A 112145-nucleotide genomic window follows, 5' to 3' on the forward strand; every position below is an offset into this window, starting at 1 on the left:
CAGAACAGCATCGGCCTCCTCCGCCCGCAGTTCGTCGGCTGGGCGGCCTTCCTGCTGCTCGCGACGGCGCTGAAGCTCGCAGGGCTGCGGGAGTTCGGGCTGGTGGGCCTGCCGCTGGCCGGCTGCCTGGCCTACCTGCTCACCATGTGGCCCGCCGCCATCGCCGGGTACCGGCGCGCGCTGGCCAGGTCCGACCGTGTCACCACGCGCAGCGGCTCCGAGGTGGCGGTGTGACCGTCCGCCGTCCAGGCCGGCGGGGATCGTCAGCCGGCCGGTCCTCTTTCAACAGCTAGGGGAGTCCTTCGATGAAACAGGCGCAGATCGTCATCGACGCCGCGGGCGGGGCGGGCGGCGGTGCCGGACGTCTCAAGACGGAACTCGACGTCTTCCTCGCCGATGGCACCGCCCCGATCCGGGTCATCGGACGGGACCGCCACCTCACGCCGTCGTGGCTGGTGCGGCGCGAGGTCGCCGCCGCAGGCGCCCCCGTGGTCGTCTCGCTGAACAACGTCTCGTTCGCCTGGCGCGGCACCGAGCGGCGGGTGCTGGTGCACAACGCCCTGCATTTCCTGGCACCCAGCGAGGGGCGGCTGTTGACGCTGCAACCCCGGTCGCTGCGGGCGCAGATTCCCGTGGTCCGGCGGATGCTGCATCGGGCCGACGTGATCGCCGTTCCGTGCTCGGCCATGGCGCAACGGGTTGCCGATCGGGTGCCGGCGGTACGCGACCGGCTGCTGGTGCTAGCGAACCCGGTCAGCCCGGTCGGCCCCCGGGTGCCCACGGACGAGGTGTCGATCCTCGTCCCGGTCGTGCCGTCACCGTTCAAGAACGTGGTAGCGGAGGTCCGCGTGCTGCTGGCCGCGCTGGACCGACGCCAGCACCCGGCCCGGGTACGGATGACCGCGCACCCCCACGATCTGCCGGATGACCTGGCCCGGCATCCGCGACTGGATCTGCTGGGGCAGCTGCCGCACCACGAACTCTCCGAACACTGGCGCCGCACGACGGCCGTCTTCTTCCCGTGCCTGGTGGAGTCCTTCGGCTACCCGCTGGCCGAGGCACGCGTCTACGGCCTGCCGGTGCTGGCACCGGACAGCGCGCAGTCCCGCGAGGTCGCGGGCAGTGCCCTGACCCCGTACCGCACCGCGGACGTGGCGAGCCTCGCTGACGCGCTCGACGAGATCGACCGGACGGTGGTCCCGGAACCGGACGCGTTCGAGCGGGGCGCGTACTTCACGCGGCTGCTGGGACTGGACCGGGAGCGGCCGGGCCGCCAGGTCGACAGGTCGGCGGCAGCCGTTGTCCGGGCGGTCCGCCCGTGACGAGGAGCCGGACCGCAGCGCAAGGAGGCGGAATGTCCGAGGACGTGTTCGGCAGCGCCGACGTCGGCGTCGGCCCGGGGAGTCGGAGCGACGACGGCCGGTGCCGGGTGGTGCGGGTCCTCGGCGAGCTGAACTTCGGGGGTACGGAGATGCGGACCGCCGAGTTGCTGCCCCGTCTCGCAGCCGCCGGGACGGAGGTCCACTTCGTGACGCTCAGCGACCGGATCGGGCCCGGACCCCTGGCCGAGGCGGCCGTCCGACACGGTGGGTCGGTCATCCCGATCCCGCTCGACGCCCGGTTCCCGCTGCGCTTCCTCCGGCTGCTGCGGCGGCTGCGCCCGGACGTGGTGCACGTGGACTGCGCGAACTTCTCCGGCGCGCTTCTCTGCCTCGCGCTGCTCGGCCGCGTACCGACCCGGGTCGCCCACTTCCGGGGTGACGACAACCAGCACCGCAACCTGCGTCGGCGGGCGCAGCGGTGGGTCTGGAGACAGCTCCTGCGAGCGTCGGCCACGGACATCCTGGGGGTCTCGCCCAGCGCTCTCACCTGTGGCTATCACCGGGCCTGGCGCGACGACCCGCGGTGTCAGGTAGTGCTCAACGGTCTGGACCTCGACCGGCTCCACCGGCCGACCGGCCACCACCTGCGGGCCCTGACCGGGGCCGGCCCGGACGACCTGCTCTGCGTGAGCGTGGGCCGGGCCTCGCCGGAGAAGCGGCGCTGGCTCCTGCCACCGATCCTGGCCGGTCTGCGCGATCAGGGCGTCGACGCCCATGTCGTCCTCATCGGCCCCTCGGACGACAACGACGAGGCCCGCGTGCGAGCCGCCGCCGTTGAACACGGCGTCGCCGACCGGGTACACCTGCTCGGCCCACGCGACGACGTGGGCGGCCTGCTCCGCCAGGCCGACGTTGTCGTACACCCGTCCTGCCTGGAAGGCCTGCCGGGCGGTGTGCTGGAACCCATCGCCCTGGGGATCGGCACGGTCGCCGCCGACCTGCCCGGTGTGCGCTTCATCGACGAGCACCTGCCCGGCGTCACCATCGTCGACACCGACGCGGCGCCGGCGGTGTGGGCGGCGGCGGTGGCGAGCGCCGCCGGCCACACCATGGCGACCGATCCCGACACGGCCGGCAGACGCTTCCAGTCGAGCCCCTTCGCGATCGAGGCGGCAGTCGAGACGCACCTGGCGATCTACCGGCGGCGGCTGCCCGAAGGCCCGCCGTCCGTACCCGTTGTCAAGAACAGAAGTCGGCTGCCCGCCGCTTCGGAACGGTGAGACAGATGAACGACCAGACGACGGTGCTCGGCACCGACCACGGGAGGCACGACGGCCCGGCGCGGCGGACGGAGCAGCCACGTCCGCTCCTGATCGGCCACTACCGCTTTCCGTACGGTGACGCCACCTCCAACCGGTTGCTGCAACTCGCCCGGTGTGCGGCGCCGCACGGCACGCACACCCTGGTGGTCAACGACTGGCCGTCCGACGGGTCCGTGCCACCGCAGCGCGACGAGGTCGCGGGCATCGAGCTGATCACGCTTCGGACCCCGGGAGGAACCGCGTCACCCGGATGTCGGCCCGCCTCGCCCGTCCGGTGCGGGTGCTGCGGGCGATGCGCCGTCGGGGCGTGGTGCGCGGTGACATCTCGGTGGTGCTGTTGCCGATGGCCATGATGACCCTGGGCAACTGGGCGGTCCTGCGGTTCGCGCTGCGCTGCCCGGTGGTGGTGGACGCGAGCGAGCGGCACGACCGTCGCCAGTTCCGGCGCGGCTGGCTGGCCCCGTACTTCGTTCGGCACCGCTGGTCCACCTTCCTGGCCACCCGTCTCGTCCACCGGGCCATCGCCGTGTCGACCACCCTCGGCGGCTATTTCGAACGGCGTGGCCTCGACGTGCTGGTGGTGCCGCCGCAGGTGGACTGCGACGAGTTCGCCGAGCCGCGGCCGTCCTCGCTGACCGGCGGGCTGCGGTTGCTGTACGCCGGCACCCCCGGCCGCAAGGACATGCTCGACGTCATCCTCCGCGGGATCAGCCGACTGTCTCCGCAGGACCAGGCACGGGTACGCCTCACCATCGCCGGGGTCACCCGCCAGGACGCCGCCGCGCTGTCCGACCTGGACGTCTCGGTGCTGGACTCGGTGTCGGCCGAGGTGACGTTCCTCGGCCGGGTGCCGCGCGACACGGTGCTCACTCTGCTGTCCGAGGCGCACTTCTCGCTGTTGGTGCGCCCCACCGGGGGATACGCCGCCAACGGCTTCCCGTCCAAGGTGCCGGAGAGCCTCTCCGCCGGATGTCCGGTGATGCTCAACTACACCAGCGACCTCGCCGCGTACGTGCGGGACGGGGTGGAAAGCCTCGTGCTCGACGGCAACGGTCCGGAGGACGTCCAGCGCGGCATCGAGCGGGCGTTGCGCCTGCGGGACGAGGAGTGGGCGGCGATGAGCCGAGCGGCCCGCAGGACGGCCCGCGAGTCCTTCGACCACCGAGCCTGGCGGGCACGGGTGACGGCCTTCCTCGACCCCCCGGGTGCGGCGAGCTGACGCGCGGGTTCCGCGAAACGACAGACGGCCGCCCCGGTGGGGTGGCCGTCCGGCATTCCCGGTCGGGGTGTTACCGCACGGGCACCCGTTCCCGCCGGGCCGAACCGTGCGCACCGGCCGGCTGCCGCCGACCCGTCGAGCTGTGCGGGTACGGCCCGCCGTTGACACGTGCCGAGATGTACACGGCGGCGGGAACCCCGGAGAAGTGGCGCCCCGAGCGGGTCTTCACCAGGACGCCGGCCACGGCCAGCCAGAACACGTACGGGTAGGGCTGACCCATACCGAACATCGTCGACTCGGTGACCTGGATCAGCAGACCGGTGACGATGAGCCAGACCAGACCCGAGTTGAGTGCGCCGATGGGGGCCAGCAGTACCGCCCGCATCGCGGCGAGCAGGAGCAGGAGCAGCGGGGCGACGCCGATGACCCCCAGCTCCAGCAGCCACTGAAGGTAGCTGTTGTGCACCAGGTTGACGCTGACGTCGAAGAAGCCGTTCTGACGGGTCTGTTCGAACAGGTGGATTCCCGACGCGTAGCCGAAGCCCAGCGTCGGACGGCTCTGCCACAGCTCGTAGGCCGCCCGCCAGGTCTGGGTGCGTCCGTTGGAGAGATCGCCGTTGTCCGGGTCGGTGAACCGGGCGGCGAAGGTCTGCGCCCAGGTCGAACCCACGACGCTGGGGACCATGCCGAACAGGTACGCCAACCCCAGGCCCCCGACCGCTACCACCAGCAGGCGTGCCATCGGTCCGGCCCCGTGCCGGAGCACCACCCAGAGGCCGCCGACGACGACGGCGATCAACGCGGTGCGGGACTCGGTGAGCGGGACGGCGATGAGCGCCGGCACGACGCCGAGCAACTGTGCCCGCTTGCGCGACTGCTGGTAGAGCGCCCAGCCGAGCGGAATCGTCAGGGCACAGATGATGCTCAGCATGTTCGGGTTGGCGTACAGGCCCTGGAAACGGTCGTTGAACGAGGTGGCCGACGCGCGACCGGCGATCCCGTAGCCGAGACTGACCACGAGCGACAGACTGAGCACCGCGTAGACCACGTGCAGGTCGGTGGCCACGGCCGCTGTGTCGGCCCACCGCCGGCGCAGTAACACGTGGGCGAGCGCGGCGAGGAGCAGCAGCGCGACGCCCTGCTGGAGGGTGTGCAACGGGGCGATCGACCACACGCTGCTCAGCGTGGCCAGCCCCGCGGTCGCCCAGAGCGCGGTGATGAACAGGCGCGTCCAGTTGTCGGCTGGCCGGATCCGGCTGTCCCGCCCGTTCAACGCGCAGACGATCAGGCAGCCGACCGCGAGGTACCGCGCGTAGAAGCTGAAGGTGACCAGCGACGGCATGTTGGACGAGGCGCAGACCAGCAGGATCGTCGCCACGGCCAGGATCCGTCGGAAAGCGTCGAGGCGCCGCGTGAGATAGAGCGCGGCGATCAGGAGCGCCGCACCGGCGGCGATCATCGGTTCGTCCAGGGCGAAGGCGGTCGTGACCGCCGTGAGACAGACTGCCCCGACGACGAGGGCGACGAGGCCAAGGCGTTCTACCACGTGATGTCCTTCGGCTCCTGCCGGCCTGGATCGGCGGCGGCTGGTGGTCCTGGTCGACTGCGGGGATGGGGCGAGGAGAGTGCCCCACCGGTCCGTCGTCGTCGCGCAGATGTGTCAGCGGAGAGGCCGGCCGGCAGCCGACCCCCGGTGTACGTGCGGTCAGACCGGCGCGGTCTGTCGGCTCGCCAGTGCCTCGGGGATGCTCCACCTGGCTCGCACGTCGTGCATCAGCCGGATCATGTCCGGCCAGGCCGGCGGCCGGTAACCGGTGGTCTGCGCCAACGCGTCGGCGCGCATCGACCGGTCGATCACGAAGTCGACGTCCGGCAGCAACTCGCCCCTCCAGCCGTACACGTCGGCGACCAGCCGGAGGAGGTCGTACTTCGAGATGGGCTCCGCGGCGAGGTGGTACAGCCCGGTCAGGTCCTCGCGGGGCAGGATGACCTCGCGCAGCAGTCGGGCGAACTCGACGGTTGTCACTCCGCTGTAGATCGCCCTGGTGAACCCGCGCACCAGACCCTGTTGAGAGAGGAACCAGTCCAGCAGTGACCGGTTCGTGGTCAACTCGTGCCCGATGATCGAGGTGCGCAGGGTGAGCGCGGGAGCCGACCTGGTCTCGCCCAGCAACTTGGACTGCCCGTAGAGGTCGGGTGGGTCCGGCAGGTCGTCCTCCAGGTAGCCACCGCGCTTGCCAGAAAACACGCAGTCGGTGCTGACGTGCACGAGCCGGTTGCCGAGTTGAGCGCAGGCGTCGGCCAGCAGGTGCGGAAAGAGCGCATTGAGCATCACAGTGTGGACGGCATCCTGGACATCCGGGCGCTGCTTGATCACGCCGACACAGTTGACGACGACGTCCGGGCGGATGTCGTCGATCACCTGTCGCACCTGGTCGAACCGGCTGACGTCGAGGGCGGGGGTGATCCGGGCGAGCAGCTCGGGCGAGAAGAGGTGCGCGCGGCCCTCCATGCTCCGTGCGGCGCCGTACACGTCGAGCCCCGGATCCTCACTCAACTCCCGGACGAGTGCGTGGCCCAGCATCCCGGTCGCTCCGAGGACGAGGACGCGTCGGGTCATCGTGACTCCCTGTCCCGGCGGGTGCCGCTCCTGGCCCGCCGTGCCGCTTCGGTGAGCAGGTCGGCGAGGACCTGCACGTTGGTCGCCTGACTCATGTGGGTCAGGTAGTGGTGCCGGCCCGCCCGTCCCATCGCCCGCAGCCGCGACCGCGGCGTCTGCCTGGCCTGCCGGACGACCTCGGCCAGGCTCGCCGGGTCCTCCGGTCGGGCGTCGAAGCCGGCGCCGGCGTGCCGGACGACCCGGGCGGCGTCGCCGGGCGCGCAGGCGAGCACGGGTTGGCCACAGGCCAGGATCGACTGGACCTTGCTGGGCAGTGTGATGCTGAACAGCGGATCGTTCGCCAGGGACACGAGGTGCAGGTCGGCGGCTGCCATCCGGGCCGCCAAGCGGTCCGGCGGGACCTGGTCGAGGAAGTGGACGTGACCGGGTCGGCTCCGCGCCGCCTGCGCGATCAACGCGTCCTTCTCCACCCCGTCGCCGACCAGGACCAGGTGGACGTCCGGCAGGTCGTGCAGCCGGGCCACGGCGTCGATCACGGTGTCGAGTCGCTGCGCCGGGCCGTGGTTGCCCGCGTACATCAGCACGAAGTCGTCGTCGTGCAGGCCGAGCCGGGCGCGTAGGCCGGGCTCCGGTTCGGTCGGCTGCATGACCTTCTCGTCGGCCCAGTTGTAGACCACCGAGACCTTCTCGGCCGGGACGCCCCGGGCGATGATCGTGTCCCGCAGGCCGGGCGCCGGGACCGTGACGTGATCGGCCCAGCGGTACGTCCGGTCCGTGAACCAGCCGAGGCTCGCCTCCGCGAGCCGGCGGGCCACCCCGTCGGTGAGGAAGCCGGTGGCGAAGATGGAGTCCGGCCAGAGGTCCAGCACCATGGTCACGTACGGGGTGCCCCAGCGTCGCCGTGCCGTCATGGCCGCGGCCGTGGCGGTGACCGGCGAGGAGTAGACCAGAGCGACGTCGGCGTTGCGCAGCACGGACGAGCCGAGCAGGGACGAGGACGCCGCCCAGCTCAGGTAGTTGGCGGCCCGGCCGACCGCTGACCGGTCGTGGCTCGGGTGCAGGGGCGTACGGACGACCCGGGAGCCGTCGCGCAGCTCGACGGTCCGTCGGCGGGCCGAGTATCCGTCGTACACGACGCCCTTCGGATAGTTCGGCACCCCGGTGAGCACGTCGACGTCGAAGCCCTGTCGGCGCAGCGAGTCGCTGATGCCTTCGGCGAAGGGCGCCGGTTCCGGGGGGAACCACTGACTGACCAGTGCGACCCGGTCGGGCCGTCCGCCATTTCTGGCCGGGGCGCTCACGCCGCGACGGCGTCGAGGAGCGCCCGCACCTCCGGCAGGTTCAGCAGCAGCGACTCGATCTCCGGAACGACGAGACGCCGGGTGTTGTGCGAGTTGAAGTCCTGGGTGCCCCGGTCGACGCTGCCCTCCTCGAAGTAGAGGGCGTAGTTGAGGTCCCGGCTGTCCACCGGCACCCGGAGGAACTCCCCGAAGTCCTCGGCGCGGGACAGGTCCTCGCGGCTGGCGAGGGTCTCGTAGAGCTTCTCGCCGTGCCGGATCCCGAGGACGTTCATCTTGACGGGGACCCCGAACAGGTTGCACAGCGCCGTCGCCAGGTCGCCGATGGTGCAGGCGTCTGCCTTACGGATGAAGATGTCGCCGGGCTGGCCGTGCCGGAAGGCGTGCTCCACCAGATCCACCGACTCTTCCAGCGACATCAGGAAGCGGGTCATCGTCGGCTCGGTCACCGTCAGCGGTGTCCCCTTGCGGATCTGGTCGATGAACAGCGGGATCACCGAACCCCGCGAGTACATGACGTTGCCGTAGCGCACACAGCAGACGCGGGTCCGGGCGGCCGGGTTGTTGCGCGCGTGGGCCTGCGCCACCTTCTCCATGAGCGCCTTCGTCATGCCCATCGCGTTGACCGGGTAGACCGCCTTGTCGGTGCTCAACAGCACCAGAGCTTCGACGCCGTTGCGCTCGCACGCGTCCACGACGTTGGCGCTGCCCAACACGTTGGTCCGCAGCGCCTCCAGTGGAAAGAACTCACAGGAGGGGACCTGCTTGAGAGCAGCGGCGTGGAAGACGAATTCGGTGTCCCGGCTGGCCTTGGCCACGGAGTCGTAATCGCGTACGTCGCCGACGTAGTAACGGACGCGGTCGTCGCGGATGCGGTGCCGCATCGCGTCCTGCTTCGACTCGTCGCGGCTGAGGACCCGCACCTCGGAGGCCCCGGCGTCGAGCAGGCGACGGACCATGGTCTGGCCGAAGGAGCCGGTCCCGCCGGTGATCAGGAAACGTCGGTCCGAAAGCGAGGAAATCACTTCTCCTCCAGCCCTCTCCGCCATTTCAGGGGAGTTCGCAGTCTTCATAGATCCGGACCATACCGTCCTAAGCAGACCAATGACCTGGGAAGCCGGATAACCGCTGACAAATTTGGTAAGCGACTAATTTTCATTAAAAATGCCGCTACCACCGGCTATCTCGACTCGTTTGTCCAACGATCGAATTGCCGGCCCGAGACGGAATCCGGCGCAGTCATCGGCGAAGGGTGGACACATGACACGGGTGATGACCGTGGTAGGGACCCGACCAGAGATCATCCGGCTGTCCCGGATCATGACCGCGCTCGACGAGACCGTGGAGCACGTGCTGGTCCACACCGGGCAGAACTGGGACGCGACCCTCTCCGACGTCTTCTTCAAGGAGTTGGGGCTGCGGGAGCCGGACCGGTCGCTGCGGGTGGACACGTCCTCGCTGGGACGGGTTCTGGGCGGCGTGTTGACCGGCATGGAGACGGCCATCACCGAGTTGAGGCCGGACGCGCTCCTCGTCCTCGGCGACACGAACAGCAGCATCGCCGCCCTGATGGCACGGCGGATGCGAGTGCCCGTCTATCACATGGAGGCCGGCAACCGTTGCTTCGATCTCAACGTCCCGGAGGAGACCAACCGGCGTCTGGTCGACCACATTGCCGACTTCAACCTGGTCTACAGCGAGCACGCCCGGCGCAACCTGCTCGCCGAAGGGCTTCACCCGCGCCGCATCCTGCACACCGGCTCGCCCATGCGTGAGGTGCTGGACCACTACGCCGCGGACATCGCAGGTTCCGGAATCCTGCGCCAGCTCGGCCTCGAACCCGACGGCTACTTCGTGGTCAGCGCCCACCGGGAGGAGAACGTCGACCAGCCGGCCCGGCTGCGTCGGCTGCTCGACTGCCTCCGCGCCGTACGGCAGACCTGGGGGCTGCCTGTGCTCGTCTCCACCCACCCCCGCACGCGAAAGCGGCTGGAGGCCCTGACCGACGTCGACCTCAGCGCCGACGGCATCACCTTCCACGAGCCCTTCGGTCTGTTCGACTACGTACGCCTGCAGAGCCAGGCCCGGTGCACCCTCTCCGACAGCGGCACCATCAGTGAGGAGGCGGCGATCCTCGGCTTCCCGGCGGTCACCCTGCGCGACTCCATGGAACGTCCGGAGGCACTCGACGCGGGCGGAATCATCATGACCGGTCTCGACCCGGAGGGCGTGGTCGAGGCAATCGGGGTCACCGTCGCCCAGGTCGAGGCACGAGGGGTGCCCTGCCCGGCCGACTACCAGGTGCCGGACACCTCCCGGCGGGTGGTCGACTTCATCCTCTCCACGGTCCGCCGGCACCACGACTGGGCGGGCATCCGCCGCTGAGCCAGGCAGTGACAGGGCCGGCGACCGCACCCCCGCGGTCGCCGGCCCTGATGCGTCAGCCCGGTCGCGCGATCAGCGCGACTGCAGTGGTACGCCCAGAGGACCCTCCACCACCGGGTCGGTCGGCTGGGTGCAGAGCAGTGCGAGGTGCTCGACGACCTTAGCCGCGTCCTCGTACGGGTCGAGCCCGCTGACCTCCATCGGGTCGAGCGCCGGCACGGCCACGTGGGACACCAGGGGGTGCAGCGGTCGGGTGTCGACCTCGCCGGTCCCGAGCAGATCCTCGTGCAGCTTCTCGCCGGGCCGCAGACCGGTGTAGACAATGGGCACGGAACTGGACGCCTGGTCGGCCATCTGGCGTGCCAGGTCGACGATCCGCACCGGGTCGCCCATGTCGAGCACCAGCGCCTCCCCGTCCCGGCCGATCTCGGCGGCCTGAAGCACCAGGTGGACGGCCTCCTGCAGGGTCATCAGATAGCGGGTGACGTCCGGGTGGGTGACGGTCAGCGGCTTGCCGGTCTCGATCTGCCGTTGGAAGGCCGTCACCACCGAGCCGCGGCTGCTCAGCACGTTGCCGAACCGGACGCTGAGGAACGTGCCGGGGAACCGGGACGCGGCGTGTGCCGTCAACCGCTCGGTGATCCGCTTCGAGTAACCGAGGACGCTGATCGGATCTGCGGCCTTGTCCGTGGAGATGTTGACGAACTTCGCCACGTCCTGGCAGGCGTCCAGCACCGACAGGGTGCCCCAGACGTTGGTCTTGATCGCCTCGCCCGGGTGCCGCTGCAGCAGCGTCAGGTGCTTGAGCGCCGCCGCGTGGAAGATGATCTCCGGCCGGCGCTCCCGGATGATCCGCCGAATTCCCTCGTCGTCGCGAAGGTCGGCGAGGATCAGCTCGGGCCCGTCCAGCATGGCCCGCCCGGCGAGCGACATCTGAAGACTGTGCAGGGCCGACTCGTCCCGGTCGAGCATCATCAGTTCGCCCGGGTTGGCCTTCATCACCTGACGGCACAGCTCGGAGCCGATCGACCCGCCGGCGCCGGTGACCAGGATCCGCCGGCCGGTCAGGCTGTTGGTGCTCAGCGGCAGGTCGCCGACCACCTGCCGTCGGCCGAGCAGATCGCTGACCTGCACGTCCCGGACGTCGGTGACGGTGATCCGGTGGTCGACCAGGTCCCGCACCGGTGGCAGCACCTTGAAGACCGCTCCGGCCTCGAGGGTGGCCTCGCGGATCTGGCGGATCAACGCGGCGTCCGCGTTGGCCACCGAGAAGATCACGGTGGTGGCGCCGGTACGCCGGACCGAGGTGCCGACGTCCCGCCGTCCACCCAGCACGCGCACCCCGCCGATGCGCAGGTCGCGCTTGTCTGGGTCGTCGTCAAGCGCGCCGACCGGCAGGTACCGGCCGCGCGGGTCGCTGAGCATCGCGCGGAGCAGGCCCTGGCCGGCGTCACCCATCCCGAACAGCAGCACGGGCGTCGACGACCGGACGTCCGGCCGCATGGCGAGGTCGCGGCGGTGCCGGTACGCGAACCGGGCGCCGAGCATGAAGAGCAGGGCCAGTGCGCCGCCGACCAGAGGGGTGCTTGCCGGAACCGGTCGCTCGCCGGACGGCAGCAGGGCGAGCAGCACGATGCCCCCCGTCGTGATGGCGGTCCCGGCGACGCCCTGAACCTCCTGCAGACTGCCCAGCGGGTGTCGTCCGGAGTAGAGCCGGCGTAGCGCCGCCACCGCCACGTGTACGACCGCCGCCACGACGCCGACCGCTGCTGCCCGTCCCAGCTGTCCCGGGGGCGGCTGGAACTCGAACCGGGTCCACGCGGCCGTGACGAATCCACCGACCCAGGCGGTGGTGTCGGTGGCGAGGAACCCGGCCGTGCGCTGACGGGCCCTGGCCCGCCGCGCCTGCCGGTCCGCGTGCTGCGTGTTCTCGGTGTCCTGCGGCATGTGCTGGCTCCCTGTCCCGTCGCACGCTCCTTCCGCCCACACGACGCAAGGAGCCTCTAGGCTCTTTGTTCTTGTTACATGCCAAAGCGGCGCTGTTGGGCGCTTTCGGTGTTTGTGAGCTGAATAGGCTGTAGGTCCGGTGCCTTCAGCGGGCCGGAACGCCCTTGACCGTCACCTGATCGGGTACGTCCCGGACGACGCAGGCACCGGCCCCGACCGTGCTGTCCCGTCCGATCCGTAGGCCCTGGAGCACTGCGGCGGTGGTCCCGATCAGCACGCCCTCGCCCAGGTGGCAGTCACCGGACACGGCGGCGAGCGGGTTGACCGAGACGTAGTCCGCGAGGCGGCTGTCGTGGCCGACGGTGGCGTTCTGGTTGAGATGGACGTGCCGGCCGAGGGTGACGTTCGTGGTGACCCTGGCTCCCGCGAAGGCCACGAAACCCGGCCCGTACTCGGTGTCCGGCCCGATGGTGGCGTCCGGGTGGACGAGACTCGCGGCCTCGGTGTCGTACCCGTCGATGTGGCCGCCGATGGCGCGGCGGATCCGGGGATCGCCGATCCCGATGAGGTGTCGGGTGGCCGGGGGCGCGTCGCGCAGCCAGGCCACGTCCCCGAGGTACGGCACGTCGAGTCGCTGCAACCGTTTCAGGTTCTCTTCACTGGGTCGGTCGTCGACGACGCCCAGCAGTTGCCAGATCGGCCGGCTGGCGGCCTCGTTGACTGCCCGGGCGATGGTCAGCACCTCCCGGCCGTGGCCGCCGCAGCCGACCACCACCAGTCCCGTTGTCACGCGGCGGGCCCTCCCGTTCGAGCGGCCAGGAACTCGTCGATCGCGGCCAGCACCCGTGCGATCTGCGGCTCGGTCAGGGCACTCCCGCTGGGCAGGGTGAGCCCGTCGGCGAAGAGTCGCTCCGCCGCACCGCTGAGCAGGCTCTCCGCGCCGGCGTGCATGGGCTGAAGGTGCATCGGCTTCCACACTGGCCGGGTCTCGATGTCCCGCTCGGCCAGGTGGGCCGCCAGGTCGTCGGCCTGCCAACCACACCGCTCCCGCTCGACGGTGATGACGGTGAGCCAGCAGTTCGACTCGGTGTCCTCGGCGCCGAGGAGTTGGACGCCCGGCACCGGGGCGAAGAGCTTGGCGTAGTGGTCGCGTAGTTGGCGGCGTCGCGCGATCATCTCGTCCAGCCGGAGCAACTGGGCCCGGCCGAGCGCCGCGAGGAGGTTGCTGAGCCGGTAGTTGTAGCCGGTCTCCCGATGCTCGTAGTGTCGCGCCGGTTCGCGGGCCTGGGTGGAGAGGTGGCGGGCCCGGTCGAGAAGTGCGACGTCGTCGCTCACCAGCATCCCGCCGCCGGAGGTGGTCATGATCTTGTTGCCGTTGAACGACAGCACGCCGGCGTGCCCGAAGGAGCCGGCGGGATGCCCCCGGTGACTCGCCCCGAGCGCCTCCGCGGCGTCCTCCACAAGGGGGACCTCGGCCTCGTCGCAGACCGGGACCAGCGAGAGGTAGTCGACGCAGCTGCCGAACATGTCCACCGGGACGATCGCGCCAACCCGCTCGCCGCGCGATCGCAGCCGACGCAGCAGGTCGGCGGTGAGATCGACGTCGAGGTTGCCGGTCCTGGGGTCGCAGTCCACGAAGACCGGACGCGCGCCGATGTAGTGGACCGCGTTGGCGGTGGCGACGAAGGTGAGCGTGGGCACGATGACCACGTCACCAGGCGTCACGCCGACCCCGAGCAGAGCCAGGTGCAGAGCGGCGGTGCCGGAGCTGACCGCCACCGCGCCGCCGGTGCCGACCCGCTCGGCGATGTCGTGCTCGAAGGCCTGCAGGTCCGGGCCGGCCGGCGCCACCCAGCCGGAACGCAGGGCCGCAACCAGGTACGACTCTTCGAGAGGGCCGACGTCGGGTGGGGACAGGTGGATCGTCTGGCTCATCGGCCGGCTCCCCAGCGGGTCGTCACGCCGGTGTCCGGTCGCGCTGCGGAGGTGCCGGACGGCGAGGCGGCGTACCGAGGAACTCCGGCGCGGTCGCGGACCCGGCCGCGTTGATTCCCTCGCGGCGCAGCACGGTCCGCACGGTCGCGGCGAGAATCGACAAATCCACCCGGAGGTTGTGGCTCTCCACGTACCGCACGTCGAATTCCAGCTTCTCCTCCCAGCTCAAGCTGTTGCGCCCCCGCACCTGGGCCAACCCCGTGACGCCGGGCCGGACCTCGTGCCGTAGGGCCTGCCGGGGGGAGTAGCGGCTGAGGTATTCGGGCAGCAGCGGGCGCGGGCCGACCACGCTCATGTCGCCGCGCAGCACGTTCCAGAGCGTGGGCAGCTCGTCCAGACTGGTGGCGCGCAGCCAACGCCCGAGTGGGGTGAGTCGATCGCGGTCTCCGACCAGGCCGAGGCTCAGGTTGGGTGGCCGCATGGTGCGGAACTTGACCAGCTCGAAAGGCTGTCCGTGCAGTCCGGCGCGGCACTGGCGGAAGAGCACCGGGCGACCGAGACCCATCGCGACCAGAGCCGCCACCACGATCAGCAACGGCGTGACCAGGATGAGAAGGACCGCCGCCACGACGACGTCGGCGACTCGCTTGCCCCGCTTCGGGCTGCTCCGGGGCAGTGACAGATCGGCGTCCACGAGACCATCAGGCACCGACACGGTGTGACCTCCCACATGATTTACACAAAACGTACTCATTTGTCATATCGGGTACACATGACGCGGTGTCACCGAATAGCGACAGTCAGTCCGCATTCCCCCGATCAACCCCGAAACCCCGCAGTCGGACACGGCCAGATCAGCGGCCTTGTGCAGCTCCAGGCGTCGACAGGCCGGGCGGTAGAGTCGCGTCGGCCAGTCAGGCGAGGAAAGAACTGGCCGGTCGGGCGAGGGGGATGGCGTGCTGCACCTGAGGGTGATCGCCCCGGTGGACCTGTCGACGGAGGTCGTCGACCTGCTCTCCGCGGAGGCGGGGGTGACTCACCTCGCCGTGCTGCCTGGTGCCGCCCGACAACCACCGGGTGATCTCATCCTCTGCGACGTGGTGCGGGAGAGCGCTGACCGCGTGCTGCGGGAGTTGCGGCGGATCGGCGTGGACACCAGCGGCGGCATCGCGGCCGACGACGTCGAGCTGACCATCTCCGATGCGGCCGACCGGGCGGCGGAGGACGCACCGGGCAGTGGCGCGGACGCGGTCGTCTGGGACGAGATCGCCGCGAAGACCGGCGAGCAGACGGAACTGTCCGGCACCTACCTCGTGCTGATCGTGGTGGCCACCATGATCGCCGGCATCGGGGTGCTGCTGGACCAGCCGATTCTCATCGTCGGGGCGATGGTGGTCGGTCCGGAGTTCGGCCCCCTCGCCGCATTGTGCGTGGCGTTGCTGCGCCGCCAGCTCGGGGTGATCGGCCGCTCGGTGCAGGCTCTCGTGGTCGGGTTCCTGGCGGCCATGGTGGCGACAGTGCTGAGCACCTGGGCGCTGACCGCAGTTGGCCTGGTCAGTCGGGAGATGCTGCTCGCCGAACGTCCGCTCACCGACTTCATCTGGCGGCCGGACGCGCTGTCCTGGGTGGTCGGTCTTCTGGCCGGCGTGGCCGGGATGCTCTCGTTGACGTCGAAGAAGTCCGGCAGCCTGGTCGGGGTGCTGATCTCGGTGACCACGGTCCCGGCCGCCGCGAACGTGGCGGTGGCTGCCGCCTACGGAGCGTGGGACGAAGCGGGCGGCTCGGCCCTCCAACTGGTGATCAACCTGGCTGCGATCGTCCTGGCCGGACTGCTCACCCTCGTGGTGCAGCAGGTCTGGTGGAGGGGCCTGGCTCGCCGGTCCCCTCGTTCAGCAACCGGGTGAGCAGCGTCCGCAACGGGATCGACTCACCGTCGCGGCCACCGGCCCCGACCACCAACGGCGCCGGGCTGGGCTCCGGGTCGACGCCGAACAGTCGGGCCCGCAGACCGCCCGGCACGGTCAGCAGGTGGAACCGGCCGTCCACGTCCACCGCCCGGGTCTCGGCCCGGTCGACGTACCAGCCGGTCAGCCTGGTCCGGTAGCGACCGCGCCCGTCGTAACCCCGGGCGACCAGCCGGGTGGTGCGCAGCCCCCGCCGGGTCGCCTCGGTCACGAACCAGGCAACCAGCTTCGCCGCCTCGGCCTGCTCGGCGGCCCGCCGCCGCGCGTCCGCGTCGGCGTGCGCCCGCACCGCCTGCTGCCGCTGATCCCGCCACGTACGGCCGTCCGGCTCACTCACGACGCCGACGGTACGCGACGCGGCTCAGTCGAGGACGGCCCGCAGGGTGCGCCGGGCGATCGCGGCCATCACCAGGTTGGTCTCGACGTAGTACGGCAGCGCGTTGATCGCCTGCTCCAGCGCCCATCCGCGCCCGCGCTCCCACGTCGCATCGTCCACGCCGAGCGCCCGCCGGTACGTCTCCCGCGACCCGGCGTCGAACAGGTTCCACGCCGGCATCAGGTCCACCGCCGGGTCGCCCACGTCGACGGCGCCGAGGTCGATGACCGCGGCCAGCCGGCCGTCGCGAACCAGCAGGTTGCCCGGCATCAGGTCGGCGTGGATCCACACGTCGGCCACCTGATACCGCGGAACGGCCCGGCAGCGGTCCCACACCTCGGCGAGCCGAGCGGTGTCGGTGAGCTGGGCGCTGCTGGCCAGGGCCGACCGCACTCCGCCGTCCTGGTCGGCCAGCGGGCCGCCCCGGCCGGACCCGGACCAGGCCCGGCCACCGGTGTCGATGGCGTGCAGGGCGGTGACGACGCCGGCCAGGTCGCGGGCGAAGGCGTCCAGGTCGCCGAAGCGGCCGGGGTGGATCGGCTCTCCGGGGATCCAGCGGTACGCCGTCCACGGCCCGGGGTACCCCTCGCCCGGCTCACCGAGGCCGAGCGGTTCGGGCACCGCGATCGGCAGGTGCCGGCCGAGCAGCCGGGCGTGCTCCTGCTCCCGCAGCAGCTCGGCCCGCAGCTCGTCGCCAGCCGTCGGTTGCAGGGGAAACCGCAGGACGATCTCCGCACCGAGCCGGAAGAGGGCGTTCACCGTGCCGGTCGAGGGGAGCGGACGAACGGGGAGCGCCCGCCACTCGGGAAACTGCTCGGCGACCAGGGCGGCCACCACCTCGGCGCTGACGACGAGCTGATCGGCGTGCATCTTCACCGCGAGATCATCACGCATCGCTGCGCTGCCAGGCGAGCCGATTTCCCCCGGGGTCCGCATCCTGCCTCCGTGGCTCCCTCACTCCGACGGCACATGCAGATTCTGGGGAGCCCGATGCGTGCGGCCCCTGTCGAGCTGCCCCAGATCTGGACCGCCGCCACACGGACTCGCCCCACGAGTGGGGCAGCTCGACAGGTTGCCGTGAGGACCCGTGCCGTGCCGTGGGGCACGCCGGGCAGACCGGCGATCGAGGTCGACAGAATCTTGGGTGCTCGGGATGCCGCCCGCATGGGGCGACATCCCGAGCTGGTCGAGCGGAGGGCTGCGCGCCCCGCTGGTCGGTCAGGCCAGGCCGGCGCGGCGCAGGGCCTCCGCCATCGCGTCATTGGCCGGTGCCGGCGCACCCTGCCGCTGCTGCCCGCCGCGGCCACCCTGCCCGCCGCCCTGACCGCCGCGACCACCCTGACCGCCGCGACCACCCTGACCGCCACCCTGCCCGCCCCGGGAACCCTGCGCGCCGCGACCACCCTGACCGGCAGGCCCACCCTGCGGCCCGCGCTGCGCCGGGCCGCCACGCCCCTCCTGGCTCGTCCGACCACCGCCACCGGCGGCTCCCGGCTCGTCCTCCAGGCGCAGGGTCAGCGAGATGCGCTTACGGGGTACGTCCACGTCGAGCACCCTGACCTTGACCACGTCACCGGACTTCACCACGTCGCGGGGGTCCTTCACGAAGGTCCGGGACAGCGCCGAGACGTGCACGAGACCGTCCTGGTGCACCCCGACGTCGACGAACGCGCCGAACGCGGCCACGTTGGTGACCACGCCTTCGAGCACCATGCCCGGCGTCAGGTCGCCGATCTTCTCCACTCCTTCGACGAAGGTGGCGGTGCGGAACTCCGGGCGAGGGTCCCGGCCCGGCTTCTCCAGCTCGGCGAGGATGTCGGTGACGGTGGGCAGACCGAACCGGTCGTCGACGAAGTCGGTGGCCCGCAGCCCCCGCAGGATGGTGCTCTTACCGATCACCGAGCGCAGGTCCTGACCGGTGGTGGAGAGGATCCGGCGCACCACCGGGTACGCCTCGGGGTGCACGCTGGAGGAATCCAGTGGGTCGTCGCCGTCGGGGATGCGCAGGAAGCCCGCGCACTGCTCGAACGCCTTCGGACCGAGCCGCGCCACCTTCTTCAGCTCGGTACGCGACCGGAATGGCCCGTTGGCGTCCCGGTGCAGCACGATGTTCTCGGCCAGCCCGGCGCCGATCCCGGAGACCCGGGTCAGCAGCGGCGCCGAGGCGGTGTTGACGTCCACCCCGACCGCGTTGACGCAGTCCTCCACCACCGCGTCCAACGACCGGGACAACTTCACCTCGGACAGGTCGTGCTGGTACTGGCCGACCCCGATCGACCGGGGGTCGATCTTGACCAGCTCGGCGAGCGGGTCCTGGAGTCGTCGGGCGATGGAGACCGCGCCGCGCAGCGACACGTCCATCCCGGGCAGCTCCTGCGAGGCGTACGCGGAGGCGGAGTAGACCGACGCGCCGGCCTCGGAGACCATCACCTTGGTCAGGTTGAGCTGCGGGTGCCGCTTGATCAGGTCGCCGGCCAGTTTGTCGGTCTCCCGCGAGGCGGTGCCGTTGCCGATCGCGATCAACTCCACCCCGTGTGCCCCGGCCAGCCGGGCGAGGGTCTCGACCGACGCGTCCCACTGCCGGCGTGGCTCGTGCGGATAGATCGTGTCGGTGGCGAGCACCTTGCCGGTGGCGTCCACCACGGCCACCTTCACGCCGGTCCGCAGGCCTGGGTCCAGGCCCATCGTGGGCCGGGTGCCGGCCGGCGCGGCCAGCAGCAGGTCGCGCAGGTTGGTCGCGAAGACCCGCACCGCCTCCTCCTCGGCCGCCTGCCACAGCCGCATCCGCAGGTCCGCGCCGAGGTGGATGAGAATCCGGGTACGCCAGGCCCAGCGGACCGTGTCGGTCAACCAGCGGTCGGCCGGGCGACCGGCGTCGGAGACCCCGAACCGGCCGGCGATGGCGGCCTCGTAACGGGTCGGGCCGGTCGGCGCGGCGTCGGACTCGCCGGCCTCCTCCGGTTCCATGGTCAGGTCGAGCACGCCCTCCTTCTCGCCCCGGAACATGGCCAGGATCCGGTGCGAGGGCAGCTTCGGGTACGGCTCGGAGAAGTCGAAGTAGTCGGAGAACTTGGCGCCCGTGGTCTCCTGCCCCTCGCGTACCCGGGAAGCCAGGCGCCCTCGCGACCACATCTGCTCGCGCAGCGTGCCGATCAGGTCGGCGTCCTCCGCGAAGGTCTCGATGAGGATCGCCCGCGCGCCCTCCAGCGCGGCGGCGGCGTCGGCGATGCCCTTCTCCGCATCGACGAACCCGGCGGCGGTGGCCCGTGGGTCCTGGGTCGGGTCGGCCAGCAGCGTCTCGGCCAACGGCGCCAACCCGGCCTCGCGGGCGATCTGCGCCCGGGTCCGCCGCTTCGGCTTGTACGGCAGGTAGATGTCCTCCAGCCGGGACTTCGAGTCGGCGGCCATGATCTGCGCTTCCAGGGCCTCGTCGAGCTTGCCCTGACCGCGGATCGACTCCAGCACGGCGGCCCGCCGCTCGTCCAGCTCGCGCAGGTAGCGAAGCCGCTCCTCCAGGGTGCGCAGCTGGGTGTCGTCGAGCAGGCCAGTGGCCTCCTTGCGGTAACGGGCGATGAACGGCACGGTGGCGCCGCCGTCGAGCAGCTCCACGGCCGCCCGCACCTGACGCTCGGCCACGCCGAGCTCGCCGGCGATCCGCTGATGAACAGACTGGGTCACGATCTCGATCCGCCTTCGACTCGATCCGCCTTCAAAGAGCGGGTACCGCCTGCATTCTGCCGGGCGGCCCCCGACGCTGTCGCCGCGCCCGGCCGGGGTGACCGGCGGCGGTGCCAGCGGCCCTGCGCTAGCGTGGCGATCATGGAAACACCTGCGGAGCCGCGCGCCCGGCGGCTCTTCGGCGGCAGCGCCCGGGCCCTCGGCGACCTGACGGCCAACCCGTTCCGCGCCGACCGGGACCGGATCGTCGGCTCGCCGTTCTTCGCCCGCCTCGGCGGTGTCACCCAGGTGATCAGCCCGGTCGGCTCCGGGCTGCTGGTGCACAACCGGCTCACCCACAGCCTCAAGGTCGCCCAGGTAGCCCGGGCGGTCGCCGAGCGGTTGAACGCCGACGAGCGGTGGCGTGACCTGCTGGACAAGCTCGGCGGCTGCGACCCCGACGTGGTGGAGGCCGCTGCGCTCGCACACGACCTCGGCCACCCGCCGTTCGGGCACCTGGGGGAGCGGGTGCTGGACCGGCTGGCCCGCCAGCGCCTCGGCCTCGCCGACGGGTTCGAGGGCAACGCCCAGTCGTACCGGATCGTCACCAGCACCGAGATCCGCGGCGCGGCCACCACCGGGCTGGACCTGACCGCTGCGGTCCGCGCGGCGATGCTGAAGTACCCGTGGACCCGGCTGGACCACCCCGACCCGCACCCGCGCACGATGGACCCGCCGCCGCGCGGGGCCACCCCTCCGCCGGACGACCCGGAGAGCGGCTCGTCGAAGTTCGGCGCGTACCGGACCGAACTCGACGACCTGCGGCAGGCCCGGGAGCCGTTCGCCGGCCGCATCCCGGACTGGCAGCAGACCGTGGAGGCGTCGGTGATGGACACCGCCGACGACATCGCGTACGCCATCCACGACGTGGAGGACTTCTACCGGGTCGGTGTGCTCCAACAGGGGTCGGTGTCCGCCGAGTTGATGGCGTGGCAGCGCGAGAGTGGGCACTTCCGGGCGATCACCGACGCGGCGCTGGCCACCGCGGCCCGGCGTCCGGGGGCGGCGATCGAGCGGTTGCGTCGGCAGTTGCACCGCAAGGACGCCTGGATCGCCGACGACGACGCGTTCGCCGCCGCCGTCGAGCACGTCCGCGAGGAGCTGGTCGACGGGCTGCTGGCGATGCCGTTCGACGGCTCGATCGAGGCCGAGCAGTACGTGGCGCGGTTCTCCGCCCGCTGGTCCACCCGCTTCGTCGAGGCGATCACGGTGACCGACCGGCCGTCGGTGCGCTCCGGCCACGTGCTGCTGGGCTGCGCGCAGTGGCACGAGGTGCAGGTGCTCAAGTTCGTCCACCACCGGTTCGTGCTGGCCCGACCGGATCTCGCCCTGCACCAGCGCGGGCAGGCCCGGCTGCTGGGCACCCTGGTCGAGGCGCTCTGGGAGTGGCTGCTCGACCCGGAGGAGGAGTCGCGACTGCCCCGCCGGCTGCACGACCTGGTCGAGCTGGCCGAGGCGGAACTGCACCCGCGGATCCCGGACCGGATCGGCCGCGCCCGGGGGCGGGCCATCGTGGACTTTGTCGCGCAGCTCACCGACGGTCAGGCGGTGGCCATGCTGGACGCGCTCTCCGGCCGTTCCGGCGCGCTCTGGACCGACGCCTTCGTGCTCTGACCGGGCTCAGGCGATGCCTGCTGTGGCCTGCCTCAGGCGACCGACTGCCACCAGCCGTCGACGGCGGGCGGCTCGTCGACCACCACCCGCTCGCCTGGGCGGGGCACGGCGAGGCGCACGTCGCGGGCCTTCGCCTCGGCCCACAGCCGGTCCACCGGCTCGGACCAGTCGTGCAGGGCCAGGTTGAACGTCGCCCAGTGCACCGGGACGAACAGCCCGCCACGCAGGTCGAGGTGGGCGTCGACCGCCTCCTCGGGGAACATGTGGATCGTCGGCCAGGCCCGGTCGTACGCGCCGATCTGCATCAGCGTCACGTCGAACGGCCCGTGCTCGGCGCCGATCGCCGCGTACCCGTCGAAGTAACCGGAGTCGCCGGTGTAGAAGACCTTGCGGCGCGCCCCGGCCACCACCCACGAACTCCAGAGCGTGCCGTCGCGGCGCAGCCCTCGTCCGGAGAAGTGCTGGGCGGCGGTGGCGGTGATCTCCAGCCCGGCGACCCGGTGGGACTCGGACCAGTCCAGCTCGATGATCCGCTCGGCGGGTACGCCCCAGCGGTCCAGGTGCGCGCCCACGCCGAGCGGCACCAGGAATGGCGCGGACTGCCCGGCCAGCAGCGCCCGGACGGTCGGCATGTCGAGGTGGTCGTAGTGGTCGTGCGAGATCAGGATGGCGTCCAGCGGCGGCAGCTCGTCGAGGCGTACCGGTGGTTCGTGCAGCCGGCGAGGACCGACCAGCCCGGAGGGGGAGCACCGCTCGCTCCACACCGGGTCGAGCAGCACCCGCCGGCCCTCGATCTCGATCAACGTCGAGGCGTGGCCGTACCAGACGATGTTCAGCTCGTCGGCGGTGTCGACGGTGTGGGGTGCGCTGGAGCGCAGCAGCGGCACGGGTGCGGTCGGGCGTCGCTTCTGCTTGCCGAAGATCAGCTCGCGGACGAGGTTGCGGCCCGGCTCGGCGACCATCGTGCGGGTGCCGGCCTGGTTGTGGAAGGTGCCCTCGCGGAACTGGGGCGAGCGGGCCGCCCGTTCGGCCCGGGCCCCGCTGAGCCGGCCGCCGAGCGCCGCCGGCACATCCCGGGCGACCCAGGCCAGCCCGGCCAGCGCCGCCAGCCCGGCCGCGCCCCGCATCCGCCGCCCGAGCGACCGTTCGACGTCCGTGCTCTGCGCTCGTGCCATTGCCGTCCCTCCGACGTGTCCGCCCTACACGGTAGTCACCCGGATCGGTCCGTGCCTCGGCGGTCGCCACGCCGGGTCGATCGCCGGCAGCGGCGACCGACCCGGGACGGGCTCTAGCCGCCGTTGCTGGGGCGCCGGGCGGTGATCCGGAACGTCCGGCCCACGCCCGCGATCCGGTCCACCGCGGCCAGGAACTTCGGGCCCATGGCTGCCCGGGCCTGGACCGCAGGGTGGGTGGCGCCGAAGTCCTCCGGGTTGGCCTGCCCGTCGGCGAAGAGCGCGTAGGTGAGCACGGCCGCACCGGAGCGGTCGAAGATCACGCCGGCCTCGTGCCGGGCGTCGGCGTACCAGCCGGCCTTGGTGGCGATCCGGGCCCGCTCGTCCGAGGACATGGTGCGCCGGATGCCGTCGGTGAAGGCCACCGGGGAACGCAGGAGACCCAACAGGTACGTGGTCGAGGCGGGGGAGAGCAGCGTGCCGCCGACCAGGGCGCGCAGCAGGTCGTGCGTCTCGCGCGGGGTGCTGGTGCCGAGGAAGAACCGGTTCGGGTTGGCCACCGGCTCAACCTGGGTGTTCGGGAAACCCTTGGCGACCAGGATGGAGTTGATCTCGGCAGCCGGGGCGACCAGCCCGCACAGCCGCACAGCCGTGTCGTCCGAGACGGTCAGCAGATTGGCCAGCACGTGCCCGAGGGTCACCATGCTCGGGTACGCGCCGTCCAGGCTGAAGATGCCGTCACCACCCGGCACGACGATCGCCGCGCTCACCTCGACCTGCTGGTCCAGGGTGAGCAACCCCCGGTCGACCTTGTCGAGCACCGCCGTGGCGACCGCGATCTTGTTGACGCTGTACGCCTCGATCCGTCGGTCCGCGTCGGCCTCCACCGCCACCACCGGCGTGCCGGCCGGGTCGGCGACGCTGACGTACGCCTGCCAGTTGCCGCCGGCCTCAACGCTGTGCTTGGCGAAGACGGCGGCCACCCGGCGGGCTGCCCGGGCAGGGGTGGTCGGGGTGACCTCGGTGCTCTCGGCGGCGCTCGCCGAGGAGGCGGCGCCCAGCACCGTGCCGGCGGTGGCCACCGTGCCCAACCCGAGTGCCGTTCTGCGGTTCAGTCGCATGGTCGATCGTCTCCCCCATCGTGGTGCGCCAGAGCGCTTGCTGGCCCACCACCCTAGGCGAGTTGATCGATCCACAATGCCCCCAGAACAGTCCCGAACAACTCCGAACAGGTCAGCCGAATCGTCGGCGCACTGCCGCTCCGACTGCGCTCGCCGGCCCGGACACGAGTTGCCGCAGGTCGGGCAGATGACCGCCGCGTACCGCCTCACCGGCCGGGTTCGGGGCGAAGACCGAGCCGTCGTTCGCGGCAATCGACCGTCCACTCAGGCCGGCCAGCCGCATCAACGGCCCGACGAGGATGTCGTAAACGCCCGGCAGCACGATGAACCCGACCCGCATCACCACGTTGAGCCGGCCCACGGACACCTCCCGACGGGGACGGTCCACACAGTTCACGATGGCCCGGGCCACCCGATGAGGGCTGGCGACCGGCGGCGGAGGTCGCCCGACCCGGCCCAGGTAGTTGGCCGCCTGCTGGTACACCGGTGTGTCCACGCTGCCCGGGTTGACCAGACACATCCGGATCTCCGGGCTGTCGCGCAACTCCTGCTGCACCGTGCGGACCAGACCCTGCAAACCCCACTTGCTCGCCACGTACGCGCTCATGTTCGGGGCGGTGATGTGGCCGAGCACCGAGCCGGTGAGGACGACAGTGCCGGCCCCGGCGGCCCGGAAGTGCCGCAGCGCCACCCGCACCGAGCCGGCAGCGCCGAGCAGGTCGGTCCGTACCACCTGGTCGAAGACCCGCCCGGGCAGCTCGTCGAAGCGACCGTAGGCCATCACCGCCGCCGTGTGCACCCAGACGTCGATGCGACCGAACCGCTCGGTCGCCGCGTCGGCGAGCGCGTCCAGCGCGCCCGGCTCGGTGACGTCGGTCGGCACGGTCAACACGTCGACGTCGGCGCACTCCGCGCGTACCTCGGCCAGGGTCGTGGTGGCGCGAGCGGCGAGGACCAGACGGTCGCCGCGCTCGGCGAACTCCCGGGCCGTCGCCCGGCCGATCCCGCTGCTCGCGCCCACGATCACGACCACTCGGCTCACGGCACCGGCTGCATTCGTGACTGCGGGGCTCGCAACCCCGGCTCACTCCTCGCACTCATGGTTCGAGCACGACCTTGATGCAGCCGTCGTCCTTCTTCTGGAACATCTCGTACGCCTGCGGCGCCTGGCTCAGCGGCATCCGGTGGGTGCGCAGGTCCTCCACACCCAGCGGGTCGTCGTCGCCGGAGAGCAGCGGCAGGATGTCGTCGGTCCACCGGCGCACGTGGCACTGCCCCATCCGCAACTGGATGCCCCGGTCGAACATCTCCATCAGCGGCATCGGGTCCGCCTCGCCGCCGTACACGCCGGACAGCGACACGGTGCCGCCACGGCGAACCGCCTTGAGTGCGGCGTGCAGGACGGACAGCCGGTCCACGCCCGCCCGGTCGGTCATCGTCTGGGCCAGCTTGTCCGGCAACAGCCCGGCGGCGGTCTGAGCCAACTTCCCCGCCGGCGAACCGTGCGCCTCCATCCCGACCGCGTCGATCACCGCGTCCGGACCGCGACCGTCGACCAGGTCGATCAACGCGCCCGGCACGTCGGACAGCTCACTCACGTCGAGCACCTCGATGCCGTGCCGGCGGGCCAACTCCAGCCGCTCCGGCACCAGGTCCAACCCGATCACCCGGCCCGCGCCGAGGTGGCGGCCGATCCGTGCGCAGAACTGCCCGACCGGGCCCAACCCGAAGACGGCCAGGGTGCCTCCCGGCGGGGTGTCCGCGTACTTCACCGCCTGCCAGGCGGTCGGCAGAATGTCGGACAGGTAGAGGTAACGCTCGTCAGCGCCGGTCTGCGGGATCTTGATCGGCCCGAAGTGGGCCTGCGGGACGCGCAGGTACTCGGCCTGCCCGCCCGGCACCGAACCGTAGAGCGAGGTGTAACCGAACAGCGCCGCGCCCTTGCCCTCGCTGGTGACCTGGGTGGTCTCGCACTGCGCGTAGAGCTGCCGCTGGCACATCCAGCAACTCCCGCAGGAGATGTTGAACGGAATCACCACCCGGTCGCCGGGCTTGAGCCCGGTCACGCCCGACCCGACCTCCTGGACGATCCCCATCGGCTCGTGGCCCAGGACGTCACCCGGCTTCAGGTACGGCCCGAGAACCTCGTACAGGTGCAGGTCGGAGCCGCAGATCGCAGTTGAGGTGATCTTCACGATCGCGTCGGTCGGCTCCTCGATCCGAGGGTCCGGCACCTCCTCGACCCGTACGTCCCGCTTGCCCTGCCAGGTCAGTGCCTTCATGTCCCTCGTCCCTTCTCACGCGGTCTCGAAAGACTGCTACCCGGGCTCGGGCACTTGAACCTGCTGTGCTCTCCGATGTCCGGGTTGTTCTCGGTTCTGCCTCTCAGTGGATGGGTGCGGTCGCCCCAGCCCCACCGCAACCAGAAACCGAACGCCGAGCCAAGGCCAGCACGCCGAGCCGAGGACCGCACGCCGAGCCACAGACAAACGCCGGACCGCCGTACCCCCGAAAACAGCGCAGGGGTACGGCGGTCCGGCGTCGTGCGGTGGCCTCAGGAACCGGGGGTGTTGCCGGCGCCCTTCGCGGTGGCCGCGAGGTAGTCGCGGTTGAGTCGGCCGATGGTGTTCAGCGGGATGCCCTTCGGGCAGGCCGGGGTGCATTCGCCGGCGTTGGTGCAGCCGCCGAAGCCGGCCTCGTCGTGCGCGTCGACCATGCCGATCACCCGGGTGTACCGCTCCGGCTGGCCCTGCGGCAGCAATGAGAGTTGGGTGAGCTTGGCGGCGGTGAAGAGCATGCCGGAGCCGTTCGGGCAGGCTGCCACGCACGCGCCGCAGCCGATGCAGGCCGCCGACTCGAAGGCGGCGTCCGCGTTGGCCTTGGCGACCGGGGTGGAGTGCGCCTCGGGCGCGCTGCCGGTCGGCGCGGTGACGTAGCCGCCAGCCGCGATGATCTTGTCGAAGGCGCTCCGGTTGACGACCAGGTCCTTGATGACCGGGAAGGCGCTGGCCCGCCACGGCTCGATGTCGATCGTCTCGCCGTCGGTGAACTGCCGCATGTGCAGCTGGCACGCAGTGGTGCCGCGCTGCGGCCCGTGCGCGTCGCCGTTGATCATCAGGCCGCACATGCCGCAGATGCCCTCGCGGCAGTCGTGGTCGAACGCCACCGGGTCCTCGCCGGCGAGGATCAGCCGCTCGTTGAGCACGTCGAGCATTTCCAGGAACGACATGTCCGGGGACACGTCGTCGACCGGGTAGGTCACCATCCGACCCTTGTCCTCAGGGCCCTTCTGGCGCCAGATGCGCAGGGTCAGGTTCACTTGTAACTCCGCTGCGTGGGGTGGACGTATTCGAACTTCAGGTCTTCCTTGTGCAGCACCGAGGGCTCGCCGTCGGCGGTGAACTCCCAGGCCGCCACGTACGCGAACCGGTCGTCGTCGCGCTGCGCCTCACCGTCGGGCGTCTGGTGCTCGGCCCGGAAGTGGCCGCCGCAGGACTCCTCACGGTGCAGGGCGTCGATGCACATCAGCTCGGCCAGTTCGAAGAAGTCGGCCACCCGGCCGGCCTTCTCCAGCGACTGGTTGAGTTCCTCGCCGGTGCCGGACACCTTGACCCGCTGCCAGAACTGCTCGCGCAGGCCGCGGATCTCGTCGATCGCCTTGCGCAGCCCGGCCTCGCTGCGTTCCATGCCGCAGTGTTCCCACATGATCTGGCCCAGTTCCCGGTGGAACGAGTCCACGGTCCGGTCACCGTTGACCGCGAGCAGCCGCTGGACGCGGTCCTCGACGTCGGTGCGGGCCTCGACCGCCGCCGGGTGACTGGCGTCGACCTTCTCCAGCGGGCCGGAGGCCAGGTAGTTGGCGATGGTGGTGGGCAGCACGAAGTAGCCGTCGGCGAGGCCCTGCATCAGCGCCGAGGCGCCGAGGCGGTTCGCGCCGTGGTCGGAGAAGTTGGCCTCACCGATCACGAACAGGCCGGGGATGTTCGACTGGAGGTCGTAGTCGACCCACAGGCCGCCCATCGTGTAGTGCACGGCGGGGTAGATCCGCATCGGCACCTCGTACGGGTCCTCGCCGGTGATCCGCTCGTACATCTCGAAGAGGTTGCCGTACTTGGCCTCGATGGCCTTGCGGCCCAGCCGGTTGATCGCGTCGGCGAAGTCGAGGTAGACGCCGAGCTTGGTCGGTCCGACGCCCCGGCCCTCGTCGCAGACGTTCTTCGCGGCGCGGGAGGCGATGTCGCGGGGGACCAGGTTGCCGAAGGAGGGGTAGATCCGCTCCAGGTAGTAGTCCCGCTCGTCCTCTCCGATGTCCTTGGGGCTGCGGTCGTCACCCTTGGTCTTCGGCACCCAGACCCGGCCGTCGTTGCGCAGCGACTCGCTCATCAGGGTCAGCTTCGACTGGTGGTCGCCGGAGACCGGGATGCAGGTCGGGTGGATCTGCGTGTAGCAGGGGTTGGCGAAGTACGCGCCCTTGCGGTGCGCCCGCCAGGTGGCGGTGACGTTGCAGCCCTTGGCGTTGGTGGAGAGGTAGAAGACGTTGCCGTAGCCGCCGGAGGCGAGCACGACGGCGTCGGCCATCTCGGTGCTGATCTCGCCGGTGACCATGTCCCGGACGACGATGCCGCGGGCCTTGTCGTCAACGAGGACCAGCTCCAGCATCTCGTGCCGGGTGTTCATCTCGACGTTGCCCAGGCCGATCTGCCGTTCGAGCGCCTGGTACGCGCCGAGCAGCAGCTGCTGACCCGTCTGGCCCCGGGCGTAGAAGGTGCGCTGCACCTGGGCGCCGCCGAAGGAGCGGGTGTCCAACAGGCCGCCGTACTCGCGGGCGAACGGCACGCCCTGGGCGACGCACTGGTCGATGATGTTGACGGAGACCTCGGCGAGCCGGTGCACGTTCGACTCGCGGGAGCGGAAGTCGCCGCCCTTGACGGTGTCGTAGAACAGTCGGTGTACGGAGTCGCCGTCGTTGCGGTAGTTCTTGGCCGCGTTGATGCCGCCCTGTGCCGCGATGGAGTGCGCCCGGCGCGGGCTGTCCTGGTAGCAGTAGGACTTGACGTGGTAGCCCTGCTCGGCCAGGGTCGCCGCGGCCGAGCCACCGGCGAGGCCGGTGCCGACCACGATCACCGTCATCTTGCGGCGGTTGGCGGGGTTGACCAGCTTGGCCTCGAAGCGGCGGGTCTCCCAGCGCTTCTCGACCGGGCCGGCGGGAGCCTTGGTGTCGGCGATCGGGTCGCCCTCGGTGAAGAGTTCCATGTCAGGACACCAATCCGGTGAGTACGGCGAACGGGACCACCAGGTACCCGGCGCAGAGCAGCACGGCGAAGACCAGAGCTGCGGTACGCGCCCGACGCTCGCCACGCGGCGTCTGCTGGCCGAGGCTGCGGAACGCGCTGAACGCGCCGTGGCGCAGGTGGAAGCCCACCGCGACGATGGCGAGCGTGTAGAAGAGCGTGACGTACCAGCGCTCGGGCGCGAAGTCGGCGACGACGTTGCCGTACGGCTTGCTGGCGTCGCCGACCGGGTTCAGCGTGCCGGTGGTCAGGTCCAGGATGTGGTAGATCACGAAGAGCAGGATGATCACTCCACCCCAGCGCATCGTGCGGGCCGCGTAGCTGCCGTGGACCTTCTTGCGGTGGGCGTACTTGACCGGGCGGGCGGCGCGGGCGCGCATGGCCAGCACGGTGGCGGCGACGATGTGGGCGACGACCGCGACCACCAGCACGGTGCGCAGGATCCAGAGGAACCAGACGCCGGGCAGCAGCGGCTTGCCGATGTCGCGCAGCCAGTGCGCGTAGTGGTCGAACGAGGTTTCCCCCGTGAACACCTTGAGGTTCCCGAGCATGTGGGCGATCAGGAACAGCGCCAGCAGGATGCCCGTCACCGCCATGACGGCCTTGAGGCCGACGTTCGAGCGGATGGGCGACCGAGTTTTCGTCATTACCACGCAACCGACGCTAGGAGCACTTCGATCAGTCGTCCAATGCATCAAACTCGCAGTGTTGATAGCCGTAGGCTATGTAGATGCAGCTCCATCAGCTTCGGTACTTCGTCGCGGTGGCCGAAGTACGACATTTCACCCAAGCCGCCGATCTCGTAGGCATCACTCAGCCTTCTCTCAGTAAGCAAATTCACGCTCTGGAGACCGACCTCGGGGCGCCATTGTTCGAGCGGGTACGGGGCAACATCGCCCTCACCGCCGCCGGTGAGGTGCTGCTGCCGTTGGCCACCCGGATCCTCGCCGACGTGGACACCGCCACCCGCGAGGTGCAGGAGCTGGTGGGGTTGCGCCGCGGTCGGGTCCGGCTCGGCGCCACCCCGAGCCTGGCCACCTCGCTCGCCCCGCCGGTGCTGCGTCGGTTTCGCGACGCGCACCCCACCGTCGACCTCAAGGTCGAGGAGGGTGGCTCCCAGGATCTGGTGCGCGACCTGCTCCGCGGCGACCTCGACCTGGCCCTCATCATCATGCCGGCCCAGGGCGCCGACCCCGGGCTGCGTGTCGATCCGATCCTGCGCGAGAGCCTGGTGGTGGCCTCGGTGGGGGAGGTGCCGACCGCGTCGCTGACCGGGGAGCTGCGGATCACCGACCTGCGGGACCAGCCGATGGTCATGTTCCGGGAGGGCTACGACCTGCGGGACGCGACCATCCAGGCCTGTCGGGAGGCAGGCTTCGAACCGACCTTCGCGGTGGACGGCGGCGAGATGGACGCAGTCCTCAGCTTCGTCGAGGCGGGGCTGGGCATCGCGCTGGTGCCGGGCATCGTGCTCGCCCGTCGCCCCGGCGTGCGGATCACGCCGCTCGCTCCGCCCGGGGTGCGGCGGATCATCGCGGTGGCCCGCCGCCGCGACATCGTCCCGACCCACGCCGGTCGGGAACTGCGGCGGATCCTGCTCGACTACATCCAGTCGGCGATCGACCGTGGCGAGCTGCCGCCCGGCGTGGAGCCCCTGACCTGACCCGGCCGGGCCAGAGCGGCCCGGCCGGCTCTGAGCGGTCGGCCCGGTCAGCGACCCTCGGCGTCGTCCATCGCGCGGTAGATCCGTTGCTCCGAGACGGGGTACGGGGTGCCCAGCGCCTGGGCGAAGACGTTCACCCGCAACTCCTCGATCATCCAGCGGATCTGCCGGACGGCGGTCTCCTGCCGGCGAGCCGGCGGAAGGGCGGCGAGCAGGTCGGCGTACTCCTTCTGCACCGCCGCGATCCGGTCCTGCTGCTGGCGGTCCCGCTGCGGGTTGCCACCGAGGCGGTCCAGCCGACGTTCGATGGCGGTGAGGTAGCGCAGCAGGTCGGGCAGGCGCGCGTACCCGGTCTCGGTGATGAACCCGGCGTGCACCAGCCCGGCGAGCTGGCCGCGGATGTCGGCCAACGCGGCCACCACGGCGAGGTTGCGGGTGGCGCCGAGGCGTTGCTCCACGGCGTACGCGGCGGCGAGAACCTTGCGTACCCGGTCCATCACCTCGACCACCGTGTCGACCAGGTCGGCGCGGACCTTCTCCCGCAGCGCCGCGAACCCCTCGGCGTCCCACGCCGGCCCACCGGCGTCGCCGATCAGCCGGTCGATGGCCGCGCCCGCCGCGTCCTCGATCAGCTCCTGCACGCCGCCGTGCGGGTTGCGACTCAGCGCCAGCTTCGCCTCGTTGTTCAGCCGCCCCTGCAGGAACCGCGCCGGGGACGGCACGGTGAGCCGCAGCAGCCGGCGGGTGCCGGCCCAGTGCGCCGCCTCCGCCTCGGCGGGGGAGTCGAACACCTTCACCCCGACCGTGGCGCCCTCGTCGACCAGCGCCGGGTACGCGGTGACTGCGTAGCCGGCGCGGACCTGCTCGATGCTGCGGGGCAGCGTGCCGATGCTCCACTCGCGCAGCCCGGTCCGGGCCACCTCCGGCGCGGCGGCCGCCACCACCTGGCGTACCTCCTGCCGCAGTTGACGTTGCAGGGCCGGCAGGTCCTTGCCCTCGGCGACCGGCTTCTCGTCGTCGCCCAGCACCCGGAAGGTGACCCGCAGGTGGGCCGGCAGCTTGGCCGGCTCCCACGCGTCCCGGGGCACGGTGACCCCGGTCATCCGGCGCAGCTCGCGGGTGAGCGCGTCCAGCAACGGCTCCTCGCCCGGGGTGATGGCAGCGAGGGCGGCCCGCGCGTAGTCCGGCACCGGCACGAAGTTGCGACGGATCGCCTTGGGCAGTGAGCGGATCAGCGCGATCACGGTCTCCTCGCGCAGCCCCGGCACCTGCCAGTCGAAGCTCTCCGCCGGCACCTGGTTGAGCAGCGGCAGCGGGATGTCGACGGTGACGCCGTCGGTCGGCGTGCCCGGCTCGAAGCGGTACGTCAGCGGCAGCGTCACCCCCTGGGTCTGCCACTCGTCCGGGTAGTCGTCCTCGTCCACCCCCGGCCGGCCGTCGTTGATCAGCAGGTCACGGGTGAAGGTGAGCAGGTCGGGTTGCTCCCGGCGGGTCTTCTTCCACCAGCTGTCGAAGTGCCGCCCGGAGGACACGTCGGCCGGGATCCGCTGGTCGTAGAAGCCGAAGATGGTCTCGTCGTCGACCAGGATGTCCCGACGACGGGCCCGGCTCTCCAGCTCCTCGATCTCGGCGAGCAGCCGCTTGTTGTCCGCCCAGAACTGGTGGTGGGTCTGCCAGTCGCCCTCGACGAGGGCGTGTCGGATGAACAGCTCCCGGCTCAACGTCGGGTCGATCCGCCCGAAGTTGACACTGCGCGAGCTGACCAGCGGGACGCCGTACAGGGTGACCTTCTCGTAGGCCATCACCGCGGCCTGCTTCTTCTCCCAGTGCGGCTCGCTGTAGCTGCGCTTGACCAGGTGCTGCGCCAGCGGCTCGACCCACTCCGGCTCGACCCGGCCGGCGATGCGGCCCCACAGCCGGGACGTCTCCACCAGTTCGGCGGCCATCACCCAGCGCGGCGGCTTCTTGAACAGCGCCGAGCCGGGGAAGAGCGCGAACTTCGCCCCCCGCGCACCCAGGTACTCGTGCTTCTGGGCGTCCTTGAGCCCGATGTGCGACAGCAGGCCGGGCAGCAGCGACTGGTGCACCTTCGGGGTGTCGATCTCCTCCGGCAGGTCCGCGCCGCCACGGCGGCCCTCACCCCGGCCGGCGTCCGCGCCGTCGCCGGTGTCGCGCGCCGGCCGCCCGCCGCGCCGGTCGCCCTCGGACGGGGTACGCAGGACCTGACGCAGTTGGCTGACGATGTCCTGCCACTCGCGGATCCGCAGGTAGTTCAGGTATTCCGCCTTGCACATCCGGCGGAACGCGCTGGAGGACAGCTCCCGCTGCTGCTCGCGCAGGTAGCGCCACAGGTTGAGGTAGGCGACGAAGTCGGACTCCTTGTCGGCGAACCGGGCGTGCGCCTGGTCGGCCTGGGCCTGCTTCTCCGCCGGCCGCTCGCGCGGGTCCTGGATGGAGAGCGCGGCGGCGATCACCAACACCTCGGTGGCGCAACCGTTGCGTTCACCCTCGACCACCATCCGGGCCAGGCGCGGGTCGACCGGCAACTGGGCCAGGCGCCGGCCCAGCGCGGTGAGCCGCTTCGCCGGGTCCGCCTCGGTCGGGTCCAACGCGCCCAGCTCGTGCAGCAGGTTGACGCCGTCGGTGATGTTGCGCTTGTCCGGTGGGTCGATGAACGGGAACGCGGCGAGGTCGCCGAGCCCGATCGCCGTCATCTGGAGGATGACCGACGCCAGGTTGGTGCGCAGGATCTCCGGGTCGGTGAACTCGGGACGGGATTCGAAGTCCTGCTCGTCGTAGAGGCGGATGCAGATGCCGTCCGAGGTGCGGCCGCAGCGGCCCTTGCGCTGGTTGGCCGACGCCTGGGAGACCGGCTCGATCGGCAGCCGCTGCACCTTCAGGCGACTGGAGTAGCGGGAGATGCGGGCGGTGCCCGGGTCCACCACGTACTTGATGCCGGGCACGGTCAGCGAGGTCTCCGCGACGTTGGTGGCGAGCACCACCCGGCGTGAACTGTGCGCGGCGAAGACGCGGTGCTGCTCGGCGGAGGAGAGCCGGGCGTACAGCGGCAGGATCTCGGTGCCGAGCAGCGAGCGCTTCTTCTGCACCAGCTTGCCCAGCGCGTCGGCGGTGTCCCGGATCTCCCGCTCACCGCTGAGGAAGACCAGGATGTCACCGGGGCCCTCGGCGGCCAGCTCCTCGACTGCGTCGCCGATCGCCTGGATCTGGTCGCGGACGTTCTCCTCGTCGCCGTCGCCGTCCTCCTCGCCCTCGGCGAGTTCGACGAGTGGCCGGTAGCGCACCTCCACCGGATAGGTACGCCCGGAGACCTCGACCACCGGCGCGGGCACGCCCTCCGGCTCGTCGGCCGTTGGTGGCCCGGCGAAGTGCCGGGCGAACCGGTCGGTCTCGATGGTCGCCGAGGTGATGATCACCTTGAGGTCGGGTCGGCGGGGCAGCAGCTCCCGCAGGTACCCGAGGATGAAGTCGATGTTGAGGCTGCGCTCGTGCGCCTCGTCGATGATCAACGTGTCGTACTGGCGCAGCATCCGGTCGGTCTGCAACTCGGCCAGCAGGATGCCGTCGGTCATCAGCTTGACCAGGCTGCGCTCGCTGACCTGGTCGGTGAAGCGCACCTTGTAGCCGACCACGTCACCCAGCTCGGTGCCCAGCTCGTCGGCGATCCGGTCGGCCACCGTGCGGGCGGCCAACCGTCGGGGCTGGGTGTGCCCGATCAGGCCGTGCACCCCGCGGCCCAGCTCCAGGCAGATCTTGGGGATCTGGGTGGTCTTGCCGGAGCCGGTCTCGCCCGCCACGATCACCACCTGGTGATCACGGATGGCGGCGGCGATGTCGTCCTTGCGCTCGCTGACCGGCAACCCCGCCGGGTACGTGATCACGGGCACCGCCGCTCGGCGGTTGGCGAGCCGTTGCTCGGCCCGGACCAGGTCGGCGGTGATCTCGGCCAGCGCCGCCTCCCGGCGCTGCGGGTCGCGCAGCTTTCGGGCACCGTCCAGCCGCCGCTGGAGCCGGCGCTGGTCGCGGAACATCAGAGGGGTCAGGCGGCGGTGCAGCTCGCGAACCGGGTCGGTCGCGACGGAGGCGGTTGGATTCTGCATCTCGTGCCCAAGGATAGGCAGCCCGGCGGCGTACCGCCCCTGGGTTACCGCGCGGCCGGTCCGTGGACGTCCCTGGGCGGCACCTAGAGTGGGCGCTCGACGTCGAGCGTTGGGGGCCGAGATGGAGCTGCGGGACACCGACCGTGCGTTGGTGCAGGCCGCCACCGCGGTCGCCAAGCTGCGCTGCCGCAGCCAGCACCACACCGTCGCGTCGGCCGCCCGGACCGCCGACGGGCGGGTCTTCACGGGCGTGAACGTCCACCACGCCACCGGCGGGTCCTGCGCCGAACTCGTGGTGATCGGCACAGCCGCCACGCAGGGCGTCACCGAGCTGGAGACGATCGTCACGGTCGCCGACCGGGGCCGCGACGTCAACGAGCCGTGCGGCGACTGCCGGCAGGTGCTGGCCGACTACTTTCCGGCGCTGCGGGTGATCACCGGAGAGCTGGACGCCCTGCGGGTGGTCGAGATCGGTTCGTTGCCCGGCTGAGTCAGTCGCCCGCCGCCACCTCCAGCATCGACCGGGGGATCGGCACGCCCTCGAACCGCACGTTGCCTTCCGGCACCATCCAGCTCATCACCCGCACGTCCAGCCGTCCGGCGCGCACGGCCGGGTCGTTGGCGTAGAGGTCACGCGCCTCGTCGGGGGCGATGGAGAGCACGACGAAGCCCCGCAGCCGGTCGTCGTCGGTGTCCAGGAAGGGTCCGGTCGCGAGGACCAGCCCCTGCTCCACCAGCCCGGCCTGGTGGGCCAGGTGCGCGGCCTGCAACCGGTCGATCGCGTCCTGCGGCAGCTCCGGCGGGTGGGACGGTCGGGCCAGGAGGACGACCGTGTGCTGGTCGAATCGCATGAGCCCACCCTAGGTGCGCGGCCCCCGTCGCGCGGGCGTCTGCCCTGCTCAGCCGGTCGCGGATCGATAAGCGCCAGTTAGGCGGCCCCCACCTGAGCGGCTAAGGTAAGGCGAACCTAAGCGTGAACGTGCAGGAGACTCGTGACCACCCTCGTCACCCGGCCGACCCAGGCCCGCAGCCGGTCCGGCACCCGCACCGGCCGCCGGGTGGCAGTCACCGTCGGGTCTGCGCTGGTGCTGCTGCTCGCCATACTGGCCAGCTTCGCGCTCGGCAGCCGGCAACTCGGCATCGACCAGGTCTGGCACGCTCTCGTCGCACCGGATGGCGGCGATGCCACCACGATCGTCCGTGAGCTGCGGATGCCCCGCACCGCGCTCGGCCTCACCGTCGGGCTCGCCCTCGCGGTGGCTGGCGTGTTGTTCCAGGCGCTCACTCGCAACCCCCTCGCCGAGCCCCGCATCCTCGGCATCAGCGCCGGCGCGTCGTTCGGTGTGGTGCTCGCCATCTCCGTCTTCGGCATCAGCACGCTCGCCGGGTACGTCTGGTTCGGCATCGCCGGGGCACTCATCGCCGGGCTGCTGGTCTTCGCCATCGCCACCCGGGCCCGCGAGGGCGCCAGCCCGGTCACCCTCGCGCTGGTCGGCGCGGCCCTCGACGCCAGCCTGGCCTCCGGGGTGTACGCGCTGCTCAGCATCGACGCCCGCACCTTCGAGGAGTACCGGTTCTGGGTGGTCGGCGGCCTGGCCGGCCGGGACCTCTCGGTCGCCGCGCAGGTGCTGCCCTTCGTCCTCGCCGGGCTGGTGCTTGCCACCCTGGTCGCCCGAGGTCTGGACGCGCTGGCCCTCGGCGACGACGTGGCCCGGGGCCTCGGCCACCGCATCGGCCTGGTCCGCCTCGGGGGTGGGCTCGCCGCCGTGCTGCTGACCGGCGCGGCGGTGGCCGCAGCCGGACCGGTCGCCTTCGTCGGGTTGGCCGTGCCGCACCTGGCCCGCGCCCTGGTCGGCGCGGACCACCGCTGGACCCTTGCCGTCTCCGCCCTGCTCGGGCCCGCGCTGCTGCTCGGTGCCGACATCGTCGGCCGGGTCGTCGCCCCACCGGGCGAGATACCGGCCGGGATCGTCACCGCGCTGATCGGAGCGCCGCTGCTGGCCGTTCTGGTCCGCCGCGCCCGGGTGGTGACCGCGTGACCACCACCCAGCGCCCCCCGGGTCCGCCCGCCTCGGCCGGCCTGTCACCCACCGCGTCACCCGGGGGCGGCTCTGCCCGACTGCCCGGTCGGTCGCTGCTGCGGATCGGCCCGGTCAGCCTGGTCATCCGCCGCCGGGCGGTGCTGGTGGCCGCCGTGCTGACCGTGCTGCTCCTGCTGGCCGTCGTGCTCAGCCTCTCGCTGGGCACCCCGTACGTCGCCCCGTCCGACGTGCTGCGCGCCCTCTCCGGCGCCGGCACCCCGTACGACCTCGTGGTCTTTGATCTTCGGTTGCCGCGGGTCGTGCTGGCGGCGACGGCCGGCGCCGCCTTCGGCATCGCCGGCACCCTGATCCAGAGCGTGGCCCGCAACCCGCTCGCCAGCCCGGACGTCATCGGCATCACCCAGGGCGCCGGTCTCGCCGCGACGGTGGCCCTGACCAGCGGCATGGCCGCGGTGCTGGTGGCACCCACCGCGCTGGTGGGCGGGCTGCTCGCGGCGGTGCTGCTGTTCGCCCTCGGCGCCCGGCACGGGCTGGCCGCGCAGCGGTTCGTGCTCGCCGGTGTGGCGGTCGCCTTCGGCTTCCGGGCGCTCACCGAGGTGGTCATGCTCACCGCCGACCCGATCGACGGCCTCCGCGCGCAGATCTGGCTGATCGGCACCCTGGCCGGCAAGGGCTGGACCGAGGCGGCCTGGATCGCCGGCACCCTGCTGGTGCTGCTGCCGGTGCTGGCCTGGGCCGGCTGGGCGCTGAACAGCACCGCCCTGGACGACGACACCGCCCGCGGCGTCGGGCTTCGCCCGGTGGCCCGCCGGATCGGCCTGGCCGGCACCGGCGTCCTCGTCGCCGCGATGGTCACCGCCCAGGTCGGCGCCGTCGACTTCGTCGCGCTGGTCGCGCCCCAGGTGGCCCGTCGACTGGTACGCGCCGAACGGCCACCGCTGGTCTGCGCCGCGCTCCTCGGCGCGCTGCTGCTGGTGCTGGCCGACCTGGCCGGCCGACGCCTGCTCGCACCCACCCAACTGCCCGCCGGTGTGCTGACCGCCGCCATCGGCGGCCCGTACCTGATCTTCCTGCTGCTGCGCGGACGGCGGCGGTCGTCGTGACGCCTCAAGGAGTCGTGTGATGCTCTCCACCCGCGACCTGGTCGCCGGCTACGACGAGCGGACCGTGCTCGACGGGCTCGACCTGGACCTGCCCACCGACGCGTTCACCGTGATCGTCGGCCCGAACGCGTGCGGCAAGTCCACCCTGCTGCGCACCTTGGCCCGGCTGCTCACCCCGCGCCGGGGCACGGTGCTGCTGGACGGCACCGCGATCCGCGAGCTGCCCACCCGGGAGGTGGCCCGCCGCCTCGGGGTCCTGCCGCAGAGCCCACTGGTGCCCGAGGGCGTCACAGTGGCTGACCTGGTCGGGCGCGGCCGGCAGCCCTACCAGCGTTGGTGGCGGCAGTGGTCGCCGGAGGACGGCGCGGCCGTCGACCAGGCGATGGCCCTGGCCGACGTGACCGACCTGGCCGACCGGCCGGTGGACAGCCTCTCCGGCGGTCAGCGGCAGCGGGTGTGGATCGCCATGACGCTCGCCCAGGACACCGACGCCCTGCTGCTGGACGAGCCGACCACCTTCCTCGACCTGGCCCACCAGGTGGAGGTGCTGGACCTCCTGCACCGGCTACGCGTCGAGCGGGGCCGCACCGTGGTCGCCGTGCTGCACGACCTGAACCAGGCCGCCCGCTACGCCGACCACCTGGTCGCGATGCGTGCCGGTGCCGTGGTGGCCGCCGGGCCGCCCCGGGAGATCCTCACCGCCGACCTGGTCCGTGACGTCTTCGGGCTGGCCTGCGTGGTCGTGCCCTGCCCGGTGACCGGCGCGCCGCTGGTGGTGCCCGCGTACACCGGCGGCAACTCCGCCGCGTCCGCTGGCGGTGCCGTCGCGTCCGCTGGCGCGGGAGACCCTGATTCGTCGACGGCGTCCGTACCGGACGCCCGACCCACCACCGGCGACGCGGCCACCCCGCTCGCCGGTTCGCACCCTTCGAAAGGACTCTGATGCGTCGTCTCGTCGCCGCTCTCGCCGCGGCCGTCGCCCTCGGCGTCGGACTCACCGCCTGCGGTGAGAGCGACCCGGTCGCCGGCTCCACCACCGGGGAGACCCGGGAGATCACCCACGTCATGGGCACCACCAAGGTCCCGGCCGAGCCCAAGCGCGTCGTCGTGCTCGACACCGACAAGATCGACACCGCGCTCTCGCTGGGCGTCACGCCCGTCGGCGCCGCCACGGCCGGCGAAGCCAAGAGCTGGCCGACCTACTTCGGCGCGGACAAGCTCGCCGGCATCAAGGAGGTCGGGGTGCTCACCGAGCCCGACCTGGAGGCCATCAACGCCCTGAAGCCGGACCTCATCCTCGGCAGCAAGTTCCGCCAGGAGAAGTTCTACGACGAGCTGGCCGCCATCGCGCCGACCGTGTTCACCGACAAGGTGGGCATCACCTGGAAGGAGAACTTCCTCCTGGACGGCAAGGCGCTCGGCCGCGAGCAGCAGGCAAAGGACCTGCTCGGCGCGTACGAGAAGCGGGCCAAGGACTTCGGTGCGACCCTCGGCGACGCCGCCTACCGCAAGGTGTCGATCGTGCGCTTCCTGCCCGGCAACATCCGGGTGTACGGCCCGGACTCGTTCTCCGGCATCGTCATCGGCGACACCGGTCTGGGCCGCCCCGAGCGGCAGTTGCTCGCCAACAAGGAGGACAAGCGCTTCGACCTGGTCAGCCCCGAGCGGGTCAACGAGGTCGACGGTGACGTCATCTTCGTGACCGCGTACGGCGACAAGGCCGCCGCCGAGCAGACCAAGGTCGCGGGCGGGACCCTCTGGAAGGGACTCAACGCCGTCAAGGCCGGCAAGGCGTACCCCGTCTCCGACGAGGTCTGGATGACGGGCATCGGCGTCGGTGCCGCCAACAAGATCCTCGACGACCTGACCAAGTACCTCCCCGCCGCCTGACAACCCCTCAGCGCCCGCGCGCCGCAAGCCCCGCGCCCGCGCACCGCAAGCCCCGCGCTCCGCGCGTCGCAAGCCCCGCGCTCCGCGCGCGCCCACCCCAAGATCCGCGCAACTTCGGTGAAAGTGCTGCCTCACGAACTGGTGAGACAGCAAGATCCCTGAAACTGCGCGGATCTTGGCGTGTGTGGGTGTGGGGGTGGGGCGGGGTGTGGGTGGGGGTGTTCATGTGGTTCTGGGGCCGGGGGTCAGCGGGAGCGGGACCGGAGGGCTTGACGGAGTTCGGCGAGGAAGCCGTCGAAGTCCTCGCGGAACCGTTTCGCGGTGACGTGCAGGACGATCCAGTCCTCGCCGAGCAGGCTTTGAGGCGGCGGCGGTCCCGGTGGAACTGCTCGGGATCGTCGTGCCACAGGCCGTCATACTCGACGGCGACCTTGAGATGTGGCCACGCAAGATCGAGGCGGGCCACGAACCTTCCGTCTCGCTCGACGACGAACTGGGTCACGGGCGCCTGCACCCCGGCGAGCACGATCCGCACCCGCAGCCGCGACTCCGGGGCTGATTCGGCGCCGGCGTCGGCCAGCTCAGCTACCCGCATCATCCGTCTCCAGCCTCGGTTGCCGGCTCTCGACCGGGAGCCTGCGCGAAGCTCAGGGATCACCACCAGCCGTTGGCTGGCGAGGCGGTCCACGATGGCGACAGCCTCCTCGGTCGGCAGCCACTGGGCCAGGTCCCAACATGTGCGGGTCGGCGTGGTCAGCGGAATGCCCTGACGTATCGCGATGTCGGTCGCGGTGATCTCGCTGGCGTGCACGACGAGCCCCGAAACCGGACCGAACCGCTGAGCGGCGGGCACGAGCACGTCGAGGGGCTCGTGATCGGCAACCGATGCCGCGCCGTAGAGCGCCGCCGCACTGCGACCAGCGATCACCACACCCGGTGGCAGTACCCAGCGCACCGCGGCGGCGCAACGAGTGCGATGGGTGACCTCCAGTCGGGCATCCGCGTAGACGTCGCGGAACAGTGGGCGCCATGCCCGGCTGCGCAGCTCCGTTCGGGTGAGCAGGCCTTGGGCAACGACACGGGAGCCGCGAAAGACGCGCCCCTGGAGGCTCGCAGGCCGTCGTGGGGAAACAGGCATGACGACACCTTGACCGGCAGAGGTGTGCGCCTGCAGCCCCTGTGGATAACCCCCGGGCTGGGTCCTGAACACCCCAGATCCGCGCAACTTCGCTGTTCTTGCTGCCTCCTCACGACGTGAGACAGCAGCATCCCCGAAGTTGCGCGGATCTTGGGCGGATAGAGCGCGGCGGGCGGGTTGGGGGTTGGGGGCTTGGGGTTGGGGTTGGGGTTGGGGTTGGGGTGGTGGGGTGGGGTTAGGCGGCGGTGCCCCAGATGGCGCGGAAGGCGGCGGCTTCGCCGGACAGCCAGCGCTCGATCTGGTCGGGCTTGGCGTCGCTGGGCATGCGGTGGGCCTGGCCACGACGGATGTCGACCAGGATCGGCTCTGCGTGGGGGAGAACCGCGTCCATGTGCCGGGCCATCAGGTGCAGGGTGGCGAGCACCGATTCCTCACTCGGTGGGGCCTCGTCGAAGTGCAGCCGGACCGCTTCGGCGCGGCCGTCGGCGTGGCGTACGCCGAAGTGGGGGTTGATCTTGACCGGTAGGTCACCCAGCATCGCCAGGGCATCACGGGTCTGGGCGAGGTCGACGGCTGCCGGATCGCCGAGGGAGTGCAGCCAGGCCGTGGCGCCGGGGACGAGCGCCTGGTAGAGCGGGCGCCAGCGTGGCTTGACCACGTCGACCACGCCGGTCAGGTGCGTGCCACCGGTGTGGAAGGCGATGTCGGCCTTGAGCGCCTTGACGAACTGGCCGTGTGGGTTGAAGCCGGACCTGCTGGCGCGCTGCTTGCGCAGCCCGCCCACGAAGGTCGCCTTGGTGGGGCCGGTGCGGTCGACGTAGCGGGTGAAACCGAGCAGTGTGGCGTAGGGGGTGAGGGGCGTGGAGGCGGGCACTGTCACGAGCGTCCTCCCAGGTCAGGAACTCGATTAGTACATACATTCTAATCGACGGGTCTGACATCGCCCAGCGAATCCGGGGTCCGGAGATGTGCGGTTTCCGGAGGACCTGCGCTGCCGGCCGGCCCTCACTCGGCGCGGGGTGTGTCCAGGGTCGTCAGGGCGGCGGTCAGGCGGTCGATCCCGAACGCGAAGGCCTCGTCGAGGTCGCCACCGAGGTTGAAGGCACCCGCCAGTTCCATGCTGATGAAGCCGTTCGCCCAGGCGGTGAACAGGCGCGCGGCCGACAGGGCGTGCTCGGGCCCGGCGAGTTCCGCGGCGAGGCGCAGGGCGGGGGCGCTCGCCCGGGTGAGGATGTCGAGGCTGGGCCTGGTGTCCGCGGGGCCGGTGGCGAAGATCAGGTGGTAGCCCGCGGGTTGGGCGTGGGCGAACGCGCGGAAGGCGTGGGCCAGCTCGGCGAGGTCTCGGCCGGGATCGCCGCTGCCGGCTACGGCGCTGAGCTGCTCGCCGAGGTCGTGCACTGCTGCTTCGGTGACGAGCCGGATGAGGTCGTCGCGGTTGCGGACCCGTTTGTACAGCGAGGGGGCGCGGACGCCGACCCGCTGGGCGACCGCCTGCATGGTCAGGCCCGGAAGCCCTTCGGACTCCAGGATTTGGCGGGCGGCCGCGACGATGTCGACGAGGGACGTCCGGTCGGGAGTCGGCATGCGGTGTTCCTTCCGGGGGTGGGCGACGTTCGTCACCCATCATAGCTATGGCCCTTAGGTATCATGGCTATGTATCGTAGCTATCAGGGAACGACATCACCTCGGAGGAAGTCATGAAGCTCGGGCCGCACCTGCACCGCATCGGCAACGACATCGTCGCCGCGTACCTCGTCGAGACCGACGAGGGCGTGACCGTCGTGGACGCCGGCCTCTCCGGTCACTGGCCGGAGCTGCTGGCGGAGTTGTCCGCCATGGGTCGCTCGCTCGCCGACGTCCGAGGTCTGATCCTCACCCACGGCGACACCGACCACATCGGCTTCGCCGAGCGGCTCCGGCGCGACCACGGCGTACCGGTCTACGTGCACGAGGCGGACGCCGCCCGAGCCCGCGGCGAGGTCAAGTCAAAGGCGCCCTTCGGGACCTTCAAGGTGGGTGCCGTGGCCAGCTTCCTGATGTACGCGGGCCGCAAGGGTGGGCTGCGCACGACGTACCTCAGCGAGGTGATCACCGTGCGGGACGGTCAGGTGCTCGACCTGCCCGGCGCTCCGCGCGTCATCGGGATGCCCGGCCACTCGCCGGGCAGCATCGCCGTGCACGTGCCGATCGCCGACGCCGTGTTCGTCGGCGACGCGCTCACCACCCGACACGTGCTGACCGGCCGGTCGGGCCCGCAGCCGGCGCCGTTCACCGACGACCCGGCCCTGGCGCTCGCCTCGCTGGCCCGCATCGAGGACCTGCGGGCGACGTGGATCCTCCCCGGCCACGGCACCCCCTGGAACGAGGGTGCCGTCGAGGCGGTGCGCCGGATCAAGGCTGCCGCCCAGGCCGGGTGATGGCGGGCGTCAGAGCTGGCCGACGTCCGTGATCCGGACGACCGCGGCGCCGACCTCGTCGGAGGCCACCAGGTCGATCTCGGCGCTGATGCCCCAGTCGTGGTCGCCGTTGGGGTCGTCGAAGCTCTGCCGGACGGTCCACCGCTCCCGTCCCTGCTCGATCATGAGCAGTGCCGGCCCTCGGGCGTCCGGCCCGACGCCGATCGAGTCGTACTCCTCGAAGTACGGCGCGAGCGCCTCGGCCCACGCGTCGTAGTCCCAGCCGTCCTCGGCGTCCAACTCGGCGAGCAGGTCCCAGCGGCGCAGCGCGGCCAGCTCGACGCGGCGGAACAGCGCGTTGCGCACCAGCACCCGGAACGCCCGCGCGTTGCGCGTCACCGCCGGCGGCCGGTCGGTCAGCGCGGCGTGCGCCAGGGCCACCTCGGCCACGTCCGACGGGTTGCGCAGCCGCTCCCACTCGTCGATGAGGCTGGAGTCGACCTGGCGGACCAGCTCGCCCAACCACTCGATGAGGTCGATCAGCTCCTCGGTCTTGGCGTCCTCGGGCACGGTCTGCCGCAACGTCTTGTACGCGTCGGCAAGGTAGCGCAGGACCAGGCCTTCCGAGCGGGTCAGCCCGTAGAACTGCACGTACTCGGTGAAGGTCATGGCCCGCTCGTACATGTCGCGGACGACGGCCTTGGGGGAGAGCTGGTGGTCGGCGACCCAGGGGTGCCCCTGCCGGTACATCTCGTACGCGGCTTCCAGCAGCTCCGCGAGGGGCTTCGGGTGGGTCACCTCGTCGAGCAGTTCGAGGCGGGCCTCGTACTCGATGCCCTCTGCCTTCATCGCGGCGACCGCCTCGCCGCGCGCCTTGAACTGCTGCGCGGACAGGATCTGCCGGGGGTCGTCGAGGATGGACTCGACCACGCTCAGCACGTCGAGCGCGTACGACGGGGACTCGGCGTCGAGCAGCTCGATCGTGGCCAGGGCCAGAGGCGAGAGTGGCTGGTTGAGGGCGAAGTCGAGCTGGAGGTCAACGGTGAGCCGGATCCGCCGGCCGGTCTCGTCCGGCTCGGGCAGCTCCTCGACCACCCCACCGGCGCGCAGCGCCCGGTAGATCGCGATGGCCCGGCGGATGTGCCGTCGCTGGGCGGCGGGCTCCTCGTGATTGTCGGTGAGCAGGTGCCGCATCGCGGTGAACGCGTCCCCGGGCCGGCCGATGACGTTGAGCAGCATCGAGTGGCTGACCTGGAAGCTGGAGGTCAGCGGCTCCGGCTCGGCGTCGACCAGCCGGTCGAAGGTGGGCTGGCCCCAGCCGATCGAGCCCTCGGGCGGCTTCTTGCGGACCACCTTGCGCCGCTTCTTCGGGTCGTCGCCGGCCTTGGCCAGGGCCTTCTCGTTGTCGATGACGTGCTCGGGAGCTTGCACCACCACCCGGCCGATGGTGTCGTAGCCGGCCCGGCCCGCCCGCCCGGCGATCTGGTGGAACTCCCGGTTCTTGAGCAGCCGGGTACGGACCCCGTCGTACTTCGACAGGCCGGTGAACAGCACGGTGCGGATCGGCACGTTGATGCCGACGCCGAGGGTGTCGGTGCCGCAGATGACCTTGAGCAGGCCGGCCTGGGCGAGGGTCTCCACCAGTCGGCGGTACTTCGGCAGCATGCCGGCGTGGTGAACGCCGATGCCGTGCCGGACCAGCCGGGAGAGCGTCTTGCCGAAGCCGGCGGTGAACCGGAAACCACCGATCGCCTCGGCGATCATGTCCTTCTCGGCGCGGGTGCAGACGTTGACGCTGGTCAGCGCCTGGGCGCGTTCCAGTGCGGCGGCCTGGGTGAAGTGCACCACGTACACCGGGGCCTGCTTGGTCTCCAGCAGCTCCTCAAGCGTCTCGTGCAGCGGCGTCATCGCGTACGAGAAGATGAGCGGGACCGGCCGCTCCGCCGAGCGCACGACGGCGGTCGGCCGCCCGGTGCGCCGCGACAGGTCGTCGACGAACCGGGTGGTGTCCCCCAGAGTGGCGGACATCAGGATGAACTGGGCCTGCGGCAGCTCGATGATCGGCACCTGCCACGCCCAACCCCGGTCAGGCTCGGCGTAGAAGTGGAACTCGTCCATGACCACCTGGCCGACGTCGGCCTTCACACCCTCGCGCAGCGCCAGGTTCGCCAGGATCTCCGCCGTGCAGCAGATGATCGGGGCATCGGCGTTGACGCTGGCGTCGCCGGTGAGCATGCCGACGTTCTCGGCGCCGAAGACCTCGCAGAGCGCGAAGAACTTCTCCGACACCAGCGCCTTGATCGGCGCGGTGTAGAAGGTCGTCCGGCTGTCCGCGAGCGCCGCGAAGTGCGCGGCGATGGCCACCAGGCTCTTACCTGAGCCGGTCGGCGTGTTCATGATCAGGTTGGCGCCGGAGACGATCTCGATGACCGCCTCCTCCTGATGGGGGTAGAGGTCGAGGCCGCGCTCCTTCGCCCAACCGGCGAACGAGTCGAAGAGGGTGTCGGGGTCGGCGCTTCTCGGAAGCGCGGCGGTGAGCGTCATAGCCTGTCCATGGTGCCTGGATCATGCCCCGCTACGCCAACCCGGTGTCCGCCGGACCTCCGTCCGGGGCGGCGGGTCCGGGCCGCCGGTCCGGGCCGGCGCGTCACCGTCGGCGGTAGATCAGGTCGGCGACCGGCCGGCCGGCCGTGATCGCCCGCCGCTCGAACTTCGTCACCGGCCGGTGCGCCGGACGCGGCGCGAAGCCGCCGTACGTGTCCACCAACCCCGGGTCCGCCTCCAGGGTCTCCCGCATCGACTCGGCGTACTCGGCCCAGTCGGTCGCGCAGTGCAGCGTGCCGCCGGGCCGCAGCCGGGACCGCAGCAGCGCCACGTGCGCCGGCTGGATGATCCGCCGCTTGTGGTGGCGGGTCTTCGGCCACGGGTCGGGGAAGAAGATGTGTACGGCGTCCAGCACGCCCTCGGGCAAGCCGTTGACCAGGGACAACGCGTCGCCCTCCGCCACCCGTACGTTGCGCAGGCCACCGCGCTCCACCAGGTCGAGCAGGTTGGCGATTCCCGGCGTGTGCACCTCGACCGCCAGATAATCTCGATCCGGGTCGGCGGCAGCCATCGCGGCGGTGCTGTCGCCCATGCCCGAGCCGATCTCCAGCACCACCGGCGCCCGGCGACCGAACAGGTCGGCCAGGTCGACGGGCACGACCGGTCCGTCCGGCACATCCAGGCCGTACGCGGGCCAGAGCCGGCCCAGCGCATCGGTCTGCCGGTCGCTCATCCGACCCCGACGGGGGTGGAACGTGCGGATCGTCCGGCTCGTGGGCGGGACGGCGGGGTCATGGTCGGTGGCGGTCACAGCGACCCGAGCGTACGCGACGCCGTCGACGGATCGGGTGTGATGTGCGACCGGAAATGAGAGGATCCAACTGGTACGGCAGGTCGGGTGCTCCGCTGCCCGACACGGCCGCGCGGCGTCGAGAGGGGGCATCGTGACAGTGACCCGTGGCGGCGTGACCCTGTCGGTGCTGGCCGTGCTCGTCGGGCCCCTGCTGGCCGCCGCTCCCGCGCTCGCCGCTCCGGCACCGGTCGCCTCGGTGCTCGCCGCTCCTGCTCCCGTTGCTCGGGTGCTCGCCGCTCCCGCGCCGCAGCCCGAAGGCCCGCCGGGTGGCACGTCCCAGCCATCGCCGGTGGACATCTTCGTCGAGGTGAGCCCCAGCACGGTGCAGCCCGGCTACCTGGTCGGCATCCGCGCCAGTTGTCGGGACAACTCGGTGGGCGCGACAGTCGTCTCCGACGCCTTCGGCGCGGTCGGCGTGCAGCCGCAGCGCGGGGTGCTGACCGCCGCGCCGATGGTGCGCGATCGCACTCGCCCCGGCAACTACCGGGTCAAGTTGGAGTGCCGCGACGGCGAAACTGCCTCGACCATGCTCCAGGTGGTCAAGAAGGTGCCGTCCCAGCCCAGTCGCGGCCCGGCCACCGGCTTCGGCGGGGCGCCGGCGGGATGACCGGCAAGCTGCTGCTGCCCGGCGGCGCGGCGCTGACCATCACCGGCCTGATCCTCGCCGTGACGGCGCTACGCCGGCCGCGCCCGGTCCACGGCGCTACGCGGCGCTGAGCCTGCCATGGCGATCTTCCGCCCCCCGTCGCCGCCGGCCGGTCCCCGCCAGCCCGGCGCTTCCGGCTCGCCGTCCGGTCCGCGCCCGTCTCCCGGTCCGCGCCCGTCTCCCGGTGGGCGCCCGTCTCCTGGTGGGCGTCCGTCGCCCGGTGTCGGCCAGTCTTCGGGTGCCGGTCCGTCGCCGGGTGCGCGTCCGTCGCCCGGTGCTCGCCGCTCGCGGGACGATCGCTGGCCGGAGGACGACCGCCTACCGCTGGACGACCCGTGGCCGGAGGACGACCGCCTACCGCGGGACGACCGCCCGCTGGTTGTCGACCGCCCGGCGGTGGCTGCTCGCCCGCCGACCGCCGTCACGCCTCGGCGCAGCCGTCCTCCCGGTCGTAGCCCCTGGTCCGTGCCGCTGGCCGTGGTGCTGGTGCTGGCCGGGGTCTTCGCCACCGGGGCAGGGCTGGGCCGCTCGGTCGGCCCGTTCGACTTCGCCCCGGCCGGCGGCGACCAGCCGGCCCGCAGTGAGTCGGTCGGGTTGGCGGCCAGCCGCCCGGTGCGCCTGACGGTCCCGGCGATCAAGGTGGCGGCGCCGGTGGCACGCGTCGGGCAGGCACGGGACGGCTCGATCGCCGTACCGCCTCTGGAACGCCACAACGAGACAGGCTGGTACGACCGCGGGCCCACACCCGGTGAGTCCGGCCCGGCGGTGATCGTCGGGCACGTGGACACCAAGACCGGCCCGTCGGTCTTCTACGACCTGGGCAAGCTGCACCCCGGCGACCTGATCGAGGTGGCCCGGGCGGACGAGTCGGTGGTGGTGTTCCGGGTCGACACCGTCGAGCACTTCCCAAAGGACCAACTGCCCGCCGAACGGATCTACGGTCACGACGGGCCCCCCGGCCTGCGGCTGATCACCTGCGGCGGGCAGTTCATCGGGGGCCGCACCGGCTATGCCGACAACGTCATCGCCTTCGCCACCCTGCAGTCCTCCCGCAAGTCCTGATCCGACGACGCCCTTCTGCCGCGTGCCGACGTCGGCCCGTCCGCCGCGGACCGCGGTTCGCCCGACTGGCGTGCCCGAGGCTCAGCGCAGGAAGTCCAGGAGTTGGCGCGTGGTCTCCTCGGGGGCCTCCTCCGGGATGAAGTGCCCGACCGGGACGGGCTCGCCTCGTACGTCGTCGGCCCACTCCCGCCAGATCGCGAGCGGATCGTCGTAGAGCTTCGCGACCTGACCGCGTTGGCTCCAGAGAAACAGCACCGGGCAGGCGATCTTGCGGTTTCCGCGGTCCGCCTCGTCCTGCTGGTAGTCCAGCGTCGCGGCCGCGCGGAACTCCTCGCAGATCGCGTGGACCCGGGCGGGATCGCTGAACTGCCTGACGTACGCCGCCCGCACCTCGGCCGGGAAGGAGTCCTTCACCTCGGGCCAGGTGTCGAGCATGAAGTCGACGAGCACGTCGGGCGCCGCGTCGATGAACTGCTCGGGCACTGGCGCCGGTGCCGCCAGGAAGGACCAGACCCAGTAGGAGAGGCTGAACGCCTTGTCGGCGCGGTTGTAGACATCGCCGATGGGAACGACGTCCATGACCGCCAGCCGCGTGACGGCGTCCGGCTCGTCCAGCGCGAGACGGTACGCGCAGCGGGCCCCGCGATCGTGGCCGACGAGCCGGAACTGCTCGTGGCCGAGGCTCCGCATCACCTCGATCTGGTCGCGGGCGATGGCTCGCATGCCGTACGGCTCGTGATCCGCGGTGCTCGGCGGGGTGCCGCTGTCGCCCCAGCCGCGCAGGTCGGTGGCGACGACGGTGAAGTTCTCGGCGAGCCGTGGCGCGATCCGATGCCACATGAGATGCGTCTCGGGGATGCCGTGCAGCAGCAGGACCGGAGGCCCACTCCCGCCGCGACGTCCGTGGATCGTCGCGGCGGTCGTGTCGACGTCGAACTCGTCGAATCCCTCGAACATGGCCGGAATTCCCCCGCAACCTCGTGGGACCACCCGTGCCGACGGCTCGTCAGGACAGGGCGACCGATGGCCGGCTACCGCTTGGGCCGCTTCGACGTTATCAGCGGTAAAGTCCGACTCGAACGGATTCCTGCCACTGGCTCCGGCGGGTGATCCCCGACGCTGAGGGCGTGCCGCCTAGGGCTGCGGGACGTGCAGGGCCACCTCGAACTCCAAGAGGCTTGCGCCGGTCGCGACCGGGGGACGTGGCTTCTCGCCGGGCGCGGCGGCGTGGGCGGCGCGGGACGGGCCGGCGGCCCAGGCCTGATAGGCCTCCTCGGTCTCCCACCGGGTGTAGACGAAGTAGCGGGTCTCGCCAGCGACCGGCCGGAGCAGCTCGAAGCCGAGGAAGCCGGGGGAGTTCTCCACCGCGCCGGCTCGGGCGGCGAACCGCTTCTCCAACTCCGCGCCGCCGCCGGGTGGGACCTCGATTGCGTTGATCTTCACGACTGCCATCTGCCCACCCTAGCCACTCAGAACGCCTCGACCACCGGGACCAGGTCCGCGTCGACCACGATCGGCGCGTGGTCCGACGGGCCCTTGCCCTTGCGGGCCTCCCGGTCCACGTACGCCGAGCGGACCGCTCGTGCGAACGGTGCGGACGCGTACACCAGGTCGATTCTCATGCCCTTGTTCTGGTGGAACATCCCGGCCCGGTAGTCCCAGTAGGTGAAGGGGTGTGGTCCCTTCATCGGGGTGGGCACGACATCGCTGAGGCCGAGGTCACGCAGCGCGGCGAGGGCCGCCCGCTCGGCCGGGGTGACGTGCGTGGAGTGGGTGAAGACCGCCGGGTCCCAGACGTCGGCGTCGGTCGGGGCGACGTTGAAGTCGCCGCAGACCGCCAGCGGGAGCCCGCCGGCCAGCTCCGCGGCCAGCGCGTCGCGCAGTGCCGCGAACCAGGCCAACTTGTACGCGTAGTGCGGGTCGTCCGGCGTCCGGCCGTTGGGCACGTACACCGACCAGACCCGCACCCCGTCGCAGGTGGCGGAGATGGCCCGGGCCTCCGGGTCGGGAAAGCCGGGCTCACCGGCGAACCCGACCCGGACGTCGTCGAGCCCGACCCGGGACAGGATGGCGACCCCGTTCCACCGGCCGTCGCTGTGGCTGGCCACGGTGTAGCCGAGCTCGCCCACCTCGGGTGCGGGGAAGGCGCCGTCCGGGCACTTGGTTTCCTGTAGGCAGACGACGTCGGGGCCGGTGTCGGCCAGCCACTCCAGCAGTCGGGGCAGGCGGGCCTTCACCGAGTTGACGTTCCAGGTCGCCAGGCGCATGCCCCCAGCCTGCCGCATTCGCCCCCGCGACGCCCGGTCAGCTACCCGGGGTGTCGCCGGGACGGGTCTGTTCGGCCAGGAACCGCTCCAGTTCCGCGCCGAGTTCGTCGGCAGTGGGCAGCGGTCCGGCGTCCTGGGCGAGCAGGTTCTTCTCGCCCCGACCCCGGGCGAACGCGTCGTACTGCTCCTCCAGGGCCTGGACCAGGGCGGCGGCGTCGTCGGTCTGGGCGACCTGCCGGTCGATCTCCACCCGGACCACCTCGGCGGCCGAGCGCAGCCCGTCACCGGGCAGCAGCAGGCCGGTGCTGCGGGACACCGAGGTGAGCAGCACCTCGGCGGCGGCCGGGTACTCGGTCTGCGCCACGTAGTGCGGCACGTGGGCGGCGAAGCCAAGCGCGTCCCGGCCCTGCTGGCCGAGCCGGAACTCCAGCAGGTGGCCGACACTGCCGGGCACCTGGACGCGTTGCAGCCAGGGCTCGTAGCCGGCGATCAGCTCGGGGCGGGTGGCGTGCGCGGTCACGCCGGTCGGCCGGGTGTGCGGCACCGCCATCGGGATCGAGTTGAGCCCGACGGTGAGCCGGACGTCCAACCGGGCGGCGAGGCCCGCGACGGCGGCCACGAACCGCTCCCACTGCAGGTCCGGCTCGGGGCCGGTGAGCAGCAGGAACGGCGTTTCGTCGTCGTCGTGCAGCAGGTGCAGCTCCAGCTTGGGAGCGTCGATGCTCTCCCAGTGGTCCTCGACGAAGGTCATCACCGGTCGTCGGGACCGGTAGTCGAAGAGCTGGTCGACGTCGAAGGTGGCGATCGGCCGACCCTCCAGCGAGGTGAGCAGCTGCTCGCGCGCCAGCCGGCTGGCGTTGCCGGCGTCCACGAACCCGGTGAGGGCCTGGATGAGGACCGGTTGCCCGAGGTCGGGCAGATCGTCGGTGAGCTGGTAGAGCTCGTGTGGGTCGAGCACCGGTGCGGACCTCCCTGAAATGTGCCTGCGGAGTGCCGACGCGACGGAGGGCACCCGTTCGGGCAACGTACCCGCCATCCTGGTGCATTCCTGCTTCGGGCGATCCGCCGCCCGGGGGGTGGGAGCGATCGGACTAATCACCTGTTTACGCCGCCAGGCGAGCCCGGCCGACCGATCGGACGAGCCCGGTTCGGCCCAAAGGCCGAGTTTGTCGATCATGTCGGGTGGCGCGGTCGGATGTCCCGGCCTGTGACGGGCCGAGCCGGACTGCGTGCGCCGCCTGGTTGGTCCGGTACGCGAGGTACGTTCCCCGGGCAGGTCGAGCCGCCCAGGTCGTCCACCAGGATGGGCCGAATGTGTGGGAAGCGCCACGTGATCACCGTGCGTGATCAGGGTTTTCCCCTGCCTAGCCTCGGTTGATGCGTGACGACGGCACCCTCGACGACCCGTATGCCCCGAGTACCCCCACTGCCGATACGGAGGATGGCACCTCAACCGAACGGACAACCACCGCGAGTCGGCTTCGGGCGTACGCCCGGGACCTGACCGGTCGACGCCGGGCGCAGGTGGCGCTGGCGACGGGCGTGGTGTGCTGCCTCGGCCTGGCCGCCGTCGCACAGGTCCGCGACGAGTCCGCCGACGCGGCGACGCGGGAGGGGGCGATCTCCAACTCCGAGTTGGCGCAGCGCGCCGAGCAGCAGAGTGCGTCCCGTGGCCTCGACCGGGTGGCTGCCCCGAGCACCTCCGCCGCTGTTCCGTCCACCGCGGCGACCCCCGCCGACCCGGACACCAGCGCGCCGGCCCGGAAGGCCGCCCCGGCTCGCCCGACCGACCCGGCGCCCGTCGCCGGCTTGGACGAGGACCAGATGGAGAACGCGGAGGCGATCGTCCGTGCCGGCCGCAAGATGGGGGTGCCCCGGCGTGGGCTGGTGATCGCGGTGGCCACCGCCATGCAGGAGAGCAACCTCTACAACGTGGCCAGCGGCGTGCTGCCCGAGTCGCAGGACTACCCGCACCAGGGCGTTGGTTGGGACCACGACTCGGTCGGGTTGTTCCAGCAGCGTTCGAGCAGCGGTTGGGGCCCGGTGGGTCGGCTGATGGACCCCGAGTTCGCCACCCGGCAGTTCCTCGCCGCGCTGGAGCAGGTGCCCGGCTGGCAGCGGATGCGGCTCACCGACGCCGCTCAGGCGGTGCAGGTCTCCGCGTACCCCGAGCACTACCAGCAGCACGAGTGGCGGGCCACCCGGGTCGTCGACGCCATCGTGCCGACGGGGCGGTAACCTACCGCCCACTGTGGACGGTGAGGGTTGAGGCTGTCGCATCCTGGGTACATGTGTTGCGGGTTAGGGGTACACATGACAGCGGGACCATCGACAGGAGGACGCCATGTCACTGATGCAGCGAATCACCATGTTCCTGAGATCGCCGAAGGGGCAGCAGCTGGTGGAGCGAGGCCGTCGGGAGATGGCCAAGCCGGGCAACCAGCAGAAGCTCAAGGGGCTGGCGGCCCGGTTCTCCAACCGCCGCCGCTGACCGCTCCATCGGCCGCCCTGTCCGCCTTTCCCACCCCTCGGGAGACCCGGTGACCGACACCCCACCCGTCGGCGGCCAACCTGCCGCCCCTGCCCCCCAGCCGTCCGTCGGCCTGCCGACCGGGCCGGTGGACGCCCCCGAGGGTCCGCCGGCCCGTCTCTGGGACCGGATGCGCGACGATCCGCAGTACGCCCCGGAGCACCTGGCCCTTGAGGCGGTGCGCCGGCTCGGGCCGGAGGCCGCGCAGTGGGCCGTCCGGGCCCGAGCGGAACAGCCCGGGGTGTCGGCCGACGTCCTTGCCGACCAGGCGGCCCGCAAGTTCGTCAACCTGGCCCGGCTGTCCGGCGCCGTCTCCGGAGCGGCAGGGCTGCCCGGGGCCGTGATCGACGTGGGCGTCCTGGCCTGGACCCAGGCGCGGATGGTGCTGCACATCGCCGCCGCGTACGACGTCGACCCGCTGCACGGTGACCGGGCCACCGACCTGTTGGTGCTCCAGCGCGTGCACAAGGTCGCCGAGAGCGCCCGGCTGGCCCTCGGTGTGGCCGCCGGTCGGGAACGCGCCGACGCGCTCTTCGGCTCCGGCGGCCGGCGCCCGCTCGGCCGGGTCATGCTGCAACTCGGCGTCCGCCTGGCCCAGATGGCCGGTGTCCGGGCCGCCAAGCGGATGGTCGCCAAGATCATCCCAGGTGCGGCCATCGTCCTCGGCACCTGGGCCAACTCGTCCGCCACGAAGGACCTGGCGCAGCGATCCCGGGCCCTGTACCGCTCCCGCGGCGTCGCCGTCCCGGAGCCCCGCCGCCACTGACCGCCGGCCAGCCTGGTCAGCCGGCCAGCCTGGTCAGCCGGCCAGGCCGGACGAGCGCCAGGTGACCTCGGCGAGCCGGCCCTGGCCGGTGGCGTTGGGGTGGAACCAGTCCAGCGGGTTGAGCAGGTCCAGAGTGAACCGGACCTTGTGCACCGCGCCACCGTCGTGCCGGCAGCGGGAGCCGTACGCCCGGCAGGCCGCCACCAACTCGGTGTTGTACGCGTTGATCCGGTCCCGGACGGCGGCCCGGCGCGCCCGGTCGGCGGGCGCGGTCGAGGTCGCCTCGGCCAGCAGGGACGGGCAGATGCCCCGCCTCCACGCCCGTACGGCGCGGGCGTCGTCGTGCCCGACCTCCCAGAGCCGGTACAGGTCGGGGATGCTCACCACCAGCACCCGGGCCTTCGGTCGGCCGGTACGCAGCACCCGTAGGCCCCGGTCGACGTCGGCCCGGAACTGCGCCACCGGGGTCATCGCGTCCACCCCGCCCCGGCAGACGTCGTTGGCGCCGATCAGCACGGTGACGTAGTCGGCGCGGTCGCGTACCGCTGCCTGGGCCTGACCCTCCAGCGCGTCCGCGCGGGCGCCGGGACGGGCGTGGTTGTACGTCCGGTCGCGGATCGCCGAATTCTGTTCCAGCAGTCGCCGGTAGTGGCTCTCCACCCGCAGGCCGTCCCCGGTCGACCAGGAGTTGCGCTCGCATGAGGTGAGCACGAGGCAGGAGGCGAAGCCGGTGGTGATCGAGTCTCCGAGTGCGGCGATGCCGCCCGGGCCGCTCGACGGCGGAGCGCTCTTGGTGGGGCGTGGTGTCGCGGAGGTGCCGCCCTCGCAGGCCAGCGCCACCAGCGCCGCGAGACAGGCCAGGGCGGTGACCCCCCGTCGAGGCATGACATCCCCTCCCACAGCGCAGAGCGACAGCGCGGTAACTCTATGCGTAGGACGTGGTTTGCCGGGGAGGTGCTGTCGGGTATGCGGCAGAGCGCCGACGATGGCGCAGCTGGGTGCTATAAGGCCCGCCAGGGCGCGGGCTGACCGTGCAGCCACCAGTGCAGCGCCCGGGTGATCCGGGGCAGCACGAGATAGGTCATCAGCGGGGTCAGGCAGAGGGTCATCAGCAGCACCCGTGCCGCCAGCGGCACCGCGTCGAGGAAACGGCTGGTCAGCAGGGTGGCGCTGAGGCTCAGCGGAAAGAACGCCAGCCAGATCGTCACCGCCTGCTTCCACCTCGGAGGCGTGGTCGCCCCGACCGGGCCGACCGGCTCGACCGGGTCCACCGAGTGCTCAAGCGGAGGGTCGAACCAGCCCTCGATCCCGGTACGCCGCTCGACCCGGGTGTGCTCGACGATGCCCTGCGCCGAGCTGAGCCACCAGTGCCGCTGCGGCGACTCCTCCCACCGGTGCAGCGTCTCGGCGTCGGCGAAGCGGTAGAGCATGTGCCACTCCGGCGAACCGGGGCCGCTCTGCACCCAGCCGGCGCCGAGGAACCCGGGGAACGCCTCGGCCAGCGCGGTGCCGGCCCGCATCCACGCCACCATCTCGCTGGACCGTGCCGGGTCGACACGGCGGGCGATGGCGACGGTCACCGGCACGGCGAGGGTCAATGGCATGCGTCCATCCTGCGGTCGGCAGGGGCCACGACGCGAACGGATGTAATCGAGCACACCGGCGCGCTCCGGTGCCGCCCGCCCGTGCGGGCCATCGGCCGGAACCTGTCGGTGGTCGTTCGCGACCGACCGAGGTGTCCGAGGCCGGTTAACGCTGGCGATCGGGGGTAGGTCCCTGAGCATGACGAGATCGCAGCCCCGGCGCGCCCGTGGCACGGTCGGCCACGCGAACAGCGCGCTGAACCTCCGTCTCACCCTCGCCAGCTTCGGGCTGGTGATCATGGTGCTCTTCGCGGTGCTGGCATTCTGGGCCGGCATCGCCTGGCTGGGCGTCGTCTGTGCGATCTTCGCTGTGGTCGCCGTGGTCGACCTGGTCGTGATCCAGCGCCGCCGCGCCGCCCGCCGCCGCGAGGAGCCGGGCGTACGACACTCGTTGTTCGAGTGACAGGAGGACGAGATGCCCCACATCGCCACCACCAACCCCGCCACCGGCCAGGTGCTCAAGACCTATGAGGCGATGTCCACCGAGCAACTCGACGGTGCCATCGAGCGCGCCGACCTCGCGTACCAGCAGTTGCGGGAGACGACCGTCGACCAGCGCGCCCAGTGGATGAACGCCGCCGCCGACCTGCTCGACGCCGAGCGCGACGAGATCGCCCGGATCATGACCACGGAGATGGGCAAGACCTACGTGTCGGCGCAGGCCGAGGTGACGAAGTGCGCCACGGCCGCCCGCTTCTACGCCGACAAGGCCCCGGCGTTCCTCGCCGACGAGCCGGCCGACGCCGACGCCGTGAAGGCGACCCGGGCATTCATCCGCTACCAGCCGATCGGTGTGGTGCTCGCGGTGATGCCGTGGAACTTCCCGCTCTGGCAGGTGATGCGCTTCGCCGCGCCGGCGCTGATGGCCGGCAACACCGGCCTGCTCAAGCACGCCTCGAACGTGCCGCAGACCGCGCTGCTGCTGGAGGACGTGTTTCGGCGGGCCGGCTTCCCCGAGGGGGCCTTCACCACAGTGCTGGTCGGCTCGGAGGCCGTCGAGAGGATCCTCAGCGACCCCCGGGTGCGCGCCGCCACGCTCACCGGCAGCGAGCCGGCCGGCCGGTCCATCGCCCAGATCGCCGGACGGGAGCTGAAGAAGACCGTCCTCGAACTCGGCGGCAGCGACCCCTTCGTCGTGATGCCCTCGGCCGACGTGGACCGGGCCGCCGAGGTGGCCACCACGGCCCGCTGCCAGAACAACGGCCAGTCCTGCATCGCCGCGAAGCGGTTCATCGTGCACACCGACGTGTTCGACGCCTTCGCGGAGAAGTTCGCCGCGAACATGGCCGCGCTGCGGGTCGGCGACCCGATGGACCCGGACACCGACGTGGGGCCGCTGGCCAGCGAGCGGGGCCGTGACGAGGTGCACGCCCAGGTCCAGGACGCCGTGGACAACGGCGCGACGGTGCTCTGCGGTGGCGAGCTGCCAAGCGGCGACGGCTGGTTCTACCCGCCGACAGTGGTCACCGACCTCACCCCGCAGATGCGGATGTGGTCCGAGGAGGTCTTCGGCCCGGTCGCCGGCCTGTTCCGGGTCTCGTCGTACGAGGAGGCGATCGAGGTCGCCAACGGCACCAGCTTCGGGCTCGGCTCGAACGCCTGGACGCGGGACCCGGCCGAACAGGAGCGTTTCGCCACGGACCTGGACGCGGGCAACGTCTTCATCAACGGCATGACGACGTCCTACCCGGAGTTGCCGTTCGGTGGTGTGAAGAACTCCGGGTACGGGCGGGAGTTGTCGGCGCTGGGCATGCGGGAGTTTTGCAACACCAAGACGGTCTGGGTGGGTGAGGGCGCCGCCTCGGCCGGCGCCGGGGCGCACGCCGAGTAGTGCGGGGCGCGGCACGCGTCAGCCGGTGCCGTCGTGGGTAGGAAGTGTGCCCATGACGTCGTTCGGTTTTCACGCCTCGCATGAGCAGATCGGTCCACGCGCCCTGTTGGAGGCGGTGATGCACGCCGAGCGGGCCGGCTTCGACGCGGCCATGTGCTCCGACCACTTCTCGCCGTGGAGCGCCCGGCAGGGCGAGTCCGGCTTCGCCTGGTCCTGGCTGGGCTCCGCGTTGCAGGCCACCGGCATGCCGTTCGGTGTTGTCAACGCGCCCGGCCAGCGGTACCACCCGGCGATCATCGCGCAGGCGATCGGCACGCTCGGCGCGATGTACCCCGGCCGGTTCTGGGCGGCGCTGGGCACCGGTGAGGCCAGCAACGAGCACATCACCGGCGACCCGTGGCCGCGCAAGGACGTACGCGCCGCCCGGCTGCGCGAGTGCGTGGACGTGATTCGGGCGCTGTTGGCCGGCGAGGAGGTCAGCCACGACGGCCTGGTCCGGGTGGACCGGGCCCGGCTGTGGACCCGCCCGGAGCAGCCGCCCGCGTTGGTCGGCGCCGCCGTCAGCGTGGCCACCGCCCGCTGGTGCGCCGAGTGGGCGGACGGGCTGATCACCGTGAACGCGCCGAAGGCACACCTGCGCGAGATGATCGACGCGTACCGGGACGCTGGTGGGCGCGGGCCACTGCACCTGCAGGTGCACGTCTCCTGGGCGTCTGAGCAGGCGCAGGCCGAGGCCATCGCCCACGACCAGTGGCGCAGCAACGTCTTCGCCCCGCCGGTCTGCTGGGACCTGGAGACCGTCGAGCACTTCGACGTGGTCTCCGCGGACGTGCCGGCGCAGCGGGTCGCCGAGGTGGTCAACGTGTCCGCGGACCTGGGTCGGCATGTCGGCTGGTTGGAAGAGTACGTCGAACTCGGCTTCGACCAGATCGCCCTGCACCACGTCGGGCAGGAGCAGCGCGGCTTCATCGACGCGTTCGGCGCGGAGGTGCTGCCGAAGTTGCGCCCGGCTGGCTGATCGAGGGCTCAACCGACGGACCCCTAGGCTCGTACCCCATGGAAAGCCTGTTTCCGGTCGTCGTCTTCCTGGCGATCGCCACCCTGGGTGCCGCGCTGGCCCGCCGGCTCGGCCTGCTCGCGCCGATCGTGCTGGTCGTGGTCGGTCTGGCGCTCTCGTTCGTACCGGGCTTCCCGCAGGTGGAACTCGACCCCGAGCTGGTGCTGATCGGCATCCTGCCGCCGCTGCTCTACGTGGCCGCACTGGAGACCTCGGTGCCGGCGTTCAAGAACAACATCCGGCCGATCCTGCTGCTCGCGGTCGGCCTGGTGTTGTTCACCGCCTTCGTGGTCGGTCTGGTGCTGCACCTGCTGCTGCCGCAGTTGCCGTTCGCGATCTGCCTGGCCCTCGGCGCGGTGGTCGCCCCGCCGGACGCCGTGGCCGCCACGGCAGTGGCCCGGCGGGTGGGCCTGCCCCGCCGGGTCGTCACCATCCTGGAGGGGGAGAGCCTGGTCAACGACGCCACCGCGCTGGTGCTGCTGCGGGTCGCGACGATGGCCACCATCGGATCTGCCGTCGGCACGGCCGAGGTCGCCGTCGAGGTGCTGCGGGCCACCGGCGGCGGGATCCTGATCGGGGCGCTCGGCGCGTTTGTCTTCGGTTTCCTGCACCGGCGGATCACCGACCCTCTGCTGGACAACGCGCTGTCGTTGATCATCCCGTTCGCGGTGGTGTTCACCGCCGAGCACCTGCACGCCTCCGGTGTGGTCGCGGTGGTCGTCACCGGTCTGGTGCTCGGGCACAAGCTGCCGCAGTTGCTGTCGGCGGCATCCCGGTTGCAGATCGGCGCGTTCTGGCGGCTGGTCCGATTCCTGCTGGAGGGTCTGGTCTTCCTGCTGGTGGGGCTCCAGTTGCGGGAGGTGCTGCACGACCTCGACGAACCGGTCGGCTCGCTCGTCATCACCACATTCGCGGTGCTCGCCGCCGTCTTCCTGACCCGGTTCATCTGGCTCTTCCCGGCCACCTACCTGGCCCGGTTGGTGCCCCGCGTCCGCCGACGCGACCCCAGGCCGTCGCCGAAGTTGCCGATCATCATCGGCTGGGCCGGGATGCGCGGCGTGGTGACCCTGGCCGCCGCGCTCGCGTTGCCGCTGACCCTGGCCGACGGCGAGCCGTACCCCCGGGCGTTGCTCATCTGGCTGGCCTTCGCGGTGATCGTTTTCACGCTGGTCGGCCAGGGCGCCACGCTGCCGCTGGTCGCCCGTCGGTTGAAGCTGCCGCAGGACGACCCGGTACAGGACGCGCTGTCCGCGGCCGGTGTGCAGCAGCAGGCCAGCCGGGCTGCCCAGGAGCGTCTCGACGAGCTGGCCGACAGCGCACCTGACGCGGTGGTGGATCGGCTGCGCCGAGCGGTGGAGGACCGCACCAACATGGCCTGGGAACGGCTCGGTGGTACCGAGCGGGAGACCCCGTCGCAGGCGTACGGTCGGTTGCGACAAGAGATGATCGACGCCGAGCGGGATGTGTTCCGGGCTGCCCGGGACTCCGGTCGGATCCCTGAGGAGGTGCTGGTGCAGGCCTATCGTGACCTGGACCTGGAGGAGTCGTTGCTGAGGGAGGCCGGGAAATGAGCTGTCAGCACCTGACCGAGGCGGGTGCCGCCGAGGCGCGCACCCCCGACGAGTGCGAGGACTGCGTCGCCATCGGCGAGACCTACTGGGTGCACCTGCGCACCTGCCTGAGTTGTGGGCAGGTCGGCTGCTGCGACTCGTCGCCGAACCAGCACGCGAGCAAGCACTTCGCGTCCACCGGCCACCCGGTGATCCGCTCGGCGCAGCCGGGCGAGGCCTGGCGATGGTGCTTCGTCGATGAGGAGATCGGCTGACGGTCAGACCGGGTGCGGTGACCGGTCAGCGCGTTCGGTGCGATCGGCGCGATCGGTGCGGTCGGCGCGGTCGGCCAGGGCGCGGCGGGTGAGTGGCGGCACGGCGAGGCCGGTGAGCGCGAGCAACCCCGCCAGCGCCAGCCAGCCGACCGGGCCACCGTCGATGATCAACCAGGTCAGCAGGGCCGGGCCGGCAGCGCGGACCAGCCCGGCGAGCAGTCCGTCGACCCCCTGGTAGGCGCCGAGGGCGTCCGGGGCGGCGAGGTCGTAGGCCAGCGCCGCCCCGGCCCCGGCGTGCCACAGGTCGCCCACGGTGTAGATCACCGTCGCGCCCAGCAGCAGGCCGATCGCCACCGGGGTGGGCACGACGGCGGTCGCGGCCCAGAGCAGCATCCCGGCCGCGAGCACCAGCCCGGCCCGGCGCATCGCCGCCGCCGCCGGCACCGCGTGCGGAGCGCTCCCGCTGAGCCGTACGGCGAGCAGCACGGTGAGCAGCGTGTTGACCAGCAGGAAAGCGGAGACCGTCACCAGCGGCGCGTCGGTGTGCGCCACCACCCACAGCGGCAGCACCAGCGTCAACGCCACGTGGTGCACGGAGAGCACCGCCGAGGCACCGACGACCGCGAGGAACGGCCCGTCGCGCAGTGCCCGGCCAGCGCTCTGCCGCACCGACCGTGGGGCCGGCGGATATGCCGGCAGTCGCATGATCAGCGCCGCCGAGACGAGATAGGTGCCGACGTTGCCGAGCACCAACAGTCGGTACGCCCACCCGGTGTCCGCCACCAGCGCGAACGCGGCCAGCCCCGCACCGAGCGCCACGCCCAGGTTGGCCACCGCGCGCAGGGTGGCGAAGGCGTGCACCCGGCCCTCGGGGCCGCCCACCGCCGCGACCAGCGCGGCGCGGACGGCGAGGTTGCCGGAGATCAGCAGAGCGTCCAGTGTGGCCACCAGCAGAAAGGCCGGGAAAGAGTCGACCAGCAGGTACGCGGCGGCGACAACCGCCTGCGCCAGTTGCAGGACGGCGCGGAGGCTCCGGGGGTCACGTCGGTCGGCGAGCCCGCCGAGCGGCACGCTGGCAGTGAGCCCGACCAGGCCGGCGAGAGTGAGCCCGAGCCCCACCTCGGTCGGGGTCAGCCCCACGGCGCGGGTGAGGAAGAGCGCCGCACCCGTCACCCAAAGCCCGGTGCCGACCGTGTTGGCGAGGGTGGCCAGCGACAGGGTGCGCAACCGACCGGGCGGCGGCAGCGGCGACAGCGACCGCCAACGGCCGCGAACCTCCGCCGTGGTACCCATTCACCGACCCTAGAGCCGCCGCCTGCTCATCGATGCCCCGCGCAGTGCGGTGCCCGTCACAGCCCTCTCCAGGTCGCTTGCCGGCTCTTGATCTGCTCCCGCGCTGCGCCTGCTCCCGGGCTGTGCCTGCTCGCGGGCTGTGCCTGCTCGCGGGCTGTGCCTGCCCGGCGACGCAGGCTGTTCGGCGGCACAGGCTTGCCGGCGGCGTCGGCTTGTTTGGCGGCGTCAGCCTTTTCGGTGGCGCAGGCTTGTTCGGCGGCGTCGGCTTGTTCGGCGGGGGTCGGGTCAGTGATGGGTCACGTTCGACGGTGGTACTGGTTGCGGCGGGGGAGCCGGTCGGGATCGAGCCAGGCCGGCGGGACGAATTCGGGGTGACCGTCGCCGCCGAGCCGGACGGCCCACTCGCCACGGTGGACGTGTCGGTGATGGTGGGCGCAGAGCAGCACGGCGTTGCCAATGCTTCCATAGTTGGTAGCCTATCCCCATGCCACCCACCACGACCGATGCCGACACCGCACGGGAATACCTACGGGTCAGCCGCGACAAGTCTGGACGGGAACGCTCACCCGAAGAGCAACACCGCGACCACCAGGGCATCGCGGCCGAACGCGGCTGGACGCTGGGTGACCCGTACAAGGACATCGGCAGCGCATCCCGCTACGCCGCCAAAGCGCGGGAGGACTTCGACCGCCTCGTCGACGACCTGACCGCCGACCGATTCGACGCACAAGTCCTGTTCCTCTGGGAAGGGTCGCGGGGATCCCGCCGCACCAACGAGTGGGTGCGCCTGATCGAGTTGTGCGAAGACCGCAGCGTGAAGATCTTCATCTACACCTACGAGCGCCTGTTTGACCCGGCCAACCCCTACGACCGGGCGGACCTCCTCGAACTGGCGATCAAAAGCGAGCTGGCGTCCGCGGAGACCTCCAAGCGCACCCGTCGCGCCGCCGCCGCGACAGCGGCAGCCGGCAGGCCGTCGGGCCGCTGCCCGTACGGGTATCAGCGGCGCTACGACCCGGTCACCCGCAAACTCGTCGCCCAAGACGAAGAACCCATCGAGGCAGCCGTGGTCCGGGAACTGTTCGATCGGCTGCACGCGGGACACTCGCTGCGGTCGATCGAGAAGGACTTCGAGGCGCGGGGGGTGCGGTCGCGGTCCGGGAAGGTGTTCAGCTCTCAGCACCTGCGATCCCTGGCGATGAACCCCACCTACAGCGGGCAGCGAGTCCACGATCCCGGCCGCACCTCCGGACACACCCTGTCCCCGAAGGCGACATTCACCCAGGCGACGTGGCCGGCCTTGGTGACCCGGACGGTGTTCCTGGCCGTACGCCGCCGGCTCACCGCACCCGAGCGGGTCACCACCCGCCCTGGCCGGGCCGTGCACCTCCTGTCGATGATCGGCGTGTGTGATGTGTGCGAGGGCCCGATCGCCGCCCGCTCCGGCAGCCGGGGGCAGGAGTACGTGTGCCACCGCAAGGGCTGCGTCCGGGTCGGGTACGACGAGCTGAACACGTTCGCCGAGGCCGCCATCCTGGACTACCTCACCCGCCCGGAAAATCAGGCGTGGTGGACCGCCCACGATGACGATGACGCCGCGCTTTTCGCCGCCCGGGAGCAGGTGGCCGAGATCCGCGCAGAGTTGGACGACCTGGCTGACCAGGTGGGCGCCGGCTTGGTGTCCGCCACGCTGGCTGCGCGGGCCGAACCCGCGATCGTCGCCCGACTCGCCGCGGCGCAGGAACGAGAAGCGGAGCTGACCACCCCGGCGCCGCTGCGGGACTTCCTCACTCCCGGCGCGGACGTGGTCCAACAGTGGAAAGTCGCGCCGATGCCGGCCCGCCGGGAAGCGGTCCGGCTGCTGTTCTCCCCCGCCCTGTGCGGCCAGTTGCGGGTCCGACGATCTCCCACTCCCGGGCATCGCAGCCCGGTCGAGGACCGGGTCTGGTGGAAAGCGACACACTGACACCGGCGCGTGCCGATGCTGGCCCTGACCGGGGTGACGCTGTTAGATGGGTCGTCCTACGACGCGGCGTCGGTAGAGCCGCCGGTAGGCGGAAGCTGGTCAGGCAGGTGAGGTATCAGCGGTAAGCGGAGGGCTGAACGAGGCGGTGCCAGGTCGTCCAGCCCTGGTGCCTGATTCTCGGGATCTTGGTGCGGCTACGAGGGGGTGGTTTGTCCTAAGTCTGATCTGTTCCAGCCCGGTGGCAGCTTGTCCAGGCCGATGAGGACGTCGAGTTGGAGGTGTTCCCTCAGCATGTGTTTGAGGTTCCGGCCCTCGATGATCTCTATGCGACCGTTCGAGGTTGCGAAGTCGCGGCTCGCCTTGCCCACCCAGGAGGTGGTGACGAGGACACCCTTGGCGGCGCGCTTGTGCTCCATGACGCCGGCGAGGGCGTGCACTGCCTCCAGTCCGACGATTTTGCTGTAGCGCTTGGCCTGGATGATGCACAGGCCACCGACGATCGGGTCTTCGTTCACGGCGACGCCGTCGACGCCCTCGTCCTTGGACGCTTGGGTGACCCACGACTTCAGGCCGACTGCTTCGAACAGCCGGCGGATCAGGTGCTCGAACTCGCCGGGTGAGAGGTTCAGCAGGTCGGTGCGGCTGTCCATGCCGGCGACGACGTCCATCTCGTCCACGAACTTGTACTTCGACAGGTCGAAGGTCATTACCGGGCGCACACCTTCGAGGTCGTACGGGTGCGGGGAGACGATGGCGTTGAGGTGGCTGCGCAGACAGAGCACGGGGTCCAGTTCCGGCTCGTCGAGTTCGATCTCGGCGAACCTCTGCCGCTCGGCACTGATGCTGATCAGCAGCGGTCGGACGGCGCGGCCGGTCGCCCGGTCCTTCGTGGAGACGTAGCCGTTGAACACGATGCTTTCCACCATGTCGGCGGTGGTGGCGTCGAATGTCTCTGCGACGGTACGCAGCGTCAGCCGGGCCAGCAGGTCGCTGTACAGCTTCTTCGTCTCGGGCTCCTTGCGCGGTGCGGGCATCATCCCGTTGGCCTTGGTGTAGCGGTAGGCGGCCACGGTTGGTACGGCATCCTGTAGCGGCAACTCGTACTCGATAAGCAGCTCGCGCGAGTTGGGCTCGTAGTGCGCGGCGGCACTGCCGGTCAACCCCTCGGGGTAACGCGACTGGGCGAGGAGGTGTTGCAGTCGGTCGACGAACGCGCCCGGACCGCCGTGAGTCAAGGCCGCGCGAAGTTCAAGGGTCGAGTTCACGGTGCGCCGGTTCCGGTTGAGAAGTAGCTGACCGTAGGCGGCGACCTTCGCGGCAATCGCCTCGGTCCGGAACTCGGCCTCGGCGATTTTACGGGCGTGCACCTCCCGCTCGGCTGCACGCTGAGCCCCGGCCGCGTCCTGGGCCTTCGCCCGTGCCGCAGCGGCTTGACGCCGTTCCTCGGCCAGTTCCCGCTGCGCTGCCTCACGGGCCGCCTTCGCCGCTGCCTGATCGGACAGGCGCTTGGTCCGAGCCTCCTCCTGCGCCAGGGCGGCCTGAGCCTTCTTCGCCGCAGCGTCGGCCTGTCGAGCCTCACGATCAGCTTCGGCCTCTTGGCGGCGCTGCTCCGCCACGAACTCCCGGTGTTGACGCGCTTCCGCTTGGGCCTGAAGCTTCCTGGCCTGCTTACGAGCGTCGAGAACTTGAGCAATGAGGCCTTTACGTCGCGCCATACGTCCTCCGCAGCTTCCTGAGGGGCGGACATGACACTAACTCAGACGGCAACCGTATGGAAAGATCCAACTACTGAGCGTACGACAATCGCGGGGATCGACAGGGAGCCTACTGACCGGTTGTCGCACCTGCGAGGCATCATGAGTCCGGTGTGGTGGAGACGTCAGGTGATCATGCGCGCCGACGATGACTATGGCGTCTTGGTGCCTGGCCGTCATACCTACAGGTGCTGGGGGCGCAGTCAAACCCTTGCCGTTGAGGTCGACCGCGGCTTCAACGGCCGATGGACAGGCAGCGCCGTAGTCCGGGAGTACGAGCCCCATGGTGGACCGGATCGCCCGCACGTCTACCTCATCACGCCGGTTCACCCTGCCACCACGCACGATGTGCGCCTGCACCTCAACTCGTTCGTCGCCGCGCTGGCCGAGACATTCGACCTCAGTCGGCACACAGCGGACTGGCCGGCATCCGCGATGGGTTGCGGTGTAGTGCTGGCAGCCACCGCCGCCGCTGCCGGTAGGCACGAAGCTCTATCGGTTCCCTTTCCGGGCCTTCGTATTCCCATTGCGTGGGTGAGAGAGCCGCACACGACCTGGATGCGTGATCGCCACCCCGATCGCGAGGTCGCCGCTGCCGACGTGGTCGCATGCTTGGGGCACCAGCTACCCGTCTGGGCCGCCGGCACTCACGACGCGGCCAGCATCATCGCCTGGCACCCCGATGGGCAACAAGTACCGCACTCTGTTCCGCGCGACTTGGCGGATATGTGGCGGGTCTGCCAGTACGCCGCTGGGTTGGCCGCCGATCAGCCCGGACAGGGTTTCATCGAGCTGGCCACTGAATCGCACCGGTTCGTTGTAGGAGAGATTCAGGACCGAAACATCTCGATGGACAGATTCGATGATCATATCTGGAAGAGAGCAACTTGCTTAGCACCTCCGCCTCTGCCGAGTCTTCCCGCAGTTGAGGACGTCTCTCTTTTGAACGCGACCAACGTCCTGCACGGAAGCCCAGAAACCCCTTATCGGCTCGGAGAGGTCTTGCATCGATTTTTCGGTGACCCGACCAGAGGTGCGCCGATAGTTGTCCACGCGGACCTTCTCCCCCGCAGGGTAATCGAGACGATGAGACGCGCACCTGTTGCAGCGGCGACGACGCCACGGGCCAGGCGTCTGCTCTCCGCCGCCGAACAGCGACATCGATCACCCACCTGGCGACTCCACCAGGACAGCCATGACAACGTTGACCATCTCTACGCCACCAGCGACACCCACGCCGCTTGGCTCGCAGCGGGCGAATGGGCAGACCCCCACTTCGGAAACACCCTGCTACCCGCTCAACCACACGAGCTACTCCTGGTGCGTGACGGCTCGGGAGCCTTGGGCGGTTGGGTTTTCGGTGTCGATGAGAATTGGGCTCCCTTCCCTTTCGCCGGTACCCCGGGGCATGCCTCCGTGGCTGTCGCGGAGATCGTCACCGGTAACCCCCTCGACTACACGTTCGACACTCATATTGAACGACTTCTGCATGCCCTCCAGACCGACAACACGGTCACCTATCAATGGCCTACAATTCAAGGATGGGCGGCTGAGTTTCCCGCAGGTCGTCCGCCACGCGGTCGACCATTGTCCTTCAAGGCCACCGAACGAGTTCCCGTCTCCTCGGGGCGGGAACTGCCGCACCTCATCACCCCAGCACCAGCACGTTTGCATTGGGATGACTTCGGCGCGAAGCCGTTCGAGGACCTCATCTGCCACCTCGCCAACGCGGATGACCGATTCACACAATGCGAACCACACGCGAGATCAGGTCTCGGTGACGACGCCGTTGATGGCGTCGGACAGGTCATTCAACCGACCGATCCGAGTCGTCCCTACCTGGCGATCCAATGCAAGAGACGCAAGTCGTTTGGCCCGGCCGACATCACCAAGGCGGTGGCAATCTTCATGAAGGGCGGCCGAGCCGCCAAGACCGACACCTTCATCCTCGCGGTGAGTCTCGATCTAGCCAGCCCTCTTTGCGCAAATGCCATCGATCAAGCCCGCAATGACCTCGCGAAGCAGGGCATCAAGCTAGAAGTCTGGCAAGATTTTCACCTATCCCACAGGCTTCGCAGACGACCCGATCTCGTCGCTACCTACTTCAGTCAATACCACGCTGACGGGTTCTGCGGGAGAGCCAGCGCTGCGGAGTCAGAACGTACTTGTCGCTGCGGCGATCCGGGCAGCGCTGTCTGGTCGGAGGGTAGCCAACCCGATTGTGGTTAGGAGGTGGCCGCAGCAGTTGGCCAGCGCGTCCTCGGCGGTGACGGGCTCGTACATGTCGGGATGTGTTATCGGCGCGGCGGCGGCGAGCTGCGGCTGATTGGCTGCGTATTCCGCGTGGGTAACCAGATGAAGGTGGCGGGCCTGCCGGAACTCGTCTTGGGCGACCTTACCGGCTGCAAATCGGTTGATGGCTGTCAAATTTGCCATCGTCAAGTCGACGATAGTGTGCGCCATCATCGGGGCGGCGGGGTGACCGACCGCTCGGCTGCCCTGGTCGTGGTCGGGCTCGAACACGGCGCGTACGGCGCTTTCTAGGCGCGGATAGTTGGCCTGGCCGGTGTACGCGATCTTGCTCACCGTTTCCAGTAGTTCGCGACGTGCGGTGGACGTGGCGTTCGGGTTGTCGAGTTGTTTGAGAATTCCTTGCGCGCTCTTTCGTGCTTGAGCGATGCTGACCCGAGGATCGCCGAGCCAGGTGTTCATGGCACGTAGCGCCTGACTTGTAGAAACGAAATCATCGCCCCAGTATGTCCAGATAAACACTGGTATTCGGGCCAAGCTTCTGATCTTGTTTGTTGGGCGATGATGCAGAAGTGTCAACAGCAGGTTTCGCTGACTGGCCGGGTACAGCGCGGGTCGGGAGCCATGGCCCTTGCCGGCTGGGCGGCGCTGGGGGTAGTCCAGCAGGCCCCGTTCGGTCCAGTCGCGGATGAGGCGTTCCCCAGCCTGGTGGCCGTGTCGCGCCGTATCAGCAACCAACTGGTCGATCGTGCCCGGCTCCGTGATCGCCTCCATGCTATGGAGATTACATGAGCTTGGGCGCTCGCAGTCCTCGCGACCATTGCCCATAAGGGGGAGACTCTTTCCAGAGCGAGCTACACCTAGCTGCCGCTAACGCGGCAACTGAATTCTTAGGAGGCAAGCAATGGCTCGAAGTTCCACGTCCAGCTTCTCGGGGGACATCAACAAATGGCTGGCGCTCGGCAGCGCGCTTGCTGCGGTAGGCATCCTGCCGAAGGGCTGGCAGAAGGCGCTGGCCGGTGCGAGTGCGGCGATCCTGGTCGTCAAGATGCTTGAATAGGCGCAGCCCCGTCCGGCCATCTGGGCGATGGCCGGACGGGGAAAAGGTTATCTAGCACCAGCGGTTGCTGCTGTTCTACAGTACGTCGCAACCTAGATCATCGATAGGTTCGGGCAAGTTTCGCGCGTAAGCAACCGATCGGTCAGCTCTACGGTGGCTAGATACCACCAGAAGATCCAGTCTAGGAATACCGGATCGTAGTCGGCCTTCTGCTGCTCGTTTTCGTGGCGGATGGCGAATTCGTTGGCGATGTGGAAGAGGGCGCCCTCGTCGCGGCGTAGCAGCTCTGCCTTGAGTAGCGTCCGGCGCCGTTCGAGGACGTGCGCGAGCGTGACGATTGCGGAGCGTTTATCCTGGTCGGTGGCGGTGCGGCCACGGAACAGCGCGATGGCGTGCCTGACCTGATCGGCTGCCTTGGGGTCCGGAGAGCGAAGTGCTTGCTCGACTAGGACACGTCGGTCGTCGTGGACCATGTGGACTAGGCGGCCAGCGTCCTCGCCTTCACCGGCAAGCCGGAGTGCGATGTGTGCGTCGGCAAGGATCTTGTTGACCCGCCTCCGGTAGAGAGCCCTGGCCGGCGTGACCGCGAAGCCGCTGTAGTGCCAGCCGCAGTTGTTCCAGTTGTGCCACCGGCGCTCGCGGGGGCGGGCAACGAGGTCGTGGAAGACCTCAATGACCCCGTAGAACACGTCGTCGTCCCACTGCGCCGGCTGTAGCGGCCATAGGTCCGGTATGCCGAGCATTTCCTGCAGCTTGGCCGACTCGTCGACGTCGACATCAGTCGGCACGTCCACGCACTCGCCTGGAAAAACCCTCTCCAGGTATCCATTCCGGGTTAGTTCGGCGATCAGGCTGACGAAGCGACGCTTGGCCTTTTCTCTGCTCAGTGGCTGTCGCGAGGCGTTGATGCCTGTCGGTGTTCGCTCCGGCCAGTAAGGCCGCGGAGCTGTCGCCTCGCGCAGAACATCGGCCCGCTTGATCAGCTCGGACAGGAAATCGGATTGGGTAACCGCAGGCTGTGTGGGACGCGAAGCCTTCGTGCTGCCTGCAGGGGAGGCTGTAGCCCAAGGATCGTCGTCCCCGAAGGGGTCAGCGGCGCGGGTCGGGGCAGCTTTAGAGTCCTCTATGGGCGTTGAACTGGTAAATGCCTCCTCGAGCAGCCACTCCACGCGGCTTCCGTCTACGTTGCGGCTGGTAGCCAGCAGTGGCGGCGCAAGCGCCGGCATCGGCCGGCACGCCGGCCAATTAGGGCATGCCGCCGGCGGGGCCAGACGACTCCAGGATGAGTTGCCGAACGGCTGCGCTGGTGGAGCGTGCCATCCCGTCCACCACTTACCCAGGCAAACCGAGCAGACCAGGGCCAGGGTGTGGGTCGGCGGCAGACGGGATGCCAGCAAAGCGGAAACCTGGCGTTAGTCGCCAGTAAGCTCCTGGAATGTCCTCACTGGCCCCGTGGATACTTGCCTTCACCACTCCGGTCGTGGCCGGGGTGTTCCTGCTGGCAGGTTCGCAGATGAGTCGAAGAACGATCCTTGACCAAGAGAAGCTGCGGCTAGAGCGTGAGAAGGACGCCCGGTGGCTTGCCGATCGCCGCGGCGTCTACGTCGACTTTCTGTCGAATGCCAACGACTGCATCGTCCTGTTGTACCGATCGACCGAAGAGACCTACGAGAAAAGCGCTCTCCTCAAAGCCGCGTACGCACTGAAGACCAGCATGATGGCGCTCCAGTTGATCGCGACGGAGCCGGTCAGGGAAACCGCCGCAAAGATCAGCAACACGATCGGTGACCGAATGCACCTCGTCGCAAGCACCAGTGGACTGTTCAACGTTGACCGTGAGCTTCCGGGGGACATGCATGAAGCGCTTGAGGAGTTCTACGACGCCACGCGGCTAGAGCTGGGCGTCCAAGAGCCGACCCGAAGAGTCGTCATTCCCCTGCAACCTCGATGGTCAACCTGGTTCGCTGGCCGGCGATGAGCCGACAGTCCGTGGTTCAGCTGTACAGCCAAGCTGGCCGACGAGCATGGGTGAGGAGCCGCGGGCAACTGACGGGGCGAGCAGGTCAGCCGCAGTCACTGACGCCAACCGACAGCAGTGTTGATCTTTGCAAGTCAGGGGTTAGGGGTTCGCGTCCCCTGGGCTCCCCCCGCTGGCTAGACACGCGTATCGATCCCGCGCGACCCACTAGTGAAACTTGGGCTTGGTCAGGCTCGTGCTGCCGCCGTCGGCCCAGTGGTGGATGTGGTGGGCGTCGCACCAGCGGGGCGGGCGGTCGCAGCCCGGGAAGGCGCAGCCGCGGTCGCGCAGGACCAGGGCACGTCGCAGGGGGCCGGTGACGAGCCGGCGCTGCCTGCCCACGTCGAGCGTCTGACCGGCGCCGCCGAGGACGGCGGGCAGGATCGCCGCGTCGCAGGCCAGCCGGCGAACCGTCTCCGGGGTGAGCCGAAGGTCGGTGTCGAGAGTGCCGGCGTCGAGCTGCCGGGCCAACGTCTCGAAGCTTGTGGTGACGACGAGTTGGGCGGGGTCGCCGCCGTGCTCGGGCAACTCGCCGGTGCGCAGGGCAAGCCGGCAGAGGTCGGCGAGCGCGTCGTGCCGGCGTTGCCCGGGATAACGCGGATCGTCCGGACCGGACGGTGCGGTCAGGGGGTCGATCGCGGCGCGCAGCAGGCCGGCCGCCTCAGCGTCCAGGCTGCCGGCCAGCCGCAGCCGGCCGTCCGACAGCTCGGACAGCGTGACATGGCGATCCCGGCTGGCTCGGCGGGCCTCGGCCTCCAGCGCCGCACGGGCGGCGGCGTCGGCGACCTCCGGGGCGACGTGATCGAGGATGCGGGTGCCCAGCTTGCGCAGCAGGGTCGGCTCGAACTGCCCGGCCCACTCGACCAGGACGCCGACCGCCTTCCCGGCCGCCTCGGCGCCGGCGGCCGTGTGCACCGTGCTGACCGTGTCACCGATGACCCGGGCCTGCTCGACGCTGATATCCCCGCTGGCCAGAGCAGCGCGCACGCCTGGTGCTCCGGTGTCCAGCGCGCCGGCGAGATCGACCAACCGGCGAGCGGCGGAGACGCTGAGCCGCAGCCGGTCCCGAAGCCACACCACCGTCGAGGATGCGCCCTGCGTGGTCCCGGTGCCTCGACCGTCCAGCTCCCGCACGAGGGCCAGCTTGACCGCGGCCAGGCGTTGCTCGAGTCGGTGCGCGGCGTCGAGTGCCGCGACGAGGTCATGCTCCGGAAGAGCCCACGCCGGCGCGTCGAGGCAGTCGGCGACCGCCGTCTCCGCCTGCGTCAACTCCTCCAACATGGAACGACAATAGAACAGGTGTACGACAGTTTCGGAGTGCGCGGTTCGCGCGGGCCGGGCGGACGGAGTGGACCTCATGCTGGCGGCGTACGGCTCACTCGGCACGTCCGATCCATCGGTTTTGCTGCGTGCCCGGTGAATCGTTTGCGTCATCAGCTCGACAGCGCCAGCCGGAGGCCCGCTCGCCCCGCATGCTCCTGCGGAGCGGCACCCGCCGCCTGCCCTCGATCACATGGTGGTCAGTAGCGGAAGTCGCGGTGTTCCAGCTGCTCACCATCAAGTGATCATGCAGTCCTGGTGGCCGGTCGTGTCGCTGCCTATGATCCACCGACAACGCCACAGTGACGGGGGATGCACGTGATCAATGCGATTTTCTTCGATGTCGGTGGGACGATTCTCGACGAGTCCCACGAGTTCGCCGCCTGGGCCGACTGGCTCGGCGTTCCACGGCACACGTTCTCAGCGGTCTTCGGTGCGGTGATCGCCCGGGGCCTGGACTATCAGGAGACGTTCCGGGCCTTCCGGCCGGACTTCGATCTCGCGGTCGAGTTGGAGCGCCGCGCGGCCGCCGGTCAGCCGGAGTCGTTCGGCGAAGAGGACCTCTACCCGGACGCACGACCGTGCCTGACCTCGTTGCGGGAGCAGGGTCTGGTGGTGGGCCTGGCCGGCAACCAGCCAGCGCACGCCGAGTCGACCCTTCGGGCGCTCGACCTACCTGTCGACCTGATCGGCACGTCGCACGGTTGGGGGGTGGCGAAGCCGTCACCGGCCTTCTTCGAGCGGGCCGTTCGTGAGGGCGGCGGCGACGCGTCGTCGATTCTGTACGTCGGCGACCGACCCGACAACGACGCCCGCCCGGCTCAGGAGGCCGGGATGAAGACGTGCCTGATCCGGCGCTCACCGTGGGGGCACATCCTCGACATGCCGGCCGTGTCCGAACGGTGCCTGTTCCGGATCGACTCGCTGGACGAACTCCCCACTCTGGTCGCGAAGCACAACGCGGCCGGCGGTTAGCCCGCCGGCCGCGTGATCGTGGTGGCCGCCCGGGGAGGGCGGCCACCAGCAGCGGGTCAGGAGAGGCTGCAGGCTCCGCCGTTGACCGTGATCAGGCCGGGAGCGGGGTTGGCGCCGCCGGCCGTCGTCGCGTTGAAGCCGAACGTCACAGTGCCGCCGGGTGCGATCTTGGCGTTGTGCGACTCGTTGCGCGCGGTCACCGTCGAGCCGGCCTGGGTGACCTTCGCCAGCCACGCCTCGCGGACCCGCTGGTCGCCGGTGAACGCGAACCGCACGCTCCAGCCGTTGACGGCCGTGGCACCGGTGTTGCGGATGGTCAGCTGGGCGGTGAACCCGGTGCCGCCCTGCCAGGCCCCGTAGTTGGTGTAGTTCACCGAGCAGGTGGTGGCCGGCACCGCGCCGGCGTCACCCTGGTCGGCCAGGAACGAGGAGATCCAGGCCAGCGCCGAGTTCCAGTTGATCGCCACCTCGTTGGTCGAGTACGAGTTGATGTCGTCGACGTAGCAGAACATCGGCTTGCAGCCGGCGAGCAGTTGCGCCACGAACGGGTCCTGGAGGGCGGCGTTCGGGCCACCGGCGAGGGAGCCGGCGGGCGGTCGGGGCAGGTTCGGGTCGAGTTGGTGGCCGAAGATCCGGCTGTGCTGGTTCTGCGCGGCGTGCTCGCCCCACCCGGTGACGTAGGAGATGTTCAGGGCGTTGCGACCGAGGACGTAGTCCATGGCCTGAACGGCACCGTCGCGGTAGACGGGGTTGCGGGTCAGGTCGAACGCGGTGGCCAGCACCACGGCGTTGTTGATGACGTTGCTGTTGCCTCCCCAGAAGTAGCTGTTGGCGTCACCGGGCATCGGCAGCCCGTACGCCTGTCGGCGCAGCTCCGCGAGGTAGCTGTCGGCGGCGGCGGTGACCGAGGCGCGGACGCGGGCCAGGTCGGCGGCGGGCAGCCCGTTCGGCACTGTGGCCAGGTCGAGGCGGCCCAGCGCGGCAACGCTCTGCCAGCCGAAGCCGCGCGGGTCGAACACGTCACCGGTGTGGTGCGGCGACGCGGTCAGGTCGGTCAGGTAGGTCTGCGCCCCGGTGGTGAGGTACAGCTCGGCCGCCGCCCAGTAGAACTCGTCGGTCACGTTCGTGTCGTCGTACGCGCCGCCGCCGGTGCCGTCGGTCGGGCTCGCGTACACCGCGGGGTGGGCCTTGGCCGCGGCGTAGGCCGTCTTCGCGGCAGTCCCGCAGCGGCTGGCGAACGCCGCGTCGTAGGGGGCGAAGAGTCGCGCGCACTGGGCGGCGGTGGCCGCCAGGTTGAGGGTGGCCGCGGTCGACGGCGGGTGCAGCTCGCGCGGCTGCGGGTCGTCGTGCGGGGCGAGTGGCAGCCCGGTCCAGTTCTGGTCGTGGATCTTGTGGTGGACCATGCCGGCGAGCGGCTTACCGGCCGGCACCTGCATGCGCAGCAGGAACTCCAGCTCCCAGCGGGCCTCGTCGAGGATGTCCGGCACGGCGTTGCCGCGCTCGGGGACGCGCAGGGTGCTGTCACCCAGCGCGGTGCCGCCGGCCGCGGTGGCCGCCGTCCTGGTCCGCTCGAACGTGTTGAGCAGTTGGTAGGTGGCGATGCCGCCGTTGACCACGTACTTGCCGTGGTCGCCCGCGTCGTACCAGCCGCCGCGCACGTCCAGTGAGTAGTCGCAGACGCCCGGCTGGCAGGGCACGTTGGTGTCGCCCTGGTTGGGTGCCACGCCGAGGTGGCCGGCGGGGCGGGCGTACTCGTCGCCGATCAGGTCGCCGTCGATGGCGATGCCGCTGCGCTGGGCGTAGAAGAACTGCAGCGAGTCGGAGCGCAGCTGGTCGTAGAGGGTCCCGGAGATGTCGAACGGGTGGCTGGTCTCGCCGTCCACGGTGAGCGTGAGCCCGGTGCCGGGGGTGCGGTAGCTGGAGAAGTCGACGTTCTGCACGTTCTGCCCGGAGGCGGCGTCGACGCCACGCGCGGTGGTGCTGCCGCTGGCCACGACGGCGCCGGCGGCCGAGCGAAGCTGCCAGGGCAGCGCCTCGGTGGCCTCGGTGACGACGGTGGCGTTCTTCGGGCCGCCCGGCAGGTAACCGACCTGGTTGACCCGCACCCGTGGTCCGGTGTCCGGCTCGTACGGCTCGGGCGGCTCACCGCCGCGCAGCGAGACGTCGTCGAGGCAGATGGTCTGCGTCTCGGGGGAGCCGCCGACCTGGAAGATCAGCTGGGCGTTCGGGTTGTCGTCCGGGACGGTGAAGGTCTGCTCGACCCGCTGGGCGGTGCCGGTCGCGCTGGCGTCCACGGCCGCGTACGTGGTGTAGGGGGCACTGCCGAGTTGCAGCACGGCCTTGACCGCGGCGCCTGGGGTGGCGGAGACGGCGAAGCCGAGGGTGTATTCGGCGCCCGCGATCAGCGGCACCCCGTCCTGGCCGATGCCGGCGTCCCAGGGGTTGGCCAGCCCACCCGCGACGGTGGTGCAGAGCCGGCCGTCGGTGACCGCGAGGGGGCCGGTGCCGAACGAGAACCAGGGGCTCACTCCGGCGCTGAAGTCGCCGTTGTCGATCTGCTCGGGGGCGTCCGGTGGTGGGTCGGCGTGGGCCGCGCCGGCGCCGGCGCCGGTGAGGGCCAGGGTGGTCGCCGCGGCCAGCAGGAGGCGGCGTCGGGATGGCGTCACGGGGGAGTCCTTCCGGGACGGAAAGTGGGACATTGGTGGTGGCACGGTGGGGCGAAAATGACCTGGGAGCGCTCCCAGGTGTCGGCTCGATGTTTCCAGTGCCGGTACGCCATGTCAATTGATCTGGTTGGATGGGTTTCCGCATCCGACGAGGGCGGTCAGCCGACCGGCATCCCCCGACACGCCGCCATCCGGACGTGAGATTGGCCGCGCCACGCGCCGTCGTCCTGATCTCCTAGAGACAACTGCGCCCTTCGCCTGGCAGGCTGCCTCCCATGACCCTGAAGCTGCGTTCCGTGGGAACGAGCGACCGTGGGCTGATCCGCAGCGGGAACCAGGACGCCCTGCACGCCGGCACCTGGCTCGTCGCCGTCGCCGACGGCATGGGCGGGATGGCCGCCGGCGACCTGGCCAGCGCCCTCACCATCGACGCGGTCGCCCCGCTGGATGTGGAGACTCCCGAGGACGCGCTGGTGGCCGCGCTGGAGGGTGGCATCGCACTGGCCACCTCCCGGATCCGGCAGGCGGTCGCCGAGGACTCCGAGCGGCAGGGCATGGGCACCACGCTGACCGCCCTGCTCTTCGCCCGTACCGGCAGCTGCCTGGCCCTCGCGCACGTCGGCGACTCCCGGGCCTACCTGTTTCGCGAGGGCGTGCTCAAGCAGGTCACCCGGGACGACACGTTCGTCCAGATGCTGGTGGACCAGGGCGTGATCACCGCGGACCAGGCCAGCAGCCACCCGCGGCGGGCGGTGGTCACCCAGGCGTTGCAGGGCGAGGAGGTCTCCCCGTCGTACGCGACGATGGTGCCCCGGGCCGGCGACCGCTGGTTGCTGTGCAGCGACGGCCTGTCCAACGTCGTCCGTCCGGACACCCTCACCGAGGTGCTCACCGGTTACCCGGAGCGCTCGGAGTGCGTCGGCAAGCTGATCGATCTGGCACTGCACGCCGGCGCACCGGACAACGTCACAGTCGTGGTGGCCGACGTCGTGGAGGAATAGGCAGGCGCTCAGCGCCGCCGTGGTGTGGCGCGGCGGGTGGGCGTCGCCGTTCCCGGGTCCTCTGGCCACGGGTGCCGGGGATAGCGCCCGCGCAACTCGGAACGGACCTGCGGATAACCGGTGCGCCAGAACGACGGCAGGTCGGCGGTCACCGCCACCGGCCGGCCGGCGGGGGAGAGCAGGTGCAGCAGCACCGGCACCCGCCCGTCGCCGACGCGTGGCGCCACCGACCAGCCGAACGTCTCCTGGAGTTTCACCGCGAGCACGGGCGCGGTCGGGTCGGTGTAGTCCACCCGGATCCGCGACCCGCTCGGCACCTCGATCCGCTCCGGGGCCAGCTCGTCCAAGCGGGCGGCCTGCGCCCAGGGCAGCAGCCGGCGCAGCGCCGACGTCACGTCCGCCCGCGCCAGGTCGACGCGGCGCCGGGCGGCGGCCAGCTCCGGTCCCAGCCAGGTGGGTGCGGCGTCGAGCAGCGCCTCGTCGCTGACGTCCGGCCACGGGGCGCCCAGATGGTGTCGGAGGAACGCGAGCCGCTCCCGCAGCGCCCGGGCCGCCGGGGTCCAGGGCAGCATCCCCAGACCCTCCTGACGCAGGCCGGTCAGCAACGCCGCGGCCACCTCCGCGCGGTCCGGTCGGTCCAGCCGCCGCTGCACCAGCTCGATCGCGCCGAGCCGGGTCACCTCCCGGGCCACCACGTCGCCGTCGGACCAGCCGACCTCCCGACTCGTGCGCAGCAGCGGGCCGGCTGCCTCCCGCGCCGTCGCCTCGTCCACCGGCGAGGCTCGGCGGATCCGCGCCGACGGCGTGCCGGGGGTGCGGTCCGCGACGGCCACCGCCAGCCAGTCGGCACCGGCCAGCCCCGAGCCGGCCGCCAGCTCCGCGGCGGTCCCGCCGGTCATCAGGTACGCCGAACCGCCCGGTCGCCGCACCCGGGCCAACCGTTCCGGGTACGCCAGACCGACGAGCAGCCCGGCGGCGAGATCGTCGCTCAGCCCACCCGAGCCACCCCGGCCCACGGAGTCGGTGCGGCCGGCGGGCAGGGCGGCGCGTAGCCGTCGTACCTCGGTGCGCCACCGGGCTGTCGCGCCCGCGTCGACACCAGTTCGCAGTCGACGCCAACCGGCGACCAGGTCGTCACCGGGGCCCGCCGCGCTCTCCTCGGCGAGCAGGGCGACCACCTCGGCCGCCCGGTCGGCGCCGACCCGTCCGGCGCCGTCGAGCAACGCCCGGGCCAGCCGGGGGTGTGCACCCGCGGCGGCGATCGCCCGCCCCCGCGCGGTGATCCGGCCGTCGACGTCGACCGCGCCCAGGGTGTGCAGCGTGTCCCGGGCCACCGTCATCGCGGCGGCCGGTGGCGCGTCGGGCAGCGCGAGCCCGACGCCGTCGGGCCGACCCCAGGCGGCAAGCTCCAACGCGAAGCCGGTCAGGTCGGCGGTGGCGATCTCCGGCTCGGCCCGGGCGGGCAGCCGCTCGTGGGTCGCCGCCGACCAGCACCGGTAGACGTACCCGGGGGCCTCCCGGCCGGCCCGGCCCGCCCGCTGGGTGGCGGCGGCTCGGGAGACCGGCACGGTGACCAGAGCGCCCAACCCGCGGGCCAGGTCGATGCGCGGCACCCGGGACAGCCCCGCGTCCACCACGACCCGTACGCCCGGGACGGTCAGGCTGGTCTCGGCCAGCGCGGTGGCCAGCACGACCCGGCGTCGGTCAGCGGGACGCAGGGCGGCGTCCTGCTCGGCGCCGCGTTGGCGCCCGTGCAACGGCAGCAGCGCCACGGTGTCGCGCAGGTCGGCCAAGCGGCCGGTGACCCCCGCTATCTCGCCGGCCCCGGGCAGGAAGACCAGGACGTCGCCGTCGCGCTCGGACAGCGCCCGCCGGACGGTGGCGGCCACGTGGTCGAGCAGGGCCCGGTCCACCGGCCCGGCCCCGGACGGGGCGATCGGGCGCGCCGGCGGCGCCCAGATCCGCTGCACCGGGTACAGCGCCGAATCGGCCCGTACCACCGGGGCGGGGGCGGACCCGCCGAGCAGCGCGGCGAACCGGTCGGTGTCCGGGGTGGCGGACATCGCCAGCAGCCACAGGTCCGGCCGGAGGGTGGCCCGCGCCTCGACGGTGAAGGCCAGCGCGAGGTCGGCGTCGAGTTGTCGTTCGTGGCACTCGTCGAGCAGCACGGCGCCCGTACCGGGCAGTTCCGGGTCGTGGTGCAGCCGCCGGACCAGCAGGCCGGTGGTGACCACCTCGATCCGGGTGGCCGGGCCCACCTTGCGCTCACCGCGGACCGCGTAGCCGACACGCTCGCCCACCCGCTCGCCGAGCAGCTCGGCCATGCGCCGGGCGGCGGCGCGGGCCGCCACCCGACGGGGTTGGGCGATCACCACCCGGCCGGTCACCCGGTCGGCCACGGCCAGCGGCGCCAGGGTGGTCTTGCCGGTGCCCGGCGGGGCCACCAGCACGCCGGCGCCGGCCGCGTCGAGCGCCGCGACCATCGCCGGCAGCACCGGGCGTACCGGCAGGTCCAGGGTTACGTCGGAGAGCACGGCCCAGTCTCGCACCGGCGTGGGTGCCTCAACGGCGACGGACCTCGCCGACGCCCTCCACGAAGGCCCGCCAGGCCGACGGGCCGAAGGCGAGCACCGGGCCGGAGCGGTCCTTGCTGTCGCGTACGGCGACCTGACCGTCGGCTGTCGCGACCTCCACGCAGTTGCCGTTGCCACTGCTGCGCGTGCTGGTGCGCCAGTCCGCTCGGGTCAGGTCGTGCGCCGTCATCCGGGATACCTCTCGTCTGCGTCGGCGTGCCGCAGAAGCGGTCACGCAAAGTTACGAGAAGCATGCTCAAGACGGGTCAGCGACGCCGTCGGATCGAGCGCCATCCGGCACAGCTCCTCGTGCAGAAGGCTATACCCGAGCACATGATCGCCATCCTCCAGAGCCAGTCCCATCGTGAGGTTATCCAGGTAAACCACTGAGGCGTCGGCGGCATCGGCGAAGTTGAGGATCACGTACGGGGTGCTCATCGCGGGATGGCCGCCAGCCGCGAATGGAAGTACCTGAATTGTCACGTTGGGTAACTGCGCTATCCGCGTCATGTGGACCAGTTGTTCGGCCATCACCGCGGCGCCACCGACCGGGCGCAGCAGCACCGCCTCGTTGAGCACCACCGAGAGATGGACCGGATCCTCGTGACGCAGCACCTCCTGTCGGCGTAGCCGGGCGGCGATCTTGCGCTCCAGGCCGTCCTCGCCGGCGGTGCGCCGGAAGATCTCCCGTGCGTACGCCTCGGTCTGCAGCAGCCCGGGCACCGACTCGGCCTCGTACGTGCGCAGCGTCGCCGCCTCGGCCTCCAGCCCGACGTAGAACTCGAACCACTCGGGCAGCACGTCGCTGTAGTTCTGCCACCAGCCGCGTTGCTGCGCGCCTCGGGCGATCTCGATCAGTGCCTCAGCGTCGGAGCCGGTCACCTGGTAGAGCGCGAGTGCCGCCCGGACGTCGCGCGGTTTGATGCCGATCTGGGCGGTCTCGATGCGGGAGAGATTGCTCTTCGACATGTCGAGCTGACGGGCCGCCACATCGAGGGTCATACCCGCGCGTTCCCGGAGCTGGCGAAGCTCCCTGGCGATGCGTCGGCGGCGCACGGTCGGGCTGGTGGCGGATCGGGTGGGGGGAGCGGCGGTCACCGTCCGAGTCTGACAGAACAAGATCCGCAGGTCGCGCCTGCACGGAGTGCAACTTTCAAATCTGGGAGTTGCGTTGCAGTAGCAGTCGGTGCATCCTTTCCCGGTCGCGATCACTGTGGACACACCTGTGCGGGGAGGACCGTTGCTCAGCGCCGACGAGTTCTTCCTGATCGCACACAACGACAGTCGTGGCAAGGCCAAGCTGCACCCGGCGGCGACCGGGCTCGGGCTGGCCGCCGGGCTGCTCGGCGAGCTGCTCCTCTATGGACACATCACCGTCTCCGACGGCCGGGTCACCGTCATCGACCGCCGTCCGCCGGCTGACGCGCTGGCGCACACCGTGCTCGACCAGCTGATCGGCGAGTCCCAGCACCAGGAGCTGCGCATCTGGCTCAGCTTCCTGGCCCAGAGCGCGACCACCTCGGTGGGGGAGCGGCTGGCCCGCGCCGGCGTGCTGCGCCGCCAGGAGAGCCGTCGGCTGCTGCGTACCTCGGTCAGCTACCTGCCGATCGACCTCAACGCGGTGGCCTGGCCGGCCACCCGGCTGCGGGCCCTGCTGGAACGGCCGGACCCGCCAAGCGTGCCGGATGCTCTGCTGCTCGGCCTGGTCGTGGCGACGGGGCTGACCCGCGAGGTGCTGTGGAGCGCCGGCCCGCGCGCCCACCACCGCCTGAACGTCCTCATCCCCGCGCTGCCGGCACCCCTCAAGGAGCTCGTCGGGCACACCGAGGCCGCCGTCGGCGCCGCCGTGCTGCGCGGCCTCCCCTGATCCCCCCGGTAACCCCCTACCCCTCCCTCGACAACCGGAGTAGTCGTATGCGACCGACATCGACAGTCGACCGACCCAGCAACGTCTCCGAATCTCTGGCCCGAGGCCGCCTCGGCATCCCCTCGGTGATCTTCTTCGTGCTCTCCGCCGCCGCGCCGTTGACCGTGGTGGCCGGCGTCGTCACCACCGGCTACGGCGTCATCGGCGTGACCGGCATCCCGCTGGCCTTCCTGCTGGTCGCCGCGGTGCTCGCGCTGTTCTCGGTGGGCTACGTGGCGATGTCCCGTCGGGTGGAGAACGCCGGCGCCTTCTACGCCTACGTCTCCCGAGGTCTGGGCCGACCGGCCGGCGTGGCTGCGGCCTGGGTAGCGCTGACCGCGTACAACGCGCTCCAGGTCGGGCTGTACGGCACCATCGGCGTGGCGGCCGAGCCGGTGCTCGACCGGATCTTCGGCGGGCACCCGCACTGGTCGATCGTCGCCCTGGTGGCGTGGGCACTGGTCGGCGTACTCGGCCTGCTGCGGGTGGACATCAACGGCCGGGTGCTGGCGGCGCTGCTGGTCGCCGAGATCGTGGTGGTCCTGATCTTCGACCTGGGCCAGCTCGGCAACCCGGCCGGCGGCGAGGTCAGCTTCGCCGGGTTCGCACCGGACAACCTCTTCGTGCCCGGGGTCGGCGCGGTGCTGGTGCTGGCCGTCCTCGGGTTCGTCGGCTTCGAGTCCGCCGTGGTGTTCAGCGAGGAGAGCAAGGACCCGAAGCGGACGGTGCCGCTGGCCACGTACCTCTCGGTGGTGATCGTCGCCGCGCTGTACGCGCTGTCGTCCTGGACCATGGCGGTCGCCGTCGGACCGGATCAGATCGTCAGCGAGGCCGGCGAGCAGAGCGTTGGGCTGATCTTCAACCTGGCCGCCGCGCACCTCGGTGACACCGCGGTCACCATCGGCCAGGTGCTCTTCCTGACCTCGGTGCTGGCCGCGATGATCTCCTTCCACAACACCACGGCCCGCTACGCGTTCGCGCTCGGCCGGGAGCGGGTGCTGCCTGCGGTGTTCGGACGGACCTCGCCGCGCAGCGGCGCGCCACAGGCCGCCTCGGTGGCGCAGAGCGTGTTCGGCCTACTGGTCATCCTGCTGTACGCGGTCAACGGCTGGGATCCGGTTGTCAAGCTGTTCTTCTGGGTTGGCACCACCGGCGGCTTCGGCGTGCTGCTGCTGATCGCCACCACCTCGGTGGCGGTGATCGCCTACTTCGCCCGTTCCGGCGGCGACGAGACGCTGTGGCGGCGGGTCATCGCACCCGTCCTGGCCACCCTCGCGCTCTTCGTGATCATCTGGCTGGCCGTGTCGAACTTCGCCAACCTGCTCGGCGTCGCGCCGGACTCCCCCCTGCGCTGGCTGGCGCCCGCCGTGTTCCCGGTGGTGGCCGTCCTGGGCATCAACTGGGCGCTGGTGCTGCGCCGTCGCCGTCCGGACACGTACGCCCGGATCGGCCTCGGAGCGGCGAGCGCTGCCGCTGCGGTCAAGCCAGAGGCGCCGGCCAGCATGGAGGTGAACCGATGAGCATCGTCATCGAGCAACTCGGACCCGACGAGACCAGCCTGGTGGCCGGCCGGATCGCCGAGGCGTTCACCGTCCTGGAGGTGACGCGCTGGCTGGTGCCCGACCCGAGCAAGCGGGAGGCCGTGCTGGCCGGGGACTTCGAGATCCTGGTCGGGCATGCCATGCGGCACGGCTTCGTCCACGCCACCGAGGACCGGGCCGCCGTCGCGGTGTGGTTCCCGTCGGTCGGCGAGCCGGCTCCGCCGCCGGTGGACTACGACGCCCGGCTCGCTGCTGCCTGCGGCGAGTGGACCGACCGGTTCCAGCATCTCGACGAGCTGTTCGCCGCGCACCACCCGCATCCGGAGCACCACCACCTGGCCTTCCTGGCGACCCAGCCGGGCCGGCAGGGTCAGGGGCTGGGCACCGCGTTGATGCGGCACCACCACGCCTGGCTGGACGCCAACGCGATGCCGGCGTACCTGGAGGCGAGCAGCCCGCGCAGCCGGGACCTGTACGCGAAGAACGGCTACCTGGCCGGGGAGCCGTTCCGGGTGCCCGACGGCACGCCGTTCTGGCCGATGTGGCGGGAGCCGGTCAGCCGCTGACCGGACCGGTCCGCGCTGTCACGCTCGCGTGACAATGCGGACACGACAGGAGGGCCGGATCCAATGGACCCGGCCCTCCTGTCGTGGACTGATCAGTACGTGCCGTCGAGCTGACCGCGCAACTTGGTCAGCGCCCGGGTCAGCAGTCGCGAGACGTGCATCTGCGAGACGCCGATCTGGTCGGCGATCTGCGACTGGGTCAGGTTGCCGTAGAAGCGCAGCGTGAGGATCTTCTGCTCGCGCTCGTCGAGGGTGGCCAGTGCCGGGCCGAGGGCGACCCGCAGCTCGGCCAGCTCGAACTCGCTGTCCTCGCCGCCGAGCATGTCGCCCAGCTCGGTCGCCCGCTCGCCGTCGCCGGTCGGGGTGGACAGCGATACCGCGTTGTACGCGCGGGCGCCCTCCAGGCCCTCCAGCACCTCTTCCTCGGTGAGCTTGAGGTGGGCGGCGATGTCGGCGACCGTCGGCGAGCGGCCGAGGGTCTGCAGCAGCGAGCTGTTGGCGTCGGAGATGGCCAGACGCAGCTCCTGGAGCCGGCGGGGCACGCGGATGTCCCAGGTGCGGTCCCGGAAGTGCCGCTTGAGCTCGCCGATGATGGTGGGGATCGCGTAGCCGGCGAAGTCGACGCCGCGGGAGGGGTCGAACTTGTCGATGGCCTTGATCAGGCCGACCGCGGCGGTCTGGGCCAGGTCGTCGGTCGGCTCGCCACGCCCGCTGTAGCGGTGGGCCAGGTGGTTGGCCAGCGGCAGCCAGGCCTCGATCGCGCGGTCCCGCAGGGCGGCACGCGACGGGTGGTTGGCGGGCAGCGCGGCCATGGCGTTGAGAAGGTCGGCGGCACTGTCGGTGAGGGCGCGCGGGTCAAGCTTGGTGCTCGCCTTGGCAGCGGTGTTCGGCTGCTCGGTGATCGTTGAAGCGGTCATGGGTGGTCCTCCCTGCACCTCGTCCGCGGACAAAAAAGGTGTGACGCTTTGGTTTAGCTTCCTATGGGCCGTTCGGGACCCACCTTAACCTGATCGTCTCGCGGAAATCTAGCCGAAAGGCTGATGTACTTAAGGTGTGTTGAACCACGAAAGGGGCGAACGCGGCGGAAGTTGAGAGGACTGTGAGGGTCCTTACCCATTTTCCGGCCATGCCTTGCCGTCCGGTCATCCCTCGGTTTCGATCGAACGGCCCTCGGCCCGCGCCGAGCGGTCAACATGAAATCCGACAATGGGGCAGCAGTGTCGACTATCCGTCCTTGTCCCGCCGGTGGGACCGGCCGTAGCGTCGGTGTACACACCCGGTTCGGAGGCACCGTGCTCGATCCAGCCGCTCCCCAGCTCGTCGTGAACAGTCGAACGCTCTACTTCAGCTGGCTGCCGGCGGACCCGGACGCGGTCGCCGCACTGGTCCCGCCCGGCCTCTGCCCCCGCCCCGACCGCCAGGTGTTCCTCAACCAGTACATCGTCGAGGACGAGACCCAGACCTCCGGCTTCGGCGCGTACACGCTGACCTACCTCGGCGTCTCACTGCTGGGCGTCGACGCCCCCGACGGCCTCAGCCCAGGCGGCTGGTGGACGCAGTACGTGGCGTCCAGTCGCCTGGTCCGTGAGTACGCTGCCGCCCGCGGTGCCCCGGTGCTCACCGGCCGCACCCGGATCGAGGTGAGCGGTGAGGAGCTGCTCTCCGAGACGACGACCGACGGGACGCCGTTGCTCCGGGCACGGTGCCGGGTGGGGGAGACCGGTCACGCGATCAGCAGTGGGCACCACCGCTACTTCACCCGTCGGGACGGCCAGCTCCTCAGCTCGGTCTACCCGTTCATCGCCGAGCCGGTCGCCCCATTCGAGATCGAGTCGGTGGAGTTCCTCCAGCCGGGGCACCCGACGTACGCGCTCCGCCCGGACAACCCGCTGACCATCGGCTTCGGCTACTACTCGCCGCGTTCCTCGTTCGCCTACCCCGGCGGGCTGAGCGTGCACCCGACCGTCGCCACGGTGCCGGAGCCGGCCCGAGCGGTTCACCAGGTGCCGGCCAGCCTCGCCCGCAGTGGCCTGCCGTCCGGGTCGTAGACCAGCCGGTACACCGGCAACGCCCAGGCCCGGGTGAACCAGGGCAACCGCTCCGGGCGGTGCGGGCGCAGCCGTCCGGGCGGTCGCTCGCCCACCTGGCCGTCGTCGTACCACCGCTGGAGTGCGTCGGCCGCGGCCGTGACAGCCGCGACCGCGTCGGCCGGGTCGAGCAGGTCGGCGTCGTCCGCGCCGGCCGGGTCACGGTCCAGGTGCTCGCGCCAGAGCCGCAGCCGCAGGTCCCGGGCGAAGGTCCGCGCACCGTCGCCCTGGCCGGCCGGATCGGTGGGCTCCCGCTGGTCGCGGGTGTCGTCGAGCACCGCGCAGGACAGCTCGCTGTCGTGCGTCCAGGACCGGCGGTTGAAGTTGTCGCTGCCCACGCTGGCCCAGACGTCATCGATGACGCACACCTTCGCGTGCACGTAGACCGGGTCGCCGGCGTGGTTCTCGACGTCGAACACGTGCACCCGGTCCGGTGCGGCCCGTTCGCACAGCGACAGCGCCTGCTCCCGCCCGACCATGTTCGGTGGCAGCGCCAGCCTGCCGTCCACGTCCGGGTGGCGGGGCACCACGGCGACCAGGTGCAGCTCCGGGTTGTCCCGCAGGGCGTGCGCGAACAGATCCGCGACCTCGGCGGACCAGAGGTACTGGTCCTCCAGGTAGATGAGCCGGCGGGCGCGTCGTACCGCCTTGGTGTAACCCCGGGCCACGGTCCGTTCGCCGTCGGGCGCGAACGAGTAACGCGGGCGGACGGCGGGGTAGGTGCGCAGCACCTGGATCTGGTGCGGACCGCAGGGCGGCGGGTCGGCCGGTTGCTCGGGCAGCGGGTCAGGGCGGAGGTCGGCGCCGCGCAGCCGATCCCGCAGGTAGGCCATCGGGTTCTCCGAGTCCAGTGGCATCGGATCGGTCCAGCGTTCCCGGAACAGGGTGTCCAGAGCGCCCACCACCGGACCCCGCACCGCGAGCTGCACGTCGTGCCAGGGCGGGTTGGGCCCGTAGCGGGGGGACATCTGCACCGGCTGCGGGTCGCCATGATGATCGGCGTCGTCGCGGCGGCTGTGGCACAGGTCGATGCCGCCGGCGAACGCGATGTCCCGTTCCGGTGCGCCCTGGTGTCGCAGCACCACGAGCTTCTGGTGGTGCGACCCGCCGCGCCGGACCCGCTGGTCGAGCAGCACCTCGCCGCCGGCTGCCGAGATCGTCTCGCTGAGGTCGCGGTTCTCCGCCTCGCTGTAGGCCAGCACGTCGAGGTGTGAGCGCCAGATCAGCCCCTTGACCACCACACCGCGTTGGGCGGCCTGCGCGAAGAGCTGGGCCACGGTCGGGCCGTCCGGGCGCAGCCGCTGGTCCGGGTCGCCCCGCCAGTCGGTGAAGAACAGGTGGTCGCCGGGGCCCAGAGCCTCCACCTCATCGACCAGCCGGTCGAAGTAGGCGGCGCCGTGAATCAACGGCTCGGCGAGGTTTCCCCTGGTCCAGACGGGTAACCCAGACACCGGGTTGGCGCGTTCCTCAGCGGTGAGGAACCAGTCCTGCAACGGCAACGTCCAGCCCCCCTGGAGGTCGGCAACGTCCTCACGGTAGGACCCCCGACGCGGGTCCGCATGCCGGGCCGGCAGACCGGCACCTGGTCAACGCCATCGGAAGCGACGTGACAACAGCCGAGGAGGCCACACCATGCCCCGCGACACGACGAATCCCGTGACCGAGTACCGCGAGCCGGCGGTGGAGAGCGAGCGGGGTGCGCTGGTAGCGGTGTTGGTGATGGTGATTCTGGGCGTCGCTGGGATTTTTGCGGTCTCCTGAGGCGGCGCCGGCGCTCCCGTGGTGAACCGGGGGCGTCGGCGCCGATCTCGGTGGTGACGCGGGGTCAGGGCCGGGTGCCCTGGCCGCCGGTGTGCGGCAGTCGCTCGGTGGGGATCACGCCGAGCCGGCCGGCCTGGAAGTCCTCGAATGCCTGGAGCAGCTCGTCCCGGGTGTTCATCACGAACGGGCCGTACTGTGCCACCGGCTCCCGGATCGGCTGGCCGCCCATGATGTAGAGGTCCAGCGCGGGGGTGTTGCTGTCCTGCGTGGTGTCGGCGCTGAACCGCAGCGCGTCACCCGGGCCGTGCACCGCGAGCTGGCCGGTACGCACCGGTCGCCGGTCGGTGCCGACCGTGCCACGACCACCCAGCACGTACACCAGGGCGTTGAAGTCAGGCTGCCAGGGCAGGTCGACCTGCGCCCCCGGTTGCACCGTGACGTGCGTGATGGTGATCGGGGTGAAGGTCGACCCCGGGCCCCGGTGCCCGGCGACCTCGCCGGCGATGACCCGGATCAGCGCGCCACCGTCGGGCGTGGTGAGCAGCGCCGACTCCCGACCACGGATGTCCTGGTAGCGGGGCGGGTTCATCTTGGCCGAGCGGGGCAGGTTGACCCAGAGCTGGGTGCCGTGGAACAGCCCGCCGCTCATCACCAGGTGCTCCGGCGGCGCCTCGATGTGCAGCAGCCCGCTGCCCGCCGTCATCCACTGCGTGTCGCCGTCGGTGATGGTGCCACCGCCGCCGTTCGAGTCCTGGTGGTCGAAGACCCCGTCGATGATGTAGGTGACGGTCTCGAAGCCGCGGTGCGGGTGCCAGGGGGTGCCCTTCGGCTCGCCCGGCGCGTAGTCGACCTCGCCCATCTGGTCGAGGTGGATGAACGGGTCCAGGTCGGTGGTCGACACCCCGGCGAAGGCGCGACGGACCGGGAAGCCCTCACCTTCGAAGCCGGTGGGCGCGGTGGTCACCTTGCGCACCGGGCGGAAGGTGGTGGACTCCTCCAGCCGGGGCAGGCGGGGAAGGACGAGGACGTTGTCAACGGTGATCGCGGGCATCGAGGGCTCCTAGCTCGTGGCGTGGGTGGTCGAGCCGGCCCGGGACGCCCGCAGGCGGTCACCGATCCGGCCGAAGACCCGGGTGAGGCAGGCGACCTCGGCGTCGTCGAGGTCGTCCATCAGGTAGGTGCGCACCGACGCCAGATGGTGGGGTGCGGCATCCCGCAGGGCCAGCAGCCCGGCGGCGGTGAGGACCGCCTCGCTGCCGCGTCGGTCGTCCGGGCAGGGCTCCTTGCTGACCATGCCCCGGCGCTGCATGGAGGAGATCTGGTAGGTCAGGCGGCTGGGCGAGAAGATGAGCCGGCTGGCCAGCTCACCCATCCGCAGCCGCTGCCCCGGTGCCTCCGAGAGCAGGACCAGCACGTGGTAGTCGGCGAAGCTGAGATCGCTCTCGGCGCGCAGGTCCTCTTCCAGCTGCGTGTAGAGACGCTGGCTGGCCTCGATGTAGGCGCGCCAGGCGGCCTCTCGGGTGCTGTCCAGGCTCTCGGTCATGCCATGACGATAGCACTCCTTCAAAATTTAACTAGTGCCGCAAGGCGTCTCCTGGATCACGTTCTCGGCCGTGTGGGTGCCAGGTTGTGCAGCTTTGAAGGAAGCCGCTGCTAAACCGGCGGCGCGGTGGTGACGTGATGTGCCAGACTCCGGCCTCGTGGAACACGTGCAACTCACCGCCGCCGACCTGTTGCTGCGCCCCTGGCGGGACGAGGACGCCCCGGCGGTCCGCGACGCCCTGCGCGACCCGGCGATCGCCCAGTGGAACCCGCAGGGCGGCGACCCGATCGACGACGAGGTCGCGCTGCTCTGGGTTCGCCGCCGGGCCGACTGGTCCACCGGTGGCCATGTCTCGATGGCGGTGACCGCCGCGACCGACGGCGAACTGCTGGGATCGGTGTCACTGCACCACATCCGCGACGGCGACGCGTCCATCGGTTACTGGACGATGCCTGCGGCGCGAGGGCGTCAGGTTGCGGTGCGGGCCGTCGTCCGGCTCACCGACTGGGCGTTCACCGACCTCCGGCTGCACCGGGTGGAGCTGTGCCACGCGGTCGCCAACCCGGCCTCCTGCCGCGTCGCGGACCGGGCCGGCTATGCGGCCGAGGGGACGCTGCGCGAGTCGTACCGTTACGGCGACGGCCGCCGCTACGACGAGCACCTGCACGCCCGCCTGGCCACCGACCCTCAGATCACTCGTTGACCTTGCGCAGGAACGCCGCGAGGGCGGCCCTGACGTGGTCGATCCTCTCCGGCAGGGGCAGCGGGTCGGGCATGGGCGGCCCGGCGTGCTTCTTCTTCCGCACGTAGAGCGAGCAGGCCAGGTCGGAGCACATGTACGTGCCCACGGAGTCGCCCTGCCGCCCACCCGGCCCGGCCTTACGGGCGGTCATCAACGAGACGCCGTCGCCGAGGTGTGTGGTCAGGCAGAGCGAGCACATGCTGCGCCGCACGCGCCCGATCTGGTGCGTCGCCGCCCGCAGCGCCACGCCGACGAGCCTGCCGTCGGACTCGGCGAGCAGGTAGGCCCGCTGCGGTGCGGCCTGGTCCCGCCAGCCGAAGAAGTCGAGGTCGTCCCAGGGGCGCGTCCCGAGATCGTTCGGTACGGCCATCCGCTTCGCCTCACCCTGGGTGCAGTTGACGAAGGATTTGCGGATGGCGGATTCGGTCGGCTCTAACATAGGTAGTACCCTAGCTCTCCTAGGCAAACGATTATTGCGGCTAGGTTTGGGGTGTGGTGCATGGCACGTGCAGGGGTTACCGCCGAGCGCCTGACCCTGGTCGCGGCCGACCTGGCCGACGAGGTGGGCGTGGAGAACGTGACCGTTGCCGCGCTCGCACGCCACTTCGGGGTCAAGGACGCGAGCCTGTACTTCCACATCAGGAACGGGCGGGACCTGCGGGTCCGGATCGCCCTGCTCGCCCTGGCGGAGCTGGCCGACCGGGTGGCCGCCGCACTCGCCGGCCGGGCCGGCAAGGACGCGCTGGTGGCCTTCGCCAACGCCTACCGGGACTACGCGAGGCAGCACCCCGGTCGGTACGCCGCGATGCAGATCGACCTCGACCCGGAGACGGCCGCGGCGAGCGCCGGTGTCCGGCACGCCGAGATGACCCGGGCCATCCTGCGCGGCTACCGGCTCTCCGAGCCGGACCAGACCGACGCGGTACGGATGATGCACAGCACGTTCCACGGGTTCGTCAGCCTGGAGCAGACCGGCGGCTTCCGGCACACCCCGCGTCCGACGGACGACTCGTGGTCCCGGACGTTGGACGCCCTCGACGCCGTCCTGACCAACTGGCCGCCACGCTCAAGTGCCGCTGCGTGACGGCATAGGCTCGGTGGCGTGGATGATCTGGAGCTGGCCGACTGGCGGGAGCGGGTCGCCCGCCTGTACCTGTCCGACGTCGACCTGACCGGGTTCCGTGCGGGGCGCGACGAACTCTTCGCGACCCACCCGCAGAGCCCGATCCCACCAGCGGAACGGGTCGGCTTCTCCGGGGTGCGCTATTTCCCGCCCAACCCGGACGCCGTGGTGGAGGCGCCGCTGCGGGCGGCCAGCGGAGAGCTGCGGATCGACACCGGCGGTCCGGACGGGGTGGTCGCGTACCGACGGGTCGCGGTGGCCGAGACACCGTGGGGGCCGCTGACCCTGTGGTGGATCGAGGCGTACGGCGGCGGCCTGTTCGTGCCGCTACGGGACGGCACCTGCGGGCGGGAAACCTACGGGGGAGGCCGCTATCTCACCGACACGGTGAAGGGCACCTTCGGCCGGGGCGTCGAGCTGCTGCCCGGCGACCGCGTCCGGCTGGATGGCAACTACCTCTACAACCCGAGCTGTGCCTACGACGACCGCTGGGCCTGCCCACTGGCACCGCCGGAGAACCGCGTCGAGGTCGACATCCGCGCCGGCGAGTTGACGTACCACGACTGAACGGCCGCCCCGGCGTACTGCCGGGACGGCCGGTCGATCGTCGCTCAGCGGTTGTTCGCGGCCGGGTTGGGCGTCTGCATCCGGCCCAGCAACTGGCGCGCCTGGTCGGCGAACTGCGCGTCGACCGTCACCGCGTACTGGCCGGCCCGCAGTGAGCTGGCCGAGGTGAAGTCGCGCTGCCCGCCCGTCATCGCGTGTGCGACAGCGCCGAACACGGCGCCCCAGATCGCACCGATGACCAGCCCGACCAGGATCACCGCCAGCCAGTTGCCGACGGTGAAGATGCCGAACAGCAGGCCGATGAAGAGACCGAACCAGGCACCGGTGCCGGCGCCGAGCAGGCCAGCGCGGCCGGTGGTCATCCGCCCGAGCACCGACTCCACCAGGGTGAGGTTGGTGCCGACGATGGCGCTGTGCTCCACCGGGAACCGGTTGTCGGCCAGATAGTCGACGACCCGCTGTGCGGCCGGATAGTCCGGGTACGAGCCGATAGTCACGGTTGGCGGTCCGGCCTGCGGCCCGTGACCGTCACCGGCCGGTGTCGCCAAACGACCGGCCGGCCCGGTTGGAAGCAGGTCGCCACCCTGTGCGCCGGGCCGCCATGCGGCGGTCGGCCCCGAAGCTGACGTCATGAGCATCCCCCCTCGTCAGCTTCCCGGGTTCCCGCCCATGCCGAGCGGTAACGCCAGCCAGCACGGTGAGTGCCGTGCCTGAACGGGAGGAGTGTGCGCGGGCGGCCCGGGTAGCCAGTCAGGTGGAGAGCGGACAGATCAGTGACTACGGGTTCCTCGCCGACGGCCGCAGCGCGGCGCTGGTCGACGCCGCGGGCTCGGTGAACTGGTGGTGCCCGGGCCGGTTCGACGCCCCGTCGGTGTTCGGGCGGCTGCTAGACGACGACGCGGGGCACTGGTCGATCCGACCGGAGGCCGACTTCACTGTCGAACGCAGTTACCTGGAGGACACCCTGGTGCTGCGGACCGTCTTCCGCACCGCGCAGGGGGAGGTCGCGCTCACCGACGCGCTCGCCTTCGAGCCCGGCTCGCGAGGGCACGACATCGGGATGCACCCACCACAGGTGCTGGTCCGCAGCGTGCAGGGACTCTCCGGTGCGGTGCCGATGCGGGTGCACTACCGGCCGCGCTTCGAGTACGGGCGCACCATCGCCTACCTGGTCGAGCGGGAGGACATGCTCGAGGCCATCGCCGGGGCCGCGCGTCTCACGTTCCGCGGCAGCGTGCGGTTGGCGTGCGGCGACGAGGGCGATGCCGCAGCGACGTTCACCGTCCGCGCCGGCACGACCCACAACTTCACAGTCGGGTACGCCCCGACCTACGACGCCCCACTGCCGGAGGTGCCGGACGCCGACCAGACGATCGCCGACACCGTCGCCGGCTGGCGGTCCTGGGCCGCCGAGCACGACTACCAGGGCCTCTACGCCGAGGAGGTACGGCGCAGCGGGCTGGTGGTGCAGGGCATGACGTACCGGCCCAGCGGCGCGGTGGTGGCCTCCGTGACCACCTCGCTGCCGGAGAAGCTCGGCGGGGACCGCAACTACGACTACCGCTACGTCTGGGTACGCGACTTCAGCCACACCCTGCGGGCGCTGTGGCGGTCGGCGTGCTTCGACGAGGTGCGGCGGCAGTTCGCCTGGTTGGGCCGGGCGATGGGCCGGGTCAGCGACCAGCCGGTGCCCATCATGTACGGGGTGCTGGGGGAGCGGGACCTCACCGAGCATCGGCTGGACCAGCTCGGCGGTTACCGCGACAGCCCGCCGGTGGTGACCGGCAACGACGCGTGGCGGCAGCGGCAGAACGACATCTACGGCGCGGCCATGGACGCCGCCTGGCTGATGCGGGACCAGCTGGAGCCGTTCGACAGGGACGTCTACCACCTGCTCCGGGTGCTCGCCGATCAGGCCGAGCAGGACTGGAAACAGCCGGACGCCGGGATGTGGGAGGAGCGTGGAGTGCAACACCACCACGTGTCCTCCAAGGTGGAGTGCTGGGTCGCACTGGACCGGGCGGTCCGCTTCGGCGACCAGCTCGGCGGCCCGCAGGACCTGGCCCGCTGGACGGCGGCCCGGGACGAGGTGCGCGCGGCGATCCTGGAGCGGGGGTGGAGCGACCGGCTCCAGTCGTACACCGGGATTTTCGATTCCGACGAGCTGGACGCGTCGGTGCTGGTGATGCCGCTGGTGGGTTTTCTGCGAGCCGATGACCCACGGATGCGCTCGACGGTCCGCGCGGTGGAGCGGCGGCTGTCGCACGACGGCCTGCTGCGGCGCTGGGACGGCGACCCGGCGGGCTTCGTCATCTGTTCGTTCTGGTTGGTGAGTTGCCTGGCGTTGGCCGGTGAGCGGGACCGGGCGCACGCGTTGTTCCGCGATCTCGCTGCTCGGGTCAACGACCTGGGCCTGTTCGCCGAGCAGATCGACCAGCAGACCGGGGAGCAGTTGGGCAACTTCCCGCAGGCGTTCTCACACATCGGCCTGATCAATGCCGCCGGTGTGCTCACCGACGTCGAGCAGGACCCGACGTTGCGCGAGTGCGGGATGCCCCCGGCGCATTTCACCCCGCCGCGTCCCTGACCCGTACTTCGTCAAAGCTTGGCCAGTTTCGATGCGTTCACGCAGTCGCGTCCCCGGGCGGGCGGCCGCGGCACGGGGGAGAATGCCTGCATGCGGTTGGTGCTCACGGCGGACACCCACGTACCGAAGCGGGCCCGGGACCTTCCCGGGCCGCTCTGGGCGGCGATCGAGGCGGCGGACGTGGTCGTGCACGCCGGTGACTGGGTGGACGAGGCGTTGCTGGACGCGATGACCGCACGGTCGCGCCGGCTGATCGGGGTGTACGGCAACAACGACGGGCCGGCGCTGCGCGCCCGGCTGCCGGAGGTGGCCCGGGTCGAACTCGACGGCCTGCGCGTCGCAGTGGTGCACGAGACCGGGCCACGGACCGGTCGCGAGAAGCGGTGTGCGGCCCGGTTCCCCGATGTCGACCTCCTGGTCTTCGGGCACTCCCACATTCCGTGGGACACCGAGGCGCCCGGCGGGCTGCGGCTGCTCAACCCCGGCTCACCCACCGACCGGCGCTCGCAACCGCACGCCACCTACCTCAGTGCCACCATCAGGGCCGGCCGCCTGGTCGAGGTGGAGCTGCACCGGCTGACCCGCGGCTGACCGCCGGCCACGGTGCTGGCCCGGGGCGTGATCGACTCCGCTTCTCTGATCTCGCGGTGTCCAGGACTCGCGGACACGCCGTGGTCGCGGAAGCGGAGTCGACCAGTGACTACTGGCCCCGGCCCGTCTCGGCCTGGAGCTCGTCGATGCGCTTGGACGCCTCGGCCTTGGTCAGGTCGTCCGGAAGATCCGCGTTGGCCTCGCGGGCCAGCGTGTTCAGGTAGGACTCCTGAGCTGCGGTGGGCGGCTCGTCACCGGTGACCCATTCGTCCGGGTCCTTGATCGCGGCATTCTGGTCGGCCTGCTCGTTGCGGCGGTCCGTCATTGTCATCATCCTTTCTTCGAACAGGTGTGCCAGTACCCTGGTCGTCGGTGGTTCATGCGCCGCCGCCGCCACCTACGATCACCGGATGAGTGTGGACCGAACGCGAGTGGTGGTGGTCGGAGCGGGCATCGCCGGGGTGGCCTGTGCGGTCGAGCTGACCCGGGCCGGGGTGCCGGTGCAGGTCCGGGAGCGCGGCCACGTCCGTGGCGGCCGGATGGCCAGCAAACGCTTCGAGGGTCGGCCCGCGGACATCGGCGCCGCGTACTTCACCGCCAGCGACCCGGACTTCGCCGAGCTGGTCGAGCAGTGGCGCGCCGCCGGGCTGGTCCGCGAATGGACCGACACGTTCCAGGCCTACGACCGGGCCGGCCGCCAGGAGGTGCCCGGGCCGATGCGCTTCGCCGCCCCGCGTGGGCTGCGCTCCCTGGTCGAACACCTGGCCGGCGAGGTGCCGGTCACCGTCGACCGGCTGGTGCTCACAGTGGAGCCTGGGCCGACAGTGGACGGCGAGTCGTGCGCGGCGGTCGCCCTGGCCATGCCGGGTCCGCAGGCCGCCCTGCTGCTCGACCCGGCCCTGACGGCCGCCACCCAGCTCGTGCAGGCGCAACGCTGGTCGCCGACGCTCGCCGCGGTGCTGCGGTTCCCGACCCGCCGCTGGCCGGACTTCCGGGGAGCGTTCGTCAACGACCACCCGGTCCTCAACCTCGTCTGCGACGACGGCGACCGACGCGGCGACGGCGCGCCGGTGCTCGTCGCGCACACCGTGCCGGAGTTCGCCGCCGGGCATCTGGCCCAACCCACCGGGGCCGGCCCGGCCATCGAGCAGGCCGTCCGGGACCTGCTGGGACTGCCCGAGCAGGCCGCCGACGTGCACGTGCACCGCTGGACGTACGCGAAGCCGACCAGCGACGCCGGCGGCGACACCTACCACCTGGACCCCGACGGGATCGGTCTGGCCGGCGACGCGTTCGGCAAGCCCCGGGTGCAGAGCGCCTGGCGCTCCGGCCGGGACCTCGGCCGTGCCCTGGTCGCCCGCCTGACCTGAGCGGCGTGCCCGGGGCCCCGGAGCCGCCGTCGTAGACCTGGCCCCGGGGCGTCGACGCAGGGCTAGGCGTGCCCCGCGGCCGCGACCGGCCGGGGGTCGTCGGTGTGTCGTTCGGCCGGGTCGGAGGTCCGCTCGCCCTCCCGGTCCAGCAGTTGCATGACCGGAGTCGCCGCGATGCCGTGCACCACCACGGAGACGAGCACCACCAGCCCGACGGTCGCCCAGAGCAGCTCGGCCTGTGGAAAGTCGGCCTTCGTGGTGGCGTACGCGAGGTAGTAGAACGAGCCGACGCCGCGGATGCCGAACAACGAGATGACCCAGTGCTCGGCCGGCCGTCCCGGCGCGCCGCGCAGCGACAACCAGCCGATCAGCGGTCGGATCAGGAACACCAGTGCCAGCCCGACGGCGGCCGCCGGCCAGGTCAGCGGGGTCAGCAGACCGCCCACGATCGCGCCGCCGAGCAGCAGCAACAGCACGAGGGTGAGCAGCCGTTCGACCTGCTCGGCGAAGTCGTGCAGCACCGAGTGGAACTCGTGGGTCCGCTCGGCGGCCCGGATCGCCCGGGCGGCCACGAACACCGCCAGGAAACCGTACCCGCCGACCACCTCCACCAGCCCGTACGCCAGGAACGTGGCGGCCAGCGCCAGGAAGCCCTCGGCGTGCCGGGCCAGCCGCAACTCGCTGGGCGCGCGGAAGAACAACTTGCCCAGCAGCCAACCGATGAGAAGGCCACCGCCGACGCCGACGCCCACCTTCCAGAGCACGTCCACCGTGAACCACTCGGCGAACCAGTCGCTCGGGGCGAGACTCGTCGAGGCGATGGCGATCGCGGCGTACACGAACGGAAACGCCAGGCCGTCGTTGAGACCGGCCTCGGAGGTCAACGCGAAGCGGACCTCGTCCTCGGAATCCTCCACGTCGGTCGGTTCGCCCACCTGCACGTCGGCGGCGAGCACCGGGTCGGTCGGGGCCAACGCGGCACCCAACAGGAGTGCGGCGGCCGGCACCAGCCCCGCCCACCACCAGCCGAGCAGGGCCACCGCCGCGATGCACAGTGGCATCGCGATCGCCAACAGCCGCCAGGTGGACGACCACCGCCGCCAACTCAACGGCCGGTCAATCTTGAGCCCGGCGCCCATCAGCGCGACGATCACCCCGATCTCGGTGAGGTGGGTCGTCAACTCCGGGTGGGCCAGCGGATCCGGTGTCGGTAGCCCCACCGGCAGCAGGAACACCAGCATGCCGAGGGCGAGGAAGGCGATCGGCATGGACAGTGGACGCTGCTCCAAGACCCGCGGGAGGATGCCCGCGAGCAGAGCGCCGAGGCCCACCAGCGCGAACGCCACATCTACCGGCTCCACGGCACCACCTTTCAGCCCGCACCCGCGAGGTGCGGGCAGGTGGTGACAGACCATGCCCCGCAGGGCCGGTCGCTATGCGCGGACGGGTGGGTGAACCCGAGTGATCCTCACCGGGGTCGGGTGAGCGGCGAGTCCGCCAACTCGCCCAGCAGGGCGGCCGGGTCGTCGTACACCGCCACCGCGCCGGCGCCGGCCAGCTCGCCCCGACTGGTGCCGCCGCAGGTCAACCCCACGCAGGGGATGTTCAACTTGCCGGCCGCGACGACGTCCCACACCGAGTCGCCGACGAAGACCACCCGCTCCGCGGCCAACCCGGACTGCTCCAACGCGGCGACCAGGATGTCCGGTGCGGGCTTGCTCTGCTTCGCGTCCGCCGAGGAGGTGACAGTGTCGATCACGTCGTCAACGCCCAGTGCCCGACGGAGCGCGCCGACCTCGGGCTCCGAGGCGGAGGTGGCGAGCACCACCCGCAGCCCTCGTTCGGCGCAGGCGCGCAGCAGGTCCGCCGCCCCGGGCAGCGGCGTGAGTCGTTCCCAGTACTCGGCATAGAGGGTGTCGTGCGCGTCGCGCAGCTTCGTGTCGGCGTCGCGGTCCCGCTCCGGCCCGAGCAGGTGATCCAGGAGTTTGTCGGAACCCATCCCGATCGACCGGTGCACCATCGCCATCGGCACCGGCTGTTCGGTCTGACGCAGCGCCTCCCACCAGCTCACGGTGTGCAAATAGGTGGTGTCTACCAGGGTGCCATCGACGTCGAAGAAGACTCCGGCGGGCTCGTCGGTACGCATGGGCGTCCTCCTACCCTTCGGGCTCTCAGGAATGCGCGGCTGGCGGCGTGAGGATCTCGAACCAGACCGTGGAGCCGCGGACCGACGGGTCGGTGCCCCAGGCGTCGCTGAGCTCCTCGATCAGACCGAGCCCGCGCCCACGACTGCTCAACGTGTCGGTGCGGGCCCGGGTCACGGTGCCACGGGTGCCGGAATCGGCGACCGAGACCAGCAGCCGCTCGGGGCTGAGGTCGATCTCCACCCGGGCGGCGGTGCCGGCGTGCAGCAGCGCGTTGGTCGTCAGCTCGCTGGTGCACAGCACCGCCGCACCGATCACCGACTCGGGCACCTGCCACTCGGTGAGCTGGCCGGTCATCCAGTGCCGGACCCGGCTGGGGGCGGTCGGCTCCGCGGGCACCTCCATGCTCGCCGAGCGACTCGGCTTGAGCGCGTGCTCGACCGCCAGCACGGCCACGTCGTCCTCGGTGCCGCCCGGAACCGCGGCGGTGGCCACCGCGCAGAGGGCGCGTGGGTCGCCACTGCCAGCCTTCGCGACGGCGTCACTGAGGGTGGTCAGCCCGGCGGTCAGGCTCTGCCGGCGACGTTCCACCACCCCGTCGCTGAACAGCAGCAGGGTGTCGCCCGGGCGGAACTCGACAGTCGTGGTGCCCGGCCGGCCGCCCAGACCGAGCGGGGGCCCGGCGGGGACGTCCACGTACTCGGCGTGGGAGCGGCCCTCCGGGTCGCCCCGGCGAATGAGCGGGGCGGGGTGGCCGGCGCTGGCCAGGGTCAGCTGCCGCCGCTCCGCGTCGATCACCCCGAACACGACGGTGACGAACAGCTCGTGGGTGCCGGCCTCCACGCCCAGGCTGGTCACCAGCCGGTCCAGCCCGGCCAGCACCGCGTCCGGTGCCGGGTCGGACAGGGCCAGCGCGCGCAGCGCGGCCCGGACCTGCCCCATCCGCGCGGCGGCCTGCACGTCGTGCCCGGCGACGTCGCCCAGCACCACGCCCAGCGTGCCGTCGGGCAGCAGGAACGCGTCGTAGAAGTCGCCGCCGGCCGCGTTGCCGTCGACCCCCGGGTCGTAACGGGCCGCGATCCGCAGCCGGGGCAGGTCCGGCAGGTGCTCCGGCAACATGCTGCGCTGCAACAGCTGGGCCGTGCCGTGCTGGGTCTCGAAGCGGCGGGCCCGCTCCGCGGCCTGGCCGATCAGCTCGGCCGAGGCGGCCAGCAGTGCCCGCTCGGCGGGCGACCAGGTGTGCGGGACCTGGTAGCCGACCGCCAGCCCGCCGCGCACCACCGAGGTGCCCAGGGGCAGGGCCGCCATCGAGCGGATCTTCTGGTCGTGGCGGTCCACAGCGGTCTCCCGCAGCGGTTGACCGTCCCGAACGAACGACGGGCCGCCGGAGCGCGCCGCCTGCACCACCGGGGCCGACCAGTCCGCCGGAGCGCGTCGCCAGAGCGGGGGAAGTCGCTCGTCGGCCTCGTCCAGCAACTCGCCACGGACCCGGCGCACCATGCGCCAACCGCCGCCGCCCTCGTCGACCGCGAACGAGACCTGGTCGGGGTCGAACGTGGTGATCGCGTAGCGCAGCGCCACCCGGGCCACGTCGTCGAGGGTGAGCGTGCCGGCGAGCGCCGCAGCCACCTCGCTGAGGCTCTGCAACTGCTCGGTGACGTGGGTGGTCTCGGCCGCGACCGCCAACACGCCGACGATCTGCCCGGCGCTGTCGCGCACCGGCGAGTAGCCCCGGGTGAAGACCGCCTGCTCCACGGTCGGGGAATACCCTCGAACCAACGGCAGGGTGGACTCCTTCTCCAGGAACGGCTCGCCCTGCCGGTAGCTGCGCTCGATCACCTCACCCACGCCGGGCAGCGCCCAGATCTCCGCGAACACCTCCGCTGCCGGGCGGCCGAGGGCGCGCGGGTGCTTGCTGCCCAGCAACTCGGCGTAACCGGCGTTGTAGAGCAGCACGAGGTCGTCGCCGTACGCCAGGGCCATCGGCATCGGCGAGGCGAGGATCAGCTCGACCACGATCCGGATCGCCATGTCCCAGCTCTCGGGCGGGCCCAGCGGGGTGTCGGCCCAGTCGTGGGCGAGCACGGCAGCGGCCGCACCGGAGCCGGTGGGTGCACCCGGGCCCGGGGTTGCTGGCATGGGGACTCGCCCGACCGTTCCTGGCATGTCCGCAGCCTAGTCGGCCGACCGGAAAAGGCATCCGATCATGGCCGTGGGCTGTCACGCCCCCGGTCGCGGTGGCCGTTCGGGCAGTTCAGGGCCCTGTTCGGCGGCTTGTCGCAAAAAACGCGGCGCTCTGCGCGGAGTGCCGCACCGGTAGCCGGGTATGCGCCCGGCGCAGTCCATGCGACAGGAGGGACATCATGCTGAAAACCCTCGCGGTCCGGCAGGCCGACATCGGCGATGCCATCGCCGACACCTGGAGGTCGGTGCTGCTCTTCATCCCGAAGGCAGTGGCCTTCATCGTCATCCTCGTGGTCGGCTGGCTCATCGCCAGAGCCGTCCTCAAGATCGTGGATACGGTGCTGGAACGGGTGCACTTCGACCAAGCCGTCGAACGTGGCGGCATCAAACGGGCCCTGGAGAGAACGAAGTACGACGCCAGCGACATTCTGGCCAGACTGGCGTACTACGCCGTGCTGCTGTTCACGCTGCAGTTCGCCTTCGGAGTCTGGGGGCCCAACGCGATCAGTGACCTGATCAGCGGCGTGGTGTCCTGGCTGCCACGTGCGTTCATCGCGATCGTCATCGTGGTGGTGGCGGCTGCGATCGCCAACGCTGTCCGGGATCTGGTCACCGGGGCGCTGGGCGGGCTCTCGTACGGCAAGGTCCTGGCCGACCTGGCGGCGATCTTCATCATCGCTCTCGGCGTGATCGCCGCGCTGAACCAGGTGGGTATCGCCACCACGGTGACCACTCCGGTGCTGATCGCGGTGCTCGCCACTGTGGCTGGCATCCTGATCGTCGGTGTCGGTGGCGGCCTCGTGAAGCCGATGCAGAAGCGCTGGGACGGCTGGCTGGACCGGGCCGCCCAGGAGGCCCGGGCGGTGCAGCAGCAGCGTCAGGCCACCTCGGCCGGACGGAGCGACGTGGAGCGGCAGATGGCCGACCGCGGGGGCGACCGCACCCAGGCGATGCCTCGGGTGGACGAAGCCCAGCAGTACCGCTCGTAAGGGTTCGTAACGGTACGGCGGTGGGGAGGGTGTTCCGCGTACGACGCGGGGTGCCCTCCCCGCGCGCGTCAGGCCCCGTCGAGCGAGCGGGCCATCGCGCAGACCGCGAGCAGTCGGGTGAGCAGCCATTCCGGCTCGTTCCAGTCGACCGGCCCACCCGGCGGCGTCCACCCGTGCTCCAGGGCAGCCTCGCGGACCCCCTCGGCATAGCCGGCGAGCGCCGCGGCGGTCAGCGGTTGACGGTCCCCGTCGAGGCTGTCCCTTACGGCGGCCGCGTGCTGGTCGACGAGGGCCAGCAGCCCCGGTCGCGCCGCGGCGGCGGTCAGCCCGACAGTGCCGATGGAGACGGTGAGGGCGGCCAGGGTGGACCGCGCCGAGTCGACGGCGGTACGGGAGGCGACCCGGTTGAACGGCACACGCATGGTGACCGAGGCTAACCGACCGGTGACCGGGTCGACCTCGGCCGCTCGGCGGATGTCGGCTGCGCCACTGGGCGACGAGTGCTGACCGCAGGGGTTGATCCGGCACAGACGGGGCAGCAGGAGAACACCCACGCATCACGGGACACGGCACGGAGGCACGGATGGGACAGCAGGCAGACGGACCGGACGAGCAGCACCAGCGGCCACCGGGGGTGAGCGACGAGACGGTCGCCGCGCTCGGCAAGCTCAGCGAGGCGCTGGAGTGTGTGGAGCGGGCCCGGGGGCACCTGTACTCCCTGCACCAGTTGATCGGGCACGCCGACCTGATGCTCGACGACGCGGTGGAGCAGTTTCGCGCCGCCGGGCATCAGCAGCTCGCCGAGCGGATCGACACCGAGTTGCGGGGTCGTAACGTCATCGCCGGGCGGTGGACGTTCCAGATCGTCGAGGACTTCGACGACGGCTACCACGCGCTGTTCCGCGAGGTGGACCAACAGGCCCGTGACGAGTTGGTGGGCGGGCGACGCCACCTCTACGAGGCGGAGATGAAGGAGCGCCGCCGCAGTCGGGGCCGGCCGGGGCACGAGGCCCGACCGGTCAGCGAGGGCTAGTCGCCGGTCGCGTTGGCGGGGCGTCGCCGCGCCGCGTCGTCAGCGATGATCACGATGGCCACCATCAGCGCGACGCAGAGGCTGAACAGCCACGACTCGTCAGCGACGAGCCAGGCGGACACGGGTGCCTGCAGCGCGGCGAGCATGAAGCCGAGCCAGGCGAGCCGGCGCTGACGCGTGGAGAGGATTCCGGAGCCTTGATGCATCCCGAAATTCTTACGCGAACACTCCGGGTTGCCGTCCTCCGATCGGTCGATTCTGGATGAGCTGTCCGTTTTCTCGACCGTCCGGACACGACTTCTTTGCGCCGGGGGCGCTCGGGTGCCGACGGCGCTAAGGTGCCCCTGCGGCAGGATGGTGTCTCGTGTCCACCCCTCCACGGCCCCGTGCCTCGCTGCTCCTGCTGGCCTACCTCGCGTTCGTCAGCCTCGGCCTGCCCGACGGCTTGCTCGGCGTCGCCTGGCCGTCGATCCGGGGCGACTTCGGTGTCCCGACCGAGGCGGTCGGGTGGGTGCTGACCGCCGGCACCGTCGGCTATCTCACCTCCAGCGTCCTGGCCGGGTTCACACTGGCCCGGGTCGGCGTGGGCGCGCTGCTCGCCGGGAGCACCCTGCTGGCCAGCCTGGCGCTGACCGGCTATTCCGTGAGCCCCGTGCTGGCCGTGCTGGTGGGCTGTGCGCTGCTGCTCGGTCTCGGGTCCGGCGCGGTCGACTCCGGGCTCAACGCGTACGCCGCCGGGGCCTTCGGGCCGCGCCACATGAACTGGCTGCACGCCTTCTTCGGCCTGGGCGTGGCGATCGGCCCGCTGATCATGACCGCGGTGCTGAGCGGCGGCCTGGCCTGGCGCTGGGGTTACGGCATCGTGGCCGGAGCCCAGATACTCCTCGCTATCGCCTTCGCGCTCACCATGCGAGCCTGGCAACGTCGCGTACCGGCCAGCACGGAGGCGGCCGACGCCATACCCGCCGAGACTCCGGCGGTCGTCCGGCTTCCGGTCCGGGCGACGCTGCGACTGCCGGCGGTCTGGTCGGGGACGGTCGCCTTCGCGCTGTACGTGGCCATCGAGGTGTCCGCCGGCCTCTGGGCGTTCCTGCTGCTCACCGAGGGGCGTGGGCTGAGCGCCGCGGTGGCCGGCGGCTGCGTCTCCGCGTACTGGGGCAGCCTCTTCGTCGGCCGGGTCGTGCAGGGGGTGGTGGCCGAGCGGTTGGGGGCCGGCCTGGTGTTGCGCGCCAGCCTGGCCGGGATGGCCGTGGGCGCGTTGCTGATCGCCGTTCCCGGGCCGGCCGTGCTGGCGGTGGCCGGCCTGGTCGTGGTCGGGTTCGCCGCCGCGCCGGTGTTCCCGCTGCTCACCCTCACCACCGCCGACCGGGTCGGCGCGGCGCACGCGGACCGGGCCATCGGGCTCCAGATCGGCGCGTCCGGCATCGGCGCCGCGCTCGTCCCGGCCGGCCTCGGCGTCCTGATCGGCAACACGTCGGTGCAGGTGCTGGGCTCGGCCCTGCTGGTGCTCGCGCTGGCGTTGATCGTGCTGTACGAGTGGGGCGCCCGTCGCTCGACCGGCCGGCCCACCGCACACCCGGTGCCCGCGCAGACCGGCGGGGAGGGTCAGCCGACGTCGGGGCCGGTCCGTCCGGTGGTGGACGGGCGGTAGCGGCGCTCCGGATCGGTGTCCTCGCGGCTGTTGCCCTGGGCCTGTCCCTTACGGTCGTCCGCTGCCGGCCCGTGGCCGAACGTCGCCTCTTCCCCCGCGTCGTTGCCGGTCACGTCGTCGGCCTGCCCGTCGATGCTGGAGCCGGCCACGGCCTGCTCCAGCTCTTCCAACGGAAGCCGTTCCTCGTCCCGCCACACCCTGATGTTGTCGTCGGTCATGTCTTCAGCCGTACCCGGGCGCGATGATCGCAAACGGTGGTGTGCGACAAGGCTCGGACACGGCGATGGCCGCCAGAGGATTCTGGCGGCCATCACTGTCATTGCTCAGGGTCACGGCTGGGGACGGTCCACCGACCCACGCCAGGCGCCGGTCTCCTGACCGCGTCGCTCGATGAAGGTCTTGAACCGCTCCAGGTCGCCCTTGGCGCGCCGGTCGACGATGCCGAGCTTGTCACCGGCCTGCTCGACCACCCCGTGCGGCTCGAACTCGAGCTGGAGGGTGACCCGGGTCTTGTCCTCGTCGAGCCGGTGGAAGGTCACCACACCGGCCTGCTGGGTGCCACCGGTCGAGCGCCAGGCGACCCGCTCGTCGGGGAGCTGCTCGGTGATCTCGGCGTCGAACTCACGCTTCACCCCGGCGATGTCCACCGTCCAGTGGGTCATCGTGTCGGAGAGCTGCCGGACCTCCTGCACGCCCTCCATGAACTGCGGGAACTCCTCGAACTGCGTCCACTGGTCGTACGCGGTGCGTACGGGCACGGCAACGTCGACATGTTCGGTTACGCCACTCATCAGAGAACCTCCTTCAGTCGCCAATGGTCGTCGGATCGGGGGCGATCCTTCTCACCAGCGAGTTGTCTCGTTCTTGTTGCCGAGCGCGGCCCACACCTCGGAGACCGTCTGGTAGACGGTGCCCTCGGGCAGCCGTTCCAGCGCCGCCACGATGTCGTCGGGCGCCTCGTTCTCCCGGGCGCTGGCAATGAGCACCAAACGGTCGCCCGGCAGCGCGCTCATCGAGATGAACCGGCCGAGCCGGCTGCGCTGCTCGACGTCCGTGGAGCTCATCCCCTTCGGAGCGCCCGTGCGCGTCTCGCCGGCCGGCGCGGTGGTCACCTCCGGCTGGTCCTCGCCAGCCGGTTCCGGCACCCGCGCCTCATCGACCCGAGAGCCACCGGTCCCCGGCCCCTGCACGAGGCCGCTGACCTCCTGGCTCATCTGTTCGTCGATCCTCGGTCCGTGCTTGCTGTTGCCACGCTCCATGCCTTCTGCGCTACCCGGCACCCCGCCCGCTAAACCGGCACCGGGCCACGAACGGGCCCATGGTCCGACTCCGAACCGGACGACCGGTCGCGAACCGGCTCAGTCCTCGGCGGGCTTGCGGGGCGGCAGCACCGGGTCCTCCGGGTCCTGGTCGCCGGCCTGCAACTGCCGCCCGCGCTGCACCTCGGCGTTGATCTGCACGCCCAGCATCAGCGCGGAGTTGGACAGGTAGAGCCAGACCAGGAACGCGATGGCCGCCCCGAGGCTGCCGTAGGTGGTGTCGTACGAGCTGAAGTTGGTCACGTAGAGGCCGAAACCGAAGGAGGCCACCGCCCAGGAGACCAGTGCCACCGCGCCACCCGGGGTGAGCCAGCGGAACCGGGGCTGACGCACGTTCGGCGCGATCCAGAACAGCAGCGACAGCAGCGACATCATGATCATGGCGAGCACCGGCCACTTCGCCACGCTCCACACCGTGCGCGCCAGACCTCCGGCGTTGATCAGGTCGCCGACCGCGTCGGTGACCGGGCCGCTCACGATCAACCCGAGGGCGACCACCGCGAGCAGCACCAGGGTGATCGCGGCCAGGCCGATCTGCAACGGCCGCAGCTTCCAGACCGGCCGGCCCTCGTCCACCCCGTAGATGGCGTTGGAGGCCCGGGTGAACGCGCCGATGAAACCCGACGCGGACCACAACGCACCGAGCAGGCCGAAGCTCAGCAGCAGCTTGGGGTTGCTCTGGTCGAGCACCACCGTGCGGATCACCCCGACCACGCCGTCCTCGTCGTCGCTCAGCACCGACCCGGCGCCCACCTGACCGGCCAGCTCGACGATGGTGTCGACGGTCTGTTCGCCGCTGGAGACCAGACCGACCAGGGCCACGATCACGATGGCGGACGGAAAGACCGCCAGGACCCCGTAGTAGGTCAGTGCGGCGGCCCAGTCGGAGCAGTTGTCGTTGACGAAGTTCTGCACGCTGCGGACCAGCACCCCGCGCCAGGTCCGCCAGCTCAGCTGCCGCATCCGGCGGGGAACCCGCGTGCCGTGTGCGCCCTCGCGCGTCGTACCGGGCTCCGTGGTCGTCATGCCCGCTCCCTGCGCCCCGGCCACCGGATGACCGGTCGTCCGGTCGGGCCTGGCCCCCGATACCCGGATCGGGAAATCGAGAAACTCGCGCGGCGCCCCGCCGGTAGCGCCTAATGGTTTGCCGCCGCGGCACCGGGGAACGGTCAAGGTGACTCTGTCGACACGGAGGAGGACGAGATGCCCGGGCGCGAAGACCTGCCCAGCACGCTGCGGCGCTCCCCGGAGAAGGCGCAGCGCACGTGGGAGAAGACGCACGACTCGGCGGTGGAGACCTACGGCGAGGGGCAGCGGTCGCACCGCACCGCCTTCGCCGCGGTGAAGCACCAGTTCGAGAAGGTGGGCGACCACTGGGAGCCGAAGGGCCGCAAGGGCCCGAGCGACCAGCAGGCCGCCGGCGGCGGGCCGGAACGGCGAGCACCCACCGCCGGTGGGGTGGACGCCAACGCCACCAAGGACCACCTGATGTCGGTGGCCCGCAAACTGGACGTACCCGGCCGGTCCAGCATGACCAAGCCGGACCTGGTCAAGGCCATCGAGAAGGCCAACGACCGGGCCACCCGCAAGGCTCGCGGCGACTGACCGCACAGACGACGGCACGGGCGGACGCACCACCCCTGCGTCCGTCCGTGCCGTTCACCAGTGCCCGCCGCCCGGTGCCTCGATGTGCACCGCCTTCGTGGCGGTGAACTCGTCCAGCAGTTCCGGGCCGTACCCGAAGCCCTGCCCACTGGCCCGGCGCGGATGCGCGGCGCCACCCGGCGCGCCCCCGAACACCGCGTTGACCTTCACAGTGCCCACCGGCAGCTCGCGCCAGGCCCGCTGCGCGTGACTCATCGACGCGGTCAGCACCGTGGCGGCCAGCCCGTACGGGGAGTCCGCGGCACAGCGCAGCGCCTCGTCGAACGAGTCGACGACCACCACCGGCGCGACCGGCCCGAACGTCTCCTCCCGCACCAGCGGCATGTCGTGCCGGCAGTCGGTGACCACAGTGGCCGGGTAGAACGCCCCCGGCCCGTCCGGCACCTCGCCGCCGACCAGTGCCCGAGCGCCGGCCGCAACCGCCGCCGCTACCTGCCCGTGCACGTGGTCGCGGTGCCGTCGGTCGACCAGCGGGCCCAGCTCGGTGCCCGGGTCCCGACCCGGCCCGACGCGCAGCGCCTCGGCGTGACGCGCGAGCGCGGCCACGAAGTCCCCGGCCACCTCCCGGTGCACGTAGATCCGCTCCACCGCCACACAGATCTGCCCGGCGTTGGCGAACGCGCCCATCGCGGCCTGACCGGCCGCCCACTCCGGGTCGACGCCCGCGTCGACGATCAACGGGTCGCTGCCCCCGTTCTCCAGGAGCACCTTGGCGCCGGTGCGGGCCGCAGCGGCGGCGATCGCCCGCCCGGTCGCGGTGGACCCGACGTGAGCCACCACGTCGACGTCCTGCGCCGCCAGCGCCGCACCGACATCCGGGCCACCGGTGAGCAGTGACAGCACACCTGCCGGCAGCGCCTGGTCCAACGCACGCGCCAGCAGCCAACCCGTCGCCGGCGTCCGTTCGCTCGGCTTGTAGAGCACCACGTTTCCGGTCACCAGGGCTGCGCCGAGCAGCCCACAGGAGACCGCCACCGGGTCGTTCCAGGGGGTGATCGCGGCGACCACACCGCGCGGTTGCGGGGTGAGGAAGTCCAGCGCGTCGGCTTCGCCGTTCAGCGTCCGCCCGCCGCGCAGCGGGGCCAGCTCCGCGTACTGTCGCAGGGTGCCGACGCCCGCCTCGACGCCGCCGCGGGCGTCCGCCAACGGCTTGCCCATCTCCGCGGTGACCGCCGCCGCCAGCTCCTCGGTCGCCGCCGCGACCGCGTCCGCGGCCCGGTGCAGCGCCGCCGCCCGCTCGGCCGGAGCGGTCGCCGCCCACTGCGCCGCCGCGTTGCGGGCCGCCTGGGTCGCCTTGCCGACCTCGTCGGCGGTGGCCACCGGCACGGTGCTGACCGGCGAGTCGTCCGCCGGGTCACGCACCACCAGTTCACCGCCGTCGCCGCCGGCGCCCCACACCCCACCCACCAACTGCGCAACCGTGTACATGCGGCGCTGGATGCCCCGGCCTCGCCGAGGCAAACGCGTTTCGCCCGGTTGCGCGCAGGGTAGGCGGATCGGATGACTACCACCGCCGCGCAGAGCGCGGACGCCGTCGTCGTCGGTGCCGGTCACAACGGCCTGGTGGCGGCGAACCTGCTGGCGGACGCCGGCTGGGAGGTGGTGGTGCTGGAGGCCACCGCGACACCTGGCGGCGCGGTCCGCTCGGCCGAGGTGACCGCGCCCGGCTATCTGAGCGACCTCTACAGCTCCTTCTACCCCCTCGGGTACGCCTCACCGGTGCTCGCCGGTCTGGACCTGGGTCAGCAGGGGCTGTCCTGGCGGCACTCGCCCGACGTGCTGGCGCACCTGCTGCCGGACGGCCGGGCCGCCGTGATCAACCGGGACCCGGACGTCACAGCCGCCTCGCTGGAGCAGTTCGCCCCGGGCGACGGCAAGCGCTGGCTCAACGCCTACACCGACTGGCTCGACGTGGCCGAGCCGATGCTGGAGACCATCACCACGCCGTTCCCGCCGGTCCGCGGAGGGCTCGGTCTGCTGCGTCAGCTGCGCGTCGCCGGCGCGCTGCGGCTGGCCCGGCGCCTCGTGGTGCCGGTCCGCAAGCTCGGCGACGAACTCTTCGACGGCCCCGGCGGGCCGGCCCTGCTGGCCGGCTGCGCCCTGCACACCGACCTGTCCCCGGAGGAGGCCGGCTCCGGGGTGTACGGCTGGTTGCTGGCCATGCTCGGCCAGCAGGTTGGCTGGCCGGTTCCCGCCGGAGGCGCGCAGCAGATCACCAACGCGCTGGTGGCGCGGCTGCAACAGCGCGGCGGCGCGATCCTCTACGGCGCCCACGTCGACCGGGTGCTCACCGCCCGAGGCCGGGCGATGGGCGTACGCACGCGGGGCGGCACGCTGTGGCGGGCCCGCCGGGCCGTGCTCGCCGACGTGCCGGCGCCAGCGCTCTACCTCGACCTCGTCGGCGCGGCAGCGTTGCCGTCGCGGCTGGTGGAGGACCTGGCGCACTTCCGCTGGGACGGTTCGACACTCAAGGTCGACTGGGCGCTGTCCGCGCCGATGCCCTGGACGAACCAGCAGCTGGCCGGGGCCGGCACCGTGCACCTTGGCGCGGACCTGAACGGGCTGACCCACTACGCGGGCGAGCTGGCCCGAGGCGAGCTGCCCCGGGACCCGTTTCTGCTGGTCGGGCAGATGTCCGTGGCCGACCCGAGTCACTCCCCGCCGGGCACCGAGTCGCTCTGGTCGTACACCCATCTGCCGTTCCGGCGGAACTGGCGGGCCGAGGACGTCGCCGGGCACGTGCAGCGCATGGAGGACGTGCTGGAGGAGGCGGCCCCGGGCTTCCGGCAGCTCATCGTCGGCCGGCACGTGGCCGGGCCGGCCGACCTGGAGAAGGGAAACCCGAGCCTGGTCGGCGGCACCCTCGGCGGTGGCACCGCTGCCGCGTACCAACAGCTCTTCCTGCGTCCGATCCCCGGCCTGGGCCGGGCGGACACTCCGGTGGACCGGCTCTTCCTGGCCAGCGCGTCGGCGCATCCCGGCGGCGGCGTGCACGGCGCTCCCGGTGCGAACGCCGCCCGCGCGGCGTTGGCCCGCGACCGCGCCCTCACCGGGCGTGCCTACGCCGCGGCCATCGCGACGGCCCACCGCGCCGTCTATCCCGAATAACCCCCGCCCGGACCCCGCCCACAGCCCTGACCGAGATGGGGATGGGGGGTCAGCGGGTGATGTTGCGGTGCTTGCTGCGCAGGCGGAACGGCATCAGGGCGCTCTCCACCTTGGTCGCGGTGGTCATCTTGGAGAGGCCTTCCTGCCGCTCCTCGAAGCGGATCGGCACCTCCAGGATGGTGTGCCCCAGCTTGGTGGCGAGGTAGTGCATCTCCACCTGGAAGCTGTATCCGTTGGACTGCACCCGGTTCAGGTCGATGTCGCGCAGCGCGTCGGCACGCCAGACCTTGAAGCCAGCGGTCAGGTCCCGGATGCGCACCCGCAGCAGGGTGTGCACGTAGAGGTTCGCCCAGCCGCTGAGGGCCCGGCGGTACAACGGCCAGTTCTCGTCCAGCTCACCACCGGGCACGTAACGGGAACCGATCACCACGCTGGCCTGGGTGGAGAGCAGCGCGCCCAGCATGCCCGGCAGAGCCTCCGGCGGGTGCGACAGGTCGGCGTCCATCTGCGCCACGTACTCGGCGCCGCCCTCGATCGCCCGTCCCATCCCGTCGACGTACGCGCGGCCGAGGCCCTCCTTGCCGGCGCGGTGCACGACCTCGATCCGGTCCGGATGCTCGATGGCCAGCTTGTCGGCCACCTCGCCGGTGCCGTCGGGGGAGTTGTCGTCGGCGACGAGGATGCGCAGACCAGGCAGCGGCAGTGCGAGAAGTCGCTCCACCAGGGTGGGCAGGTTGCCCGCCTCGTTGTAGGTGGGGACGACGACGGTCAGACGTGCGTCCTGCCACGGCGACGGCAGCTGCACAGGCTCGATCATGCGGGACATCCTCGGATCGCGGACAGGGCTTAGCGCAGAGCGTATCCAGTTGTCACATTCGGTTTGAAGAGGCACCCCTTCCGGGCGTTGCGGATGCCCCGTCCGGCCGTGTCCACCAGTGGATTCGCCGGTCGCGGCGTTGCCAGGTCAGCGCCCGAGCGGGGGCCGGCCAGCGCTTCCGGTGTCGGTCAACGCCAGCGACGCGCCACGGCCGCGAGGGTCAGTCCCGCAGCGGCGAGCGCGACACCGGACACTGCCGGTTTGTGGGTGCCCACCCAGAGCGCGGCCGAGCGGTCGCGCGCCCGGTCGTGGAACACGCCCGCCGTGCCCCGGTCCGTGTCCTCGTCGCCGGGATGGTCGAGATTGTCCCGCCAGCTGGCCGGGTCGATCTTCTCCCCGGTCTGCTGGCTGTCGTAACCGTCGCGGGCCAACTTCCGGTCCAGCAGGCCGGGGAACAGGATGTCGCCCAGCCGGGCCCGCCACGTCGGGCCGCCCACGTTCAGCTCCCTGGTGCCACGGTCGGCGCCCCACACGATGGCCCGGGCGGCCAACTCCGGCGTGAAGATCGGCGGCACCGGCTGCGGATGTCGGGGCAGCCGGGTGCGGACCCAGGAGAACTGTGGCGTGTTGACGGCGGGCAGCTGCACCATCGACAGCTTCACCCCCGGGCAGTCGTGCAGCAGCTCGGCGCGCAACGAGTCGTTGAAACCCTGGACGGCGTGCTTGCTCGCGCAGTACGCCGACTGCAACGGGATCCCCCGGTAGGCCAACGCGGAGCCGACCTGCACGATCGTGCCCCGCCCGTGCGCCCGCATGTGCCGCAGCGCCGCCAGGGTGCCGTGCACCGTGCCCAGGTAGGTGACCTCGGTGACGCGGCGGAACTCGCGGGCCGGGATCTCCCAGGCCGGCGCGAACACCGACGCCATGGCGTTGTTGACCCACACGTCGATGCCGCCCCACCGGTGCACCACGTCGTCGGCGGCCTGCTGCACCGCGCCCGCGTCGGCCACGTCGACCCGGTACGCGCGCACGTCGGTCGCACCCCGCAGCCGGCACTCCCGCTCGGCGGCGGCAAGGCCCGCCTCGCCCCGCGCCAGCAGCGCCAGCCGGGCGCCCCGGTCCGCGTACGCGTGGGCGACGGCCCGACCGACGCCGGCGCTCGCCCCGGTCACCACCACGGTCTGCGTCACGGAGACCCCTTCTGCCGGGTGGCGATGTCGGCGAGCCGGTCCAGCGTCTCCCGGTTACGCATGTGCAGCACCAGATCGTTGACCTTGTTGCGGACCCAGCGCAGCGGGC

General features: G+C 71.2%; 105 protein-coding genes and 1 pseudogene (2 of these 106 cut by a window edge). 46 read left to right on the forward strand and 60 right to left on the reverse strand.

The genetic code is table 11. The features are described 5' to 3' along the window. The 4 genes from AC3CF1_RS29755 to AC3CF1_RS29770 all read left to right on the forward strand — a co-directional run. Window positions 1–234 carry the end of a lipopolysaccharide biosynthesis protein gene (locus AC3CF1_RS29755; protein WP_354980495.1) on the forward strand. Its footprint begins 1080 nt before the window's first position, so only the last 234 of its 1314 coding nucleotides appear in the window; the start codon falls outside the window, past its left edge; its stop codon occupies window positions 232–234. A gap of 71 nt (window positions 235–305) precedes the next feature. Continuing rightward, on the forward strand, window positions 306–1322 hold the full coding sequence (locus AC3CF1_RS29760; RefSeq protein ID WP_488451763.1) for a glycosyltransferase: 1017 nt from the start codon (window positions 306–308) through the stop codon (window positions 1320–1322). Window positions 1323–1354: 32 nt separating this feature from the next. After that, window positions 1355–2602, forward strand: a complete 1248-nt coding sequence (locus AC3CF1_RS29765) for a glycosyltransferase family 4 protein (RefSeq protein WP_488451764.1) — start codon at window positions 1355–1357, stop codon at window positions 2600–2602. A gap of 292 nt (window positions 2603–2894) precedes the next feature. After that, window positions 2895–3863, forward strand: a complete 969-nt coding sequence (locus AC3CF1_RS29770; protein WP_488451765.1) for a glycosyltransferase — start codon at window positions 2895–2897, stop codon at window positions 3861–3863. Between the two features lie 70 nt (window positions 3864–3933). Here AC3CF1_RS29770 and AC3CF1_RS29775 read toward each other — a convergent pair whose 3' ends face one another. The 4 genes from AC3CF1_RS29775 to AC3CF1_RS29790 form a co-directional block, all read right to left on the reverse strand. Beyond that, entirely contained in the window at window positions 3934–5409 is a 1476-nt protein-coding gene (locus AC3CF1_RS29775) for an O-antigen ligase family protein (RefSeq protein ID WP_488451766.1), read from the reverse strand. 159 nt (window positions 5410–5568) lie between these two features. Next, the gene (locus AC3CF1_RS29780) at window positions 5569–6483 is read right to left on the reverse strand and encodes a dTDP-4-dehydrorhamnose reductase family protein (RefSeq protein ID WP_354980500.1); all 915 of its coding nucleotides are present in this window, start codon (window positions 6481–6483) and stop codon (window positions 5569–5571) included. Next, window positions 6480–7784: a glycosyltransferase family 4 protein gene (locus AC3CF1_RS29785; protein ID WP_354980501.1), complete on the reverse strand. Its 1305-nt coding sequence runs from the start codon at window positions 7782–7784 to the stop codon at window positions 6480–6482. The genes AC3CF1_RS29780 and AC3CF1_RS29785 overlap by 4 nt, the downstream gene beginning before the upstream one ends. Next, a complete protein-coding gene (locus AC3CF1_RS29790) occupies window positions 7781–8806 on the reverse strand; it encodes a polysaccharide biosynthesis protein (protein ID WP_488451767.1) in 1026 nt (341 codons plus the stop codon). The genes AC3CF1_RS29785 and AC3CF1_RS29790 overlap by 4 nt, the downstream gene beginning before the upstream one ends. Before the next feature lie 235 nt (window positions 8807–9041). Between AC3CF1_RS29790 and wecB the strand changes: the two genes are divergently transcribed. Continuing rightward, window positions 9042–10166, forward strand: a complete 1125-nt coding sequence (gene wecB, locus AC3CF1_RS29795; protein ID WP_354980503.1) for a non-hydrolyzing UDP-N-acetylglucosamine 2-epimerase — start codon at window positions 9042–9044, stop codon at window positions 10164–10166. A gap of 72 nt (window positions 10167–10238) precedes the next feature. Here wecB and AC3CF1_RS29800 read toward each other — a convergent pair whose 3' ends face one another. The 4 genes from AC3CF1_RS29800 to AC3CF1_RS29815 all read right to left on the reverse strand — a co-directional run bounded on the left by AC3CF1_RS29800 (window position 10239) and on the right by AC3CF1_RS29815 (window position 14757). After that, window positions 10239–12113, reverse strand: coding sequence for a polysaccharide biosynthesis protein (locus tag AC3CF1_RS29800; protein ID WP_488451768.1), 1875 nt, complete (start codon window positions 12111–12113; stop codon window positions 10239–10241). Between the two features lie 145 nt (window positions 12114–12258). Further along, window positions 12259–12903: an acetyltransferase gene (locus tag AC3CF1_RS29805; protein WP_488451769.1), complete on the reverse strand. Its 645-nt coding sequence runs from the start codon at window positions 12901–12903 to the stop codon at window positions 12259–12261. Further along, window positions 12900–14048 carry a DegT/DnrJ/EryC1/StrS family aminotransferase gene (locus AC3CF1_RS29810; RefSeq protein ID WP_488451770.1) on the reverse strand — a complete coding sequence of 383 codons (1149 nt, stop codon included), beginning with the start codon at window positions 14046–14048 and terminating at the stop codon, window positions 12900–12902. The genes AC3CF1_RS29805 and AC3CF1_RS29810 overlap by 4 nt, the downstream gene beginning before the upstream one ends. Window positions 14049–14070: 22 nt before the next feature. After that, window positions 14071–14757, reverse strand: coding sequence for a sugar transferase (locus AC3CF1_RS29815; protein WP_354980507.1), 687 nt, complete (start codon window positions 14755–14757; stop codon window positions 14071–14073). Between the two features lie 247 nt (window positions 14758–15004). On the opposite strand from AC3CF1_RS29815, the gene AC3CF1_RS29820 reads away from it, so the two are divergent. Beyond that, entirely contained in the window at window positions 15005–15952 is a 948-nt protein-coding gene (locus AC3CF1_RS29820) for a DUF389 domain-containing protein (RefSeq protein ID WP_088947253.1), read from the forward strand. Here the strand turns inward: AC3CF1_RS29820 and AC3CF1_RS29825 are convergent. The 3 genes from AC3CF1_RS29825 to AC3CF1_RS29835 form a co-directional block, all read right to left on the reverse strand. Then, on the reverse strand, window positions 15882–16349 hold the full coding sequence (locus AC3CF1_RS29825; RefSeq protein WP_488451771.1) for a hypothetical protein: 468 nt from the start codon (window positions 16347–16349) through the stop codon (window positions 15882–15884). The two genes, AC3CF1_RS29820 and AC3CF1_RS29825, sit on opposite strands and share 71 nt — an antisense overlap. 24 nt (window positions 16350–16373) lie before the next feature. Next, window positions 16374–17282 (reverse strand): aminoglycoside phosphotransferase family protein, encoded by a 909-nt coding sequence (locus AC3CF1_RS29830; RefSeq protein WP_488451772.1) that lies wholly within the window; start codon window positions 17280–17282, stop codon window positions 16374–16376. A 324-nt stretch (window positions 17283–17606) separates the two neighbouring features. Further along, a complete protein-coding gene (locus tag AC3CF1_RS29835; protein ID WP_488451773.1) occupies window positions 17607–20066 on the reverse strand; it encodes a Tex family protein in 2460 nt (819 codons plus the stop codon). A 141-nt stretch (window positions 20067–20207) separates the two neighbouring features. Here AC3CF1_RS29835 and AC3CF1_RS29840 point away from each other — a divergent pair, with 141 nt between their 5' ends. Beyond that, window positions 20208–21719, forward strand: coding sequence for a deoxyguanosinetriphosphate triphosphohydrolase family protein (locus AC3CF1_RS29840; RefSeq protein ID WP_354980510.1), 1512 nt, complete (start codon window positions 20208–20210; stop codon window positions 21717–21719). 32 nt (window positions 21720–21751) lie between these two features. Here AC3CF1_RS29840 and AC3CF1_RS29845 read toward each other — a convergent pair whose 3' ends face one another. From AC3CF1_RS29845 to AC3CF1_RS29875, 7 genes are all read right to left on the reverse strand, one after another. Then, complete coding sequence (locus tag AC3CF1_RS29845; protein ID WP_099852002.1) at window positions 21752–22894, reverse strand: MBL fold metallo-hydrolase; 1143 nt, start codon at window positions 22892–22894, stop codon at window positions 21752–21754. Window positions 22895–23007: 113 nt separating this feature from the next. Beyond that, a complete protein-coding gene (locus tag AC3CF1_RS29850) occupies window positions 23008–24012 on the reverse strand; it encodes a serine hydrolase (protein WP_088947257.1) in 1005 nt (334 codons plus the stop codon). Window positions 24013–24124: 112 nt separating this feature from the next. After that, window positions 24125–25054 carry an SDR family NAD(P)-dependent oxidoreductase gene (locus AC3CF1_RS29855; protein WP_488451774.1) on the reverse strand — a complete coding sequence of 310 codons (930 nt, stop codon included), beginning with the start codon at window positions 25052–25054 and terminating at the stop codon, window positions 24125–24127. Between the two features lie 55 nt (window positions 25055–25109). Further along, window positions 25110–26294, reverse strand: coding sequence for a zinc-dependent alcohol dehydrogenase (locus AC3CF1_RS29860; RefSeq protein WP_488451775.1), 1185 nt, complete (start codon window positions 26292–26294; stop codon window positions 25110–25112). Between the two features lie 272 nt (window positions 26295–26566). Further along, window positions 26567–27331, reverse strand: coding sequence for a succinate dehydrogenase/fumarate reductase iron-sulfur subunit (locus AC3CF1_RS29865; protein WP_088947260.1), 765 nt, complete (start codon window positions 27329–27331; stop codon window positions 26567–26569). Continuing rightward, window positions 27328–29265: a fumarate reductase/succinate dehydrogenase flavoprotein subunit gene (locus AC3CF1_RS29870; protein ID WP_141908705.1), complete on the reverse strand. Its 1938-nt coding sequence runs from the start codon at window positions 29263–29265 to the stop codon at window positions 27328–27330. The genes AC3CF1_RS29865 and AC3CF1_RS29870 overlap by 4 nt, the downstream gene beginning before the upstream one ends. 1 nt (window position 29266) lies before the next feature. Continuing rightward, window positions 29267–29950 carry a succinate dehydrogenase cytochrome b subunit gene (locus tag AC3CF1_RS29875; RefSeq protein ID WP_488451777.1) on the reverse strand — a complete coding sequence of 228 codons (684 nt, stop codon included), beginning with the start codon at window positions 29948–29950 and terminating at the stop codon, window positions 29267–29269. Between the two features lie 83 nt (window positions 29951–30033). Here AC3CF1_RS29875 and AC3CF1_RS29880 point away from each other — a divergent pair, with 83 nt between their 5' ends. Then, window positions 30034–30966: a LysR family transcriptional regulator gene (locus tag AC3CF1_RS29880; protein ID WP_488451778.1), complete on the forward strand. Its 933-nt coding sequence runs from the start codon at window positions 30034–30036 to the stop codon at window positions 30964–30966. A 47-nt stretch (window positions 30967–31013) separates the two neighbouring features. Here AC3CF1_RS29880 and hrpA read toward each other — a convergent pair whose 3' ends face one another. Then, the gene (hrpA, locus tag AC3CF1_RS29885) at window positions 31014–35084 is read right to left on the reverse strand and encodes an ATP-dependent RNA helicase HrpA (RefSeq protein WP_488451779.1); all 4071 of its coding nucleotides are present in this window, start codon (window positions 35082–35084) and stop codon (window positions 31014–31016) included. 121 nt (window positions 35085–35205) lie between these two features. On the opposite strand from hrpA, the gene AC3CF1_RS29890 reads away from it, so the two are divergent. After that, the gene (locus AC3CF1_RS29890) at window positions 35206–35574 is read left to right on the forward strand and encodes a cytidine deaminase family protein (RefSeq protein WP_141908708.1); all 369 of its coding nucleotides are present in this window, start codon (window positions 35206–35208) and stop codon (window positions 35572–35574) included. A gap of 1 nt (window position 35575) precedes the next feature. Here the strand turns inward: AC3CF1_RS29890 and AC3CF1_RS29895 are convergent, their stop codons facing one another. Beyond that, window positions 35576–35935, reverse strand: coding sequence for a YciI family protein (locus AC3CF1_RS29895; RefSeq protein ID WP_488451781.1), 360 nt, complete (start codon window positions 35933–35935; stop codon window positions 35576–35578). 141 nt (window positions 35936–36076) lie between these two features. On the opposite strand from AC3CF1_RS29895, the gene AC3CF1_RS29900 reads away from it, so the two are divergent. Genes AC3CF1_RS29900 through AC3CF1_RS29915 form a run of 4 tightly spaced genes read left to right on the forward strand, consistent with a single transcriptional unit; the run spans window position 36077 to window position 40119 of the window. After that, window positions 36077–37123, forward strand: a complete 1047-nt coding sequence (locus AC3CF1_RS29900; protein WP_488451782.1) for a FecCD family ABC transporter permease — start codon at window positions 36077–36079, stop codon at window positions 37121–37123. Next, window positions 37120–38229: a FecCD family ABC transporter permease gene (locus AC3CF1_RS29905; protein WP_488451783.1), complete on the forward strand. Its 1110-nt coding sequence runs from the start codon at window positions 37120–37122 to the stop codon at window positions 38227–38229. Before AC3CF1_RS29900 ends, AC3CF1_RS29905 begins: the two co-directional genes overlap by 4 nt. A gap of 19 nt (window positions 38230–38248) precedes the next feature. Further along, window positions 38249–39172, forward strand: a complete 924-nt coding sequence (locus AC3CF1_RS29910; RefSeq protein ID WP_355161483.1) for an ABC transporter ATP-binding protein — start codon at window positions 38249–38251, stop codon at window positions 39170–39172. Beyond that, window positions 39172–40119, forward strand: a complete 948-nt coding sequence (locus AC3CF1_RS29915; RefSeq protein ID WP_210793701.1) for an ABC transporter substrate-binding protein — start codon at window positions 39172–39174, stop codon at window positions 40117–40119. The genes AC3CF1_RS29910 and AC3CF1_RS29915 overlap by 1 nt, the downstream gene beginning before the upstream one ends. A 7-nt stretch (window positions 40120–40126) precedes the next feature. Here the strand turns inward: AC3CF1_RS29915 and AC3CF1_RS29920 are convergent, their stop codons facing one another. From AC3CF1_RS29920 to AC3CF1_RS29930, 3 genes are all read right to left on the reverse strand, one after another. Then, entirely contained in the window at window positions 40127–41257 is a 1131-nt protein-coding gene (locus AC3CF1_RS29920; protein ID WP_488451784.1) for a hypothetical protein, read from the reverse strand. Window positions 41258–41492: 235 nt separating this feature from the next. After that, window positions 41493–42137, reverse strand: coding sequence for a hypothetical protein (locus AC3CF1_RS29925; protein WP_488451785.1), 645 nt, complete (start codon window positions 42135–42137; stop codon window positions 41493–41495). Between the two features lie 125 nt (window positions 42138–42262). Next, window positions 42263–42841, reverse strand: a complete 579-nt coding sequence (locus AC3CF1_RS29930) for a TetR/AcrR family transcriptional regulator (RefSeq protein WP_488451786.1) — start codon at window positions 42839–42841, stop codon at window positions 42263–42265. 113 nt (window positions 42842–42954) lie between these two features. On the opposite strand from AC3CF1_RS29930, the gene AC3CF1_RS29935 reads away from it, so the two are divergent. Continuing rightward, the gene (locus AC3CF1_RS29935; protein ID WP_088947273.1) at window positions 42955–43674 is read left to right on the forward strand and encodes an MBL fold metallo-hydrolase; all 720 of its coding nucleotides are present in this window, start codon (window positions 42955–42957) and stop codon (window positions 43672–43674) included. Window positions 43675–43683: 9 nt separating this feature from the next. On the opposite strand, the gene AC3CF1_RS29940 is transcribed toward AC3CF1_RS29935, so the two are convergent. Both AC3CF1_RS29940 and trmB read right to left on the reverse strand, forming a co-directional pair. Beyond that, the gene (locus AC3CF1_RS29940) at window positions 43684–46197 is read right to left on the reverse strand and encodes a DEAD/DEAH box helicase (protein ID WP_354980517.1); all 2514 of its coding nucleotides are present in this window, start codon (window positions 46195–46197) and stop codon (window positions 43684–43686) included. Window positions 46198–46300: 103 nt separating this feature from the next. Beyond that, entirely contained in the window at window positions 46301–47008 is a 708-nt protein-coding gene (gene trmB / locus AC3CF1_RS29945) for a tRNA (guanosine(46)-N7)-methyltransferase TrmB (RefSeq protein WP_406085032.1), read from the reverse strand. A 130-nt stretch (window positions 47009–47138) separates the two neighbouring features. Here trmB and AC3CF1_RS29950 point away from each other — a divergent pair. Beyond that, window positions 47139–47767: pseudogene (locus AC3CF1_RS29950) on the forward strand (hypothetical protein). Between the two features lie 325 nt (window positions 47768–48092). Then, window positions 48093–48758, forward strand: coding sequence for a class F sortase (locus tag AC3CF1_RS29955; protein ID WP_488451787.1), 666 nt, complete (start codon window positions 48093–48095; stop codon window positions 48756–48758). 81 nt (window positions 48759–48839) lie between these two features. On the opposite strand, the gene AC3CF1_RS29960 is transcribed toward AC3CF1_RS29955, so the two are convergent. The 4 genes from AC3CF1_RS29960 to AC3CF1_RS29975 all read right to left on the reverse strand — a co-directional run bounded on the left by AC3CF1_RS29960 (window position 48840) and on the right by AC3CF1_RS29975 (window position 51983). Then, a complete protein-coding gene (locus tag AC3CF1_RS29960) occupies window positions 48840–49715 on the reverse strand; it encodes an alpha/beta fold hydrolase (RefSeq protein WP_488451788.1) in 876 nt (291 codons plus the stop codon). A gap of 177 nt (window positions 49716–49892) precedes the next feature. Continuing rightward, window positions 49893–50210, reverse strand: a complete 318-nt coding sequence (locus tag AC3CF1_RS29965) for an antibiotic biosynthesis monooxygenase family protein (RefSeq protein WP_088947279.1) — start codon at window positions 50208–50210, stop codon at window positions 49893–49895. Between the two features lie 17 nt (window positions 50211–50227). Continuing rightward, complete coding sequence (locus tag AC3CF1_RS29970) at window positions 50228–51025, reverse strand: exodeoxyribonuclease III (protein WP_088951605.1); 798 nt, start codon at window positions 51023–51025, stop codon at window positions 50228–50230. Window positions 51026–51062: 37 nt separating this feature from the next. Then, window positions 51063–51983, reverse strand: coding sequence for a proteasome assembly chaperone family protein (locus AC3CF1_RS29975; protein ID WP_088947280.1), 921 nt, complete (start codon window positions 51981–51983; stop codon window positions 51063–51065). A gap of 419 nt (window positions 51984–52402) precedes the next feature. On the opposite strand from AC3CF1_RS29975, the gene AC3CF1_RS29980 reads away from it, so the two are divergent. From AC3CF1_RS29980 to AC3CF1_RS29990, 3 genes are all read left to right on the forward strand, one after another. Beyond that, entirely contained in the window at window positions 52403–53263 is an 861-nt protein-coding gene (locus AC3CF1_RS29980; protein ID WP_088947281.1) for a peptidase M23, read from the forward strand. A gap of 106 nt (window positions 53264–53369) precedes the next feature. Beyond that, window positions 53370–53516 carry a hypothetical protein gene (locus tag AC3CF1_RS29985; protein ID WP_172861992.1) on the forward strand — a complete coding sequence of 49 codons (147 nt, stop codon included), beginning with the start codon at window positions 53370–53372 and terminating at the stop codon, window positions 53514–53516. A 49-nt stretch (window positions 53517–53565) separates the two neighbouring features. Next, window positions 53566–54321: an EcsC family protein gene (locus AC3CF1_RS29990; protein WP_088947282.1), complete on the forward strand. Its 756-nt coding sequence runs from the start codon at window positions 53566–53568 to the stop codon at window positions 54319–54321. Window positions 54322–54354: 33 nt separating this feature from the next. Here the strand turns inward: AC3CF1_RS29990 and AC3CF1_RS29995 are convergent, their stop codons facing one another. Continuing rightward, complete coding sequence (locus AC3CF1_RS29995) at window positions 54355–55206, reverse strand: GDSL-type esterase/lipase family protein (protein WP_327643497.1); 852 nt, start codon at window positions 55204–55206, stop codon at window positions 54355–54357. Window positions 55207–55322: 116 nt separating this feature from the next. Beyond that, window positions 55323–55925 carry an antibiotic biosynthesis monooxygenase gene (locus tag AC3CF1_RS30000; protein ID WP_488451789.1) on the reverse strand — a complete coding sequence of 201 codons (603 nt, stop codon included), beginning with the start codon at window positions 55923–55925 and terminating at the stop codon, window positions 55323–55325. 178 nt (window positions 55926–56103) lie between these two features. Between AC3CF1_RS30000 and AC3CF1_RS30005 the strand changes: the two genes are divergently transcribed. The 5 genes from AC3CF1_RS30005 to AC3CF1_RS30025 are packed head-to-tail and all read left to right on the forward strand — an operon-like array spanning window position 56104 to window position 60677. After that, on the forward strand, window positions 56104–56367 hold the full coding sequence (locus tag AC3CF1_RS30005; protein ID WP_088947285.1) for a DUF6343 family protein: 264 nt from the start codon (window positions 56104–56106) through the stop codon (window positions 56365–56367). A 12-nt stretch (window positions 56368–56379) separates the two neighbouring features. Beyond that, a complete protein-coding gene (locus AC3CF1_RS30010) occupies window positions 56380–57795 on the forward strand; it encodes an NADP-dependent succinic semialdehyde dehydrogenase (RefSeq protein WP_210793132.1) in 1416 nt (471 codons plus the stop codon). A gap of 52 nt (window positions 57796–57847) precedes the next feature. Continuing rightward, complete coding sequence (locus AC3CF1_RS30015; protein WP_099852050.1) at window positions 57848–58813, forward strand: TIGR03885 family FMN-dependent LLM class oxidoreductase; 966 nt, start codon at window positions 57848–57850, stop codon at window positions 58811–58813. A gap of 38 nt (window positions 58814–58851) precedes the next feature. Continuing rightward, on the forward strand, window positions 58852–60423 hold the full coding sequence (locus tag AC3CF1_RS30020) for a Na+/H+ antiporter (RefSeq protein ID WP_354980521.1): 1572 nt from the start codon (window positions 58852–58854) through the stop codon (window positions 60421–60423). After that, window positions 60420–60677, forward strand: a complete 258-nt coding sequence (locus AC3CF1_RS30025; RefSeq protein WP_088947289.1) for a UBP-type zinc finger domain-containing protein — start codon at window positions 60420–60422, stop codon at window positions 60675–60677. The genes AC3CF1_RS30020 and AC3CF1_RS30025 overlap by 4 nt, the downstream gene beginning before the upstream one ends. Window positions 60678–60680: 3 nt before the next feature. On the opposite strand, the gene AC3CF1_RS30030 is transcribed toward AC3CF1_RS30025, so the two are convergent. Continuing rightward, window positions 60681–61970 carry an MFS transporter gene (locus tag AC3CF1_RS30030; RefSeq protein ID WP_488451790.1) on the reverse strand — a complete coding sequence of 430 codons (1290 nt, stop codon included), beginning with the start codon at window positions 61968–61970 and terminating at the stop codon, window positions 60681–60683. Window positions 61971–62454: 484 nt separating this feature from the next. Here AC3CF1_RS30030 and AC3CF1_RS30035 point away from each other — a divergent pair, with 484 nt between their 5' ends. After that, window positions 62455–63936 carry a recombinase family protein gene (locus AC3CF1_RS30035; RefSeq protein WP_354980524.1) on the forward strand — a complete coding sequence of 494 codons (1482 nt, stop codon included), beginning with the start codon at window positions 62455–62457 and terminating at the stop codon, window positions 63934–63936. A 194-nt stretch (window positions 63937–64130) separates the two neighbouring features. On the opposite strand, the gene AC3CF1_RS30040 is transcribed toward AC3CF1_RS30035, so the two are convergent. Next, window positions 64131–65651, reverse strand: coding sequence for a restriction endonuclease (locus tag AC3CF1_RS30040; RefSeq protein WP_354980525.1), 1521 nt, complete (start codon window positions 65649–65651; stop codon window positions 64131–64133). Between the two features lie 168 nt (window positions 65652–65819). Between AC3CF1_RS30040 and AC3CF1_RS30045 the strand changes: the two genes are divergently transcribed. Further along, window positions 65820–67919, forward strand: coding sequence for a hypothetical protein (locus tag AC3CF1_RS30045; RefSeq protein ID WP_354980526.1), 2100 nt, complete (start codon window positions 65820–65822; stop codon window positions 67917–67919). Here the strand turns inward: AC3CF1_RS30045 and AC3CF1_RS30050 are convergent. Beyond that, window positions 67845–68714 (reverse strand): hypothetical protein, encoded by an 870-nt coding sequence (locus tag AC3CF1_RS30050; protein WP_354980527.1) that lies wholly within the window; start codon window positions 68712–68714, stop codon window positions 67845–67847. The two genes, AC3CF1_RS30045 and AC3CF1_RS30050, sit on opposite strands and share 75 nt — an antisense overlap. 130 nt (window positions 68715–68844) lie before the next feature. On the opposite strand from AC3CF1_RS30050, the gene AC3CF1_RS30055 reads away from it, so the two are divergent. Continuing rightward, on the forward strand, window positions 68845–69000 hold the full coding sequence (locus tag AC3CF1_RS30055; protein WP_354980528.1) for a hypothetical protein: 156 nt from the start codon (window positions 68845–68847) through the stop codon (window positions 68998–69000). A 92-nt stretch (window positions 69001–69092) separates the two neighbouring features. Here the strand turns inward: AC3CF1_RS30055 and AC3CF1_RS30060 are convergent, their stop codons facing one another. After that, a complete protein-coding gene (locus AC3CF1_RS30060; RefSeq protein WP_354980529.1) occupies window positions 69093–70169 on the reverse strand; it encodes a hypothetical protein in 1077 nt (358 codons plus the stop codon). Window positions 70170–70435: 266 nt separating this feature from the next. Here AC3CF1_RS30060 and AC3CF1_RS30065 point away from each other — a divergent pair, with 266 nt between their 5' ends. Further along, window positions 70436–70978: a hypothetical protein gene (locus tag AC3CF1_RS30065; protein ID WP_354980530.1), complete on the forward strand. Its 543-nt coding sequence runs from the start codon at window positions 70436–70438 to the stop codon at window positions 70976–70978. Window positions 70979–71185: 207 nt separating this feature from the next. On the opposite strand, the gene AC3CF1_RS30070 is transcribed toward AC3CF1_RS30065, so the two are convergent. Next, window positions 71186–72298, reverse strand: a complete 1113-nt coding sequence (locus tag AC3CF1_RS30070) for an HNH endonuclease signature motif containing protein (RefSeq protein ID WP_354980531.1) — start codon at window positions 72296–72298, stop codon at window positions 71186–71188. Between the two features lie 357 nt (window positions 72299–72655). Between AC3CF1_RS30070 and AC3CF1_RS30075 the strand changes: the two genes are divergently transcribed. Continuing rightward, window positions 72656–73312, forward strand: coding sequence for an HAD family hydrolase (locus AC3CF1_RS30075; protein WP_354980532.1), 657 nt, complete (start codon window positions 72656–72658; stop codon window positions 73310–73312). A 56-nt stretch (window positions 73313–73368) separates the two neighbouring features. Here AC3CF1_RS30075 and AC3CF1_RS30080 read toward each other — a convergent pair whose 3' ends face one another. Then, complete coding sequence (locus AC3CF1_RS30080) at window positions 73369–75978, reverse strand: glycoside hydrolase family 9 protein (RefSeq protein ID WP_488451791.1); 2610 nt, start codon at window positions 75976–75978, stop codon at window positions 73369–73371. 275 nt (window positions 75979–76253) lie between these two features. On the opposite strand from AC3CF1_RS30080, the gene AC3CF1_RS30085 reads away from it, so the two are divergent. After that, a complete protein-coding gene (locus AC3CF1_RS30085) occupies window positions 76254–76979 on the forward strand; it encodes a PP2C family protein-serine/threonine phosphatase (protein WP_099852058.1) in 726 nt (241 codons plus the stop codon). 8 nt (window positions 76980–76987) lie between these two features. Here the strand turns inward: AC3CF1_RS30085 and hrpB are convergent, their stop codons facing one another. Genes hrpB through AC3CF1_RS30100 form a run of 3 tightly spaced genes read right to left on the reverse strand, consistent with a single transcriptional unit; the run spans window position 76988 to window position 80608 of the window. Further along, window positions 76988–79513, reverse strand: coding sequence for an ATP-dependent helicase HrpB (hrpB, locus tag AC3CF1_RS30090; protein ID WP_488452147.1), 2526 nt, complete (start codon window positions 79511–79513; stop codon window positions 76988–76990). Between the two features lie 28 nt (window positions 79514–79541). Further along, a complete protein-coding gene (locus AC3CF1_RS30095; protein ID WP_488451792.1) occupies window positions 79542–79742 on the reverse strand; it encodes a DUF397 domain-containing protein in 201 nt (66 codons plus the stop codon). 41 nt (window positions 79743–79783) lie between these two features. Next, window positions 79784–80608, reverse strand: coding sequence for a helix-turn-helix domain-containing protein (locus tag AC3CF1_RS30100; RefSeq protein ID WP_255509115.1), 825 nt, complete (start codon window positions 80606–80608; stop codon window positions 79784–79786). Between the two features lie 184 nt (window positions 80609–80792). On the opposite strand from AC3CF1_RS30100, the gene AC3CF1_RS30105 reads away from it, so the two are divergent. Genes AC3CF1_RS30105 through AC3CF1_RS30115 form a run of 3 tightly spaced genes read left to right on the forward strand, consistent with a single transcriptional unit; the run spans window position 80793 to window position 83565 of the window. Next, window positions 80793–81419, forward strand: a complete 627-nt coding sequence (locus AC3CF1_RS30105) for a GOLPH3/VPS74 family protein (RefSeq protein ID WP_141908727.1) — start codon at window positions 80793–80795, stop codon at window positions 81417–81419. 47 nt (window positions 81420–81466) lie between these two features. After that, window positions 81467–82978, forward strand: coding sequence for an APC family permease (locus AC3CF1_RS30110; RefSeq protein WP_354980534.1), 1512 nt, complete (start codon window positions 81467–81469; stop codon window positions 82976–82978). Next, the gene (locus AC3CF1_RS30115) at window positions 82975–83565 is read left to right on the forward strand and encodes a GNAT family N-acetyltransferase (RefSeq protein ID WP_088947299.1); all 591 of its coding nucleotides are present in this window, start codon (window positions 82975–82977) and stop codon (window positions 83563–83565) included. The genes AC3CF1_RS30110 and AC3CF1_RS30115 overlap by 4 nt, the downstream gene beginning before the upstream one ends. A 92-nt stretch (window positions 83566–83657) precedes the next feature. Here AC3CF1_RS30115 and AC3CF1_RS30120 read toward each other — a convergent pair whose 3' ends face one another. Beyond that, window positions 83658–84482: a SigB/SigF/SigG family RNA polymerase sigma factor gene (locus tag AC3CF1_RS30120; protein ID WP_088947300.1), complete on the reverse strand. Its 825-nt coding sequence runs from the start codon at window positions 84480–84482 to the stop codon at window positions 83658–83660. A gap of 405 nt (window positions 84483–84887) precedes the next feature. Between AC3CF1_RS30120 and AC3CF1_RS30125 the strand changes: the two genes are divergently transcribed. Next, window positions 84888–85613 carry a hypothetical protein gene (locus AC3CF1_RS30125; RefSeq protein WP_488451793.1) on the forward strand — a complete coding sequence of 242 codons (726 nt, stop codon included), beginning with the start codon at window positions 84888–84890 and terminating at the stop codon, window positions 85611–85613. On the opposite strand, the gene AC3CF1_RS30130 is transcribed toward AC3CF1_RS30125, so the two are convergent. After that, window positions 85562–87151: a phospholipase D family protein gene (locus AC3CF1_RS30130; protein ID WP_141908731.1), complete on the reverse strand. Its 1590-nt coding sequence runs from the start codon at window positions 87149–87151 to the stop codon at window positions 85562–85564. The two genes, AC3CF1_RS30125 and AC3CF1_RS30130, sit on opposite strands and share 52 nt — an antisense overlap. A gap of 133 nt (window positions 87152–87284) precedes the next feature. On the opposite strand from AC3CF1_RS30130, the gene AC3CF1_RS30135 reads away from it, so the two are divergent. After that, a complete protein-coding gene (locus tag AC3CF1_RS30135; protein ID WP_255508778.1) occupies window positions 87285–87413 on the forward strand; it encodes a hypothetical protein in 129 nt (42 codons plus the stop codon). A gap of 64 nt (window positions 87414–87477) precedes the next feature. On the opposite strand, the gene AC3CF1_RS30140 is transcribed toward AC3CF1_RS30135, so the two are convergent. Next, entirely contained in the window at window positions 87478–88464 is a 987-nt protein-coding gene (locus tag AC3CF1_RS30140) for a pirin family protein (RefSeq protein WP_088947303.1), read from the reverse strand. 9 nt (window positions 88465–88473) lie between these two features. Next, window positions 88474–88956 carry a MarR family winged helix-turn-helix transcriptional regulator gene (locus AC3CF1_RS30145; protein WP_088951608.1) on the reverse strand — a complete coding sequence of 161 codons (483 nt, stop codon included), beginning with the start codon at window positions 88954–88956 and terminating at the stop codon, window positions 88474–88476. Window positions 88957–89113: 157 nt separating this feature from the next. Between AC3CF1_RS30145 and AC3CF1_RS30150 the strand changes: the two genes are divergently transcribed. Continuing rightward, complete coding sequence (locus AC3CF1_RS30150; protein WP_088951609.1) at window positions 89114–89659, forward strand: GNAT family N-acetyltransferase; 546 nt, start codon at window positions 89114–89116, stop codon at window positions 89657–89659. Here the strand turns inward: AC3CF1_RS30150 and AC3CF1_RS30155 are convergent. Next, window positions 89649–90137 (reverse strand): FBP domain-containing protein, encoded by a 489-nt coding sequence (locus AC3CF1_RS30155; protein ID WP_088947304.1) that lies wholly within the window; start codon window positions 90135–90137, stop codon window positions 89649–89651. The genes AC3CF1_RS30150 and AC3CF1_RS30155 overlap by 11 nt on opposite strands. A 60-nt stretch (window positions 90138–90197) precedes the next feature. Between AC3CF1_RS30155 and AC3CF1_RS30160 the strand changes: the two genes are divergently transcribed. Together AC3CF1_RS30160 and AC3CF1_RS30165 are read left to right on the forward strand one after the other, a co-directional pair. Further along, window positions 90198–90782, forward strand: coding sequence for a TetR/AcrR family transcriptional regulator (locus AC3CF1_RS30160; RefSeq protein ID WP_088947305.1), 585 nt, complete (start codon window positions 90198–90200; stop codon window positions 90780–90782). A gap of 18 nt (window positions 90783–90800) precedes the next feature. After that, a complete protein-coding gene (locus AC3CF1_RS30165; RefSeq protein ID WP_488451794.1) occupies window positions 90801–91388 on the forward strand; it encodes a DUF1684 domain-containing protein in 588 nt (195 codons plus the stop codon). Between the two features lie 44 nt (window positions 91389–91432). On the opposite strand, the gene AC3CF1_RS30170 is transcribed toward AC3CF1_RS30165, so the two are convergent. Continuing rightward, window positions 91433–92020: a YflT domain-containing protein gene (locus AC3CF1_RS30170; protein WP_354980540.1), complete on the reverse strand. Its 588-nt coding sequence runs from the start codon at window positions 92018–92020 to the stop codon at window positions 91433–91435. A 122-nt stretch (window positions 92021–92142) separates the two neighbouring features. Between AC3CF1_RS30170 and AC3CF1_RS30175 the strand changes: the two genes are divergently transcribed. Together AC3CF1_RS30175 and AC3CF1_RS30180 are read left to right on the forward strand one after the other, a co-directional pair. Continuing rightward, entirely contained in the window at window positions 92143–93975 is a 1833-nt protein-coding gene (locus AC3CF1_RS30175) for a glycoside hydrolase family 15 protein (protein ID WP_354980627.1), read from the forward strand. Window positions 93976–94065: 90 nt separating this feature from the next. Further along, a complete protein-coding gene (locus AC3CF1_RS30180) occupies window positions 94066–94566 on the forward strand; it encodes a metallophosphoesterase family protein (RefSeq protein ID WP_488451795.1) in 501 nt (166 codons plus the stop codon). A 109-nt stretch (window positions 94567–94675) separates the two neighbouring features. Here AC3CF1_RS30180 and AC3CF1_RS30185 read toward each other — a convergent pair whose 3' ends face one another. Further along, complete coding sequence (locus AC3CF1_RS30185; RefSeq protein ID WP_172861994.1) at window positions 94676–94891, reverse strand: DUF3072 domain-containing protein; 216 nt, start codon at window positions 94889–94891, stop codon at window positions 94676–94678. Between the two features lie 106 nt (window positions 94892–94997). On the opposite strand from AC3CF1_RS30185, the gene AC3CF1_RS30190 reads away from it, so the two are divergent. Further along, window positions 94998–95936: an NAD(P)/FAD-dependent oxidoreductase gene (locus AC3CF1_RS30190; RefSeq protein ID WP_488452148.1), complete on the forward strand. Its 939-nt coding sequence runs from the start codon at window positions 94998–95000 to the stop codon at window positions 95934–95936. Window positions 95937–95998: 62 nt separating this feature from the next. Here AC3CF1_RS30190 and AC3CF1_RS30195 read toward each other — a convergent pair whose 3' ends face one another. From AC3CF1_RS30195 to AC3CF1_RS30205, 3 genes are all read right to left on the reverse strand, one after another. After that, the gene (locus AC3CF1_RS30195; RefSeq protein WP_488451796.1) at window positions 95999–97297 is read right to left on the reverse strand and encodes a cation:proton antiporter domain-containing protein; all 1299 of its coding nucleotides are present in this window, start codon (window positions 97295–97297) and stop codon (window positions 95999–96001) included. A gap of 107 nt (window positions 97298–97404) precedes the next feature. Next, the gene (locus AC3CF1_RS30200) at window positions 97405–98082 is read right to left on the reverse strand and encodes an HAD family hydrolase (protein ID WP_488451797.1); all 678 of its coding nucleotides are present in this window, start codon (window positions 98080–98082) and stop codon (window positions 97405–97407) included. Window positions 98083–98107: 25 nt separating this feature from the next. Beyond that, on the reverse strand, window positions 98108–100246 hold the full coding sequence (locus AC3CF1_RS30205; protein ID WP_488451798.1) for an ATP-binding SpoIIE family protein phosphatase: 2139 nt from the start codon (window positions 100244–100246) through the stop codon (window positions 98108–98110). A 197-nt stretch (window positions 100247–100443) separates the two neighbouring features. Here AC3CF1_RS30205 and AC3CF1_RS30210 point away from each other — a divergent pair, with 197 nt between their 5' ends. Next, on the forward strand, window positions 100444–101253 hold the full coding sequence (locus AC3CF1_RS30210) for a mechanosensitive ion channel family protein (protein ID WP_355162266.1): 810 nt from the start codon (window positions 100444–100446) through the stop codon (window positions 101251–101253). Window positions 101254–101321: 68 nt separating this feature from the next. On the opposite strand, the gene AC3CF1_RS30215 is transcribed toward AC3CF1_RS30210, so the two are convergent. Further along, window positions 101322–101675, reverse strand: coding sequence for a DUF6401 family natural product biosynthesis protein (locus AC3CF1_RS30215; RefSeq protein ID WP_488451799.1), 354 nt, complete (start codon window positions 101673–101675; stop codon window positions 101322–101324). A gap of 161 nt (window positions 101676–101836) precedes the next feature. Between AC3CF1_RS30215 and AC3CF1_RS30220 the strand changes: the two genes are divergently transcribed. Further along, window positions 101837–102286 (forward strand): hypothetical protein, encoded by a 450-nt coding sequence (locus AC3CF1_RS30220; RefSeq protein ID WP_099852094.1) that lies wholly within the window; start codon window positions 101837–101839, stop codon window positions 102284–102286. On the opposite strand, the gene AC3CF1_RS30225 is transcribed toward AC3CF1_RS30220, so the two are convergent. Then, window positions 102283–102492, reverse strand: coding sequence for a hypothetical protein (locus AC3CF1_RS30225; protein WP_088947316.1), 210 nt, complete (start codon window positions 102490–102492; stop codon window positions 102283–102285). The two genes, AC3CF1_RS30220 and AC3CF1_RS30225, sit on opposite strands and share 4 nt — an antisense overlap. Before the next feature lie 158 nt (window positions 102493–102650). Here AC3CF1_RS30225 and AC3CF1_RS30230 point away from each other — a divergent pair, with 158 nt between their 5' ends. After that, entirely contained in the window at window positions 102651–103937 is a 1287-nt protein-coding gene (locus AC3CF1_RS30230; RefSeq protein ID WP_488451800.1) for an MFS transporter, read from the forward strand. Here the strand turns inward: AC3CF1_RS30230 and AC3CF1_RS30235 are convergent. From AC3CF1_RS30235 to AC3CF1_RS30250, 4 genes are all read right to left on the reverse strand, one after another. After that, window positions 103892–104155 carry a hypothetical protein gene (locus AC3CF1_RS30235; RefSeq protein ID WP_088947318.1) on the reverse strand — a complete coding sequence of 88 codons (264 nt, stop codon included), beginning with the start codon at window positions 104153–104155 and terminating at the stop codon, window positions 103892–103894. The two genes, AC3CF1_RS30230 and AC3CF1_RS30235, sit on opposite strands and share 46 nt — an antisense overlap. Before the next feature lie 111 nt (window positions 104156–104266). After that, entirely contained in the window at window positions 104267–104728 is a 462-nt protein-coding gene (locus AC3CF1_RS30240) for an SRPBCC family protein (RefSeq protein WP_088947319.1), read from the reverse strand. A 51-nt stretch (window positions 104729–104779) separates the two neighbouring features. After that, complete coding sequence (locus AC3CF1_RS30245; RefSeq protein WP_210793112.1) at window positions 104780–105196, reverse strand: DUF2795 domain-containing protein; 417 nt, start codon at window positions 105194–105196, stop codon at window positions 104780–104782. 99 nt (window positions 105197–105295) lie between these two features. Next, entirely contained in the window at window positions 105296–106282 is a 987-nt protein-coding gene (locus AC3CF1_RS30250; RefSeq protein WP_355162268.1) for a YihY/virulence factor BrkB family protein, read from the reverse strand. A gap of 177 nt (window positions 106283–106459) precedes the next feature. Between AC3CF1_RS30250 and AC3CF1_RS30255 the strand changes: the two genes are divergently transcribed. Further along, complete coding sequence (locus tag AC3CF1_RS30255; protein WP_099852103.1) at window positions 106460–106861, forward strand: ChaB family protein; 402 nt, start codon at window positions 106460–106462, stop codon at window positions 106859–106861. Window positions 106862–106915: 54 nt separating this feature from the next. Here AC3CF1_RS30255 and AC3CF1_RS30260 read toward each other — a convergent pair whose 3' ends face one another. Then, window positions 106916–108349, reverse strand: coding sequence for an aldehyde dehydrogenase family protein (locus tag AC3CF1_RS30260; RefSeq protein WP_488451801.1), 1434 nt, complete (start codon window positions 108347–108349; stop codon window positions 106916–106918). A gap of 72 nt (window positions 108350–108421) precedes the next feature. Here AC3CF1_RS30260 and AC3CF1_RS30265 point away from each other — a divergent pair, with 72 nt between their 5' ends. Continuing rightward, on the forward strand, window positions 108422–110029 hold the full coding sequence (locus AC3CF1_RS30265; protein WP_488451802.1) for a phytoene desaturase family protein: 1608 nt from the start codon (window positions 108422–108424) through the stop codon (window positions 110027–110029). Between the two features lie 49 nt (window positions 110030–110078). On the opposite strand, the gene AC3CF1_RS30270 is transcribed toward AC3CF1_RS30265, so the two are convergent. The 3 genes from AC3CF1_RS30270 to AC3CF1_RS30280 all read right to left on the reverse strand — a co-directional run. After that, window positions 110079–110846, reverse strand: a complete 768-nt coding sequence (locus AC3CF1_RS30270) for a polyprenol monophosphomannose synthase (RefSeq protein WP_354980548.1) — start codon at window positions 110844–110846, stop codon at window positions 110079–110081. Between the two features lie 188 nt (window positions 110847–111034). After that, the gene (locus AC3CF1_RS30275) at window positions 111035–112036 is read right to left on the reverse strand and encodes an SDR family oxidoreductase (protein WP_488451803.1); all 1002 of its coding nucleotides are present in this window, start codon (window positions 112034–112036) and stop codon (window positions 111035–111037) included. Further along, window positions 112033–112145, reverse strand: the end of a protein-coding gene (locus AC3CF1_RS30280) for an SRPBCC family protein (RefSeq protein WP_355162151.1). It continues 334 nt past the right edge of the window; 113 of the gene's 447 nt are visible here — the last part of the coding sequence; the start codon falls outside the window, past its right edge; the stop codon is at window positions 112033–112035. Before AC3CF1_RS30280 ends, AC3CF1_RS30275 begins: the two co-directional genes overlap by 4 nt.

The organism is Micromonospora sp. MGP-C2, assembly GCF_057766525.1.

Coding starts and splice junctions, on each gene's coding strand:
- AC3CF1_RS30180 (WP_488451795.1), top strand. CDS start 94,066: ATGCGGTTGGTGCTCACGGCGGACACCCACGTACCGAAGCGGGCCCGG.
- AC3CF1_RS30015 (WP_099852050.1), top strand. CDS start 57,848: ATGACGTCGTTCGGTTTTCACGCCTCGCATGAGCAGATCGGTCCACGC.
- AC3CF1_RS30170 (WP_354980540.1), bottom strand. CDS start 92,020: ATGACGTCAGCTTCGGGGCCGACCGCCGCATGGCGGCCCGGCGCACAG.
- AC3CF1_RS30065 (WP_354980530.1), top strand. CDS start 70,436: ATGTCCTCACTGGCCCCGTGGATACTTGCCTTCACCACTCCGGTCGTG.
- AC3CF1_RS29985 (WP_172861992.1), top strand. CDS start 53,370: ATGTCACTGATGCAGCGAATCACCATGTTCCTGAGATCGCCGAAGGGG.
- AC3CF1_RS30200 (WP_488451797.1), bottom strand. CDS start 98,082: ATGCGTACCGACGAGCCCGCCGGAGTCTTCTTCGACGTCGATGGCACC.
- AC3CF1_RS29880 (WP_488451778.1), top strand. CDS start 30,034: ATGCAGCTCCATCAGCTTCGGTACTTCGTCGCGGTGGCCGAAGTACGA.
- AC3CF1_RS29770 (WP_488451765.1), top strand. CDS start 2,895: ATGTCGGCCCGCCTCGCCCGTCCGGTGCGGGTGCTGCGGGCGATGCGC.
- AC3CF1_RS30215 (WP_488451799.1), bottom strand. CDS start 101,675: ATGCGTGTGCCGTTCAACCGGGTCGCCTCCCGTACCGCCGTCGACTCG.
- AC3CF1_RS30245 (WP_210793112.1), bottom strand. CDS start 105,196: ATGGAGCGTGGCAACAGCAAGCACGGACCGAGGATCGACGAACAGATG.
- AC3CF1_RS29915 (WP_210793701.1), top strand. CDS start 39,172: ATGCGTCGTCTCGTCGCCGCTCTCGCCGCGGCCGTCGCCCTCGGCGTC.
- AC3CF1_RS30120 (WP_088947300.1), bottom strand. CDS start 84,482: ATGACCGCTTCAACGATCACCGAGCAGCCGAACACCGCTGCCAAGGCG.
- hrpA (WP_488451779.1), bottom strand. CDS start 35,084: ATGCAGAATCCAACCGCCTCCGTCGCGACCGACCCGGTTCGCGAGCTG.
- AC3CF1_RS30155 (WP_088947304.1), bottom strand. CDS start 90,137: ATGTTAGAGCCGACCGAATCCGCCATCCGCAAATCCTTCGTCAACTGC.
- AC3CF1_RS29870 (WP_141908705.1), bottom strand. CDS start 29,265: ATGGAACTCTTCACCGAGGGCGACCCGATCGCCGACACCAAGGCTCCC.
- AC3CF1_RS29935 (WP_088947273.1), top strand. CDS start 42,955: ATGAAGCTCGGGCCGCACCTGCACCGCATCGGCAACGACATCGTCGCC.
- AC3CF1_RS30030 (WP_488451790.1), bottom strand. CDS start 61,970: ATGGGTACCACGGCGGAGGTTCGCGGCCGTTGGCGGTCGCTGTCGCCG.
- AC3CF1_RS30240 (WP_088947319.1), bottom strand. CDS start 104,728: ATGAGTGGCGTAACCGAACATGTCGACGTTGCCGTGCCCGTACGCACC.
- AC3CF1_RS30095 (WP_488451792.1), bottom strand. CDS start 79,742: ATGACGGCGCACGACCTGACCCGAGCGGACTGGCGCACCAGCACGCGC.
- AC3CF1_RS30205 (WP_488451798.1), bottom strand. CDS start 100,246: ATGCCAGGAACGGTCGGGCGAGTCCCCATGCCAGCAACCCCGGGCCCG.
- AC3CF1_RS29995 (WP_327643497.1), bottom strand. CDS start 55,206: ATGCCTCGACGGGGGGTCACCGCCCTGGCCTGTCTCGCGGCGCTGGTG.
- AC3CF1_RS29895 (WP_488451781.1), bottom strand. CDS start 35,935: ATGCGATTCGACCAGCACACGGTCGTCCTCCTGGCCCGACCGTCCCAC.
- AC3CF1_RS30000 (WP_488451789.1), bottom strand. CDS start 55,925: ATGCCATTGACCCTCGCCGTGCCGGTGACCGTCGCCATCGCCCGCCGT.
- AC3CF1_RS30140 (WP_088947303.1), bottom strand. CDS start 88,464: ATGCCCGCGATCACCGTTGACAACGTCCTCGTCCTTCCCCGCCTGCCC.
- AC3CF1_RS29970 (WP_088951605.1), bottom strand. CDS start 51,025: ATGCGCCTGGCGACCTGGAACGTCAACTCGGTGAAGGCCCGCCTGCCC.
- AC3CF1_RS29920 (WP_488451784.1), bottom strand. CDS start 41,257: ATGCCTGTTTCCCCACGACGGCCTGCGAGCCTCCAGGGGCGCGTCTTT.
- AC3CF1_RS30270 (WP_354980548.1), bottom strand. CDS start 110,846: ATGATCGAGCCTGTGCAGCTGCCGTCGCCGTGGCAGGACGCACGTCTG.
- AC3CF1_RS30005 (WP_088947285.1), top strand. CDS start 56,104: ATGACGAGATCGCAGCCCCGGCGCGCCCGTGGCACGGTCGGCCACGCG.
- AC3CF1_RS30260 (WP_488451801.1), bottom strand. CDS start 108,349: ATGTACACGGTTGCGCAGTTGGTGGGTGGGGTGTGGGGCGCCGGCGGC.
- AC3CF1_RS29800 (WP_488451768.1), bottom strand. CDS start 12,113: ATGCCGCAGGACACCGAGAACACGCAGCACGCGGACCGGCAGGCGCGG.
- AC3CF1_RS30020 (WP_354980521.1), top strand. CDS start 58,852: ATGGAAAGCCTGTTTCCGGTCGTCGTCTTCCTGGCGATCGCCACCCTG.
- AC3CF1_RS30265 (WP_488451802.1), top strand. CDS start 108,422: ATGACTACCACCGCCGCGCAGAGCGCGGACGCCGTCGTCGTCGGTGCC.
- AC3CF1_RS30145 (WP_088951608.1), bottom strand. CDS start 88,956: ATGACCGAGAGCCTGGACAGCACCCGAGAGGCCGCCTGGCGCGCCTAC.
- AC3CF1_RS29760 (WP_488451763.1), top strand. CDS start 306: ATGAAACAGGCGCAGATCGTCATCGACGCCGCGGGCGGGGCGGGCGGC.
- AC3CF1_RS30010 (WP_210793132.1), top strand. CDS start 56,380: ATGCCCCACATCGCCACCACCAACCCCGCCACCGGCCAGGTGCTCAAG.
- AC3CF1_RS29890 (WP_141908708.1), top strand. CDS start 35,206: ATGGAGCTGCGGGACACCGACCGTGCGTTGGTGCAGGCCGCCACCGCG.
- AC3CF1_RS30235 (WP_088947318.1), bottom strand. CDS start 104,155: ATGACCGACGACAACATCAGGGTGTGGCGGGACGAGGAACGGCTTCCG.
- AC3CF1_RS30050 (WP_354980527.1), bottom strand. CDS start 68,714: ATGGAGGCGATCACGGAGCCGGGCACGATCGACCAGTTGGTTGCTGAT.
- wecB (WP_354980503.1), top strand. CDS start 9,042: ATGACACGGGTGATGACCGTGGTAGGGACCCGACCAGAGATCATCCGG.
- AC3CF1_RS30115 (WP_088947299.1), top strand. CDS start 82,975: ATGAGCATCGTCATCGAGCAACTCGGACCCGACGAGACCAGCCTGGTG.
- AC3CF1_RS29830 (WP_488451772.1), bottom strand. CDS start 17,282: ATGCGTGATGATCTCGCGGTGAAGATGCACGCCGATCAGCTCGTCGTC.
- AC3CF1_RS29840 (WP_354980510.1), top strand. CDS start 20,208: ATGGAAACACCTGCGGAGCCGCGCGCCCGGCGGCTCTTCGGCGGCAGC.
- AC3CF1_RS29860 (WP_488451775.1), bottom strand. CDS start 26,294: ATGAAGGCACTGACCTGGCAGGGCAAGCGGGACGTACGGGTCGAGGAG.
- AC3CF1_RS29845 (WP_099852002.1), bottom strand. CDS start 22,894: ATGGCACGAGCGCAGAGCACGGACGTCGAACGGTCGCTCGGGCGGCGG.
- AC3CF1_RS30135 (WP_255508778.1), top strand. CDS start 87,285: ATGCCCCGCGACACGACGAATCCCGTGACCGAGTACCGCGAGCCGGCG.
- AC3CF1_RS29910 (WP_355161483.1), top strand. CDS start 38,249: ATGCTCTCCACCCGCGACCTGGTCGCCGGCTACGACGAGCGGACCGTG.
- AC3CF1_RS29875 (WP_488451777.1), bottom strand. CDS start 29,950: ATGACGAAAACTCGGTCGCCCATCCGCTCGAACGTCGGCCTCAAGGCC.
- AC3CF1_RS30220 (WP_099852094.1), top strand. CDS start 101,837: ATGGGACAGCAGGCAGACGGACCGGACGAGCAGCACCAGCGGCCACCG.
- AC3CF1_RS29810 (WP_488451770.1), bottom strand. CDS start 14,048: ATGAGCCAGACGATCCACCTGTCCCCACCCGACGTCGGCCCTCTCGAA.
- AC3CF1_RS30110 (WP_354980534.1), top strand. CDS start 81,467: ATGCGACCGACATCGACAGTCGACCGACCCAGCAACGTCTCCGAATCT.
- AC3CF1_RS30055 (WP_354980528.1), top strand. CDS start 68,845: ATGGCTCGAAGTTCCACGTCCAGCTTCTCGGGGGACATCAACAAATGG.
- AC3CF1_RS30185 (WP_172861994.1), bottom strand. CDS start 94,891: ATGACGGACCGCCGCAACGAGCAGGCCGACCAGAATGCCGCGATCAAG.
- AC3CF1_RS30250 (WP_355162268.1), bottom strand. CDS start 106,282: ATGACGACCACGGAGCCCGGTACGACGCGCGAGGGCGCACACGGCACG.
- AC3CF1_RS30040 (WP_354980525.1), bottom strand. CDS start 65,651: ATGGCGCGACGTAAAGGCCTCATTGCTCAAGTTCTCGACGCTCGTAAG.
- AC3CF1_RS29930 (WP_488451786.1), bottom strand. CDS start 42,841: ATGCCGACTCCCGACCGGACGTCCCTCGTCGACATCGTCGCGGCCGCC.
- AC3CF1_RS30255 (WP_099852103.1), top strand. CDS start 106,460: ATGCCCGGGCGCGAAGACCTGCCCAGCACGCTGCGGCGCTCCCCGGAG.
- AC3CF1_RS30025 (WP_088947289.1), top strand. CDS start 60,420: ATGAGCTGTCAGCACCTGACCGAGGCGGGTGCCGCCGAGGCGCGCACC.
- AC3CF1_RS30160 (WP_088947305.1), top strand. CDS start 90,198: ATGGCACGTGCAGGGGTTACCGCCGAGCGCCTGACCCTGGTCGCGGCC.
- AC3CF1_RS29940 (WP_354980517.1), bottom strand. CDS start 46,197: ATGACGCTCACCGCCGCGCTTCCGAGAAGCGCCGACCCCGACACCCTC.
- AC3CF1_RS29765 (WP_488451764.1), top strand. CDS start 1,355: ATGTCCGAGGACGTGTTCGGCAGCGCCGACGTCGGCGTCGGCCCGGGG.
- AC3CF1_RS29960 (WP_488451788.1), bottom strand. CDS start 49,715: ATGTTCGAGGGATTCGACGAGTTCGACGTCGACACGACCGCCGCGACG.
- AC3CF1_RS29965 (WP_088947279.1), bottom strand. CDS start 50,210: ATGGCAGTCGTGAAGATCAACGCAATCGAGGTCCCACCCGGCGGCGGC.
- AC3CF1_RS30225 (WP_088947316.1), bottom strand. CDS start 102,492: ATGCATCAAGGCTCCGGAATCCTCTCCACGCGTCAGCGCCGGCTCGCC.
- AC3CF1_RS30035 (WP_354980524.1), top strand. CDS start 62,455: ATGCCACCCACCACGACCGATGCCGACACCGCACGGGAATACCTACGG.
- AC3CF1_RS29980 (WP_088947281.1), top strand. CDS start 52,403: ATGCGTGACGACGGCACCCTCGACGACCCGTATGCCCCGAGTACCCCC.
- AC3CF1_RS29850 (WP_088947257.1), bottom strand. CDS start 24,012: ATGCGACTGAACCGCAGAACGGCACTCGGGTTGGGCACGGTGGCCACC.
- AC3CF1_RS29780 (WP_354980500.1), bottom strand. CDS start 6,483: ATGACCCGACGCGTCCTCGTCCTCGGAGCGACCGGGATGCTGGGCCAC.
- AC3CF1_RS30085 (WP_099852058.1), top strand. CDS start 76,254: ATGACCCTGAAGCTGCGTTCCGTGGGAACGAGCGACCGTGGGCTGATC.
- AC3CF1_RS30210 (WP_355162266.1), top strand. CDS start 100,444: ATGCTGAAAACCCTCGCGGTCCGGCAGGCCGACATCGGCGATGCCATC.
- AC3CF1_RS30070 (WP_354980531.1), bottom strand. CDS start 72,298: ATGTTGGAGGAGTTGACGCAGGCGGAGACGGCGGTCGCCGACTGCCTC.